Raw genomic sequence first — 113,636 nt, 5'->3', positions numbered from 1 at the left:
CGGGCAAAGGAGCCGATGGGCGCTGCGGTCTTTTCGCCTGCGGTCACACCATCAATGTTGAACATGCCCATCTTTTGCAGGTTGGGGCAGTTGAAGTTGGGGTGTTTTGCAATGGCACCCAGGGTGTTGGTGCCCTCGTCGCCAAAGGCGGCGGCATCCGGCTCTGCGCCAATGCCGAAGCTGTCGAGGACGATCAGAAAAACACGCTTTTCCATATCGTTTTTTCTCCATTTCTTCCGGGGACCTGCCCCGGATAAGTGATACTATCTTTACTTATCATTATAAGCAAATCCTGTGCCGGATGCAAGCTTTTTCGCCTTCCCGCAAATATCCGTCATTTTCACCAAAATGTTCGTCATTTTGTTCACGAATTGACCGGGCGTTTTTTCATTTTTAAACGTAAATGCGTCATTCCGTGGCAAAGATTTCTTGACCGCCTAAAAAATTCAGCCACAGCGCAAAGTTTTCCTTGCCCTATTGTATCCCAGCGGATATAATAATAGGTGGAAAAGTTTTGAACCACAGGATTTTTCCGCTTTTGTACCACAGCACGGGATTTTTCCCGTTGGCCACGTGCAGCTGTCTGTATGACAGCGGACAGCCTGCCGCAAAATAGAGAATGTGAAGTTGTAGTTGGAGGTAGTAAAAGTATATGAGAAAAACAAAGATCATCTGCACTCTGGGCCCGTCCACCGATCAGGAAGGCGTTCTGCGCGAGCTGGTCGCCAACGGCATGAATGTTGCCCGTTTTAATTTTTCCCACGGCTCTCACGAGGAGCATCTGGGCCGCTTTGAAAAGCTGAAGGCCATCCGTGAAGAGCTGGGCAAGCCGGTCGCTGCCCTGCTGGACACCAAGGGCCCCGAGATCCGCCTGAAGGACTTCAAGAACGGCACTGAAATGCTGGAAGCCGGCCAGACCTTCACCCTGACCACCCGCGAGGTGGAAGGCACCAAGGAGATCTGCTCCATCACCTATAAGGACCTGCCGCAGGATGTGCAGCCCGGCGGCACCATCATGCTGGACGACGGCCTGATCAAGCTGCAGATCGTCACCGTGAACGACACCGACATCGTGTGCAAGGTGCTGAACAACGGCAAGATCAAGAACAAGAAGGGTGTCAATGTGCCCGGCGTGCATCTGTCCATGCCGTATATGAGCCAGCGCGACCGCGACGATATCATCTTTGGCGCACAGCAGGGCTTTGACTTCATCGCTGCTTCCTTCGTGCGCACCGCACAGGATGTGTACGATATCCGCAACCTACTCAACGAGTATGATTCCGATATCCGCATCATCGCCAAGATCGAGAACCGTGAGGGCGTGAACAACATCGACAGCATTCTGGCTGCAGCCGATGCTGTCATGGTGGCCCGCGGCGATCTGGGCGTTGAGATTGACTTTACCGAGCTGCCCGGCATTCAGAAGAATATCATCGAGCGCTCCTTCTCCTTTGGCAAGCCCATCGTCACCGCTACCCAGATGCTGGACAGCATGATCGTGAACCCCCGCCCCACCCGTGCCGAGATCTCTGACGTGGCAAATGCCATCTACGACGGCACCTCTGCCATCATGCTTTCCGGCGAGACTGCTGCCGGTGCTTATCCGGTGGATGCTCTCAAGACCATGTCTGCCATTGCTGAGCGCACCGAGCAGGAGAACCACGCCCGCTTTGTTCCCCTCGCCGAGAACACTGGCAAGATCAGCGTGAGCGACGCAACTGCACACGCTGCCTGCCTGACCGCCAAGGACGTGAACGCTGCCGCCATCGTCACCGTGTCCGAGTCCGGCAACACCGCCCGTCTGCTGAGCAAGTACCGCCCGGAGCAGCCCATCATCGCCTGCGTGATGAAGGAGCAGGTGCAGCGTCAGCTGGCTCTGAGCTGGGGCATCACCCCGCTGATGATGCCTCTGGCACACAGCACCGATGAGCTGATCGAGATGTCCACCTCTCTGGCCAAGGAGAACGGCTACCTGCACAACGGTGAGCTGGCCGTTGTGACCGCAGGCGTGCCTGTGGGCGTGTCCGGCACCACCAACATGATCAAGATCCACATGGTAGGCAACTGTCTGGCTACCGGTGTGGGCGTTGGCCGCGAGAATGCCGACGTGACCAGCGCCACCGGCAAGGCCTGCGTCTGCCGCACGCTGGAAGAGGTGCGTGCAAAGTTCAAGCCCGGCATGGTTCTGGTGGTGCCCTCCACCAGCAACGAAATGCTGAGTTACGTGCGCGATGCCGCCGCTCTGGTGGTGGAAGAGCCGGGCCTGAACAGCCACGCTGCCATTGCCGGCAAGGCCCTGCTCAAGCCTACCGTTGTGGGTGCCGCCGGTGCTACCAGCCACATCCGTGACGGTCTGATGATCGCTGTGGACTGCGCTCACGGCAGCGTGCAGCGCCTGCAGGCATAAGCCAAAGGAGAAGATCATGGAACGCATTGCAAGCTTCTGTGTTGACCATACCAAACTGGACCGCGGCATGTATCTGAGCCGTCAGGACGGCGATGTTCTCACATGGGACATCCGCATGAAAAGGCCCAATCACGGCGATTACCTGTCCACCGGTGCCGCCCACACGCTGGAGCATCTGTTTGCCACCTATGCACGCAACAGCGCCTTTCAGGACAGCGTGATCTACGTTGGCCCCATGGGCTGCCGCACCGGCTTCTATCTGCTCACCCGCGGCCTGACTCCCGCCGAGGCACTGGAGCTGACGGTGGAATCCTTCCGCTTCATGGCTGGCTTTGAGGGCGCTGTGCCCGGTGCCAGCGAAGTGGAGTGCGGCAACTACCGCGATATGGATCTGCCCGCCGCCAAGGCCGAAGCCGCTGCCATGCTGCCGGTGCTGGAAGCACTGACCGGCGACGAGCTGCATTACTAAGCTATCTTCACCCTTCAAATTCATCATCATAAAAAAGCGCTCTCCCACCGGGTTTCCGTTGGGAGAGCGCTTTCGTTTTAGTTGTTCTTGATCGCATCCAGTGCCTGCCGTGCAGCACGGATGTTTTCTTCACTCGTCTGCCATACCTCAAACTCTGAAAAGCCCGGCAGCCCCATGGGCACACCCTCGCGGCGGAAGGTCATGCGGCTTTGCAGCACCTGCTTGCCGGAAAGGTGGAACGCATGTGCCCCGGTCTGTGCGGCCAGTGCCGGGATGTTTTGTGCCGTGACACCGGCACCTACCAGAATTTCCACGCTGTCCCCTGCCCGCTCCACCAGTCGGCCGAGAAGCTTCGCTCCCTCTGGGGCACTCGCCGCCTGCCCGCTGGTGAGGATGGTACAAAGGCCCATGCTCCGGACCGTTTCCAGTGCCGCAAAGGGGTCGGCGCTGACATCAAAGGCACGGTGCAGGGTACACGCCACCGGACGGCCTGCCTTTTCCGCTGCCCTGCGCGCCGCCGCATAAATAGGCCGCATGGCATCCGCATTCAGCTGCCCTTCCGGGGTCAGCACACCGGTCACGATACCATCCGCCCCGGCCTCCACCAGCTCTGCGGCCAGCTGTTCCATCTGGGCAAGCTCGTAGCTGTCGTAACAGAAGTCTCCGAACCGGGGCCGCAGCAGAGCGCGCACCGGCAGGCCGGTCTCCGCCTTGACCTGACGCACCAGCGCAAGGCTGGGCGTTGTACCGCCCACGATCAGGTCGGCACACAGTTCCAGCCTGCTGGCACCGCCGCGTTTTGCTGCCAGTGCACTGGCAGTGCTGTCCACACATACTTCCAGAACGGAACGCATTTCAATTCCTCCCTTTTTGCCGGGCCTTGAACCCGGCATTCTGGTTTATTCTACCACGTTTTTCCGTTTTATAAAACCCTGCGGCAGCAAAAAGCTGCGGCCCGGGTCTTATCCCTGCCGCAGCCTTTGTTGTTTTTTTCAGATCAGACCCAGCGCCTTGAACTCCTTTGCAATGCCGTCCTCGTATACCGAGGGAGCAATGCGGTCGCACCGCTTTTTCAGGTTTTCGGAGCCATTGGCCATGCACACACTGATGCCGACAACATCGGTCATCTGCAGGTCATTATCGCTGTCACCAAAGCCGATGGTATCTGCCAGCGTGCAGCCCAGATGGTCACAGATTGCCTTGATGCCGGTGCCCTTATTAAATTTGCGGTTGATGAGCTCACCATTCACAAAGCCATCTGTCAGGCGGTCCAGCTTGCTTTCGCAGAACACGAACTGGTCGGCATAGAGCTGCTTTGCCTCGGCAAGGTCGCTCTCGTGGTCGGCAATGAACACGATTTTATACAGCGGTTCCCCTTTGTAATCGGAAAGCGGCAGGATGGACATGCCCTCTTCCATGGCTTTGCGCCAGCGCTCCGCTTCGCTGTTCAGCGGTGCATCGTTCTTTTTGTGGATAAATTTCCACCTCTCAGCCATCTTGCTTCCGCCAAAGGTGGCATCCCGGGCTTCCAGCGTGCACTCCACGCCATTGCGCTCCAGCGCCGCGCGCACGCCTTCAGCCTGCTGCGGCTCCATGGGGATATCCACCAGAGTCTTGCCATCGCACAGCACATAGCCGCCGGCGCTGCACACTGCGCCCGCAAAGCAGTCGTGCCGCAACAGCGGTTCGGTCATGCGGTGGTTGCGGCCGGTGCACAAAAACAGCTTGTGTCCGTTTGCTCTGGCGCGATCCAGTGCAGCCAGAGTGCTTTCCGGGATGAGCATATCACCCGGCGGCAGCAGCGTGCCGTCAATATCCAGAAAAATCAGCTTACGACCCATACTTTTATCCTTTATCATCAAAGGGAGCCTCGCTCCACGATCTGATAGCCCAGCGTCACCTGACGCACAGGCCCGCTGCTCCCATTTTCTTCCAGCATCTGCAGCAGGATCCGGGCAGCCTCCTGCCCCACCTGCTTCTGGTAAAAGCGCACCGTGGCCAGCCCCGGTTCCATCATGCTGCCAGCCCAGCTGTCGCCAACGCCTGCAAGACCCACATCCTGCCCCACATGCCGTCCTGCTTCCCGCAGGGCACGCATGGCACCAAAGGCCACCGTGTCAGTCACGCAGACCACACCGTCCAGATCCGGGCAGCGCACCAGCAGTTCCTGCATACAGCGCTGGCCCTCCTCCATGGTAAAGGCGTTGCAGCAGATGCGGGGCATCTGTTCGCCGTTCAGTCCGGCAGCGTTCAGCGCATCCTGCACGCCCTCACGGCGCTGCACGCCGGTGGCATCGTCCCGCTCTGTACCGCCAATATAAACGATCCTTCTGCGGCCATGATCCAGCATCCGCTGGGCAAGTTCCCGGGCTGCAGTGCGGTCGTCGTTGTACACGCAGGCCACATCCTGAAAACGCTGGCCTGTTACCACCACCGGCACACGGCAGTTTTTCAGCGCCTGCGCCAGCTGAGGAGTATAATAGCTGCCCAGCAGGATGATGCCCGCCACGTGGTTGCGCTGCATGGCAGTCAGATAGCCCAATTCCCGCTGGGCGTCCAGCTCGGTGTTTCCCAGCAGCATCAGATAGCTCTTTGCATCCAGCTCACTGGCAATGCCTGCCGTGATCTGCCCCACCGACTGGGAACCGATGCTGGGAGCGATCACCCCCACCTGATTCACTTTTCCGGTGCGCAGAGTCTGGGCGGCGGTATCCGGGCGGTAGCCGGTCTTTTCCACTACCTCGTGGATAACAGCCCTCTTCTGTTCGCTCAGGGGGCCTCCGTTCAGGTAGCGGCTGACTGCCGCACTGGATACACCCGCCATTTTTGCAATATCACTGATGGTCATTTGCAGTACTTCTCTCTTTTGGGATGCATTGTTATGTGTAAACGTTTTCATGCTTATTATAAACCGCTTTCACCCATCCCGCAAGATGCGCTTTTCCCGGTTTATTCCGAACGCATTTTTGTTTTTCTGGCAACTGTGTACAAAAGACGGCTTTTTTCTGAGAAGCAGGGCATTACAGGCGGTCAGGCTGCGCCCATGCTCCATGCACGCACGGCAAGCCCCAACAGCAGGACCACCAGCAGAACGATGAACACGGTTTTATTGCCAGTTCTTCTCTGTTTCTTTTTGCGGCCTGCCGTGCTGCGGCTTTTGGCCGAGCTGCTGCGCGCTGTGGTGCTTCTGCTGCCGGAGGAACGGCTGCCGGCCGTTTTGCGGCTCTGGGTGCTGCGGTTCTGGCCCTGCTTTGTGCTCTGGCGGGCTGGCTCGTGCGCAGCCGTTTTTTCTTCCGGCGCACGGCTGGATACGATCGGCTCCTTTGCGCCGCAGCGCGCCAGATAATTTTCTGCATCGCGGTAATAGCGGGCAAGTTCATTCTCGCGGAAAGCCGTGCCCACATAGCCGTCTTCCAAGCTCTCCACTGCCTCGTTGAACAGGATCGCCGCCTGAGCGGCATCGGTGTGATCGGTGGCGTGGGCGGCTTCGTTGCGGGCGGTGCGCACAGCATTGCAGGCGCGGCGGGCCGCACCCGGATTGCTGGTATTGCCCAGCAGGTCCAGCGGTTTGGCGGCATCCTTTTCCGGGTCCAGCAGAACCCGCATACAAATGGTGGTATCCAGCTGCTGCCAGCTGTTTTTGCCGGAAAGATCCGGCATACGGTCGTAATAGTCCGGGCTTTCCTGCTGGCGCTGTGCAACGTGATCCAGCAATGCACCCAAGCTGTGCGCACCGGGTTTGTGCTCCCAGTGCCAGCGCAGCAGGCGGCGGCTGATCTCATCGCAGGCAGTCTTGATCTCAAAGGCAGCCTGTAAGGCTTCTTCCGGCATAATGGTTCTCCCTTCTTCTGGCATACAAAAAAGCGGAGAAGGCATACCGCCCTCTCCGCTGCTGTTTGTGTTACAGCACGAACTGGTAATACACGAAGCCGCACAGTGCCACTGCTGCACAGACAATGGCAGTGATGGGCGGCACCCAGCGGATCAGCGCTTCGGCCACGCTGTCGCGCTCGTCCTCGTATTCTTCCTCGTCGTCATAGGCAGGCTCCGGCTGCTGAGATATCGGCTGTGCACGGCGGGCTGCAGCAGGCATCACACGGGTGCCTTCGTCCGCAGCTGCATGAGATGCCCTGCCCGGGAACTGTGCCCGCATTCCGGCATCCATCACACGGGTCTGCTCTGCAGCAGGTTCTTCCGGCTGTGGTTCTGCTTCACGGCACGGTGCACCCATGATCCGGGTCGGCTCCTCCTGCACGGGCTCTGCGCCCATAATGCGGGTAGGCTCTTCAGCCTGCGGGGCAAGAGGCGTTTCCAGTTCCGGCTCGGTCTGGGCAGGCTGTTCCGGCTGCAGCAGGGTGTTCAGCGCGTTCTGCAGCAGGATGCGGTCGCAGCCGCACTCCGAGCAGTACACGGTATCCTCCTCCTTCGGGTGGAAGGCACCGCAGGCGCAGTACCAGCCATTTTCAAACACCTGCGGCTGATACTTCAGCTCCGGGCGGTTCATGCGGGTCTCCAGCGCCTTTTCCAGCTCAGCAGACAGGCGCTTGGGGGCAGGCAGGCGCACGCGCTTGATGCCGTCCAGATGCACCACCCGCTTGCCGTTGTACACGTTGCACAGCGAAACATCCACGCTGGTGATGGCCTTTGCGGTAACGAACACCGCATCGTCCATGCCAAACAGTTCGCCGGGCTTTACTTCCAAGTCACGGTACTCGAACCGGTCCTCGCACAGGATCACGCCGTCCACGCCCTTGCACTTGAAGTGGATCTCCAGCGCGGTCAGGGTCACCTTGGAAATATTCTTGAAGGTCAGGCAGACCGCGTGCTCCCCGCTGACATCACCCTTGAGCAGCTCCACGCAGACGAACTGCACCGGGCTGCCGGGGGTGTAATAGTTTGCGCGGGTCCGTGCGACCGGGTTAAAATTTTCCTCCACGACACTCGCTCCTTTCCATTTGGATCAAATCAGTTCTGCGGGTCCTGTGCATCCGGCGTTTCCGGTGCAGCGGTCTCCGGCAGCGGCTGGGCCGTTTCGGCCTGTTCGGCAGGCTCAGCGGTCTCTGCAGGTTCAGCAGTTTCGGCCTGCTGAGCAGTCTCTGCAGGGGCAGCCTGCACGGTCTGAGCAGGCTGTTCCGGCTTCGGCTCATCGCCTTCACGCGGGGGCAGTGTGCCGCCCGCCATAATGGTGTTGAACTCCTGCTCGTTGAGCTTCTCGCGTTCCATCAGGGCCTGTGCCAGCGCGTGCAGCTGATCGATGTGCCCGGTCAGGGTGCGGCGGCAGGTCTCGTAGGCTTCATCGATGATATCCCGCATCTCGCCGTCGATCTCGGCAGCGGTGGTCTCGCTGTAGCCCTTGCCCTGACCCAGATCGCGGCCCAGGAAGGTCTCCTCCTGCGAGGTACCGTACACCACAGGGCCAAGCCGCTCCGAGAAGCCGTACTTGGTAATCATCTGGCGGGCAATGTTGGTGGCCTGCTGCAGATCATTGGAAGCACCGGTGGAGATATCCTCCAGGATCAGCTGTTCGGCCACGCGGCCGCCCAGACTGGAAACGATATCCTCGAACATTTCGCCCTTTGTCACGTAGCTGCGGTCTTTCTCGGGCAGGTACATGGTGTAGCCGCCAGCCTGACCGCGGGGGATAATGGTGATCTCGTGCACACGGGGGTGATGCTTGCAGTAGAAGCCCGCCACAGCGTGGCCTGCCTCGTGGTAAGCAGTCAGCTTCTTTTCCTCCGGGGTCACAACGCGACTCTTCTTCTCCGGGCCAGCCATCACCTTCATGGAAGCTTCCTCGATATCCTCCATGGTAATGGCCTTGCGGTTGCGGCGTGCAGCCAGCAGAGCCGCTTCGTTGACAAGGTTCTCAAGGTCTGCGCCCGCAAAGCCTGCGGTGCGCTGTGCAATGACCCTGAGAGAGACATCCGGGGCCAGCGGCTTCTTTTTGGTGTGGACCTTGAGGATCTCCTCACGGCCCTTGACATCCGGCAGGCCCACATAGACCTGACGGTCAAAACGGCCCGGACGCAGCAGAGCCTTATCCAGAATGTCGGCACGGTTGGTGGCCGCCATGACGATGATGCCGTCGTTGGCCTCAAAGCCGTCCATTTCCACCAGCAGCTGGTTCAGGGTCTGCTCGCGTTCATCGTGGCCGCCGCCCAGACCGGCACCGCGCTGACGGCCCACAGCATCGATCTCATCAATGAAGATGATGCAGGGCATGGACTTCTTTGCCTTATCGAACAGGTCACGCACGCGGGATGCACCCACGCCGACGTACATTTCCACAAAGTCAGAGCCGGAAATGGAATAGAAGGGCACACCGGCCTCGCCTGCGCAGGCGCGGGCCAGCAGGGTCTTGCCGGTGCCCGGAGGGCCTACCAGCAGCACGCCGTGGGGGATGCGTGCGCCCAGAGTGTTGAACTTCTCCGGGCTTTTCAGGAACTCCACGACCTCTTTCAGCTCTTCCTTTTCCTCGTCCTCACCGGCAACATCGGCAAAGGTGGCTGTCTTTTGGTTCTCGTGCTCGTCCTTCACCTTGGCTTTGCCAACGTTCATGATCCCGCCGCCGCCAGCACCGCCGCGCATCATGGAGAACAGCAGGAAGCCGGTGCAGCCCAGCATTGCCAGATAGAACAGGATCTCCATCCATGGGATGTTTTCCTTGACAGGGGTATAATCGTACACCATGGGAGCATCCGGGTTTGCTTCGTCATAGGCGGCAATGTAGTCGCCCACATACTTGACGAACATGGATGCATAGGGCAGCTTGTAGCGCACAGTCACAGTGCCGTCGCTGTTCTTCTGCGCAGCAGTATCCTCATCCGAGGAGGACAGCATACCGCTCAGCAGTCCGCCGGTGGCCTGCGTGGTGCTCTGGGACGTGGTATCGGGCAGGGGCAGGTTGTTCTTGCCGCCTTCCTTGAGGTTCATGGTGATGACACCGGTGTTCAGGTCCAGCGAGAACTGCGTGACCTGCAGGCTTTCAAAATAATGCACCACCGTGGAATATTCCATGGAAGAGCTGCTGGCAGAGCCGGTGCCGCCCAGCACCGACCAGACCATCAGCACCGCCGCCAGCGCCAGAGCAAGGATCAGCGGATTGAAACGGGGTCTTTTGGATTGCAAAAAAATCAACTCCAGTTCTTGGATGAATTATAGTGTGAGAAATCACTTCTCGTAGACTTCAGGCTTGAGCACACCCACATAAGGCAGGTTGCGGTATTTTTCATCGTAGTCCAGACCGTAGCCCACCACGAACTCGTCCGGCACCTGGAAGCCCTCGTAGTCAGGCTGGATATCGGCCTTGCGGCGGCTGGGCTTGTCCAGAATGGTGCAGATCTTTACCGAGTTGGGGTTGCGCATCTTGAGCATGGGCACCAGATTCGAGAGGGTGACGCCGGTATCCAGAATATCCTCCACGATCAGCACATCCTTGCCGGACAGATCACCGTCCAGATCCTTGATGATCTTTACAAGGCCGCTGGTAACAGTGTTGCTGCCACCGTAGCTGGACACCACCATAAAATCGATGCTGCAGGGAATGCTCACCGCACGCATCAGGTCGGCCATAAACACCACCGAACCCTTGAGGATGGACACCAGAACAAGGTTCTTGCCCTCGTAATCCTTGCTGATCTGGGCACCCAGCTCAGCAACCTTTGCCTTTAACTCTTCTTCACTGACCAGAACAGTCTTGATATCATCATGCATACTCATGTTATTTCCTCCCTATGTTCCATTTCCATCTGCAGCACCTGCGCAGTGTCTGCATCCGGGGCAAGGCCCTCGGCAAAGCCCGCACCGCAGACCCACAGTACTTCGCTGCCCGCCGCCAGCAGCGGCAGCTGATCGCGCTGGCTGGCCGGGATGCCCGTTTCGTTCATCCACTTGCGCAGCCGGTTGTGTACACTTCGCCCCGCCGGGCGGTAGACATCTCCCGGCTGGCGGGTGCGCAGGACAAGACCAGCATACAACGTAGTTATTCTAGCATAATCCGCCTGATTTTTTAAGTCTTTTTTATGAACGACTTGTATTTTTTCTTCAAAATCAGCCGTAAAAAGCCCTGCAGTCACCTTCCAGCCGCCCGCAAGGCAGTATTCTGCCTGTTTTTCCGGCTGAAAGGGCTGGCTTTCCGGCCGTTTGTCTTCCTGCTGCCGGGGCCGTTCCGGCACAATCTCCTGCCAGAAGCATCCGTCTCCGGCACAAAAGCGCACCCGGTCAGTCAGCTGTACCGCACCGCTGCCGCGCCGCACAAGGCCGCACAGCAGCTGCACATATTTTTCCTCTGCGTCACGCACGGGAGCCGTCAGCGAGTGCATGGCTGCTTCCAAAATAAGCGCATCCGCAGCGGAAAGCGGGCCCAGCCGCCACACCGTGCAGGCTTCCGGGCTTTTGATGGCAGCCTGTGCCGCATCCAGACGTGCAGCGGAAAGCAGCTCTTCGGCCTTCCGGGCAAAATAGGCATCCGCGCGGGCTGCCTTCTCGCAGAAGCGGGCAAGGTTTTCCACCGCTGCGCCGTTGGTGCTCTGCAGTGCAGGCAGTGCCGCACGGCGCACCCGGTTGCGGGCATAGGCATCGGTCGCGTTCGTCTCATCTGTGACCCATGCCTGCCCGGCTGCACGGCAGAAGCTTTCGGTATCCTGCCGGGTAAGGGCCAGCAATGGCCGCAGGTAGCACCCGCGCTTTGGCCGGATGCCTGCCGCACCGTGCAGCCCCGTGCCCCGGGCCAGCCGCAGCAGCAGGGTCTCAGCCTGATCATTTGCAGTATGGGCCGTTGCAACGACATCTATCCCCTCCCCGCACAAACGCGCAAAGCAGGCATAGCGCAGGCGGCGCGCCCAGTCCTCCCCGGCATGTTCCGACGGCAGGCCCACTTCGTCGGCCATCTCTGCAGCATGGAACACCCGCAGCGGCATACCCAGCCGGGCGCATTCCGCCCGCACAAAGGCTTCGTCCCGGTCAGCGCTCTCACCGCGCAGGCCGTGGTTCACATGGCAGGCCGAAAGCACAAACCCGAATTCCGGCTGCAGGGCCAGCAGGATGCGCAGCAGTGCCATGCTGTCCGCCCCGCCGGACACTGCCGCGGCCAAGTGCAGCGGCTCGCCCGGGCAAAGCAGCTTTTCTCGCAGAACAAACATGCGCACATGCGCCAGAATTTTTTCATTGTTCATCAGCGTTTAAAGTCCACATCCATAAAGCGGGTGTGGGCACCATCCCAGCCCAGCGGCACCGTGCTGGTCTCGCCGTGACGGTTCTTCGCCACGATGCACTCTGCCGTATCGGCATCCACCTCAGCGCCGTCCGGGTTCTGGCTGGCATAGTAGGAATCGCGGTACAGGAACAGAACGCAGTCGGCATCCTGCTCGATAGAACCAGAATCGCGCAGGTCGGAAAGCTGGGGCCGGTGGCTGGAATTGTTGCCCTGCTTTTCCACCGCACGGGACAGCTGAGAAAGTGCGATGATGGGCACATTCATTTCCTTTGCCATGATCTTGAGGTTTCGGGTGATGGAGCTGATCTCCTGCACGCGGTTCTCGCTGCGCTGGCCGGTGGTCATCAGCTGCAGATAGTCGATGACGATGAGACCCACATTCGGGCGGGTGGGGTCCTGATTCACCCGGCGGATCTTCGCCTTCATCTCGGTGATGGTGATGCCGGAGGTATCGTCCATATAGATGGGTGCATCGTGCAGCTTTTCGGTGGCAAGGGCCAGATATTCCCAGTCCTCGGCGCGCAGGGCACCGGTGCGGAATGCCTGACTGTCGATGCCGGCCTCGGCAGAAAGGATGCGGTTCGTGAGTTGTTCCTTGGTCATTTCCAAGCTGAAAATGGCCACCGGCACCTTCTGCTGCATGGCCACGCGGGTGGCGATGTTCAGCGCAAAGCTGGTCTTGCCCATACCGGGGCGGGCCGCAAGGATGATGAGGTCGCCGCGGCCAAGGCCGGTGAGCACCGTATCCAGCAGGCGGAAGCCTGTGGGGATGCCCTTGTATTTGTCCGCATCCGGGCCGCTGATCTTCTGCAGGTTGGTCAGGGTCTCCACCATGCTGGAGGAAAGCGGTGTCAGTGCGCTGGAATCGCGGCCGGAGCGGATCTCATAAATGCGCTGCTCCGCGTTTTCCAGCAGCAGGTCGGCATCCGGCTCATCTCCGGCATCCTGCAGGATGTCCTTTGCAACGCCCATCAGCTGGCGCACCAGATACTTTTCCTGCACGATCTGGGCATAGGCCTTCACATTGGAGATGCTGGGCACCGTCTCGGCAAGGCCGGTCAGGTACACCTTTGCTTCGTCGGCACTGGGGAACACGCCGTCCGAGATAACAGCGTCCAGCAATGTCACAAAGTCGATGGTCTGGTCGGCGGTGAACAGGCGCAGCATTTCGGAGTAGATCTGCGCGTTCTGCCGGGTGTAGAACATCTCCGGCCGGATGATCTCCACCAAGTCGGTGAGCGTTTCCGGTTTGAGCAGCACCGCACCCAGCACGCTCTGCTCTGCCTGCATGTTGTAGGGCAGGTTGATGCCCACGCTTTCCAGATTCAGTTCATTGGAATAATGTCGTTCGTTCGGCATGGTAGTTTATCCTTTTGCATCATTTCGCTGAAAAGCCAAAAAGCGCCCCCTGCTGTGAGGGGGCGCAGATGGCAGAAAAATCAGGCCTGTTCCACTTCCACCATGATCTTGAAAGAAGCGACCACACCAACGTGCAGACGAACCTTGCCGTTGAACACACCGGCATCCTTGATATCCTTGGTCTCCAGCTCGATCTTCTTCTTATCGATGGGTGCGCCTGCCAGCTGAGCCAAAGCATCGGCAACTTCCTTGCCGGTGACTTTGCCGTGCAGACGGCCGGATGCACCGCCCTTGGCCTTGATGGTCACGGTCTTGCCCTCGATCTTTGCGGCCAGATCCTTGGCAGCAGCTACGGTCTCAGCCTCGTGGAAATCGGCAGCAGCTTCCTTGCTGCGGGCAACGTTCACAGCGCTGGCATCTGCCACAGCGGCCAGCTTGCGCGGGAACAGATAGTTGCGGGCGTAGCCGTCGGAGACCTCGTGGATCTCGTCCTTCTTGCCAATGCCCTTGATATCCTGCTTGAGAATCACTTTCATGATGTTATCCCTCACTTCTCACCGGAAAACCGGTGCAGTTGTTGTGTTTATAGTATAGCGCATTTGTCGCTTTTGGGCAAGAGGAAGCGCGCATTGCAGCATTATCCTCAAGTGAACTCCCCCAGTCCGCTTCGCAGACAGCCCCCTCTGAGATGGGGCCTTTGGCAAAAACGAAGGCTTGTCCTTTTCGCCAGAGGCTCCTTCTTTGAGACAGACTCCCCCGGCCGGGGGAGGTGGCACAAAGTGCCAGAAGGGGAACAGCTGGCATCACGCAAGTGATGACTGAAGGAGTTTTCTTATTTCAGTTCCTTTGCGGCCACGTCCAGAGCTACCTCAATGACCTTGTCCATGTCATAGTACTTATACTCGCCCAGACGGCCGCCAAAAATCACGTCCGGCTCCGCATCGGCCAGCTTCTTGTACTCGGCATACAGGGCACCGTTCTTCTCGTCATTGACGGGGTAGTACGGCTCGTCGCCCTTCTTCCACTCAGCGCTGTACTCGCGGCTGATGACCGTTTTGGGCTGGGTGCCGAACTCAAAGTGCTTGTGCTCGATGATGCGGGTGTAGGGAGTTTCCGCATCGGTATAGTTGACCACCGCGTTGCCCTGATAGTTGTCGGTGTCCAGCACCTCGGTCTCAAAGCGGACGCTGCGGTACTGCAGAGCACCCAGCCTGTAGCCAAAGTAGGCATCCACCGGGCCGGTGTAGACCACCTTCTCGGCCAGAGCGTTCAGATTTTCGCGGTCGGCCAGATAATCCACATTCAGCCGCACCTCGGTGCCGTCCAGCATCTTTTCCACCATGGCGGTGTAGCCGCCATTGGGAATACCCTGATACAGTGCGTTGAAATAGTTGTCGTCGTAGGTGAAGCGCACCGGCAGACGCTTGATGATGAAGGCCGGCAGTTCGGTGCAGGGGCGGCCCCACTGCTTGCCAGTGTAGCCCTTGATGAGCTTTTCGTAGATATCGGTGCCCACAAGGCTGATGGCCTGCTCTTCCAGATTCTGCGGGTCGGTGATGCCTGCTTCCTTCTTCTGCTCTTCGATCTTGGCCTTGGCTTCGGCAGGGGTAACAACGCCCCACATCTTATTAAAGGTGTTCATATTGAAGGGCAGGTTGTAAATCTCGCCGTGGTAGTTTGCCACCGGGCTGTTGGTGTAGCGGTTGAACTCTGCAAACTGGTTCACATACTGCCACACAGCCTTGTTGTTGGTGTGGAAGATATGTGCACCGTAGCGGTGGACGTTGATTCCCTCCACCGGCTCCGTGTAGATATTGCCTGCAATGTGGCTGCGCTTATCGATCACAAGGCACTTCTTGCCTGCCTTTTTTGCTTCCTGTGCAAAGACCGCGCCGTAAAGGCCGGCACCAACGATCAGGTAATCGTACTGTTTCATGGGTGTGATCCTCTCTGTTCCGTTTATTTTCCTTCTACATCGCCCTTTTTCTGCGATGCATAGTATTTGTCGATGGCACCTTCGATGCGGGCACGGGCTGCTTCCGGCGTGATATGCTTGAGCTGTGCTGCTGCCATGGTCTGGTGGCCGCCGCCGCCCAAAGATTCCATGATCACCTGCACGTTCACGGCACCCAGACTGCGGGCCGAGATGTTCACGCCTGTGCCCACCTGCACTGCCACAAAGCTGGCATCCACGCCCTGAATGGTCAGCAGATCGTTTGCCGCCTGTGCAATGGCCACGCGGGCTTCCGGTGCCACCTCGCCGCTGACGGAGATCGCGCAATTTTTGTACATGCGTGCTTTTTCCACCAGATCAGCCTTGGCATTGTACTCCACCATGGTCACATCGAACAGCTGGCGCACCCGCTCCGTCTCCGCGCCATAGCGGCGCAGCGCAGCGGCAGCTTCAAAGGTACGCACACCGGTGTGCAGGGTAAAATCGCGGGTATCCAGCATGATGCCGGACAAAAGGCCCTCGGCCTCCACACGGTTGGGCTTGTCGTCGCGCTCGCCCACGTACTGCAAAAGCTCCGTGACCAGCTCACTGGCCGAGGAAGAATACGGCTCATGGCAGACCAACGCCGGGTTCTCGATGTAGCCCACGCCCTTGCGGTGGTGGTCGATCACGGCTACCTTGCCGCATTTTTCCAGAATATCCTTGCTTTCCACAAGGCCCACCTGATATGTATCCACCACGATGCACAAGGTGCGCTTGGAGATGATGGGCAGTGCGTCCTTCGGGTCGATAAAGTCGTCCTTCTGGCCTGCACGGCACAATGCATCGATCAAGCTGCCCGCAAGGGTAGCGTCACGCCGCACCGCGATCACCGCCGGGATATCGCATATTTTGCAGATGCGCAGCACGCCCTCGGCGGAGCCGATGGCATCCAGATCGCTCATGCGGTGGCCCATGATGACCACATGATCTGCTTCCTTGATCAGTTTTACCAGCTGATCGGCCACGATGCGGCTGCGCACCTTGCTGCGCTTTTCCACGCCGTGGCTCACGCCGCCGTAGAACGTAAAGCCGTCCGGTGTCATTTCAGCGGCCTGATCGCCGCCGCGGCCCTGCGCCATATCCAGCGCCTGCACGGCCATATCCTGGGCTTCCCGCAGGGTCTTGGCCCCGCGGCCAATGCCGATGGACAGCGAAAGGTTCACGCTGGGATCCAGCGCACGGATCTTGTCCAGCACATCGTAGCCGCGGTTGGCGAACTGCTCCATCTGGCGCTCTTCCACCACAGCGATATAGCGGCCGCTGGCCACACGGCGCAAAAAGCCGCTGCCCCGGCCGATCATATCCTCCAGCGTGCGGTTGATGCCTTCCAGCAGGCGGGCACGCTCGCTGTCCAGCATGTCACCGAACACATCGTCGTAGCCGTCCACCAGAAACACCAGATAGCCCGGACGGCTGGCTTTGTATTCCGCCTCCACCTTGCGCAGGGCGGTTTCCTCGTTCAGCACCAGCAGGGTCATGCTCTCCGCATCGCCGGGCACCGTGGAGCTGTGTACGCTCCACATGCCGTCCGCGAGGGTCAGCAGCTGGCCCTCCTGCTTGCGGCACTGCTGCAGATCAAGGCCGGGCAGCACCTTCTGCACGCGGCTCACCAGCGCATCCTGCCCGTTCAACAGGCGGGTGCGGAACTGTGCATTGTACCACAGCACCGTCTCACCGGAAAGCAGCGCGGCCGGCTGAGAGAGCGGCTCCAGACTGAACTGCAGCTTGGAGCCTTCAAAGCTGCCGCCGCACATCCACCGGGCCACCCACTTGCGCAGCTGGCAGCGGAACAGCACCACCACAGCGCCCCACAGCACCACCAGTACCAGCAGCGCCGGCCATGCCGTGGGCCGCTGGATCAGCAGCACCAGCACCAGCAGGCCGCACAGCACGGCCAGACTGGCGGTGAGCATCTCCAATGTCCATCTTGGTTTTTGTTTCATCAAATCTCCTGCCTTCCGCCGCATTGTTTGCGGTAGCGTGCCCGGATCAGACCTCCATCAGGATGGGAAGGATCATCGGGCTGCGCTTGGTGCGCCGATAGATATAGCTGCTCAGTGCCTCGCGCACGCGGGTCTTGACGCTGTTCCAGTCGCGCACATGTTCATCCACGCAGCGGTCCAGCGCATTTTCCACGATGCTCTGTGCACCGTCCATCAGGCTCTCGTTCTCGCGCACATACACAAAGCCGCGGCTCACAAGGTCCGGGCCGGCCAGCACCTTGCCGGTCTTGCTGTCCACGGTGGCCACAATGATGACCAGACCGTCCTCGGACAGGTGCTTGCGGTCGCGCAGGACCACATTGCCCACGTCGCCCACGCCAAGGCCGTCCACCATCACTGCACCGGCGGTGACAGGCTCGCCCAGCTTTATCTCGTCCTGGCTGAGAATGACATTGGAGCCGTTCTCCGCGATCAGAATGTTGCTGGTAGGGATGCCAAGGCTGGCAGCGGTGAGGGCGTGCTTTTTGAGCTGCTTGTACTCGCCGTGCACCGGCAGGAAGTACTTGGGTCTGGTCAGGGTGAGCATGAGCTTCTGTTCTTCCTGACAGGCGTGGCCGGAAACATGCACATCGTACATGCTCTCGTAAATGACCTCTGCACCCAGCAGCAGCAGACCGTTGACGATCTTGGTCACGCTCTTCTCGTTGCCGGGAATGGGATTTGCCGAAATGATAATGAAGTCGCCGGGGCCCACGCGCACCTGACGGTGGCTGCAGGATGCCATACGGGAAAGGGCACTCAAGGGTTCGCCCTGGCTGCCGGTGGTAATGAGCACTACCTGCTCCGGAGGATACTGGTTCAGCTCATCCACGCTGATGAGGGTGCCCTCCGGGATGTGCATATAGCCCAGCTCCTGCGCCATAGCGGTGTTGTTCACCATACTGCGGCCGCTGAATGCCACCTTGCGGCCATCCTCCACAGCCAGATCGATGATCTGCTGCACGCGGTAGATGTTGGAAGCAAAGGTGGCAATGATGATCCGCTTGTTGCGGGCACGGGCGAACAGATTGCGCACGCCTGCAGCCACCTTCTGCTCGGTGGCGGTAAAGCCCGGACGCTCGGAGTTGGTGGAATCGCTCAGCAGGGCCAGCACGCCGCGCTGACCGTACTCGGCCAGCGTAGACAGGTCGGTGACGCCGCAGGCCAGCGGGGTATAATCGATCTTGAAGTCGCCGGTCTGGATGATGGTGCCAGCCGGGCTGTCGATGGCAAAGGCCACCGCATCCGGGATGGAGTGGTTCACATGGATGGGCTCAATGGTAAAGCAGCCCAGCTTGATCTTCTGTCTGGGGGTGATCTCCACGAACTTGGTCCTACCTGCCAGACCGAACTCCTCCAGCTTGTTGCGGATCAGGCCGCAGGTCAGGCGGGTGCCATAGATGGGCAGGTCAAGTTTCTGCAGCAGATACGGGATGCTGCCGATGTGGTCTTCGTGGCCGTGGGTGATGAGCAGGCCCTTGATCTTATCCTTGTTCTGCACCACAAAGGTGAAGTCCGGGATGACCATGTCCACGCCGTACATGTCGCTGTCCGGGAACACAAGGCCGCAGTCCACGATGATCATGTCGCCGTTGCACTCGTACACGGTCATGTTCTTGCCCACTTCGCCCAGACCGCCCAGCGGATAGATGTGGATGGGCACAGCGGCCTCTCTGGGCTGCTGCGGGCGGCGGGGCCGACGGTTATAATAAGGGCGGCGGGTGGTGCGGGGGCGCTTTTCGCCCGTCTGCGCGGCGGGTGCGCCGGTGCTCTGAGCAGCAGCTGTTGCCTTGCTGCGTGCGGAATTATTGGTATTTTCTTTCGACTGTGCCATTCTGACCTCCAAAATAATTACAGCGCAGGCCGTCCCCGCTTGTGGGAACAGCCGCGCTGTGCATGGGAAGCACCTTGAAAAATCGCATCGGCTTCCGTTGGATGCACCGTATAGAATTTATTTCTCAGCGTGTTTTTTGCAAACCGCTGCCTGTTCCGTAAGAGGTTTTGTGCCAGATAGGTCCATCTGCTCGATGCGACCGTGGCTTTTCTGTTGGAACGCCCGGGCACACGCCTGCGGTGCGCCCCTATACGCATTTTGTTAGGATAAGTATAGTATTTCCCGGCGTTTTTGTCAATTCCAAGGTTTGGCAGCTCCGGCACGGAATATACATTCGCACTTGACAGAAGCCGGAAAATAGCGCTAAATAGAAGCAACCCATTTTAGAAGGAGAACCGCATGAAGCAGGTCGAAGTGTACACCGACGGCGCATGCAGCGGCAATCCCGGCCCGGGCGGCTGGGGTGCCGTGCTGCGCTACCGTTTTAACGGCAAAGTTTACGAAAAAGAGCTGAGCGGCGGCGACGACAGCACCACCAACAACCGCATGGAGCTGACAGCCTTTATCGAAGCACTGCGCCAGCTCAAGGAGCCGTGCGAGGTACGGCTGTGCTCCGACAGCCAGTATGTCATCAACGGGCTTCAGAAGGGCTGGGCCAAAAACTGGCAGCGCCGGGGCTGGAAAAAAGCAGATGGCTCCCCCGCCCTGAACCCGGATCTCTGGGCACAGGCACTGGAGCAGGAAGCCCGGCACAAGATCACCTATGTCTGGGTCAAGGGCCACGCAGGCCACCCGGAGAACGAACGCTGCGACCAGCTGGCCGTGGCCCAAAGCAAAGCACATGGCGGGAGGCAGGGAACATGAGCGACACATTTTTGCCCGGCAGTGGGTTCGACACCTACGAGAGTCAGGATAAGGTTCTGGTGCAGATGGACGGCAGCAGAGAATGCGCCGTAGCTGTGCGCATTTTACAGCAGCAGGGCTTTGCCGTGGCGGGCGCTGCCGTGCGGCTGGCAGCAGAACAGACCGCCGATGCGGAAAGCGCTAAAAAGGCAGCAGAGGCCCTTGGCATCGAGTGCATCGTGCTGAACGCCGAAGCACTGGCCGGGCAGGACGCAGACGTTCTGGGCGAAGGCGGCACGCCGCTGTTTGCCGCCCTGCTGACGGCTGCAGACAAGCTTGGGATGCAATATGTGGCAACCGCTCACCGTGCCCGGGTGGAGACCGGTGCAGACGGCGTGCACACCGTCTGCCCGCCCGCAGGCACCGGCAGTGATGACAGCACGATTCTTGCAGCTTTGCCGCAGGAGACACTGGCACGGCTGATCTTGCCGCTTGGCGATTTTGCCCCGGAAGATGTGGCGGAGATGGCCGAGGATTTTAAAGTTTAACCGTACGTTTCAAATGGCCTCCGTTGCACTCTGGCCATATTCAGCGGAAACATTATTTTTATATTAGAATTCCGGAAATCTGCGGATTTTCCGGAATTCTTTTTTTCACAGGCAAGGCCGCTGCGGCACACGGCATCTGCTGTTTTTGCTTCCTGCGGAAACAGCCGCACGGCGGCAGAAATGCAGTCTGCGGTTCGGACCCCATTCCTATGAAAATGGAAATCGGGAACATCCGCAGATGTTCCCGATTTTCGCATTATCAATATAATTTCCGCTGAATATGGCGCAGCGCACGCGGAACCATTCCAAATCGTTTTGTCAGTTCTGGGGATGCACGATATCGCGCCAATCCAGATCGCCGCGCTCCAAGCCGTGGATCAGTACCTCGGCAGTAGCAATGTTGGTGGCCATGGGAATGTTGTGCACATCGCACAGGCGCAGCAGCGTCATTTCGTTGGGTTCGCTGGGCTTTGCGTTGATGGGATCACGGAAGAACAGCAACAGGTCGATCTCATTGCAGGCGATGCGGGATGCGATCTGCTGGTCGCCGCCCTGCACACCGGCCAGAAAGCGTTGCACCTGTAAGCCGGTAGCTTCTGCGATCAGTTTACCGGTGGTGCCGGTCGCTACCAGTTTATGCTGGCTCAGGATGCGGCAGTACGCCGTACAAAACTGAACCATCAGCTCCTTTTTGGAGTCATGCGCAATGAGTGCAATCGTCATCCGTTACCCTCTCCTCTTCCTAAACGATTGGAACGCTTTTGTAAAAAAGTCCTTCGCCTAAAATGATATCACAAAATCCAATCTTTTACAACTGTTTTTTATACAGAATATTCAATTTTGTTTTCTTTTCAGGGATGTTTCCATTCAAAACCCCGCTGCAGTGCCCTTTCCCGTGTCGGTTTTGTCTCCCGTTTTCAGTTCTCCGGCGCAATGGCATCGGGGTTCTGCTCGGTGTCTGCGGCGGGCTGCTGCTCGTCCTGCACGGCAGGCTGGGCTTCCCCTTCTGCTGCCGTTTCCGGCGCAGCGGTGTCTGCGGCGGGTGTCATCTGTGCAGGCTGGGCTGCGGCATTGCCGGTGGTCTGGCCTGCAGCGGCCTGCGCTGGGTCAGTGGTCTACGCCTGATCTTCCTGCTGGGCCTGCTCGGCTTCCTTTTCCGCTTCGGCCTGCTGGGCAAGGCTGCCATCCTTCAGGGCAAAATAGGCATTTGCAATATCCACCACCAGATCACCGGTACGGGCACCATAGCCTCCGTACTCAATGCTAATGCCAATGGCGATCTGCGGATCATCCGCCGGGAGGTAAGCCACCATCATGGCGTTCAGATAGTGCTTGCCGGGCGCATAGGTCTCGCTGCGCTGAGGTGTACCGGTCTTGCAGGCGATCGGCACCGGATAGCTGGAAATTTTGCCGCTGATGGTGCTGGGCACCTGCTTCATGCCCTGCCGCACCAGCTCAAAGGTGTTACCGGTGCCTTCGATCACATCCATGACCTCGGGCTTGGTCTCGCTGAGCACCTCGCCGGTGTTGGTGTCCAGAATGGCCTTGACGAAATGGGTGCGGTAACGGGTGCCGTTGTTGGCCAGCGTTGCCGCGTAGGTAGCCAGCTGGATGGGCGAGACCACCGTGTTGCCCTGACCGATGGCGGCCTGCACATCCAGCGATGCCGTATAGTTGGAGTCGCTCTTGGTGGTCAGACGGCCCACGGCCTCGCTCACCTCCACACCGGTGCGCTGGCCAAGACCCAGCTTGTAGGCATAGGCATCGTACACATCGCTGGTCAGACGGCGGCCAACATCATAGAAGAAGATGTTGCAGCTCCACTTGATGGCCGTTACCACATCGATGTTGCCGCTGTGGCCGTGGCGGGTACAGCGGGGGTGGTAATCCTTGAAGTAGTTGTACACGCCGTTGCAGTAAACGGTAGAATACTGGTTGATGAGGCCGCTGTCCAGTGCAGCCACCGCCACGGCGGGCTTGAAGGTAGAACCCGGCGTATACAGGCCCTGCAATGCGCGGTTGAACAGTGGCAGGCTCGGGTCGGAGCTGTACTCGCTGTAGTTAGCGGCATACAGGTTCTGGTCATAGCTGGGATAGTTGGAAGCAGCCAGCACACTGCCGTCCTTCACGTCCAGCACCACCACCGCACCGGCGGCAGCTTTCATGGTGCCGGTATTGTACACGCGGTTGATCATATCAATGTTGTCCGCCAGTGCCTTGTCCACGGCACGCTGGAAGTTGCTGTCAATGGTCAGCTGCACGGTATGGCCCGGCTCCGGCACAGTGGTGAGCTTTGTATCCACGATCACGCCGTCCGAATTGCGGGTGATGGTCTCCACGCCGTCCTTGCCGCGCAGCTCGTCCTCATAAACGGATTCCAGACCAGAAATGCCCAGAACATCGTTCATGTTATAGCCTTTTTCCCGCAGCGGATAGGTCACCTGACCGTTGGAATCGGTCACCTTCCACTTTTCCGCCGTGATCTTGCCCACACGGCCCAGCACCGCCGGGATGATATCGCTCTGGTCGTAGCTGCGGGCGCTGGTTTCCACGATTTCCACACCCGGCAGCTGCAGGCTGTGTTCCTTGATGGTGGCCACCGCGAGGGTGCTCACGTTCTCCGCCATGACAAAATTGTTCACATTGGAGAACGCCTGCCGGTCCATCTCGTAGTGGATACCGGCCAGCACACGCTGCCATTCCGGCGAAAAATCCTGCAGATCGTTCTTTTCCACCAGCATTTCCATTACATCGTTGGCGGTGGCGTACTGCTGCAGACCAAGCGTTTCCTTCATGTCTGCCAGCTGCTTCTGGTCGCTGGTGGACGTGTCATCGTCCGTAAAGGCGTAATTGCCTGCTGCGTCCGCCTGACCGATCAGCAGCGTATCATTCCAGCTCTCGCCATTCGCACGCAGCAGCTCCACGATCTGCTGCAGCATGGTATCCAGATCCCGGTCGCCCATCAGCAGTTTGTTAAGGACCACATTGTAGCTGGTGGTTGTGGTGGCAATGCGCCGCCCGGCGCTGTCCACGATATCGCCGCGGGCCGCCGTGACCGTAAAGTTATAGTCGGTGGTATTGGTGGCCTTGGCCTTGAAGTCGTCGCCGTTGACCAGCTGCAGAAAGATCAGCCGCATCACGTACAGGCCCATGATAACACATGCCACTGCAATGAGCAGGATCATCCGGCGCGCAACGGTTTTTCGTTCGTTTTGGTTCATCCGCGTTTCCTCCGGCAGTTCAGACTACGCCGTTGTCGATTTTGAATGCGCTGTAAATGTGCCGCACCAGACTGAACAGCATCAGTGACGGCACCAGCGTCATCATGGCCGAAGGCAGCACAAAGGTCAGCCAGCGGCTCAGCGCCCAGCTGTAGCCGGGCATGTAGTAGAAGAACAGCCAGTCCAGCGAGAGCACCACAAGGGCCGTGCCGGTGCTGATGAGCGCAAAGTTCCATGTGCTGCCCTGCAGATACACCTGAACCAGCACCGAAAGCGCAAAGCAGAGCAACAGCAGTTCCAGCGCCAGCATACCCACGGTGCGCCCGGCGGTGTAGTCCCACAAAAGGCCGCTCACGGCACCAAACAGCGCACCTGCAAACTCGCCTTCATACACGGCCACAGCCAGACACAGCGGCAGAATGAACAGCGGCTTTGCCTGCCCCAGCTGGAGCAGGCCGGGGGTCGTCTGCAGTGCCGCGCACACAAACAGTGCCACCGCGTAGCAGACCCATTTCAGGATCTGGCTGCGGCTGCGCATGCGGCGTGATTCCATACAAATGCGCCCCCTTAATAGTCGGTAATAACGAATACGTGCTTGACCGTGCGCGGGTCTGCACCCGGGCGCACCACTGCAATGGAAGATTTGCCGCTGACTTCCGGCTCCACCTTCTGCACAGTTCCCACCAGCAGATCCGGCGGGAACACTCCGCCAAGACCGGTGGTGATCACCTGATCTCCCATCTTCGTCTCAGTGGCGCGTTCCAGATTGGTCAGCACGCACAGGCCGTCACCGGCATAATCGGTGCTGCCATTGATAATGCCGTTTTCCCGCGTGCGGGATACCACGCCCGCAGCGCTGAAGCTGGGGTGCAGAATGGTCATCACCTTGCAGCTGGTGGTGTCGGCTTCCACCACCATGCCGATCAGATAGCCCTTATCGCTGATCACGGCATCGTTCACGGCTGCGCCGTTCACCGTGCCGCAGTCCAGCGTAAAGCCTCCGAACTCATCCAGCGGGTCGCGGCCGATCACAAAGGCAGAAATATAGCTTGCTTCGGTGTTGGAATCCTGAATGCGGGCCAGTGCCTTGTAGGCTTCGTTCTCCGCCTTGATGCGGTCATAGTCCACGATCTGCTGGCGCAGCTCAGCATTCTCCGCTTCCAGCTGTTCGTTCTGTTCCATGACCTCATCGATGCTGGTGTATTTTTCCCACACCGAGCCAATGCCGCCGCTCAGTGCCGATGTGACCTTCTGGAGCGGCATCAGCACCACGCCCAGCAGTTCCTGCGGGGCAGCAGTCAGCCGTCCGTTGGCACCGGCATAGGCCATGATTCCCACCAGAAACACCGCCACGGCTACCAGTATCTTAAATTTCCATGTGTCAAAAAAATCCTTCAAGGGAGTACCCTCCTGTTTCGGGTGGATGCCATGCCATAAGAAAAGCGCGGACAGCCCTGCCATCCGCGCAAGAGACATTGTTTGCAGCGGAAATCAGCGCAGACGCTGCGCAAAAGAGCCTTTTTCCGCAAGTGTGGGCCTTGCCCGTGTTACATGTGGCCGCCGTCGGTGTCCAGCACGTCATGCAGGACATCCACATGATCCAGCACCGCACCAGCACCCTTGGCCACGCAGTCCAGCGGGTCTTCCGCAATGTGTACGTCGATGCCGGTCTCGCTTTGGATCAGCTGATCCAGACCGCGCAGCAGTGCACCGCCGCCGGTCAGGGTGATGCCGCGGTCGATGATATCCGCACTCAGCTCCGGCGGGGTGCGCTCCAGCGTTTCCTTGATGGCGCTGGTGATCTTGACCAGGCATTCCAGCAGAGCTTCGCGCACATCCTCAGAGTGGACGACGATGTTCTTGGGCAGGCCGTCCACGAGGTTACGGCCCTTGATCTCCATGGTCATTTCGGGGTCCAGCGCATAGGCGGAGCCGATCTCGATCTTGATCTGCTCTGCAGTGCGCTCACCGATCAGCAGGTTGTACTTGCGCTTGATGAAGGCGATGATGGCCTGATCGAACATATCGCCTGCCATGCGCACGCTGCGGGAGGCCACGATGCCGCCCAGAGAGATCACAGCGATCTCAGCCGTGCCGCCGCCGATATCCACGATCATGCTGCCGGTAGGCTCGCTGATGGGCAGACCCGCACCGATGGCTGCTGCCATGGGTTCCTCAATGACGGACACCTGACGGGCACCGGCCTTCAGGGTAGCTTCGCGCACAGCGCGGCGCTCCACCTCGGTAACGCCGGACGGGATGCAGATGACCACGCGGGGGCGGGAGAACATGCTGTTGCCGCATGCCTTCTTGAGGAAATTTTCCAGCATGTTGGTGGTGATGTCAAAGTCAGCGATCACGCCATCCTTCAGCGGACGCACAGCCACGATGCTGCCGGGGGTACGGCCAATGACAGCCTTTGCCTCGGCACCCACACAGCGTACCTCGTCGGTCTTGGTATCCACAGCCACGACCGAAGGCTCCCGCATGATGATGCCCTTGCCCTTCATATATACCAGAGTATTTGCGGTACCCAGATCGATACCTACATCTTTAGAAAACAGGCCCATTGTAAAAATTCTCCTTATGCTTCCCATTTTATCTATAGCGCCAGAACATCCGGCAGCCCTTTTGTGCCGCCTTTGCGCAGAATAACACAGTTCTATTATAGCCGCAAGGCAATGATTTCTCAAGCGTTTGCGCAAGTTTTCTTCGTTTTTTCCAGTTTTATCACACAAAATGTGCCAGCAGCTGTACGGTGCGGCTCACCGGCAGACCCATGATGGTGTAGTAGTCGCCCTCAATACGGTCCAGCCAGAGGGCCGCCCGTCCCTGAATGGCATAGGCACCGGCTTTATCGTAGGGTTCGGCGGTGGAAGCGTAGAAGTCGATCTCCTCTTCACCCAGCGGGAAGAAGGTAACGCGGCAGCTGTCCACAAAGCTTTCAGTGCGCGCACCGTCCGAGATGCACACGCCGGTGTGCACCTCGTGGGTGGCACCGGAAAGGGCGCGCAGCATCCGCTTTGCATCCTCTTCGCTGTGGGGCTTGCCGAACACCTCACCGTTCACATCCACCACCGTATCACAGCCGATGACCACAGCGCCCGGGTGCTGGGCCGAAACAGCAAGGCACTTGCCTCGGGCCAGCTGTTCCACCAGATGGGCAGGCGTAGCGGCCTGCACCGCACTTTCGTCAAAGTCACTGACACAGACGGTGAAATTGGTGGTATATAAGGAGAGCAGCTCCCGCCTGCGCGGGCTGCCGGAAGCTAAGATCAGGTTCATGATTCCATCTCACTTTCCGGTAGAGCCAAAGCCGCCCTCGCCGCGCTGGGTATCGCCCAGCTCTTCGGCAGGCACAAAGGCAGCGGTGTACACCGGTGCGATGCACAGCTGGGCCACACGCTCACCGGGCTGAATGGTGTAGGCTTCCCTGCCCAGATTGACCATGGGCACCTTCAGCTCGCCGCGGTAATCGCTGTCCACCACACCCACACCGTTGGCCATGCACAGGCCGTGCTTGATGGAAAGGCCGCTGCGTGCGTACACCAGTGCCACGCTGTGGGAGCCGGGCAGCTCGATGGCAAGGCCGGTGGGCACCAGTGCCCGCTCCATGGGGGCAAGGGTGAGCGGCGCGTCCAGTACGGCGCACAGGTCGGCTGCAGCAGAGCCGGGGGTTGCGTAAGAGGGCACCTTGGCACGGGTGTCCAATACCTTATATTTTACTGTGATGGGTTCCATAGTATACCTCGTTTTGATTTTATAGCGACTCCTTCAGTCTCGCATACGCTCGACAGCTCCCTCAGGGAGGTAGCATTGCGTCAGCAATGACGGAAGGAGTTTCAGTTCGTACCTTTAAAATACAACCCACGGGTAAAATCACCTTCAAAGGGTGCATGGGTGCGGATCATCTCCAGAATTTTGGCCGCTTCCTCCCGGCTTTCCAGCGTGAAGTAAGCCACACCGTAGTCCACCGTCAAAGCGCCCGGCTTATCCCCCATATAAATAGGTACAGGGTTATAGATGGTGCGCACACCAAGGCCGCACCGCACTGGGAACTTCTTGGCCTTGCGGTCGGTCAGCACGCCGGTCTTGTCGCAGTGGGCGCAGTCGTGGATGTTCTGCAGCGGGCAGGCACGGGTGATCATCAGCGGCATATGGCCGTACACCAGCACGCCGGTGGGCACCGGCCTGCCGTTACGGGTGGGCGCAATGGTGCTGATGTCGCTGTCCTTCACCTCGGGCAGGATGAGCATGGAACTAAGGCCGTTGTCCGCGTAGAACTGCGCGGCCAGCTGGTTCGTGATGTTCAGGCCAAAGCTGCCGCTCATGGGCAGGCCCCGGCACAGGCGCAGGTGGGCGATATTGCTCACCTCATAGCCTGCAAAACCGGCGTCCTGCGTGGCCGCGATGCGGCGGGCGGTATCCTCTTCCAGCTTGCCAAACATGACCCGGGGCAGTTCCAAAAGGGTCTTTGCCCGCCATTCCCGGGGCACGTGGTCGGCCTGCGCAATGGGCAGGATGAGATACTCGATGCCGTCAAGCGCCCGCTCCGACACCTGTTCCCAGCTCTCAAACCGGGCACGCAGGGTACGGTGGGGCGGCAGAGTGCGCAGCGGCAGGGCAGGCACATGCTCCTCGGTGGTGGGCCACGGGCGCAGCACTTCCCGCTTTTTGAGCAGGGCATCCAGCGCTTCGCGGCGCAGCTCATTGACGGCACTGCCGGGCACGAACCACGGCCCGCCGTCCATTTCCACGGTAATATCCTGATCTTCCACCGCAAAAGGCGTGCCGCCGGTCTTGGCAAGGCTGCGGTGCAGGCTTGCGGTGGGATCAGTACGGGCAGGCTGCGGCTCTGCATCCCCATAGGCAAAGGCCTTGCTGCCGTCTGCATCGGTGACAGTGAGCTTTTCGCCCCCCTCTTCAATTTCCAGCTTCATCTTTACCGGCACGCGGCTGCGCTCACGGCGGTAAAGCTCCCGCAGCATGGGCAGGGTCTTTTTGGTCTGTTCTGCGTCTGCTTCGCTGCGCACGCCGAACATGGTGCCGTCGATCTTTCCATCCAGATAGCCGGAGGTGAAGCCGGAACGGCTGAAAGCATTCTTCAACAGGTCGCGGTCGTAGGCGCGGCCCTCGCGGCCTGCAAGACAGGCGCTGACTGCCGCCGCCACATACTCCGGCGTGCGCAGACGGCCCTCGATTTTTGCCGATGCCACGCCAAGCGCCTGCAGCTTGTCCAGCTTATCAATGACCGAATTATCCTTTAAGGACAGGTGGTGCAGGCGGCCCGGCTTGCCCTCCGGCAGGGCATTTGCCTCAAACGGCAGGCGGCACGGGCCGGCACAGGAACCGCGGTTGCCGCTGCGTCCGCCCAGAAAGGCCGACATGTAGCACTGGCCGCTGACGCACATGCACAGCGCGCCGTGCACGAAACACTCGGTCTCGATGCCACAGTGCTTTGTGATATGCTCCACCTCGGGCATGCTCAGCTCACGGGCCAGCACCACGCGGGTGAAGCCCAGCTCCTTGAGCTCCAGCGCACCCTGCAGGCTGTGCACGCTCATCTGGGTGGAGCCGTGGCGCGGCAGCTGCGGTGCAATTTTACCGATCAGCGTTGCCACTGCCAGATCCTGACAGATGACCGCATCGGCACCGCTGGCTGCAACGGCACGGATGGCCTGTTCCAGCGCGGGCAGCTCACCGCCATAGACGGTGGTGTTCAGCGCCACATGCACAGCCACGCCCCGCGCATGGCAGAAGGCGACCGCATCTTTCAGCGTATCCGCGTTAAAATTGTTGGCACTGGTGCGGGCATTGAAACCCGAAAAACCCAGATACACTGCGTCGGCACCGCTGAACACAGCGGCACGCAGCATTTCTTCGTTGCCCACCGGGGCAAGGATCTCGATCTTTGACATACTTCTCCTTTATCCTGTAAACGGCTTATTCCGCCTTGTTCGCTTCGCCCTCGGCAGCAGACTGCTGTGCCGCCTGCTGGGCGCGCTCCTCGCGCCGGGCTTCCTTATTGTGCATCTTTTCCAGCTGTTCGCGCAGGGCGGCAGCTTCCCGCCGCAGCACCTCATTCTCTGCTTTGACCTTATCTTCCGCCAGCTTTGCGCGGGTAGCATCCGCAATGTAATCCTGGATCTGGCTGCGCATATTCTCAGCACTGCCGGTGCTCTTGCGGTATTCGTCCAGATAATCCATGGCGCAGAACACCGCCGCCTTAGTCACCGAAAGATTCGCATTATCGTCCAAAAGCTTGGTAATGTCTTCATCCAGCTTTTTCGCCAGCGACAAAATATATTTTTCCGGGTCCGTCGTAGCAATGGCATACGGCGTACCTGCGATGTTCACCCGTACCTTGTTGACCATATCTGTTTCCCCTTTTTATCCTTTTCTGCCCGCAGCGGGCAGTGATATTCTGATTTTTGCCGGGAAACGGTACCGTTCCCGGTACCGTTTTGGTGTCTTGTCACCCGCCGGGCGAGTTACCCGGCACATTTCTCCCGGAGTTTGTCCCCGAAAATGTTTCGGAACACAGCTTTCTCTCCCTATTATAATATAAATAAGCATCAAGAAAAAGTGTATTTTTTGAAATTTTGGCATATTTATCAGAAAGTTCAATAAAAAAATGTCAGTTACGGAAAAAATCCCCTGATTCCTTGCATTTGTCATTCTGCCATATTATAATATCTTTGTTATGTTGGCGGCAGAGCAAGTGAGGGAAAGTGCCTATAGACGCCAATTATTTCAATTATTTTAGCAAAGCTGAAAACTTATGCGGATAGGAGTACCTTTATGACATCGAAAGAATTCGGTAAACTTCTTCAGGACAAGCTCACCAGCGAGTACGGCGTGGAGCTGAGTGTTGCTTCCAACCAGCAGATCTACCGCTCTCTGGCACTGATCTGCCGCCAGATGATGAGCGAAAACCACAAGAAGTTCCAGTCCAAGGCCATTGGCACCGGCACCAAGCAGGTGTATTATCTGTGCATGGAGTTCCTGATGGGCCGCAGCCTGAAGACCAGCCTGCTGAACCTGGGTCTGGACGAGGTGGCAAAAAAGGCCCTGTCCGACGCTGATATCAGCATTGACAGCATCTTTGAGGAAGAGCCGGATGCAGGTCTGGGCAACGGCGGTCTGGGCCGTCTGGCTGCCTGCTATCTGGACGGCATGGCCACCACCGGCATCTGCGGCACCGGCTACTCCATCCTGTACGAGTACGGCATCTTCAAGCAGAAGATCGTGGACGGCTGGCAGCAGGAGCGTGCCGACAACTGGCTGCCCGGCGGTCAGGTCTGGCTGAAGAGCCACCCCGATCAGGCTGTGGAAGTGCGCTTTGACGGCGAGATCCACGAGAACTGGGACAACGGCTTCCACTATATCCAGCACACCAACTACAACAGCGTCATGGCTGTTCCCTCTGATATGTATGTGCAGGGCTACGACGGCAAGGGCGTTGCAATGCTGCGCCTGTGGCAGGCAAAGGCCCCGGACTTTGATATGTCCAGCTTCTCTCTTGGCAACTACAACACTGCAATGAGCAAGAACGCCAATGCAGAGCTGATCTCCAAGGTGCTGTACCCCAACGATAACCATGTTGAGGGCAAGATCCTGCGCCTGCGCCAGCAGTACTTCCTGTCTGCCGCATCCATCGGCGATATCGTGCAGAACCACCTGTCCAGCTATGCGACCCTCGAGAATCTGCCCGACAAGGTGGCCATCCAGCTGAACGACACCCACCCCACCCTCGCCATCCCCGAGATGATGCGCATTCTGCTGGATGAGTGCGGCTTTGGCTGGGACAAGGCATTCGACATCTGCCAGAAGGTCTTCTCCTACACCAACCACACCGTCATGGCTGAGGCTCTGGAAAAGTGGAACGTGGACATCTTCAAGATGACCCTGCCCCGCATCTACCAGATCGTGGTGGAGATGGACCGCCGCGCCCGCGCAGAGCTGGAGAAGGTCTTCCCCGGCGACAAGGGCAAGATCGACTATATGGCACTGATCGGCGACAATCAGGTGCGCATGGCAAACATCTGCGCCTACACCGCCAACAGCATCAACGGCGTGTCCAAGCTGCACAGCCAGATCATCAAAGACAGCGTCTTCCACGATTACTACCTGTTCAAGCCGCAGGCCTTCAAGAACGTGACCAACGGCATCGCTTACCGCCGCTGGCTGCTGGCCTCTAACCCCGGCCTGTGCAAGCTGCTGGACGAGACCATCGGCGACGGCTACAAGCATGATGCTTCCGATCTGTCCAAGCTGAACAAGTTCGAGAACGACAAGACCGTTCTCAAGCAGCTGAACGCCATCAAGCTGGAAAACAAGAAGAACTTTGCCAACTATCTGGCAAAGAGCACCGGTCAGGTCATCGACCCGAACTCCATTTTTGACTGTCAGGTCAAGCGTATGCACGAGTATAAGCGCCAGCACCTGAACGCGCTGAACATTGCTGCCCAGTACCTGTACCTGAAGGAGAACCCCAACGCCGACTTCATCCCCAAGACCTATATCTTCGGTGCAAAGGCTGCTCCCGGTTACTACATGGCAAAGCAGATGATCCGCATGATCTGCAAGCTGGGCGACCTCATCAACAACGACCCCGCTGTGCGCGACAAGCTGCGCGTGGTCTATCTGGAAGAGTACTGCGTCTCTCTGAGCGAGCACCTGATGCCCGCCGCCGAGGTCTCTGAGCAGATCTCTCTGGCAGGCACCGAGGCTTCCGGTACCGGTAACATGAAGTTCATGCTGAACGGCGCTATCACTCTGGGCACTCTGGACGGCGCAAACGTGGAGATCGCAGACGCTGCCGGCAAGGAGAACGAGCTGATCTTCGGTATGCTGACCCCCGAGGTGAACAACCTCAAGCAGGTGGGCTACCATCCCAACGCTTTCATCATGGGCGACGATGTTGCCAACAACGCTCTGAACTTCCTGGAGCGCGGCTGGAATGGCGAGAACTTCCACGAAGTGACCGAGAACCTGCGCAGCAGCGACCCGTATATGGTCATGGCCGACTTCAAGGATTACCGCCGCGCACAGGCCGACCTGCAGAAGCTGTATGCCGACCGCGAGAAGTGGGCACACATGAGCCTGAAGAACATTGCCAACAGCGGCATCTTCAGCGCCGACCGCTCTGTGCTGGATTACGCACACGACATCTGGTACGCTTCCCCGGTGCCCATGGGCAAGTAATTTTCCCTTAAAAAATCATCTGCCCCGGCGGCGTTTGGCCCGCCGGGGCTTTTTTGAGAAAGGACGACCCTGCTTTGTCTTGTCTGTTCAATAGCTACGACCCCTATTTCAAGCAGCCCTTTGGCGCACTGCGGGCCGGTCAGACCGTACGTTTGACCCTGTGCATCCCGGAAGAGCTGGGCTATGTCGATCCTCATCTGGTGCTCCAGAAGGAGGGAAAATATGACGTGCCGGTGCACTACCGCATGAAGTTCGACGGCCAGACCCCCCAGCAGAACCACTTTTCCGTGGAGCTGCCGCTGAACGACCCGGGCCTGTACTTCTACTACTTCGACCTCTACACCGACTTCCGCCGCATCTACCGCGGGCCGGACAACTGCGGCGTTGTCAGCTGGCAGGAAGGCGAAAAGTGGCAGATCACCGTCTACGATGCCGGTTTCCAGACCCCGGAGTGCATCAAGGGCAAGGTGTTCTATCAGATCTTCCCGGACCGGTTCTGCGAGGGCATTGAGAACAAGCCCATGCCTTTCCCGGACCGGCTGTATCAGGCCGACAAACATGCCGAACCCTTCTGGCAGCCCAACGAGACCGGCGGCCACCTGAACGAGGACTATTTCGGCGGCGACTTGGAAGGCATCCGCATCAAACTGCCCTATCTGCGGGAGATGGGGGTGGACTACCTTTACCTCAACCCCATCTTTGAGGCGCATTCCAACCACCGCTACAACACCGCCGACTATCTCAACGTAGACCCACTGCTGGGCACCAACGAGGAGTTCGAGGTGCTCTGCCGCGAGGCCGCCAAGTACGGCATTGGCATCGTGCTGGACGGTGTGTTCAGCCACACCGGTTCCGACAGCCGCTATTTCAACCGCGAAGGCCGCTATGGGGATGGCGGCGCTTACCGCGACCCCAACTCCCCCTACCGCAGCTGGTACGATTTTGACCCCAAGTATAAGGGCGGCTACCGCAGCTGGTGGGGTTTCGAGACCCTGCCCGAGGTGAACGAAGAGAACCCCTCCTATGTGGAGTTCATCACCGGCGAGGGCGGTGTCATTGACACATGGCTGCGGCGCGGTGCCGCAGGCTTCCGTCTGGATGTAGCCGACGAGCTGCCGGACGACTTTATTGAAAAGATCCGCGCCGCTGTCAAGCGGGTCAGCCCGGAGAAGTTCCTGCTGGGCGAGGTGTGGGAGGATGCCACCACCAAATACGGCTTTGGCCAGCGCCGCACCTATCTGCTGGGCAAGGGGCTGGACAGCGTGATGAATTACCCCTTCAAGAACGCTGTGCTGGACTTTGTAAAGGGTAAGCCCGCCGAGCAGGCCATGGGCGAAATTCTGTCCATCTGTGAGCACTACCCCGCCCCTGCCATGGACACTGCGCTGAACTTTCTCTCCACCCACGACACCGAACGCGCCCTCACCGTGATCGCGGACGAGCCCGCCAACGGCCGTGGCCGCGAGTGGCAGAGCGGCCGCTGTGTGGCCGGCGAAGCCTACGAGGAAGGGATGCTGCGCCTGCGCATGGCCTATGCCATCATCTACACACTGCCCGGCGTGCCCTGCCTGTATTACGGCGACGAGATCGGGATGCAGGGCTACCGCGACCCCTTCAACCGTGCCTTCTTCTGCTGGGACAGCCACGAAAAGCGCCTGAAGCCGGTGCTGGCACAGCTGGCGCAGCTGCGCCACACCTGCGAGGCCTTCCGCACCGGTGAGCTGCGGGTGCTCCGGGCGCAGGACGGCATCCTGCACTACCAGCGCGTAGGCGAAGCGGAAACCGCCGAGATCATCGTGAACCGCTCGGAGCACATCATCGTGGAGCCGCTGGCTTCCGGCAAGCACACGGAGGTGAACCCCATGGGCTTTACCATCGTGGTGGAGGAGAACGGGCATAACCCGAACCACAGCTATTACGATATCAAGTAAAAACGATTTGAATGCCCGCCGCGTTCGCTCTGGGCACATTCAGAGGAAATTTTATCTTTTATTTTTGCAACAACGGGCAGCCTGCGGGCCGCCCGTTGTTGCATTTTCACACAAAGGGCCGTATCTGCAAACTACATCTTGCACTGCTTTTCATTTATTTTGTTCTTTATTTCGTTTTCTGCGCAACGTTCCAGTAAAAAACGCTTGACCTTCCACCCGGGGGATACTCTATAATAGGGGCATAAGGAGGGAGAACCATGAACCCTGTTCCATTTCTCTGGCTGGCTGCCGTGGTGGGCTTTTTGCTGTTGGAGGCTTCCACCTTCAGCATGACCTCCGTCTGGTTCGCCGTCGGCGCAGCTGCCGCCCTGCTCACCTGCCTGTTCACGGATTCGTTCCGGGCGCAGGCCCTTGTGTTCATCGTGGTAAGCATTCTGTGCCTGCTGGCGTTCCGGCCGCTGGCTGCAAAGCTGCGCCAGAAAATCACCCCCACCAATGGCGACCGAAACCTTGGCCGGGAGGCCACCGTGCTGACCACCGTCACCGCCGACCTGCCGGGCCGTGTGCGACTGGACGGCGTGGACTGGAATGCCCGCTGCGCCACTCCCGGCGACATTCTCACCCCCGGGCAGCGCTGCCGTGTGACCGAACTGCACAGCACCCTGCTCATCGTGGAGCCCGTATTGACCGAAAGCCGCAGAGCGTGATCTGCGTTCTGCGCTGAAACGTTGCACCCATCTGAAAAAGGAGAACCACTATGGTCATGTTTTTTCTGATCCTCGCGCTGGTCTTTGTCGTCCTGCTGGTGATCATCACCAATATCGTCATCGTGCCCCAGTCCAAGGTGTATGTCGTTGAGCGGCTGGGCAGCTACTCCGACACCTGGTCGGCAGGCCTGCACATTAAGATTCCCTTCATCGAGCGCATCGCCAAAAAGGTGAGCCTGAAGGAGCAGGTGGCAGACTTTCCCCCTCAGCCGGTCATCACCCGCGATAACGTTACCATGCAGATCGATACCGTGGTGTTCTTTCAGGTGATGGATGCCAAGCTCTACACCTACGGTGTCAACCAGCCCATTGCGGCAATCGAAAGCCTGTCCGCCACCACCCTGCGCAACATCATCGGCGAAATGGAGCTGGACCACACCCTGACCAGCCGCGATGTCATCAACGGCAAGATCACCGCCATCCTGGACGAAGCCACCGACAAGTGGGGCATCAAGGTGAACCGCGTGGAAGTGAAGAACATCATCCCGCCGCGTGAGATCCAGGAAGCCATGGAGAAGCAGATGAAGGCTGAGCGCGAGAAGCGCGCTGTCATCCTGAAAGCCGACGGTGAAAAGCAGGCCGCCATTACCGCCGCTGAGGGCGAAAAGGAAGCCGCCATCCTGCGCGCGGATGCTGTGAAGCAGCAGCGCATTCTGGAAGCCGAGGGCGAAGCACAGGCCATTCTGGCCGTGCAGAAGGCCAACGCCGATGCCATCCGCCTGTTGAACGAGGCCATGCCCAGCGATAAGGTTCTGGCCATCCGCAGTCTGGAAGCTCTGGCCAAGGTGGCCAACGGCAAGGCAACCAAGATCATCATTCCTTCGGAGCTTCAGAATCTGGGCGGCGTGGTGCCCAGCATCAAAGAGCTGATGACCGACCCGAAGGACGCAGAATAAAATTCCGGTTCACCGTCTGTGCTATATGCAGGCGGTGAACCTTGTTTTGCACGATAAAGGAGTTCTTCTATGATCTACGATACCCTGAACAATCTGCCCAACTATCTGGGCGTGAGCGACAACCTCGACACCGTCATTGAGTATATCATGGCGCGGGACATCACCACCCTGCCCGCCGGACGCACCCGCATCGACGGCGAAAAGGCTGTGGTCACTGTGAGCACCGTCACACCGCTGACTTCCGATAAAGCGCTGTTCCAGCGCCACGACAACCACATCACACTGGAGACCGATCTGGACGGCAGCGAGCTGTTTGAGGTAAGTCTTGCGGAACTGACCCCCACCAAGCCCACCGACGAAGCCACCGACACCACCGTGGGTACCGCAGGCACCAGCATTGCCGGAATGCTGTGCGAGGGGCGGTTTGCCCTGTATCTGGCCGGAGAGCCCTATAAATCCGGCCTGAAGGCGCAGGGCTGCGGCAAGCTGAAAAAAGCCGTGTTCAGCATCGAGCTGGACCCGGACGAGGAAGAAACGGAAGAATAACCGAAAGGAGATTTTCTGTATGGGATTTTTTGCTGTCCTTGCTGCAAGCCTGTTTGCCGTATTCCTCTTTACGGTATTCGGCGGCTATTCGCTGCTGCTCTGGTGTCAGCAGTCCCTGCTGATGGTGGTTCCGCCTGCGGTGGTGCTTGCGGTTTTGATCTGGACATTTATCAAAATGGACGACAAGATCACCGCCCTGCAAAAGCGGGTGGACGAGCTGGAAGCGGCGCAGAAAAACGCCGAAGAGTCCGAGAAATAAATACAGCGACGCCCCTGCAGAAAAAGCTTTTCCTGCAGGGGCGTCGCACTTTTTACACCTTACTTTTTATCCTGTGGGTCATCCAGCCCTTTGAACATCACCATACCCAGAATTGCAAAGCTGGCACCCAGCACAAAACCCACTGTTCCCAGTGTCACGCTGAATAAAACGCCCATGGCAACGCCGAACAGGATGCCCGCGATTTGACTTTTCTTCATTTTACTGCTCTGCCTTTCCGTACCATGCAACAGACAGCCGCCACGAGAGAGCATACAGCGTCAGAGCCGCCACCGCAATACCCAGCAGCCCCAGCGACGAGATGCTCTGCGGAAGAAGGTTTCTCACAATACCGTCCTCGTTTGCGGCCACGGAAAAGCCCATCAGGGCCGCGAGCGCACCAACTATGAAATAGAACCCAACCTTTGCCTTTTCGTAGCCGAAGCGGTAGCTCAGCGGCAGCAGGATGGTGCTGCTGAGCAGGGTGGTCATGCCCACCTGCACCAGCGTAGAGATCACGAGCGCGCTATCCACGGCTACCCAGTGTAGCTGTGCCACGCCAAGCGCCGCGGCAGCAAATACCTCTGCCAGCACCAGCCCGCACAGACCAACAATGTATTTACACCCCACCAGCTGCTCTTTTGTGGCCGGAAGCGCGGCACTGTATTCGTTGAAATTGCTGGTTTGGTCGTATGCCAGCAGTGTCATGGGCATCATACCCAGCAAAAAGCCCGCATAGACAATGAAGAAATTGGCCCCGTTCATCATCGAGATCACGCCCGCACCCATCATGACTACAGCTGCCACAACGACCATTTTTGCGTAATACCATGCCTGATATGCGTCCTTTAACAGCAAGCCTTTCATTGTACATTCTCCCCTTTCACCATCAGCACAAACAATTCCTCAATGCTTACCGGGGTAAGCTCTGCCCCGGCGGGCATTGCATCCCGGCGCACAAGCGCCTCGACTCCGTAGGGGGTGACCCGCTTGCCGTACACCCGCGTATCCAGTGCCGCCAGCTGCGCCGCCGTGCCATGCCACAGGGCGTATTCCTCCCGCAAGGCGTCCTTTTCCTCACAGAGCAGCAGTCTGCCCTTGTGCAGGAAGGCGATGGTATCGCACAGCTTTTCCAAGTCGCTGACGATGTGGGAGGAGATGAGGATGGAGTGCTCCTCGTCCCGGGCAAAATCCAGCAGCAGATCGGTCACCTCGTCCCGCACCACCGGGTCCAGCCCGTTGGTGGCTTCGTCCAGCAGCAGCAGCTTCGGGTGGTGCGCCAGCGCCACGGCGATGCACAGCTTCATCTTCATGCCGGTAGAGTAGTCGTTATACTTTTTCTTTTCCGGCAGCTCAAATTTTTGGCAAAATTCTGTGTAGGCAGCGGCATCCCAATTGTGGTAGATGCCCGCCATCACCTTGCCTGCCTGCACTGCGTTCAGGCACAGGGGGATGCCCTCGCTGCCCAGCACCACACCGATTTCTTCCTTGGTGTGTACAAGGTCGGTGCGGTTGTCCCTGCCCAAAATGGTCACGGTACCGCCGTCCCTCTGCAGCATGTCCAGAATCAATTTGATGGTGGTGCTTTTGCCTGCGCCGTTCTCACCGATCAGGCCGCAGATGGTGCCGCCGGGCAGTGTCAGATCCAGCGGTCCGAGGGTAAAATCCTTATAGTGCTTTGTAAGTCCCCGCAGTTCCAGTGCGTTCATGTTCAGCCCTCCCACAGCAGTTCCAGCATCTCCCGCAGCTCTTCCCTGCTCAGCCCGCAGGATGCGGACAGCTTCACAGCTTCGGTAAGGTGCGCTTCAATTTTTTTCAGGTTCTCTTCCCGCAGCAGCTCGGTGTTTTTAGGGGCTACAAAAAAGCCCTTTGCCGGTACTGCGTAAAGGAAGCCCTCTTTTTCCAGTTCATCGTAGGCGCGCTTGGTGGTAATGACGCTGATGCGCAGATCCCGTGCCAGCCCCCGGATGGAGGGCATGGCCTCGTCCGGCTGCAAAGCCCCGCTGATGATCTGCTGCTTGATCTGGTTGTAGATCTGGTCATAGATAGGCGCGCCGCTTTTGTTGTTGATAAACAGTTCCATCGGCTGCTCCTTTGGTTCTTGCGTTTTATCTGTATATGTACAGTATATACAGTAGATACGGATTTGTCAAGAGAATGCGCAAAAAAAAATACACCCGCCGTCCAAAACGGACAGCAGGTGCATTTTTTAGGTTTTACAGTGCCTTGATGGCGGTCTTAATGCGCTCGGCGGCCATCTTGGTCTTTTCGGCGTCACCGAAAGCGGTCAGGCGGAAGTAGCCCTCGCCGCACTCGCCGAAGCCCACGCCCGGGGTACCGACCACGCCGCAGTTTTCCAGCAGCCAGTCGAAGAACTCCCAGCTCTTCATGTTACCGGGGCAGCGCAGCCAGATGTAGGGGCTGTTCTTGCCGCCGCAGTACCACACGCCGCACTCGTCCAGAGCGTCCGCGATGACCTTGGCATTGCGGCGGTAGTAATCCAGATTGGCCTGAATCTCGGCCATGCCGCTCTCGGTGAACACCGCAGCGGCGGCGCGCTGCACCACGTAAGGCACACCGTTGAACTTGGTGGTCTGGCGGCGCAGCCACAGCTTATTGATGTTCATTCCCTCGCGCTCCAGCTCCTTGGGCACCACAGTGTAGCCGCAGCGGGTGCCGGTGAAGCCTGCGATCTTGGAGAAGGAGCAGATCTCAATGGCGCATTCGCGGGCCCCCTCGATCTCGAAGATGCTGCGGGCGAGGTTCTCGTCGGAGATGAAGCACTCGTATGCAGCATCGTACAGGATGATGGCATCGTTCTTCTTGGCGTAGTCCACCCAGACCTTCAGCTGGTCGCGGGTGTAGGCGGCACCGGTGGGGTTATTGGGGCTGCAGATATAGATGATGTCAGCCTTCACATTCTCATCCGGCATCCCCAGGAAGCCGTTCTCCTGACTGGTGCGGCTGTAGATGATCTTGCGGCCATCGGTCACGTTATCGTCCACGTAGGTGGGATAAACGGGGTCCGGCACCAGCACGGTGTTGTCCACATCGAACAGGCCCAGTACGTTGGCCAGATCGCTCTTTGCACCATCAGAGATGAAAATTTCATCCTCTGCCAGCTGGGTGCCGCGGCCTGCATAGTAGCCCTGAATGGCCTGCTTGAGGAAGGGATAGCCCTGCTCCGGGCCATAGCCGTGGAAGCCTTCCTTGGTGCCCATCTCATCGGCTGCATCGTGCATGGCCTTGACCACACACTTTGCCAGCGGCTGGGTCACATCGCCAATGCCCAGACGGATGATCTCTTTCTCCGGATGTGCCTCCTGATAAGCGGCCACCTTGTGGGCAATGTCCACAAACAGGTAGCTTGCCTTCAGCTCGTTGTAATGCTTGTTCATCTTCATGGTTACTTTCCCTCGATTCTGTTTTGGTATGACCCTCTCAGTCATCTCGCGTCCGCTCGATGCCAGCTCCCCCGAGTGGGGGAGCTTTTTTGTTGTGAAGAAAAACTTTTCCTCTTGATGTGGAAAAGCTCGCCCTTCGGGAGAGCTGTCGCCGTCAGGCGACTGAGAGGGTTCTCGTTCTCTTTACACTTCCGTCGTACCTTCGCACACGGTCTCGGCGGCGCCGGTCATCAGCAACTGTCTGCCGGGCAATACCCGGATGGTCAGCACACCGCCGCGCAGCTGCACATGGATGTCCTCGCCTGCCGGGCAGATGCCAAGCTCGGTCAGGGCCGCCACGGTGGCGCAGGTGCCGGTGCCGCAGGCCCATGTCTCGCCGCTGCCGCGCTCCCACACCCGCATCTTCAGGTGGGTGGCATCCACCACCTGCACGAACTCGGTGTTGATGCGCTCCGGGAAGTTTGCGTGGTACTCAAAGGCCGGACCGATCTCTTCCAGCTTCAGGCTGTCCACATCCTCCACCACAGTCACACAGTGGGGGTTGCCCACATTGATGCAGGTCACATGCCACGTTTTGCCGTCCACGGTCAGTTCTTTGTCCACAAGCGGTTCTTCGCCCATGTTCACAGCAGGCAGGCTGGCAGGCATGGCACTGTAAGCGCCCATCTCCACCTGCCACAGGCCAGCACCCTTGTGGGTGACGGTCTTCAGGCCGCTGAGGGTATCAATGGCAAGCGTTTCCTTTTCAATGCCGTGGGTGTACAGCCATTCAGCCACACAGCGGATGCCGTTGCCACACATCCTGCCCTCGCTGCCGTCTGCGTTGAAAATGCGCATCATGCCGTCCGCACCTGCCGTCTGCGCAGCGCAGATGCAGATGATGCCGTCCGCACCAATGGAAAAATGCCGCCGGGACAATTTTTCGGAAAGGGCTGCAATGTTCTCCGGCACACCGCTTTTGCGGCAGTCCAGATAGATATAATCGTTGGCGCAGCCCTGCATTTTGGTAAATGAAAGCTTCATGCTCAAAACTCCTTCATGGGACTTGTGGTCAGTCCCTATAAACTCGCTACTTTATAATGATAAGAAACCGGGGCGCTCCTGTCAAGCGAAAATGCACCTTTCCGGCAATTTTTCGCAAAGGAATCTGTCAGAATGGAAAACAGGGCTTGACAATACGCATGGCATGGGATATAAAAAAAGAGAGAGTTTTGTACAGTCCGGGGCCGCGCAGCATCTGCGGGTGCATCCGTCACGGCAGCCGCACGCACGGCACCGGTGTACAGGACAGGCAAAACAACTGCAAAAAGGAGACCACAGGAATGGATACTTTTGAAAAAATCCGTGCATTGCTGGCGGAGCAGCTGGATGTTGACCCGGCAAAGATCACGATGGATAGTGACATCATGAGCGATTTTGAGGCCGACAGTCTGGATATCGTGGATATGGTGATGACGCTGGAGGATGAGTTTGGCATTGAGGTGCCGGACGATGCCATCGAGTCCCTGCGCACCGTGGGCGATGTGGTAAACTTTGTGGACAGCCACGCGCAGAACTGATTCAGTCAAAAAGCCCTGCCTTCTGGTGCGGCACCCGGCCGCACTGCATGGACGGGGCTTTTAATATGGTTCGTGCGGAACGCAAGCCGTTTGGCGCACGGCCTTAGGAGGAAAAAGCAAAAATGGCAAAAGATTCAAAGAAGCTCGTACAGGCGATCACCAGCCAGGAAGAGAACTTCGCACAGTGGTACACCGATATCTGCGTGAAGGCAGAGCTGGTGGAGTACTCCAGCGTGAAGGGTTTCATCATCCTGCGCCCCTACGGTCAGGCCATCTGGGAGCTGATCCAGAAGGACATGGATGCCCGCTTCAAGGCCACCGGCCATGAGAACGTGGCAATGCCCGTGCTGATCCCGGAAAGCCTGCTGCAGAAGGAGGGCGAACTGGTCAATGGCTTCGCGCCGGAGGTGGCGTGGGTCACGATGGGCGGTTCCGACAAGCTGGAAGAGCGTCTGGCCGTGCGTCCCACCAGCGAGACCATGTTCTGCGACCACTGGTCCCGCGTGCTGCACAGCTACCGTGAGCTTCCCATGAAGTACAACCAGTGGTGCAGCGTTGTCCGCTGGGAAAAGACCACCCGCCCCTTCCTGCGCAGCCGCGAGTTCTGGTGGCAGGAAGGCCACACCATCCACGAGACTGCCGCCGAGGCTGAGGCTGAGACCCAGCAGCAGCTGAATTGCTACGCAGATGTCTGCGAGCAGGATCTGGCCATCCCCGTGGTGAAGGGTCGCAAGACCGACAAGGAAAAGTTTGCCGGTGCCGAGGCTACCTATACCATCGAGGCCATGATGAAGGACGGCAAGGCCCTGCAGAGCGGCACCAGCCACTACTTTGGCGATAAGTTCAGCAAGGCTTATGACGTGACCTTTACCGGCCGCGACAACCAGCTGCATCATCCGTTCCAGACCAGCTGGGGCGTTTCCACCCGTCTGGTGGGCGCTATCATCATGACCCACGGCGACGACGACGGCCTGATCCTGCCCCCGGCAGTGGCCCCCATTCAGGTGGTCGTAGTGCCCATCGCAGCCCACAAGCCCGGCGTTTCCGAGAAGGCTGCCGAGCTGGCCGAGAAGATCAGCAAGTATGCCCGCGTGAAGCTGGACGACAGCGACAACGCACCGGGCTGGAAGTTCTCCCAGTGGGAGATGAAGGGCGTGCCCCTGCGTCTGGAGATCGGCCCCAAGGATCTGGAAAAGAACCAGTGCGTGCTGGTGCGCCGCGATACCCGCGAAAAAGTCTTCGTCTCTCTGGACGAGCTGGAGACTGCGATCCCCGCACAGCTGGAGGCCCTGCGCAAGGACCTGTACGAGCGTGCTCTTGCCAACCGCGAGAAGCGCACCTGGGCTGCCACCACCATGGACGAGGTGAAGGAGCTGGCCAAGGCAAACACCGGCTACATCAAGACCATGTGGTGCGGCGACCTTGCCTGCGAGATGAAGATGAAGGAAGAAGTCGGCCTGTCCAGCCGCTGCATGCCGTTTGAGCAGGAACACCTGAGCGATGTATGCCCCTGCTGCGGCAAGCCCGCCAAGACCATGGTCTACTGGGGCGTGGCGTACTAAGCTTTCCTTTTACTGACAATACAAGAAAAAACGGAACACTTCGGTGCTCCGTTTTTTCTTGTATTTTGACAATTTTTGTGTTATTATGAATTTGTCGCTTTCAGGCGGCAAGGCACTGCATACAACGGCAGGCGGTTCGGCCCCACTTCCGAAAGGAGGTGAAGCTCATGCCAATTACTTTGACATTCCATATCTTCGGATTGGTATTTACTATCAAGGTAAAAAGCGAGAACCGCCACCCTGGCCGGTGACGGTTCTTAGTTTTTAAGACTGTTCATCAAAAAGGCTGACCGCTTGTCGCAGTGCCTTTTCTGTTTACAGTATACTCATTTTCAAAGGTTCTGTCAAGTGCACGCAGCTTCGTTTCTGCGTGCTTTTTTATCGTTCAAACGTGGTGCTCAGGGTGGTCTCCCAGCTTTCACCCGGGGCAAGGCAGGCGGCAGCGGCACGCTGGCTCCACTGCTGCGGGTCAGTCTCGGCGGCGGGCAGACTGTGCCACGGCTCAATGCACACAAACCGCACCGGCTTTGCAGGGGCCGACCAGATGAGCGCGTAGGGGTAGCCTTCCACATTGCAGGTGATCTTGCGGCCGGTGCCCTTCTCATAGATGCCAATGGTCTTGGTGCGCAGGCCCGCCATGCAGAAGCTGTCGTTTGCGAACAGATCATCTGTCAGCTGGATGGCCTGCTGGTTTTTCCACTGATAATAGCACTTGCCAGACAGCAGGCCGTTCGGACGGGCATCCAGAATGACCGGGCTTTCCGGCTGGTCGAACCGGAACTCGTAATCCGTGGTGGTGTGCTGTGCATCAAAGGGGATGTTGAACGCCGGGTGATAGCCGATGCCAAAGCGCAGCTCTTCGGTGCCGGGGTTGCGCACCGTCAGCGTATGGTGCACGGTCTTGCCGTCCAGACGGAAGGTGCTGGTGAGCACAAAATCAAAGGGGAAGCGTTCGGCTTTGATGGCGTCATCCGAGCGCAGCTCCAACTGGATGGTATCGCCCTCGGCCTTGAGCAGGGTGTGCTCCACATCGCGGGCAAAGCCGTGCTGACCGCCCTTGTACGTTTTGCCGTCCACCTCAAAGGTACCGCCGGGCAGCTTGCCCGTCCACGGGAACAGAATGGGGGCGTGGCGCTTCCACACAGCCGGGTCGGCCTGCCAGAGCAGCTCTTCCCCCGCCGCATTTTTCAGGCTGACTGCTTCGGCACCGTGGGTATCCACAGTCAAGGTCAGAAATTCGTTGTGAATGGTTGCCTGCATTTTCAGTATCTCCTTTGTCCTTCTTATTTTCCGGGGTCTTCTGCTTCCAGTATACTCCCCCGTGTGCCAAAAATAAAGTCCCGCCCAGTTTCAGCAGGGCTGTGCCAGCGGCAGGGTGACTGCAAAGGTAGTGCCGTTTTCGCTGCTGCGTTCCACGGTCACACTGCCGCCATGCAGCACGGCGATCTCCCGCACAAGGGCAAGGCCAAGCCCAACGCCGCCCATCTCCCGGCTGCGGGACTTATCCACCCGGAAAAAGGGCTGGAAGATGCTCTCCCGGCAGTCTGCGGGAATACCCGGGCCGGTATCTGCAACGCGCAGTACAGCGGTCTGCTTTTCCTGTTGCAGGGTGACGCGCACCGCACCGCCGGGGCGGTTATACTTGATGCCGTTTTCCACCAGATTGAACACCAGCCGGTAGATCAGCGCATCGCTGCCCACCATGCCAAGTTCCTCGCAGTCCTGCTGCAAAGAGATATTGTTTTTCTGGGCAAGGGGGGTCAGGTCGGTCAGGATCTCCTCCACCAGCGGCGCAAGGGCGATCTGGTCGGTGCGGGAGACTGATTGCAGATTGCTCATCTCTAATAAAGTGCGCACAAGAGCGGTCAGGCGGTCCAGCTGCTCCCGCAGAGAGCGGATCAGCCCGGCAGTTTCGGCGTCCATGGCCGGGTGCTCCTCTGCAAACAGTTCCAGCTTCGTCTGCAAAATAGCCAGCGGGGTGCGCAGCTCGTGGGCGGCATTGCCCGCAAACTGCCGCTGCAACTCAAAGGACTGCGCCAGACCATCCAGCATCCGGTTCACCGACCGGCTCAACTGCCCGAATTCCTGCACAGTGTTTTCGTCCAGACGGGTGGTGGCGATGCTGTCCTGATCGACCTGCTGCGCCTGCTGCGCAAGCTGCTGTAACGGTTTCAGCGCTCTGCCGCTGACAAAATAAGCAATGGCAGCGCTGACGATGGTGACCACGACGGTGATGCACCAGCCCTTGCGGCCAAAGACCACCTTTGCATCGTAGACTTCCTGCGAAAAATGCGCCAGCAGACTGGACATTTCCTCCTGCGGGATCTCGATGGTCAACGGATCCGCACTGCCGGGCTGGTACTGCATCATAAAGCCGTTGAGGGCATCCATGCCGGTAACGCCGGTGCGGTATAAAAGCAGGTTCATGCACACGCAGGCGCAGGCGATGAGCAGCGCGGTCAGCAGGGTGATGCGCCATTGCAGGGACAAATGTTTCATTGTGCCTCGCCTCCGATCTCGTAGCCTTCCCCGATGCGGTTGCGGATGGGGTCGTAGCCCAGCGCCGCCCGCAGCTTTTTGCGCAGGGCAGAGATATGCACCCGGATGGAGTTGCTGAAGCTGTCTACACTGCCATCCCAGACGTGCTCGATGAGTTCTTCCTGACTGACCGGGCGTCCCTGATGCAGCAGCAGATATTCCAGTACGCCGCTCTCCTTCCGCGTCAAAGCAAGGGTCTGACCGTCCACAGCAGCAACGCGGCTGCGGGTGTTGAAGCTCAGCCGTCCGCAGCACAGACAGACGTCTTGCTGAATAAATTTGCGCCGGGTCAGGCTGCGCACCCGGGCTTCCAGCTCTGCAAGGTGAAAGGGCTTGGAAAGGTAATCGTTCGCCCCGGCATCCAGCCCCTCCACTTTATCTGCGATTTCACTGCGTGCCGACAAGATCAGCACACAGGTCTCAAGGTCGTGCCGGCGCAGGGTGCGCAGCACCTGCATTCCGTCCACCTTGGGCAGGTTGAGGTCCAGCAGTACAAGGTCGTACCGCTCTGCTGCCAGTGCCTCCAGCGCGGCCTCGCCGTCTGCACAGGCATCCACCTCGTACCCGGACAGCCGCAGCTTTCGGGCAATATCCTCCCGCAGGGAGTGCTCGTCCTCTACCACCAAAAGGCGCATCTTTGTTTTCCACCTTTCCCATAAAAATTGCGTTTTTTCTTCATTATAACAGATTATAGCAGACGGTGTTAAGATTCGTGTTAAGATTTTCTTAGCAGAGATTTTATCACGCATGGTGTATACTGATGCCATCAAACAACAGGAGGCTATGATGTTCATGACAAAAAAACAGGCGCAGCTGCTTTTGCTTGCCGCTGGGGTTCTGATGCTGCTGTTCGGCTTATGGCGGGGCGAGGCAGACACCGTATTTTCAAAAGCCATCCGGCTGTGTATGGAGTGTGTGGGCATTGGATAAGAAAAAGAAAAAGCTTTCTCCCCTTGCCCGCTTCCGGGGCTTTATACAAGCCGGGGCTACCCTGCTGACCAATCTCCACCTACCCAATTTTGCAAAAGGAGCGCTGTATCAGGGCGGCGGAAAATACGTCTGCGTGCCGGGGCTGAACTGCTATTCCTGCCCGGGCGCGGCCGGTGCCTGTCCGGTGGGAGCATTCCAGGCGGTGGTGGGCTCTTCCAAGTTCCGCTTTTCCTACTACATTACCGGCATCCTCATCCTCTTTGGGGTGTTGCTGGGGCGGTTCATCTGCGGTTTCCTCTGCCCATTCGGGTGGTTTCAGGAGCTTTTGCACAAGATCCCATCCCCCAAGCTTTCCACCAAAAAGCTGAAGCCGCTGCGCTATTTAAAGTATGCGGTGCTGCTGGTCATGGTGGTGCTGCTGCCTTTGCTGGCGGTCAATGAGCTGGGCATGGGCGACCCCTTCTTCTGCAAGTATCTCTGCCCGCAGGGCGTGCTGGAGGGTGCCATTCCCCTCTCCCTGACCAATGCGGGCATCCGCGCTGCGCTGGGCAAGCTGTTCACATGGAAGGCCTGCATCCTGCTGGCGGTCATCGTGGGCAGCGTGGTATTCTACCGTCCCTTCTGCAAGTGGCTGTGCCCGCTGGGCGCGTTCTATGCGCTGCTGAACAAGGTCTCGCTGTTCCAGATGCGCGTAGACACCCACAAATGCGTCTCCTGCGGAGCCTGTGCAAAGGCTTGCAAGATGGACGTAGACATTACCAAGACCCCCAACCACGCCGAATGCATCCGCTGCGGGATGTGCATGAAAGCCTGCCCCACGGACGCCATTCAGTACAAGTTCGGGCTGGGGGACCAATCAAATACCGAAACAACAAAGGAGTAAAACCATGAAGATCCATCGTATCGCCGCACTTTTTCTCAGCCTTGTGCTGGCTTTCAGCCTTGCCGCCTGCGGGCAGGGCGCATCTTCTGCATCTTCTGCATCCTCTTCTGCCGCTTCCTCTGCGGCAGCAGAAAGCAAAACCGAGGAGCAGCTGCTGGCCGAGGAAAACGAGATCCTTTCTGCAAACGATGCTCTGTGGGAGAAAGTGTTCTCATCCATGGACAAAAACGTGACCGAAACCACGATCAGCGCCAACTACGGCGATTTTCTGCTCAGCGCTGTGGAAAAGGCCAAAGATCAGTTCTCGGACGAGGAGTACAAGACCCTGACCGCAGATGCCGAAAAGATTCGTGCCATCGAGGAGCAGATCGCCGCTCTTGCCCCCGCAGAGGATGCCGCTTCCAGTGCCGCCGCACAGGGCACCGCCTTCCCCAAGTTTGAGGGCAGCGATTTAGAGGGCAACCCGGTGGACAACAGCCTGTTTGCGGGCAACGCCTTTACGGTGGTGAATTTCTGGTTCAACGGCTGCAAGCCCTGCGTGGAGGAGTTGGACGACCTGAACGCCCTGAACGAGAAGGTCAAGGCACAGGGCGGTGAGGTCATCGGCATCAACACCGAGACGCTGGACGGCAACCAGCAGGGCATTGATGCCGCCAAAAAACTGCTGGAGACAACGGGCGCAAGCTACCGCAACATCTACTTTGCCTCCGGCAGTGAGGCCGGCAAGTTTGCACTGAACATCATGGCCTTCCCCACCACTTACGTTTTTGATCGGGACGGCAACGTTGTGGGGCAGCCCCTGCTTGGCGGCATCGACAAGGAAGAAAACCTTGCCGCTCTGCAAAAAAATATCGACGCCGCCCTTGCCAAGGACAGCGCCAAATAAACCTTTCTCCCCTGCCGCCTTCGGGCGGCTTTTTTATTTGCGGTGTGCATTGCCATGCACGCCCGGGTGCCGGACGGAATACGCTGTGAGAGAAGCGATACCACTTTTACAGCAAAGGAGCATCCGCCTATGAAAAACACCGGCATTCTACGCATTCAGGCTTTCGGTGCCCGTCAGTCCTCGCCCATCGAGGGTGTTCTCGTCACCGTGTCCGGCAACGGCTTTACCGCTCAGCGTATCACCGACGAGACCGGCACCGCTGCCGACCTTTCCATTGAAGCCCCCTCCTGTGCGCTGTCCCTGCAGGAGGACAACACCATCCGACCCTATGCCGTTGTGGACCTGACTGCCGCAAAGGCAGGCTTCCGCACCGTGCGCATTCAGGGTGTGCAGATCTTTGCCGGGCAGGTCACACTGGCCCAGCCGGAGATGATCCCCGAGACCGAAGGGGATCGCGACGTGGTAAACCCGCCCATAGTCATCCCGGAACATTCACTGTTCACCGGCGATGGCGGCAGCGGCCCGGACCCCATGGAGAACTGCGTGCCCCGGGTGCTGGACAGAGTCATCATTCCCAAAAACATCACGGTGCATCTGGGCAAGCCTGCGGCATCCGCCCGCAATGTGACTGTCTCCTTCCGGGATTATATCGCCAATGTTGCATCCAGCGAAGTCTACCCTACCTGGCCGGAGCAGGCCCTGCGGGCCAACATCCACTGCCAGATCTCGCTGGCACTCAACCGCATCTACACCGAGTGGTACCCCAGCAAGGGCTACACCTTCAACATCACCAACTCCACCAGCTACGACCAGTACTATGTGCATGGCCGCACCGTGTTCGATGTGATGGTGCGCATCACCGACGACATCTTCAACACCTATATCCGCAAGACCGGCACCGTAAACCCCTACTACTCTGAATACTGCGACGGTAAATCGGTCACCTGCCCGGGTCTCAAGCAGTGGGGCACCGTAACGCTGGCCAATCAGGGCCGTAACGCCTTGCAGATCCTGAAGTATTACTACGGCAACGACATCGAGATCATCCGCACCTCGAACATCCAGTCCATCCCCCAGAGCTACCCCGGTTCGCCCATCCGGCAAGGCGACAGCGGCACAGCGGTGTTCACCCTGCAACGCCAGCTGAACCGCATCACCAAGGACTATCCCTTCCTCGGCCTGCTGACTGTGGACGGCGTGTTCGGGGCCAAGATGGCCGCCACGGTCAGGGCGTTCCAGAAGCAGTTTAACCTGATCGCCGACGGCGTAGTCGGACGACAGGCATGGTACAAGATCAGCTATATCTATGTGTCGGTCAAGGATCTTGCGGAGCTGACCAGCGAGGGCGAGGTGTCCAGCGGCACTCTCTCGGACGGCACATGGGGCGGCACCGTACTGCGCACCGGCTCCACCGGCAGCGCAGTGGAACAGCTGCAGTTCTGGCTGAATACGCTGGCACAGTATGAGTCTTCCATCCCATCGTTAACAGTGGACGGCGTTTACGGCACTGGAACGGCCAACACGGTGCGGGCCTTCCAGCGCAAATACGGCCTGACCGTGGACGGCGTGGTGGGCCGTGACACATGGACCGCACTGTACGACCAGTTCCGCAGCATCCAGTCCGACAACGGCACCCCCAATGCCTACCCCGGCACCGCCCTGCGGGAGGGTGCAAGCGGACAGAATGTGCGGCTGGTGCAGTTCTGGCTCAAGATCGCGCGCACGGTGTACTCGAACCTGAACAACATCACGGTGGACGGCAAGTTCGGCAGTGCCACCACAGCGGCAGTCAAGCGGTTCCAGACCTACTTTGGCCTGACCAGCGACGGTGTGGTGGGCCGCACGACATGGAACAAGCTATACGAGGTGTACAACGACATCGCCAACAAGCTGCTGTCGTCCAGCCTGCGCCCCGGCGAGTACCCGGGCGTGCTGCGCAAAGGCTCTTCCGGCACAGCGGTGCGGGAGCTGCAGTTCTACCTCTACCTCATGAGCGCCTACGAGAGCAGCATCCCGGCCATTGGCATCGACGGACAGTTCGGTGCTTCCACCGAAGCTGCCGTGCGGGCCTACCAGCGCTTTGCGAGGCTGACTGTAGATGGCATCGTGGGACGTACCACATGGAACAGCCTGTACGACAAGGCGTCCACTCTGCGGACATCCGGGCCGGTGGTCACCCTGAAACGCCTGCCCTACCCCGGTACCCCGCTCACAGTGGGGTCTTCCGGCAGTGCAGTGCTCTACTACAGCCTGCTTTTGCAGCGCATTGCCTACTACTTTACCAGCGTGGAGGCCCCGCCCCTCTCCGACCAGTACACCGACGAGACTGCCGCCGCCACCCGCAGCGCACAGGAGCTGCTGGACCTGCCGGAGACCGGCATTGCGGATGCCGACACATGGACAGCTGCGGAAGCGCTGAGCCTGCAGCTCGCCGCCGAAATGCCCAACCCCGACCGCAGCATCGGGCATGGCCCGGTCTACCCGGGCCGGGCCATCGGCGCGGGCAGCGTGGGGCCGGACGTGGCGCAGGTGGAGACATGGCTGAACGGGCGTTCCTGCCTGTACTGCACCGAGGGCTATGTGACCGAGAACCGCCGCTTCGGACCGGAAGAGACTGCCGCCGTCCGGCTGGCACAGCAGCGGGCCGGGCTGCTGGTGACCGGCACCGTGGACCGCGGAACATGGGCCGCGCTGCAGGCCCAGAGCTGCCCACACTGCAGCAAGGAGGAATGAGCGATGGCACGACTTCTGATCTACGATGCCTACGAGAACAAGGTATACACCTATGCAAACCTGAACGAGAACGACCCCATGCCCTACAGCACCGGCACCACCCTGCGGGTGCGGGAGTTCCGGGGAAAATCTGCCAGCCCCACCCTGTGGACCACCATTGCGGCCATGGAAGCGTGGAACCTGACCCGCCGCAAGTACGGCAAGGGCATCCCGGTGGGATATGCCTTCCGCCGCATCTGGGAGGGCGGCCACGGCACCCGCAGCCAGCACTACGCGGGCGTATCCTTTGACGTGGGCCAAAGCCTGACCCAGACCGCCCGCACGGCCATCTACAACGCAGCCCGGGGCACCGGGGCATGGGGCTATGTGGAGCCGCTGAGCCAGACCCCCACATGGGTGCACATGGACCGCCGCTACGGCACGCCCGCCTGCAGCGGCACCACAGCAGGCTACCCCACCCTGAGGCGGGGAAGCCGCGGCTGCTATGTGATGATTCTGCAGGACGCGCTTTCCACGCTGGGCTACCAGACCGGGAGCCGCATCGACGGCATCTTTGGTGCCCGGACGGAGGAAGCGCTGAAAGGCTTCCAGCGGCGCACGAGCCTGCGTGTGGACGGTGTGTGCGGCTGCAACAGCTGGAAAAAGATCAGCACCGCCGTCATCGGCGTGGGACGGACAAAAACGACGATCGATTGATAAACCCTCTCAGTCTCGCTTCGCTCGCCAGCTCCCCCGAAAGGGGGAGCTCTTTTGCATCTGATGGTTTGCACTCATAAAGCTCGCCCTTCGGGAGAGCTGGCACGGCGTCAGCCGTGACTGAGAGGGTTTTCTTCCCGTGAAACATCCTTCGCTTCCCATCACCGAAAGTTGAAACTTTCTCCCGCATCTGCCCTTTTCGTTGCGCGGTTTGGAAAAACGTGCTAAAATAGCTCTATTATTAAAATGGTTCATGTTGAAAACAAGAGGATTTGAGGGGTATTGTATCATGGAATTTTCCAAACGACTGGACTTGTTCGGCGACGAGATCTTCGCCGCACTGAACGAACGCAAGGTAGCTCTGGAAGCTCAGGGCCGTACCATTTATAATCTGAGCGTCGGCACGCCGGACTTTGCGCCCGCCGAGCACATCCGCAAGGCCATGATGGATGCCGCTGCCGACCCCCAGAATTGGAAGTACAGCCTGCGCGACCTGCCTGAGCTGCTGGATGCCGTGTGCGGCTACTACAAGCGCCGCTTCGGCGTAGAGATCACGCCGGATCAGGTGGCCAGCTGTGCGGGCAGTCAGGAGGGCGTGGGCCACATTGGTATGGTGCTGTGCGACGAGGGCGACACCGTGCTGCTGCCCACTCCCTGCTACCCGGTGTTCATCGCGGGCAGTCTGCTGGGCGGCGCAAAGCCGTGGTATTACCCGCTGACCAAGGAGCACGCCTTCCTGCCTTATGTGAAGGACATCCCGGAGGATGTGGCCCGCAAGGCAAAGTATATGATCGTCTCCCTGCCCGCAAACCCGGTGGGCAGCGTCGGCTCCCCGGAGCTGTACGCCGAGCTGGTGGCCTTTGCCAAAAAGTATGACATTCTCATCATCCACGACAACGCCTACAGCGACATTATCTTTGACGGGGCCGTGGGCAACAGCTTCTTCAATACGCCGGGTGCCATGGATGTGGGCGTGGAGTTTTTCAGCCTGTCCAAAAGCTTCAACGTCACCGGTGCCCGCATCAGCTTCCTTGTGGGCCGGAGGGACGTGGTAGCCGCCTTTAAAAAGCTGCGCGGTCAGATCGATTTTGGCATGTTCCTGCCGGTGCAGAAAGCCGCCATCGCCGCCCTGACCGGCCCGCTGGACATGGTAAAAACGCAGTGCGGCCTGTACCAGCAGCGCCGCGACGCTCTGTGCGGCGGCCTGCGTTCCATTGGCTGGAATGTGCCGGACAGTCACGGCAGCATGTTCGTGTGGGCACCCATCCCGGCAAAGTACGCAAAGAGCATGGACTTCTGTCTTGACCTTGTGGAAAAGAGCGGTGTGCTGTGCACGCCGGGTTCCAGCTTTGGCCCGCTGGGCGAAGGCTACGTGCGCTTTGCCCTCACCCTGCCGCCAGAGCGCATTGCCGAGGCAGTGCAGTCCATCAAGGCAAGCGGTATCCTGAACTAAAAAAAAACGGGAACGTCCATGCGGCGTTCCCGTTTTTTTATGCGTTCACAATATTCTCTCCCGCGCCATCCAGCCATGTGCGCAGGTTGTTGGCAGTAATATCCATCAGCCGCTGCAGGGCTTCGTTGGTGGCCCACGCGATGTGCGGTGTCAGCAGGGCATTCGGCAGGCCGCGCAAAGGGCTTGCCTGCGGCAGCGGTTCAGTGCCAAAGGCATCGGCACCGTAAAAGCCAAGCTTCCCGTTTTTCAGCGCATCGGCCACGGCCTGCTCGTCCACCAGTGCACCGCGCGCAGTATTCAGCAAGATCATGCCGGGCTTTGCCTTGGCAAGGGTGGCCGCGTTGATCAGCCCCCGTGTTGCAGGTGTTGCCGGGCAGTGCAGGCTGAGCACATCGCTGCGGGCAAGCAGGGTGTCAAGATCCACGAATTCCACACCGTCGGCTTTGTACTCCGGCCGAACGGTGCGGGTGCACACCAACACCTCCATGCCAAAGGCCTTGGCAATGCGGGCGGTCTGCCGGCCAATGCTGCCGTAGCCATAGATGCCAAAGGTCTTGCCCAGCAGTTCCACCTGCGGCAGCAGACCGTAGGCCGCAGGCTCCTCGGTGCGCCATTGGCCGTCCTGCACAAGGCGATGGTAACGGTCGGCGCACTGGCAGATGGCCAGCAGCAGGCTGAAGGTCATCTGTGCCACACTGTAAGTAGAATAGCCCGGCACGTTGGCTACCGGCACGCCATGTCGGCGGCAGGCCTTCAGATCAAGGTTATCCGTGCCGGTGGCAATGATGCCCACCCACCTGAGCTTCGGACACTGGGCCAGAACGGCTTCGTCGATGCGGCACTTATTCAGGAACACGATCTCCGCATCCCCGATGCGCGGCACCACCTCTTCCTGCGCGGTGCGCCCATAGCGGGTGATGTCCGGCACAAGCGCCTTCACACCCGACCAGTCCAGATCTCCCTGCTGTATGGCATAATCTTCCAAAACAACTGCTTTCATTTCAACTTCCTCACTTTCACATCATACGGGATACAGTGCCAGCACGGTGCCCTGCGGACTTTCGCGGCTTTCCAGCGCGGCATAGCCTCGAGCCAGCAGGATGGCAATGTGCACCCGGTCAGCCAGCGGGAGCCATACCGGCGGCACATTCTGCGCAAGGCACCCGGCCTGCAGCAGGAAACACGGTGCCAGACTGTCCAGCGGACGGATAGCCCGCAAAGCAAACCCCTGACGCAGATACAGCGGGATCAGCTCTTCTGCCGCACATTCCACCACGGCCCACCGTGCCCGCTGCCGGGCAAGAAACTCCTGCCGGGCAGCAGCCGCAGCCAGCAGCGGCGCAAGGGTCTCGGCGGCATGGCCGTCCGGCCCGGCTGCCGGGGTCAAAAAATATCCGCCTGACGTGCGGTTCCAGCCCAGAAAGCGGCGCAGCGCAGCCGCCGCTGCCACATTGGCATCCATGGGCAGCAGGATGCACCCGGCTCCCGGCACACCGCGTGTACTGTACACGCCCCACACCTCGCCTACCGTCAGCATCCGCAGCACCTCGCTGCGCGGACGGTACACACTGCTCACTTCGCTCTGCGCCAGCCGGCAGAATTCCTCCGCCGAAAGCCGCCTTACCTGCCGCGTGCGCGGCGGATCACAAACCTGGATCATTTGGTTTCCCCCATTCTTTTTCAGTATGCATCCAGCATACCGGACCGGGGGCGAGAATCGGCGCGAAACAGGGCCGCTCTTTTTGTTTTACAGATCCAGCGTTACATCCTCGCTCAGCACCTGACCAATGGGCTTTGCAATGCACAGGTCGGCTTCCGCATCTGCCCCGGTGGGCTGCATATTGATAACCACCAGATGGCCGCCCCGGAAGTACCGGATCAGTCCTGCCGCCGGGTACACCACAAGGCTTGTGCCGCCGATAATCAGGGTATCCGCATGGCGGATGGCGTTCACCGCGCCGGACAGCACCTCCTCGTCCAGCCCTTCTTCATACAGCACCACATCCGGCTTGACGATGCCGCCGCACTCGGTGCAGCGGGGCACACCGGTGCTGTTGGCAATGAAATCCACATCGTAGAACTTACCGCAGCGGGTGCAGTAGTTGCGCAGGGTGCTGCCGTGCAGCTCGTACACCGTGCGGCTGCCTGCCGCCTGATGCAGGCCGTCGATGTTCTGGGTGACGACCGCTTTCAGCCTGCCCTCCCGTTCCAGCTTTGCCAGCCGCAGGTGGGCCGCGTTGGGCTTTGCCCCCTTCACGATGAGCTTATCGCGGTAAAAACGGTAAAACTCCTCCGGGTTCTCCTCCCAGAAGGTATGGCTCAGGATGGTTTCCGGCGGGTAGGCGTACTTCTGATGATAAAGTCCGTCCACGCTGCGGAAGTCCGGGATGCCGCTCTCGGTGGAAACGCCCGCCCCGCCAAAGAACACGATGCTGCTGCTTTTGGCAATGATCTCTTCCAATGCCTGTACCATAACAAAAAACGCCCCTTTCGCCGGATGTACATTTGTGTTAAGATAGCTTCAGTATAACACAAACTCACAGGAAAGGAAGCGCAACTTTTGAACGTCTGGTATGTGAACAGCATTCTGGGAACCTTCCGGCTGGAAGAGGAAAACGATGCCATCTGCGGGCTGACCCTCTGCCCGGACGGCGTACCGGAACTGGAACCGCTGCCCCGCAAGGTGTGCGAGACACCGCTTTTACAGGAAGCCGAGGAGCAGCTGAACGAATATTTTGCCGGGGCGCGCAGGGAATTCGATCTGCCGCTGGCCCCCAAGGGCACCCCCTTCCAGAAGGCCGTCTGGGCCGAGATGAACAAGATCCCCTACGGTGAGACCCGCACCTACGGCCAGCTGGCCGCCGCTGTTGGCAAACCCAAGGCCAGCCGTGCCGTGGGCGGTGCCTGCCACTGCAACCCCATCGCCATCCTTCAGCCCTGCCACCGGGTGGTAGGCAGCACCGGCAAGCTCACCGGCTACGCCTATGGCGTGGAGATGAAGCAGTATTTGCTGGAGCTGGAACAGCAGGAGTAATTTTATGATCGGAATGCCCTCCGCGTTCGCTCTGGGCATTTTCAGCGGAAAATTTATTTTTATATTTGTGTTTCAGAAAAGCCTGCGGGCTTTTCTGAAACACTTTTTCACCGTAGGGTCGCTGTGGGAAACTTCATCATACACAAAAGAGCCATTGCACATCCATTTTGTGCAACGGCTCTTTATTTTTCACTCCGTTTTACTGTGCACTGTAAATGCTGCCCATCGTCCAGGAATTATCCGCGCTGTACTTGGCGTGGTTGCGCAGGTAGGTGACCCATGCGCCGTAGCCGTTGCCTGCAGAGAGATGCACGCCATCCGGCGCTGCAAGCATCTCCTTCAGGTTGCCCTCGCCGTCGGCAAGGGTCTCCCACAGGTCAAGGTAAACGCATCCCTTGCTGGCGGCCAGCTGAGCCAGTTGTTCGTTCACACCGCGCAGCACATCCGATGCAAGGCCGGGCTTTTCAGCAGCTGCCGAGGGTCGCACCGGCGGGATAGACTGCACGTAGATCACGCAGTCCTCGCCCAAAGCCTCGCGCAGCATATCCAGCATCTGGCCATAGTAGGCAAGGAAGCGATCCGAAGCGCCCAGCGTGGTGAGGGTGTTAGTGCCCAGCAGGATATACAGCTTCTTGGGCCGGGCAGCGGCCAGCACATCCAGCGCTACCTCCTGCCCGCGGGTGGGGCTTTTGACTGCGCTGCGGTTCACAATGGCATCCGGGCCAACGCCGGTATAGCCGCAGATGAGTGCCCCGTCCAGATTGATCTGGTAATCCGAGAAGCCCACCGTCAGACTGTCGCCCAGAAAGGCTGCGTCCGCAAAGTAGCTCAGGTCCACCTGCCCGCAGCTGGGCTGGCGGATGACGCTGGCATCATAGGCTTTGACGGTGTAGGCCCCAGCGCTCTGCTTTGCAGGGCCAAAGTTCTCCAGTGTGACGGCCTGCTCACCGGTGCTGCCATCCTGTGCAGTACTGCTGCTATCCGCTTCGCCCTGCATGGGCAGCGGTGCCAGAATGTTCTCGGCAATGCCGCTGGCGTTGGTGGACGGGGTATCGTCCGCGCCCTCTGCGCCCTTTTCCAGAATGGCCGTGATGGCGTAGGATACCAGCAAAATGGCGACCACTGCGCCCAGAAAGCGCAGCTTGCCGCTGACTGTACCGCGCCGTGCCCGGCGCGGCGCAGAATGATACTCGTGTGAAATGCCCATGGTTTTTCCAGCTTTCTCCATTTTTCCCGCACAGAAGGGGGTTTTATCCGCCCGGGGCTGTGCGTTTTTTATTTTATCATAATTTTTTTGCCTGTGCAACCAATTAGGTCTTGCATACAACAGGCAAAACAGGTACAATAAGGATGTGGTAATTTTGCACATTTTACAAAAAGGGTGTGCACATGCCGCAAACTTTTTTGTATCACTTGCAGCATCCGGTTTGTTTGCCGCACGGTCTGCGGGCAGTGCAGGGCCTTTAGACCAAACCCCACTCTGGCGGCGCGGAAGCCGGAACCTGCAGCGATGTACAAATGATAAGAATGAAATTTGCAAAAGGAGGTACTCATGGCCAAGAATGTGATCATTGGTCAGAGCGGCGGCCCTACCGCCGTGATCAACTCCAGTCTGGCAGGCGTGTACAAAGCCGCCTGCAGCCTGGGTGCAGACAAGGTGTACGGTATGAAATACGGCATCGAAGGTCTGCTCAAGGAAGAAATGCTGGAGCTGAACGTCCTGCTGGACGACCGCATGAGCATTGAACTGCTCAAGCGCACGCCTTCCAGCTACCTTGGCAGCTGCCGTTACAAGCTGCCGGACCCGGATGTGGACTCCACACCCTTCATCAAACTGTTCACCCTGTTTGACAAGTACGACATCTGCGCGGTGTTCTACATTGGCGGTAACGACTCCATGGACACCATCGCAAAGCTTTCCCGCTACGGTGAGCGCGTGGGCAGCAGCGTGCGGTTCATCGGTGTGCCCAAAACCATCGACAACGACCTGTGCCTGACCGACCACACCCCCGGCTACGGCTCTGCCGCCAAGTACATTGCCACTATTTTAAAGGAAGTCATCCGGGATTCCTCCGTGTATGACATCCGCAGCGTGACCGTGGCCGAGATCATGGGCCGACATGCGGGCTGGCTTGCCGGTGCGGCCTGCCTTGCGGGCGGCGATGACTGCGAAGGCCCGGATTTGATCCTGCTGCCGGAGGTGCCCTTCGATCAGGACAAGTTCCTTGCCAAGGTGGACGAGCTGCAGCGCCGCAAGTCCAATGTGATCATTGCGGCCAGCGAGGGCGTAAAGACCGCCGACGGCACCTATCTGTGCGATCTGGTGTCCACCGCAGGCCAGCTGGATGCCTTTGGCCACAAGGCCGTGCTCAGCGGCACCAGCCGTTATCTCTCCGACCTCATCCACGACAAGCTGAACTGCAAGAGCCGTGCCATCGAGTTTTCCACCCTGCAGCGCTGCGCCAGCCATCTGGCCAGCCGCACGGATGTGAACGAAGCCTACGCTGTGGGCGGTGCCGCAGCCGCCGCAGCCTTTGCGGGCGAGACCGGCCGCATGATCGCGCTCAAGCGCATTTCCGCTTATCCCTACCAGTGCATCACCGAGTCGGTGGATGTGCAGCAGGTGGCAAACCTTGAAAAGAAGGTGCCGCTGGACTGGATCAGCCCCGATGGGATGCAGGTGACTGCTGCCTTTGAGGAGTACGCCCGCCCGCTGATCCTGGACGAGGTGACCCCCGTTTACGTCAACGGCACCCCGCGCCACATCCGTCTGTAACCCCTTTTCCCGCGTCTGTTTTCGTGCATCCTGCACGTAATATTATATTGCCGAAACAGAAAAACAAAAAAGGAGAAATCATCATGGGTAAAAATGCAATCGTTGGTCAGTCTGGCGGTCCTACTTCCGTCATCAATGCAAGCCTTGCGGGCGTCTTTGAGAGCTGCAAGAGCCGCGGCGCAGAGATCGTTTACGGTATGTGCAATGGCGTTGCCGGTCTGCTGGAGGAGCGGGTGGTGGATCTTTCCACCGTGCTGACGGACGATCTGGACATCGAGCTGCTCAAGCGCACCCCGTCCAGCTTCCTCGGCAGCTGCCGCTACAAGCTGCCGGACTGGCATGAGGACGAGACCGTCTACAAAAAGCTGTTCGCCATTCTGGAAAAGCTGAACATCGGCTACTTCTTCTACATCGGCGGCAACGACTCCATGGACACCATCGGCAAGCTGGCCGAGTACGGCGAGCGCATCCAGAGCGACATCCGCTTTATGGGCGTGCCCAAGACCATCGACAACGACCTGATGGTCACCGACCACACCCCCGGCTACGGCTCTGCTGCCAAGTACATCGGCGTGGTGATGAAGGAGATCATCCGCGATGCCACCGTGTACGGCACCAAGTACGTCACCGTGGTGGAGATCATGGGCCGCAACGCCGGCTGGCTGACCGCTGCCGCCGCTCTGGCAAAGAGTGACGACTGCGAGGGTGTGGACATGATCTGCCTGCCCGAAGTGCCCTTCAATGTGGAACACTTCATTGAAAAGGTGCGCGTGATGCAGGAGAAGAAGCCCAGCATCGTGATCGCCGTTTCCGAAGGCGTGAAGCTGGAAGATGGCCGCTACGTCTGTGAGCTGGCCGACGATGTGCACGCAGTGGACGCTTTCGGCCATAAGGCCCTGACCGGCACCGCACGGTATCTGGCAAATGTGGTGGCCCGCAATCTGGACACAAAGACCCGCTGCATCGAGCTTTCCACCCTGCAGCGCTGCGCAGGCCATCTGACCAGCCGCACCGACATCACCGAAGCCTATCAGGTGGGCGGTGCTGCCGCCAAGGCGGCCTTTGAGGGCGTTACCGGCCAGATGGTGGCCCTGAAGCGCATCTCCAACAGCCCGTACCAGTGCACCACCGAGCTGCACCCCATCAGCGAGGTGGCAAACCTCGAAAAGAAGGTGCCGCTGAGCTGGATGAACGCCAACCACACCCAGATGACCGATGAGTTCCTGGCTTATGCCCGCCCGCTGATCCAGGCCGAGCTGACCCCGCTGTACATTGCCGGTCTGCCCCACCACATCTACATGAAGAATCAGAAGTGATCTCTCCTGCATTGATTTTTCTCAAGGCATGATGAAAGCCCGTCCGAGTTTTACGCCCGGACGGGCTTTTTGCATTTCGGTATTTTCCGCTTTAGAACATCAGACCACTGCGCCGACTTTGGGCGCGCCGCCTGCAATCTCCTCTGCCGTCAGAGGCTTTGCCTCCACCGGGGCATTCAGGCGCTCCTTGGCCACTGCCAGCATCAGCTTGATGCGGTTCTCCTGATTGACCTTGGTGGCGCTGGGGTCGTAATCGATGGGGGTGATGTTGGCACTGGGGTACAGGGCGCGAATCTTGTTCACCATGCCCTTGCCCACGATGTGGTTGGGCAGGCAGCCGAAGGGCTGGGCACACACGATGTTGCCGTAGCCGCCCTGCACCAGCTCGATCATCTCGGCAGTCAGCAGCCAGCCCTCGCCCATCTTGGCACCCAGCGAAATGATGCCCTTGGGCTTTTCCACCAGCTCCTTGAAGGGGCCGGGGGCGTAGAAGCCTGCGTCGGCCTCAGCCTTGAGCATGGCGCGCTCGATGCTGTCCAGCCAGTTCAGGAACTGGTCAATGCCGATCTTCACCGCCAGCTTGCCGCCGTACAGCACATGGTCCTCGCCCATGTTGAAGGCGCAGTACTGCACAAAGCCCATCAGGCCCGGGAAGTTCACCTCGCAGTCCTGACTTTCGAGGAACTTCTGCAGGTCGTTGTTGCCCAGCGGGCTGTACTTGACGTAAATTTCGCCAACCACGCCCACCTTGACCTTGGGCACCCGGGTAACGGGGATGGCGGCAAAGTCCTTTGCGATGAGGGGGAAGGTGTGCTTCATCTCCTTGGAGGTGTAGCCCTTGCCTGCCAGCAGCACGCGGCCCAAGCGTTCCACCCACAGGTCTACCATCTTATCGGCAGCCCCCTTCTCGTTCTCGTAAGGTGCCACCTGATTGCGCAAAGCGCACAGCATATCGCCGTAGAAGATGCAGGCCAGCGCACGGCGGGCCAGCGGCAGGGTCATCTGGAAGCCGCTGTCCTTTTCCAGACCCGAGAAGTTCAGGCTGGCCACCGGAATCTGCGGATAGCCCGCCTTGACCAGTGCCTTGCGCAGCAGATGAATATAGTTGGAGGCACGGCAGCCACCGCCGGTCTGAGTGATGAGCAGCGCGGTGTGATCCAGATCGTACTTGCCGCTGTTCAGCGCGTCCAGGAACTGACCGATGACCAGCAGAGCCGGGTAGCAGGTGTCGTTGTGGACGTATTTCAGGCCCAGCTGTGCCACGGCACTGCCGCAGTTGCCCAGGATCTCGCACTTGTAGCCGTCGTAACGCAGGGCGTACTCCAGCAGGCGGAACTGGGTAATGGCCATGTTGGGGATGAGGATGGTATGGGTCTTCTTCATCTCCGGGGTAAATTTGGGATAATTGTATTCCATAGGTTCCTCCTATGTTGCTTTCTTAAAAAGCTTTTTGCTCTATCTCTATTTTATTCTGCCTTTTCTGCGGCCACCTCGTCCCGCTCGTCCAGAGCAGCAAACAGACTGCGCAGGCGGATATTCACGGCACCCAGATTGGTGATCTCGTCGATCTTGAGCTGGGTGTAGAGCTTGCCGCCCTCCTGCAGAATTTCGCGGGTCTCGTCGGTGGTGATGGCATCCACGCCGCAGCCGAAGGACACCAGCTGCACCAGATCCATATCCTTCTGGGTGGTGCAGTACTTGGCGGCGGCATACAGGCGGCTGTGGTAGGTCCACTGGTTCAGCACACTGGTAGGGAACTTCTGCACCCGGTTGGAAATGCTGTCCTCGGTAACAACGGCAGCACCGTGGCGGGTGATGAGGCGGTCGATGCCGTGGTTCACCTCGGGGTCCACATGGTAGGGGCGGCCTGCCAGCACGATGATGCGCTTGCCCTGACGGCGGGCTTCATCGATGATCTCGCTGCCCTTCACGCGGATCTTTGCCATGTGGGACTCGTATTCCGCATAGGCGGCATCCGCTGCGGCCTGCACCTCTTTTTCCGAGATGCCGCCGAAGTACTTGGGCAGGATGTTCTTTGCCATCTTGTGCACAAAGTCCTTAGGGCGGTGGATGCCCACATAGTCATAGATGAACTTGGTGCCCTCCAGCTCCGGGCAGTTGCCTGCCAGAACCTCGGGGTAGTAGGCCACCACCGGGCAGTTATAGTGGTTGTCGCCCAGGCCCTCGTCCACATTGTAGGTCAGGCAGGGGTAGAAAATAGCGTCCAGCTGCATCTGGCTCAGGGCCTTGATGTGGCCGTGGCTCAGCTTTGCCGGGAAGCAGGCGGTATCGCTGGGGATAGTAGCCTGACCGGCGAGGTACAGGCCGCGGCTGGACACCGGGCTGGTGTGCACGGCAAAGCCAAGCTTTGTCCAGAAGGCCCACCAGAAGGGCAGCAGCTCGTAGAAGCCCAGACACAGCGGGATGCCGATGGAGCCGCGCTTGCCGGCCACCGGCTTATACTCGGCCAGCAGCTGCTGCTTGTAGGCGTAGAGGTTCAGGCTGTCGTCGGCACTCTTGCCGGTCACGGGCTTGTCGCAGCGGTTGCCGGAGATGTACTTGCGGCCATCCGCAAAAGTGTTGACGGTGAGCTGGCAGTGGTTGCCGCAGCCGCCGCACTTGACGCTGACCACCTTCTGCGCAAAGGCTTCCAGCTCCTGCTCGTTCATCATGGCAGAAGCAGTCTTGTGGGCCTTCTGGCTCTGGCGCAGGCCGAACAGAGCCGCACCGTAAGCGCCCATCAAGCCGGCAATGTCCGGGCGGATGACCTCCACGCCCATCTCCTTTTCAAAGGCGCGCAGCACGGCTTCATTATAAAAGGTACCGCCCTGCACCACGATCTTGCGGCCCAGCTCTTCCGGGCTGGATGCGCGGATGACCTTGTACAGTGCGTTCTTGACCACGCTGATGGACAGGCCTGCCGAGATGTTCTCGATGCTGGCACCGTCCTTCTGGGCCTGCTTGACCGAGCTGTTCATGAACACGGTGCAGCGGCTGCCCAGATCCACCGGGCGGTCTGCAAACAGGCCAAGGCTTGCAAATTTCTTCACGTCATAGCCCAGTGCCTGTGCAAAGGTCTGCAAAAAGCTGCCACAGCCGGAGGAACATGCTTCGTTCAGGAAGATGTTGCTGATGGCACCATCTTCTATCTTGAAGCACTTCATGTCCTGACCGCCGATGTCGATGATGAAATCCACATCCGGCATAAAGTATTTTGCAGCGGTAAAGTGCGCCACCGTTTCCACCAGACCGTAATCGCAGCGGAACGCGTTCTTCACCAGCTCTTCGCCGTAGCCGGTGGTGGTCACGCTGGCCACCTGCAGGCCCGGGTGCTCCTTGTAAATTTTGAGCAGCTGCTCCCGGATGAGGGGCAGTGGGTTGCCGAGGTTCGGTTGATAGTTGGTGTAAAGGATCTGGCTCTTCTCGTCCACCACCACCAGCTTGACGGTGGTGGAGCCGGAGTCGATGCCGATATGCACCGGGCCGCACTGCGCGCTGAACGGCACACGCGGCACACTGTGGGACATGTGGCGGGCGTGGAACGCCTCGTATTCCTCCTTGCTGGCGAACAGCGGCGGCTCGCTGGCGTAGGTGGCGGTGGCGGCGTACCGATCCAGCGCATCGGCCACCTCAGACAGAACAAAAGCCTTGTCGGCATAGAGGGCAGCGCCCAGTGCCACATACAGCAGGCTGTTCTCCGGGCAGGTGCCGGTCACGTTCAGCGCTTCGTCAAAGCTCTTGCGCAGCACGCTGCTGAAGGTGAGCGGGCCGCCCAGATACAGGATATTGCCCTTGATGGGACGGCCCTGTGCAAGGCCTGCAATGGTCTGGTTGACCACAGCCTTATAAATGCTGGCAGCAATGTCCTCGGTGCGGGCACCCTGATTGATCAGGGGCTGCACGTCGCTCTTGGCAAACACGCCGCAGCGGGACGCAATGGTGTAGGTGCGCTGTGCGTTCTCTGCTGCCTTGTTCATCTCGTCGGCACCCATTTTCAGCAGGGTGGCCATCTGGTCGATGAAGGCACCGGTGCCGCCGGCACAGCTGCCGTTCATGCGCACCTCGGTACCGTTGGTCAGAAACAGGATCTTGGCATCCTCACCGCCCAGCTCGATCACGCAGTCGGTGGCAGGCACAAAGCGCTTGACCGCCACGCGGGTGGAGAACACCTCCTGCACAAAGGGCACGCCGCAGCTGTCGGCCAGACCCATGCCCGCCGAACCGGAAATGCTCAGCAGCGCCTTCTGACCGTGCAACTGCTCGGCATCGATGCGGCGCAGCAGCTCCTGCGCCTTTTCCAGAATATGGCTGTAATGCCGTTCGTATGTAGAATACAGCAGCGCATCATGTTCATCCAGCACCACACACTTGATGGTGGTACTGCCGATGTCAAGACCTACTCTCACGTTGTTTTTCCTCCTAAGGACAAATGCCGGAGGCAAAGCCCCCGGTGGACGGCAAAATCAATTTCTTTGCCAAAAATTAGTTTGGTAACGAATCATTCATTGAATCGCATACAGCTGTATTATAATCCAATTTTGCGGCACAATCAATCAGCGTCCTTTATTTTACACAGAAAAAATAGTATTTTCCGCTCAAAAAGTTAAACATTTTGTGAACTTGTCGCTTTTTATGCGGCTGCACCGGTATCTTGGCAAAGGTTCTTAACCTTTGCCAACAAAAAAGGACTGCCGCACAGGAGCATCTCCCCCGCAGCAGTCCTTATTCATTATTATAATGCAATCATGCAGCATGCATCACAGCTCGTCCGGGTCGCCGCGCTCCGGCATGGTACGCAGCTCCCGCACCAGCATATTGCGCAGCTGGTACTGATGCTGCTGTGCCTGTGCCGTATCGCCGCCCGTATGCAGCTCTACCGTCGGCTCCATTATGCGGTCGGTGCACAGCGGAATGGTCACCACTGCCTGTGTGCCCTTTTCCGGTGCGCGCTCCACCCGCAGGCCCCAGCCCATGCGGCGGCAGCACTCGCGGCAGAGCAGCAGGCCCAGCTTTGCGCCGCCCAGAAAGCAGCGCCGGTTCTCCAGCCATGTATCCTCGCCTGCTTCCGGCAGGCCGCAGCCATTATCCATCACCGTCAGCTGCCAGAAGCTTTCGCTGCGGCGCAGCATCAGCCGCACTTTGCCGCCCGCACTGCAGGCCCGCAAGGCATTCGAGAGCAGATGCAGGCACAGCAGTTCTGCATCATTGCGGTCCGCCATGACCCGGCAGGCTGTCCAGCCGCCATAGTCCAGCGTCAGTTCCACCCCAAGCTGCGCCTGCACCATATCGGCCTGTGCGGCGACCTGCTGCAGTAGCTGGCACAGGTCCAGCGGATAGAGCCGCGGGTCTTCCTCGGTGCGCAGAAAATCCAGCAGCGACATCACTTCGTTCACAGTGCGGTCCAGCCTTGCCGACGCAGCGCTGATATCGTTCACCGCCTGCCGGGTCTGCTGGTCGGCACCCACATGCGCAAGGTGCTGGTCCAGATATTCGCAATTGCGTCCGATCAGGCCCAGTGCATGGAAGCATGCCTGTTCCACATCCTTCTGCGGGATCGCCTGCGCGGTCAGTGCACCCGCCTCGTTCTGCCGCATCTGCTCCATACCCTTGCGCCTCCTGTGTTTTATGCTCAGTCGTCCTTCTGACGCTGAAGATAATTCTTGACAGTGTAGATCAGTTTACCAGTGGTAGGTTTCTCGTCCGCAAATCCGCTTTCGTCCTTGAAGCGCAGCCACTTGGCCGAGGGCTTTGCTTCCAGCTGGTCGATCATACGCCGGATGCCGCTGTCCACAGCAGAGACCGACACATCGTACTGCTCGCTCACCGCCTGCAGGATCTCCTTGCGGATGGCCAGCTTCTGGCTGGTGCCGTACACCACGCCCACCGCACAGGAAAGATAGTTGCAGTTCACGTCCGGCAGCTGGATGCCCCAGCCCTCATACAGTTCCTGACACTTGCGTTCCATGCGCTGGCTCTGCCGTCCCGGCAGGCGGTACAGCTCCCACAGCAGGTTCTTCAGTTCGGCATGGCCCACATAGCAGAATCCATCGCCCGATTCCAGACAAATGGCACTCGTATTCTGCCGCCTGCCCTCATCAAACAGAACAACATTCGGTTTGGGATCCATGCTGCGGATATTCATTAAAAACTCCAGCCCGCTCATATCTTCCAGCTGGCTGCAGAGGATCACAACATCAAACTGACGGCCCTGACGCAGCTGTTCCAGCAGACGGCCGCCGTTCTGGAAGCAGGTGCACTCCAACGCAGGGCTTTGCTCCTGCAGGTAGTTCTTTTCCACCCGCAGCTCCTTGCGGTCGTAGCTTCCAAGGGCGATCTGCAGCGTTTTTGCTGTGTGCTCACTCTCCACGCAACGCGCCGCCTTTCTGCCTGAGCTGTTCTGTATCGGTCAGTTCTTCTACCACATCCTGCCAGATCTCCGGCTGGACGCCATTCTCACACAGATAGCGCAGGATCCGGTAGCAGAACTCTGGTGCAGCTGCAATGTAGCAGCTTTGCATGTACTGCCGGTTCCCGGTACGGCAAAGCGTCAGGCAGCAACCGTTTTCGTTGCCTGTATCCATTGAGTATACCAGCGTATATGCTTTCTGCAACCCGTCGATTGCCGAAAACTGACGGATCATAGGTGAAAATGTACGTTCCATAATTTTTCCTCCCTTGCTACAAGGTCCTGCGACGTTTTCAAGGCATTCCTTGTTTTTCTTATCTTATTTTAAAGAGCAGAGAGGGCTGGTTCAATCCTGAAAAAGCGTCTAAAAATGTCAAAATCACATTCGTTGCGTTTTTTTGTCGTGTTTTTCTGTTCTGCGACGCATTTTATTTTGTGCTTACGGTTCATCGCAGATTTTTTGCGTCGTATTGGCAGTGTAATTCTGCTTTCGCGATGCTTTTCTGTTTTATCAGGATCTTCCGCTATTAAAATAGCACGACGGCGACGCAAATTCAACCTCCACGTCAATTTTTCCTTTATTTTCCTGTTTTTCTGCCTCAAAAGCCAAAAATACCGGTCCGGTCAAAATTTACGTTGAAATATACACAGTTTTTTCATATTATTTCGGTAAAATAGAAGTGTATAACGCCTTGCTGCGGGTCCTGTATCCGGGCAGTTTATTATAATGTACAGCGGCAGCGTTCCTGCGAGGATGCGCCGGAAAGGCTCACACATGCTCCAACTCAACCACATCAAGAAAGAATACAAAACCGGCGATCTGGTGCAGAAAGCACTGGATGATGTCAGCCTGAACCTGCGGGACAACGAATTCGTCGCCATTCTCGGCCCCAGCGGTTCCGGTAAGACCACCCTGCTGAACGTCATTGGCGGTCTGGACCGCTACGACAGCGGTGATTTGATCATCAACGGCATCTCCACCAAGAAATATACCGACCGCGACTGGGACTCTTACCGCAACCACACCATTGGCTTTGTGTTCCAGAGCTATAACCTCATCCCGCACCAGACAGTGCTTTCCAATGTGGAGCTGGCGCTGACCATCTCCGGCATTTCCGGTGCCGAGCGCCGCAACCGGGCCACCAAGGCGCTGGAGCAGGTAGGTCTGGGCGACCAGCTGCACAAGCACCCCAGCGAAATGTCCGGCGGCCAGATGCAGCGTGTGGCCATTGCCCGCGCACTGGTCAACAACCCCGACATCCTGCTGGCCGACGAGCCGACCGGCGCACTGGACAGCGACACCAGCATTCAGGTGATGGAGCTGCTGAAGGAGGTGGCCAAAGACCGCCTTGTGGTCATGGTCACTCATAACCCGGAGCTTGCAGAGCAGTATGCTACCCGCATCGTCCGCCTGCGGGACGGCGTGATCCAATCGGACACCGCACCGTTTGCGCCGGATGATTCCGCTCAGGTGCCGCCGGTGCACAAAAATCTGGGCCGTTCTTCCATGTCGCCGCTCACCGCTCTCGCGCTGAGCTTCAACAACCTGCTCACCAAAAAGACCCGCACCCTGCTCACCGCATTTGCGGGTTCCATCGGCATCATCGGCATTGCGCTCATCCTTTCGCTCTCGGCCGGTGTGAGCAATTATATCCAGGAGATGGAACGCTCCACCCTTTCGGAATATCCGCTGCAGATCTCGACCACCGGCGTAGACCTTGCCGCCCTGCTGGACCCGGGAAGCTACACCAGCGCCGTTGCCAACAACACCAATGTGGGCGCCACCAGCGCTTCTTCCACCCCGGAGGGCATGGTCACAGTGCGCGAACTGCTGAGCCAGCTGACCGAGGATAATTCCTCCGTCAATGACCTTGCCTCCCTGAAAAAATATCTGGACAGCGACGAGTGCACCATCTCGGAGGATGCTGCTTCCATCGAGTATTCTTACGGCATCGCACCGCTGATCTACCGCCAGAACAAGGACGGCACCGTGCGCCAGATCTTCCCGGACAGCAGCCTTTCTGCGCTGAACAACACCACCTCTGCCGCCGGCATCGTCTCTTCCATGACCAATCAGAGCGTGTTTACCGAGATGGCCGAAGAGCCTTCGCTGTACGAAGATCAGTACGATGTCAAGGCAGGCCGCTGGCCGGAAAGCTACAACGAGGCCGTTCTTGTGCTGAATTCGGATGGCAGCATCAGCGATTACGCTCTTTATATTCTGGGCATTGAGGACGACAGCGTGATGATGCGTTTTCTGCAGGAGTACGCAAAAAACAAGAACACACAGGCTCCCACCGGCTACGGCACCTACCCCTACGATACCTTTGTGGGCCTGAAATATAAGATCGTTACCAGCTCGGACTATTACGTTTATGACGAAGAACGCCAAATCTGGCGCAACCGCTCCGACGATGAAGCGTATGTGGAGCAGCTTGTGGAAAACAGTCCGGATCTGACCATCGTGGGCGTGGTGCAGCCCCGCGCAGATGCCAGCTCCACCATTCTGCCCATAGGCGTTGCCTATACCCATGCACTCACCTACTACGCCATCGACCATGCAGCCGAAAGTGAAGTGGTAAAGCAGCAGCTTGCCGACCCGGAAGTGAACGTGCTGACCGGCGAGCGCTTTGATGCCGACCAGCGCGAAACCGATCTTGACATTTCTTCCCTGTTCTCTGTGGATACCGATATGCTGAAGGATGCCTTCCAGTTCGATGCAAGCAAGCTGCAGTTCGACCTGAGCGGTGCATTTGATCTGCAGGATGGCAGCTTTGACTTTTCCTCCATCCTTGATCCGTCCGCATTCCAGCTGGATCTGAGCGATCTGGACCTGAGCGACATCGACATGAGCGATGTGGAGCTGCCGGACATGGACGCGCTGGATCTGAGCCAGCTGTTTGCCGATATGGACCTGTCCGTCTCGGAGGATGCGCTGCAGAGCCTGATGAAGAAGATCATGAATGGCTATAAGCGCTATATCATCGGCAACGGCATCTTGAATCTGGATAAGATCGGTTTCTCTTCCTATATGGAGAGCGACCAGTTCAAACAGCTTCTGTCCGAATCCATGGGCGACCTGCTGGACACCACCGGCCTGCAGGAGCAGTTCACCGCTTCGCTTCAGCAGAACCTGCAGGGCATCATGACGAGCTATCTGCAAAGCTACTCGGAACAGCTGAGCCAGAAGCTGGGCGAAGCTCTGCAGACCAAACTCACCGCTGCCATTCAGACCCAGATGAGCACCGTGATGCAGCAGCTGATGACCCATCTGACCACTCAATTCAGCCAGCAGATCCAGTCCGCCATCCAGAACAACATCGCTCAGCTCAGCAGTCAGGTGGAAGATGCCCTGAAGATCGACCCCACTGTGTTCCAGAGTGCCGTGCAGGTGAACATGAGCACCGACGACCTTGTGGATCTGGTCAAGATGAACCTGCAGTCCAGCACCACCTCCTACAGCAGTGTTCTTGGTGCACTGGGCTATTCGGATTATGCCAAGCCCGGCAGCATCTGGATCTACCCCAAGAGCTTTGAGGCCAAGAACCGTATCGTGGACAGCCTGAACGCCTACAACGCCGCCATGCGTGCGCAGGGCGAAGAGGACAAGGTGATCATATTCTCGGATACGGTCGGCACCCTGATGAGCGCCGTGACCAAGATCGTGGATATGGTCAGCAATGTGCTGGTGGCCTTTGTTGCCATCTCGCTGGCGGTTTCTTCCATCATGATCGGTGTCATCACCTATATCAGCGTGCTGGAACGCCGCAAGGAGATCGGTATTCTGCGTGCCATCGGTGCATCCAAGCACAATGTCTCCGAGGTGTTCAATGCCGAGACCTTCATTATCGGAATGTGCTCCGGCGTGATCGGCGTGGGCCTGTGCCTGCTGCTGCTGATCCCTGGCAACATGCTCATCCACTCCATTGCAGGAACCACCAGCGTCACCGCTGTGCTGCCGCCCAAGGCTGCACTGGTCCTGATCGTTCTGGCTACCCTGCTCACGATCCTTGGCGGTCTGATTCCCGCCCGCAGCGCAGCCAAGTGCAACCCCGTCACCGCCCTGCGTTCTGAGTAATTTCCTTTCTCGACAAGCAAAAGGAGTCGCTGCATCACGCAGCGGCTCCTTTTTTGATGTCCGGTGATTTATCTCAATTTCTCGTGTAATCCCTCATGCAGTTCCTCGCGCTCTTCCTTCAGTTCCTGCTTGAGAGTCCGGTCGATTTCCCGTGTCTCCTGCCGGATCTCAGCCAGATCCTTTTCGATCGCAGGGTTTTCTTCGATTTCTTCCCGAATGAACATGAGCGCAAAGCTTACCAGCAGCAGCCCGCAGGAGATCCAGATGGTCTTTCCTGCCAGCCGCGCTGCTCCCATGCTTCCAATACCGGCACCCACCGCGAACAACAGAATGATGCCAAAATAACGCATCATCCGATCCTTAACTTTCGGTTCATGGGTCTTGCTCCAGATGCAGAATGCTTCCACACCGCTGCGCAGGTCACCAATGCACATGGTGCTGGCAAATGCATAGCCGTTCACCTTGCGGAACGCCTGCACCTGCATTGCGCAGGAGAAGGAAACGATGGCGTTTGCCAGCAGATTCTGCTCCTGCGGTAAAAGACCTACAATGAACAGCAGAAGCACTTCGCCCAGCACCACCAGCTGCCGCCAGTGAAGCCGCTGCATGTCGCAGAAGCGCTCCCGCATCTTTTCTGCCACCAGTACGCCCAGCGCAAAAGCACACAGAGGAACCAGATAGTGCAGCACCCGATCCCACTGACCATCCATGATGTTGGAACTCAGCAGCACGATGTTGCCGGTCTGTGCATTTGCAAACACCTTACCGCGGAACAGATACGTATAGGCATCCTGCAGCCCGCCCGAAAGCGAAAGGAACACCGCCGTCAGGAAGGACTCTGACATCTGCCCATGATGTTTTGTTTTCATATTACCTTTTCCCCTCTTTTCGTACCCTATTATTATAATATATTTTTACAGCTTGGTCCATATCAGTTTTACATATCCGGCATGTGTATCCCGGCGCTCTGCCAGCGCCGAAAATACGGCCCGTGCCCGGCCCGCACTTTGCATTCCCTCACAGGTTGTGTTAGAATAAGAAAAAAGCTTTTCCAAAGGAGAACTTCCTTATGCCGAATATTGTCGAGATCACAGACCTTTCCGCACCGGAGCTGGATGTCTATGCCCGCCTGACGCAGGCGCAGCTGCGCAATCGTCTGGAACCGGAAAAAGGCATCTTTATTGCCGAAAGCCCCAAGGTGATCGCCCGCGCGCTGGATGCCGGATACACACCGCTCTCCCTGCTCATGGAGCGTAAACAGATCACCGGCCCGGCTGCCGATATCCTGACCCGTTGCGGGGATGCCCCGGTGTACACAGCCGACCGCGAGACCCTTGCCAGCCTGACCGGCTTCGAGCTGACCCGCGGCGTGCTGTGCGCCTTCCGCCGCCCGCTGCCGCGCAGCGTGGAAGAGGTCTGCCGCAATGCCCGCCGGGTGGCCGTTCTGGAGGGCATTGTGGACTCCACCAATGTGGGAGCGATCTTCCGCAGCGCCGCTGCACTGAACATGGATGCCGTGCTCGTTACTCCTTCCTGCTGCGACCCGCTGTGCCGCCGTGCCGTGCGTGTGAGCATGGGCACCGTGTTTCAGGTGCCCTGGGCGCAGATCGGCACCTGCCCTGCCGACTGGCCGGAAAACGGCATTGCTCAGCTGCACAGTCTTGGCTTCAAGACTGCTGCCATGGCTCTGAGCGACCGCTCCGTAAGCATTGACGACAGCGCTCTTTCCGCCGAGCCGAAGCTCGCCATCGTGCTGGGCACAGAGGGTGACGGCCTTGCCCACAGCACCATTGCCGCCTGTGACTACACCGTAAAAATCCCTATGTCCCACGGCGTGGATTCCCTGAACGTTGCCGCTGCCAGCGCTGTTGCTTTCTGGCAGCTAGGCAACCGCTGAGCGATGCTTTTTGGCCCTGCCCAAAATACTTGACAAATTTCCCGAACAGAGTTACACTTACAGGGTCATCACATGGGCCTATAGCTCAGTTGGGAGTGCAAGCGTATCGCTTTTGTGCCCCACGGAGTTGTGGGCATTCAAATGGGGAGTATGTCGGTTGGTCGCCCAACCGAGTCACGCCCCTAAATATGGGCCTATAGCTCAGCTGGGAGAGCGTTCGGTTCGCATCCGAGAGGTCAAGGGTTCGAATCCCTCTAGGTCCACCAATTTGCCGCATCGTTTTGTACGATGCGGCGTTTTTTATGCCTAAAAAACTTTGGCAGACCGTGCCGGGCTCCGAACCCTGAAGTCGGATGCGAACCGGGTGGGGTCATCCATGTACTTTTTGAAAATCCATCGGTTTCACGCTTCTTTCTTTGCATTTTGCAGAGTTCTGCGGGCAAGTGCATCGCTTTTATGCTCCCTTCTCGGAAATTCCTTCAAAAATTTCCGCACCATCGTAGGTTGACACAGCCTTGAGCTGTTCCACTTGGTTGAAGCTGGCGTTCAGGGTGATCGAGATTTCGTAGTCTTTTCGGACACGAATCTCCGCAATGAACTGCTGCAAGATAGCGCGGCGTTCATCGTGGTTGGCGGTGTCGTACACATCCGCCCATGTAAACAGCTCGTTGCAGATGTAGTTGCTGCGCTTTGCCGTTTTGGTGGCTTCTTCGTATTCTTCCTGCGCCTGAACAAGCTGCTTTTCCAGAGTTTCCAAAGCCTCTCTTGCCTCGGCTGCCAGTGTACCCAGCAGTTCTTTGTCCAAGGCACTTACGCCCCGGATGACCAGAATGGTTTCGGCTTTCAGGTCGTCCAGTTCTTTCTGCTTGCTTTCCAAGTCTTTCTGGATTTTCTTGACCTTCTTCTGGATGCGGGCGGCATCGTTGGTCTTGACCGATTCCAGCAGCTTCTTCCGGGAAACTTCCCGGAACTGTGCGAAGATCTGCCGGACAACTTCTTCTACAATGGAATCCAGCTTGGAAACACCGTAGCCAGACTGCCCATCGCAGTCACCCGGATGCCGGATCTTATAAAAGCAGCTATACCGGGGCCGGACTTCTTTCACCGTATACTCTTTTGCCCAGTTATCCTTATCCGGGGCAAAGGCATCTGCCAGACCGCCCCAGCCCACATACTGGGAAAGCACCTGCTGTTCCTCGGCAGTAGCACCACGGTGTTCATCTTCCAGCTTGAACAGGGTGCGGATGGCTTCGATGTTCCGGGCATATGTCATTGCTATTGTTGTCCCAATAGGAATCCACCAGCTTGCCCGTCAAATCGGAAATCTGCTGGCTGAGCCTTTCATGGTAAACGCCGTACTCTCTGGCAAGCATTTCCGACACAGGCTGCACCAAATCGGGGCCGAGCTGCCATACCTCCGGGTCGCGAGAATTGCGGCGCACCCCGGTGTCGCTCACATCGAAAACATAGTGCAGGCACGGTACGCTGCTGGACTGGTCTAACAGGGCGATTCCTTTAGAACCTCTGCGCACATAGCGGTTCATGCGGTTATTCCAAATGTCGAAGCTGGCGCAGGCGGTGGCATCAGGCCGCTGGGCGTAGATCATCAACTGGTCTGCAAAACTGTACTTGTACAGCCGGGATGCAGTGGTCAGGTAGTCCGTCCAGTTTTCCCAATATCGGGTCAGTTCCTTTGCCGTTTGCTGGGCGAGGTTAAGGTATTCTTGCGTTTTGTTTGGCATTTTGGCCTCCTTTCAGCTCTGTGGTAAACAAAAAAGCGAGCGGCCTTTTCAGGTCACTCGCTTATGGAATCTATGGTAGTTTATGGCGCACTTCGGCCTTCCGGTCTTGCTGCCTGCGGGCTGATACGCCGTCTGCATAAGAGCGACACCTTTGTGCTGGCTGTAGACCTGCCCAGCGGCATCAACACGGATACCGGGGAGGTTGCCGAGGGTGTTGCCCATGCAGATTTGACCGTAACCTTCGACAGTTATAAGCCTTTGCATATGGCAGAAGCTTCTGCGCCGCTGTGCGGAAAAATCATCTGTGCTGACATTGGCATCCGGGATGAATGGCACCCGGAGTTTTGACGAAGGCTTGCCGCTGCGGAAAAATACCGGGAAACAAAAAATGCCCCCGGAGGGCTTGTTGCGGCTCTCCGGGGGCATCTTATGTGCGTTGTGCCTTGGCGCACACGACCGGCGTTTTACTCGATTGCAATCAGATTCGGGTTCTCAGGCAAAGCCTTCGTCTGCTGAGGAGCAGGCAACTCGACGTGCAGGACGCCATCCTCGAACTTTGCGTGGATGTCTTCCTTCTTCACATCGCCCACGTAGAAACTGCGTGCGCAGGTGCCGGAGAAGGATTCGTGCCGCAGATAGCGGCCCTTCTTATCCTTTTCGTCATTACTGTGGCTGCGCACTGCCTGAATGGTCAGGTAGCCGTCGTTCAGATCCATCTGAACGTCTTCCTTCTTGCAGCCCGGCAGGTCAACAGCTACTTCATAACCGTTGTCCGTCTGTTTGACATCGGTCTTCATCATGTTTGCACCACGCTTACCAAAGGTATCACGAGCCTCACGGTTCATCATACGTTCCAGTGCAGCGTCATTCCAGAACGGATCGAAGAAATCATCGAACAGGTTTTCATGGAAAACAGTCGGCATAAGCATAAATCATTCCTCCAATCCCGGCGTTCGGGTCGGGGCAAAAAATCTGAAGCGTCCACTCGGAAGAGCTTTCCGGGGAGTCTTGCGGCTCTCCTTTTTCCCTTCCTCCTGAGCACGCCACTGTTATAGCACTGCATTTTAGCACTGTCAATAGTAGAGTGCTAATATTCACAAAAAAATAATACTTTTGCAACAATATCTTGTATCTGTCTTTCCCCATTACCACAATGAGACAAAAATCAACACCGGGAGATGGAATCGCACACCGTTTTCTTTCCGGCTTATCCCATTTTGGCGCAAAAAAGCTAGGATTCAGTTGTTTTCCTGCTGCTTTGTATGATTTTTGCCATCGTTTTGCAGCCGCTTTTCCAGTGCGGACTGCTTGGCAAGAATGGCGTTTACTTTATCGTACAGGTCCTCGATCATGATCTCGGTCTTCAGGTTGACTTTATAGTCATTTTCCGCTCTGCGGCGGTCTTTTTCCTCCTGACGGTTCTGGCTCATCATGATCAACGGTGCCTGAATTGCCGCCACACAGGACAGTACCAGATTCAGCAGAATAAACGGATACGGGTCAAACGCTTTGGCAGCCAGCACCGTGTTGACCACCATCCAAAGAATCAGAACACCGGTAAAGGAAAAGATAAACGCCCAGCTTCCGGCAAATTTTGCAATGGAATCTGCTGCACGCTGCCCCAGCGTATACTTTTCTTTTTCGCTTTCAGGACTGACGGAGATCTTACTGTCTGCCAGCAGATTCAGCACTTCCTCATCGGTCATGTCGTGCCGGATGTCCTTGAGCACTTCTTTTAATAGTTTTCTGTTTTCCTTCATAACGGTCACTCCTCTCTCATGGATGTTCTTGGGTGGTAAACGGGAATTTATCAGTATCTCTTTTTGCATGTTTTGGGTATCGTTGCTTCATAACTCATATCAAGCAACATTTTGATTTTGTCATCTGATACGCTGCACATCCAGTGCAACAGTAATCCAGCTATCCTTGCTCATATGATACGCCGGGAAGAAGCCGGGTTCCTCTCGTAGTGTGCCAATCAGAATTGGGTCACATTTGAAATCGACCACTTCCAGCATTTCTTCGCCCTACAGCCCCAGCTTGTTCTTTGGTACATCCATAATCAGAGCAAACCACTTCCGATTATTACAATGCCGGAACACCTCATAATTCGGATATTTGAGCCACGGATAATCTGTCTCGGCGTTATATGTCTGATTCTAATTCTGCGCGTTTCATAACCTCACCTCTACAACTTCTAGCTTTCTGCATGTTACTATATAGTTTTGATTACCTGTTCTTCTGCATTTTGGCCGAGGGATAATCTCTTCGTTGAAAAAATAATTGACCACGATAGGCGGATCGTTGAACGGGCGTTTGATGGAATCATCATCCCGGACATACAGTAGCCCTTCCTCTTGGCAAAACTGCCGCATCTGCGCATCCAGCATTGACCAGTAGCTGCGTTCTTTTTTATTGTAAATGGTATCGTACAGCGGCAGCAGGTCTGGATGTTTTTCCGTTATATAGTCAAAAATCGTTTTCTTATAACCGCCCCGCAAGTTTAGGTTTTCCAGCCAGACCAAATTACATTGATTCTTCGCCCGGTGGATGATGGAGGGCAGGTCGGTGAGGCCGGGGAAAATCGGCGAGATAAAGCAGGTGGTGCGCACACCAGCATCATGGAATGCTTTCATAGCGGCCAGCCGCCGCTCAATGCTCACTGCATTGTCCATATCAGCGCGAAAATCTTCGTCCAGTGTGTTTGATTGACCAGGATACCCGCGCATTGGGGAATGTTTTAATGAGGTCAAGGTCACGCAGCACCAGGTCAGACTTGGTAGCAATACTGAGGCTACACTCGCTGCCCTGCATCTGCTCCAAAATGGCGCGGGTGCGGCAGGCGGTTTCCTCCAGCGGCTGATATGGGTCGGTCACGTAACAGAGAAACAGTTCTTTCCCTGCATACCGCTCCGGGTGTTTGATTTCCGGCCAAAATTTAACGTCTATGAACTCTCTCCAGGGCTCCGGGTGATTGGTAAAACGCTTCATAAAAGATGCGTAGCAATATTTGCAGCCGTGGCCACAGCCCACATAAGGATTGACCGAATAATCACTCACAGGCAAATTGGATTTTGTGAGGACTCTTTTTACTTCAACGTTTCAGATGATTGGCTCCATTGTATGTATGCTCCTTTGATTTTGCTTATTTTTCACGGGACAGTTTCATCATATCCTTCATATCGGCAAAACCGATTGTTTGATACAGCGGCCTGCCTTTGTTTGAGGTTTCAAGATAAATTTTTGAAATATGCCGCTGACGAGCCTGCTCTACAAGCCACCTGACGATTCTGTTCCCTATGCCGTGTCCGCGAAACTGCGGCCGGGTATAAATGTTCATCAGGTAGGCACATTTCCCGTTTAGATTGTCCGGTGAGGGCATCTCATGATAGAGGCATATCCCGCCGCAGCCGACGATTTCCTCCCCTACGTAGGCAAAGCAGGCAATATGTCCGCCCTGCGGCAGTTCTGTTTGATAGTAGCGGCGATTTTCCGATTCCAGCTCTGTTACAGACCGCTCCGAGGGGATGGAGAATACCTCATGCAAGACTTCCATTCGCCATTGCATCAATACATTCAGGTCCTGGATCGTGGCCTGCCGGATCTGAATCTCCATTATAATGCCCCCGCTTTCATTACCACCGGCAGTTTCGACACATCCGGCTTACCGTTGACATTCAAAGGAATCTGCTTCATCTTCACAAAGAACTCTGGGATCATAAAGGAAGTCAAATTTTCAGACAGTTCTTTTTTTACTTCCGAGACTTTCAGCTTATTGTCGGAAGGCACCACATAGGCGGTCATATAGGACAGTCCATCCTCGTCTGTAAAAGCCCGGACAATAGCCTGCTGCACATCCTTGCACCGATAGAGCCGGGACTCCACCTCGGCAAGTTCCACCCGCTTGCCGTAAATCATGATCTGGTCGTCCTTGCGGTGCAGGAATGCAATGTTGCCATCCGGCAGGATATAGCCCAAATCGCCGCTGCGGTACATGGTGCTGCCGTCCGGCTGCCGCTCAAAAGCTCTGTTTTCCTCGGCATGGTCGCCAATGTAGCCCAGAGATACACCGCCGCCATAAATGCAAATCTCACCCGTCTGCCCTTTGGCAACCGCGTTGCCAGACTGATCCAGAATCCTGATCTGCGCACCCAGTACAGGATGACCGATGGGATAGGTACCGTCCTCCAACACAGTTCCACTATTGCAACGGTAATAGGAGGCGCAGACCGTTGTCTCGGAGGGGCCGTAGGTGTTGTAAACCTCTGCTTTGTCCAGCAGGTGATCCACATAAACGCCCCGCAACACATCGCCGCCGCTGATAAGCAGCCGCAGAGAGGACGGAATGACAGACAGGTGGTTCATTTCTGCCAGCAGATACGGAAAGCCGCTGATCATAGTCACATGGTGGCGTTCCACAAAAGCCATCAACGCATGGATGTCGGCCTTGTCCTCGTCAGAGGGGATGGCCAGAGCGGCGCCATTCAGCAGGCTGGTGAACACTTCCTCCACAAAGATGTCAAAGGAACAGACGGAATATTGCAGCATGACATCGCCGGGGCCGGGGTGGAACTCATTCGCAAAGGCGCGCACATAGTGGCAGACATTGCGGTTGGTAACACAGACGCCTTTGGGCCGCCCGGTCGTGCCGGAGGTATACAGCACATAGGCGGGGCGTTCCGGGTCCTCCACGGCGTTGCGCTTCCAGGAGGGCGTCTCCACGCCGCAGATCTCACAATCTGTATAGCGGATGGGGAAACTGTTCAGTTTGGGCGCAAAGGCGTGTTCCGTCAGCACAAAATCCACCTGTGCCTCGGTCATCATGTCATGGATGCGCCCGGTGGGAAAATCCGGCTCGGCTGGGACGTATCGGCCGCCGCATTTGAGTACCGCCAGAATCGAGGCAATCATCTCGGTTCGGTGACGCATGACGATGCCGATGCTGTGTACTTCCTGCGGAAAGCTGCACGTGATCATATCCACCATGTTGGACAGCTCTCCAAAAGTCATGGTGCGGTCGTTTTCAATGATAGCCGGGGCATTTTCATGTTCTTTAACTACCTTCTGAAAAAGCGAATAGATCGTATCCATCGTTTTATCTCCTTGTCGGTTTATCTATTTAATATCCAGTGAATGCCAGCCGCTGTGCGCTTGTTGCACGCCTGATAGTGGCTGCCACTGTTCAGTACGAAGGTGGTTTCGATGCCTTTCCCGTGGCACAGTGTTTCTATCTTCTGCGTATTCTGCTGCACAACGTTCAAAATCGGATTATCGGTGGAGCTCTCCTTGTCTCCGAGAGAAAAATACAGACAGTCAGGTTTGCGCTTCATCTCATGGGAGCACACATATTCCATGATGCCCTCAAACCAGAAGGAACCTGACATACTCGCTGCGCGGGCAAACACATCCGTTTGGTAGAGAGCGTAGAGGGCGAACAGCCCGGCCAGCGAGTAACCGGCGAGGCCCCGCCAGGCGGGCGCACCGGGAAGGAGCGCTTCCGCTTCCGGCATAATTTCATCCAGAAGCAGTTTCAGGTAATCATCCGCACCCCCGGTGCAGGGCGTATCGTGTTTAGAGATCGGCCCCATATACCACGGTGTCATGTCATGATCCCATTTCAGCTTACTGACCGCCACCAGACTGAAATCTGGGCAGCCGAGCGCCATCAGGTTTTTATACACACTGTTAACGGCATTGGAAAAGGTGTTGAGATAGATAACTGGGCTGCCCGGCTTTGCGCTTGGGTATATGTCCACTCTTTTTTGTTCTATGGTTAAAGAAGTCACCTTGTTGCCTCCTCTCTTGACGATTCATTGTATAAATATTGTACGGTATCCGAAAACGAAAGCAAGTACGCAGAAAGTTCGTACATAGTATCAAACTACTGACCAAGGCTATAAACAGGAGGAAGTAGCCGTTGGCGATGTTGTCTGTCTATATGTTACGGCCCCGGTTTCCGCTGTTCTATATCGGTGCGAAGCTACAGAAGTCAATATTCCTTACCATTATGATGATGGCAACGTACATATGAACCATGTGATGAGATTGAAAAAGCTGGATCAGTACAACCCGTCTTTTCTCCCGTTTGAGAAGCTGAAAGCCTATGGGATTGGTGCGGTACGTGGGCCACGAAGAATGCCTCACAGTCTGATTTGCGAACTGGAAAGGAATCGGTATGAGCAGTGATATTTGGAATCCCTGGCATGGCTGCCGCAAATACAGTGAGGACTGTGACCACTGCTATATGTACTATCTGGACAATGAACGGGGCAAATCAGGCGGGGAAATTTATAAAGTCAAGACAAATTCCGATTTGTCGAGTTCAGTATATCACACCAAATGCAAAAAGAGAATATGTACGCCGCCCGCAGGCGGCAAAGATCAGTCCAGTGGAAATTCCAGTTCGGCAAACTCCGCATCGGTCAGCAGTTTCAGCTTTTCGATAACGCCCTCCGACAGTTCCCGCAGGGCAGTTTCATCGGGCATCAGGTAGCACTGCATGAGCCGCAACTCGTGGATAAGCCCCAGCCGGGTGCCGGTGTTGTAGAGCATCATCAGGGTCAATTCCTCGTGGTCAAAGTTCATGTTCATCCCTCGCTTTCCGGCAGACGGTAGGATTGCACTCCGGGGCATCGCACTTTTCCTTGAGATTCATCAGTACCGAATGGCGTTCCGGCTGCTTGTCCAGAAACCCCGGCAGTTCCTTGAAGCCGATGCTGTCCACATAATGCACAGATATCTCGCCATTGCGTTTGAGTGCAATCACATCGCTGACCGACAGGCTGTGCCCCTCAAAATCCTGCGGACGGGAGAGGTTGAACATCTGAAACAGTTCTTCCAGAACCTCGTTGTCCGGCACATCCTGCCACATGGCGGGCAGATCAGCATAGTAGGTGACCTCGTAATGCTCCGGGTCGGGCGTTTTGCCTCGACGATTCAACTCCCGCATGGAAGCAAATCTTTCATCGAAGATTTTTTCGTCATGCCTCAGCTGCATCACCATATAAACATCGCACCCTGCGTTCAGAAACTTCTGCGGGATGTCCGTCATGGGTTCACCGTCAAAATTCTGGTTCCATTTTTGCTGCATCGTCCACCTCACAGTTCAGGCGCAGAACGTGCAGACGATTTTGGCGCAGACGTATCACTTGCCAGTTCTGCCAGCTTTTCCAGTGTGGAAGGGCGATGGTCTGCACTCAGTTCCTCGGCTTCCGCAACTTTGTCCATGACGGCATCGTAGTCCTGCAACAGCCGCCGCCCCTTTTCCATGTGGTGCGCTTCCAGAATCTGCTCACGGGCTTCCTGAATGGTCAGTTCCGGGGCATCCAACTGCCCGCCGTCCATCACGGAATAATCGCTGTGGTAGAGGGTGTAGTCCCATCCATCCTCACAGGACTGGATGGCAAGGTAGCCTTTTCCGCCCAGTTCCCACGCCGCCTGCTCGTCCTGTGTCTGAATCTCCGGGTAGAAGTCTGCATGGTTTCGTTCCATGACTTCGGCAAACTGGCAGATGTGGAACACATTGCCCAAACCGCCCATGTCAAAGTGGTAATCATCCAGATGTTCCACCCGTGCCGTAAAACTGCGCCCATCCGGGTAATCCACCTGAATCACGCCGCCATCTGGAATGCGATAGAGGTCATCATAGTGGCTGTTGATGAGACGAATATCCCTCGGCAGCGTTTCCGGCTCCCAGATGCGCCGTCTGCCGATGCCCGCCTGCGGGATGTTTTCGAGGATCTTTACGCTTTCCTGTTGGATGGCCTTGCGGTCATCGTCCGAAAGTTCAAACAGATACCAGTTCCGGGCGGCAGAAATGGCGTTCCTGCCATCGGGCGGCAGGTTCTTTTCCGAGATCTGCCCGCTTTCCAGCGGCTCACCAGTTACCTTGTTGTAGGTGGCAAAGCCGACTCCTGCGCCATTTTCCCGGAGGTGGAGATAGCGTTCATCGTTGATAAGGTAAACCGCTTCTTTTTTCTGCTCCATCAGCAACCACCTTCAAATTCAAGAGAAAACTTGCTGCGGCCATCAGCTTCACAGGACAGCAGCACGGTGGCATTGTAGGTCTTGCCCTTGGCACTCTTGCAGTCCTTCAGGCGGACCCGACCATCCCGCAGCAGCTTGTCCGCCACATGAGCGTCCAGACGCTTGCCCAGACGCTTGAAGAACGCATTGTCCTTCCACAGCACGAAACGGCACTCCCGGTTCTCGCAGAACCAGCCCTTTTCACGCTCCACAACATTTGCACCACAGTTCGGGCAGACACCAATAATCTTGCTTTTCATAAGTGCATTCGCTCCTTTTTTCATTTCCGTGTTCTTTACCAGTTCGGTAATCACCATATTGATCTCAGTCATAAATTCACTCGGCTCCATTTCGCCACGTTCGATTTGCAGCAGTTTTGTTTCCCAATCGGCGGTCATTTCCGGGGACTGGATCTCTTCGGGCATTACGGTAATAAGGGCTTTGCCCTTGTCGGTAGGCAGCAGCACCTTGGTTTTCTTGGTGCCCTTGCGCTCCAGAAAGCCCTTCTGCACCAGCTTTTCAATAGTTGCGGCGCGGGTGGCCGGGGTACCGATGCCCTGACGTTCTACGCCCTCCGGCATACTGTCTGCACTGGCGGTTTCCATCGCATGAAGTAGAAGGTCCTCGGTGAAATGCTTCGGCGGGGACGTTTGCCCCTCTTTCAGTTCAGCACTGGCAACGCTGCACTGGCTTTGCTCCTGCACATCGGGCAGAACAGCCTGTTCTTTCTGCTTGCCCAACAGTTCGCCCAGCATTTTCCGCTCCATGGCTCTCCATCCATCGGACAGCACCAACTTGCCTTTTGCGGAGAATTCCTCTCCGGCGCAGATGGTGGTGAGCGTAGTTTCTGCATAGCAGTGCGGTTCGCCCACAGCGCAGAGCAGCCGTGCGGCAATCAACCGCAGGACATTCCGCTCCCCGGCAGGGAGGGCGGCAAGGTCTGCTTTTGCCATGCTTTTCGTAGGCAGCAGCGCATGGTGGTCGGTGACTTTGCTGCCGTTGATGACCTGCTGCACATGGATGGGAAACGGCTCTTCCACAGCAAACGCCTTGCCCGTGTTCGTCACCAGCCCCGGCAGGGATGCCGCCATATCCTCCGTCAAAAATCGGCTGTCCGTGCGGGGGTAGGTGATGAGCCGCTTTTCGTAAAGACTTTGGGCATAATCCAAGGTCTGCTGTGCCGTAAACCCCAGCAGACGGTTTGCATCCCGCTGCAATGCGGTAAGGTCGTAGAGCTGCGGCGGACTTTCGGACTTTTCCTTGCGTTCCATCTTCTGCACTGTGACACGTCCCTCCTTTCGGCATTTGGAAAGCAGTAGTTCAGCATCCGCTTTCTGTGCAAATCGTTTGCTGGATGCAGTGCCGCCGTCTGCAAGGGTCAGGGCAACCGTGTAGAATTTCTCTTGCGTGAAGGCGGCAATGGAAGCTTCCCGAACCACCGTCATGGCAAGCACCGGGGTCATAACACGCCCTACCGCCAAGGGCTGGTTGTACAGGCACGAAAAAAGCCGGGACGCATTGATGCCGACCATCCAGTCGGCACGTTCCCGGCAGAGTGCTGCGTTGTACAGCGCATCGTATTCAGTTGACGGTTTGAGATGGGCGAAACCTTCCCGGATGGCGGTTTCCTCCATGCTGGACAGCCACAGGCGAGAAACAGGCTTTTTGCAGCCGGCCTGCTGGTAGACAAGTCGGAAGATCAATTCTCCCTCCCGTCCGGAATCTGTAGGATAGTTCTCGGAGGTGACTTTTCTGACTTTGTTACTCGATGGCATCCAATGGGCCGATAAAGCGGTAGAAAATCTGGATTTTCTGGACGTATTCGCCATCGACCTTTTCCGCTTTGGATACCAGAATCTTGTCAATCAGCTGATGCAGAATCTTATAGTTCAGTTCGGTGATGCCAGCGTACTTGCTGACTTCATCAATAAAATCCTGAATCTTGTCCAGCTGATCGTGTTCAGCACGGCCTTCCCGCTCGTACTGCTCAATCTTTTCGGTCAGTTCAGCCTGTTCTTTGTCGTAGCGATCTGCAAGCATTTGAAAACGTTTCTCCGGGAGAAGTCCCTTTGATACGTCCTCATAAAGTTTTGCATACAGGTCTTCGATTTCTGCGATTCGTGCTTTACACTGCTTCAAATCCCGTTTGTGCTGCGCCCGGTCAGAGGACACCCGGAGGTGCATCTGATTTGCAATCTTCTTCACAAGGGCTTCCCGATTGCTCACAGCGGCCTTTGCGTGTGCCTGAATGTCCGCAAAGACAGCTTCATGCAGAACACGGGCTTCCAAATTATGAGAGTCACAGGCTTTCGCACCATATTTCCGATAAGTGCTGCAACAATAAAATGTCTGATCCAGAACACTGTTACGTTTGCGCCTGTGCTCGACCTTGACTAACATCGTTCTGCCGCAGTCTGCACAGCGGACGATGCCCTTGAAGATATTGTCGTAGTCGGTCTTATCGCACATAAAGCAGCCGGAACGGCTGTAAAGGATTCGCTGCACGTTCTCCCAACGGTCTTGTGGGATGATTGCTTCATGTGTATTCGGAACGATAGCGCGTTCTTCAAACGGAATATAACGCCGCTTTTTGGATTTCATGGACACGGTGGGCTTGGCTTCGTAGATGATGTGTCCGGCGTAGACTGGGCTGTGCAGAACCTGACTGATATAGGCACTGTCCCAATCATACATCTTTTCATCATCAATAAAGCGGCCAAACATCTCTTTCTTGTAGTAACACGGCTTCAAGACTTTTTCATCGTGGAGCCGCTTGGCGATGCGGTGAAGCCCCAGCCCTTCCTCTGCCATTGAATAGATATACTCAACAACGGGGGCGGTGTTCGGGTCGATCACAAGGTGATTGTGGTCGGCAGGGTCTTTCTGGTAGCCAAACGGTGCGCCGCTGGAGATATACTTTCCGCTTTTCTTGCGTGTCCGAAGGGCACTCTTGATTTTTCGGGAAGTGTCTTTGGCGTACATTTCATTGATGATGTTTCGGAACGGGGCAATATCCATCTGAGATTGCTCGTTGGAATCATAACCATCGTTGATTGCAATATAGCGGACACCGTGTTCAGGAAAGAAGATTTCCATATACGTTCCGGTTTCGATGTGGTTGCGTCCAAGTCGGGACTGGTCTTTGGTAATGACTGTTGCCACCTTTCCTTCCCGGATATCATCCAGAAGTTCCTGAAAGGCAGGGCGGTCAGAGTTCGTACCGCTGTAACCATCATCAACATAGTACTGGCAATTCCCGAAACCGTTGCGTGTGGCATACTCCATAAGCATCGCCTTTTGAGTGCGGATGCTCAGGCTTTCGCTGTTTGAACCGTCATCTTTTGACAGCCGGCAGTATAAAGCAGTTACTTTTTTGTCCTTTTCCATGTGTACCTCCATAATGGAAAAGAGACCTCATCAATCACATTGTAGCGGATGCTGCGTGATGATGCAAGCCCTTTTCCGCAGTAAAACGTCCAATTAGCCAGCGGCAAGATACGATTCGGCAGTTTTACGAATTTCTTCTTCCGCAAGCCGCTGAAAAAGCGTATTCATCGGCACATTGCCGATATAATGGCGTTCCACGATCAGGCGCACGGACTTCGGACTTCTCGGCGCACGTTTGCGTGTGGTAGGCTTCTTCTCAGATTTTTCTTTGTTCAAGGGCAGACCTCCTCATTCATGTGGCGCAAATACGGAAAGGAATGGATGGATTCTATTCGTTTTTCTCTTTTTGTTTTATTACGTTGGTTAGGTGAAAGTTTTCTTTGATACAGTCTTAAAGGCTGCTATACTGCATAGGAAAAATCTCTTTTGCAGATGCCATTAAGAATCTGCATCACAGAATCGTGATTTTGGCGGTTCTTGAATCGTGAAAAACGCAGAACTATTCAACATTTGGAATTTTTACAAAGATGTGATTGGGCGAAGAAAACCGCGTTCGTCTGCGCTCAATCAATCCCGCAGCGTCCAATTCCTTAAGCGCACTGGAAACACTGACCGTGCTGCGCCCTAGCTGCTCAGCCAAAGAGCAAATCGTAAAAATGACAAACACGAAACCTCGTTCATCTGTCCAGAGATTTTTCTGCGAGAGCGTGGCACGGTCGAGCAGCAGCGCATAAGTCATTTTTGCAGTCTGGCTCAGGTCAAGTTCCAAAAGGAAGCGTGGGTATGGGAGAAACGGCGGCAGCAGAGTTTGCGTGGTAAGATATTCTGAAATGTTGATCACCTCCAGCTGAAGCAGAAATCAGGAACAAAGAGTATGTAACGAGAATTGGTGGGTTCCAATTCTCCAGTCGCAGAAAAGCACGAAACAAGTGCTCAACTGCGTTAATAAGTTAAGGTCTCCCATATTGGTCCTCGACTTCCCTAGGAGTGGGGAATCGTCCGGCGGCGGGCTTGCACCGCACCATTGGCATTTCAGCCACCCCGTCTTCGTTATGACCGGGCTGCGAGTTACAGAAGTACCTTTTGTGAAGTACCGGACGATTGAACTATTCACTTGTCAAGGAACATATGGAAGATTTCTGGACTTTGACGGACGAAAAACATCCTTCTACTTGGTAGCCGATGAAAAAGGCCATTTCGTAGCATTGCAAGCAATTTTGTAAACAAAACGTCATAATAGTCCGAGAATGGTCTTGAAAAAGATGCCCTACACTTGGTAGGCATCGAGAACGTCTGTTTCGTAGCATTGGTGAGAAACTTGTAATTGAATTGTAATTCTTGAGACCAAATCTCCGCTTTTGAAAAAATCCTCTCAATAGGTAGGCAACGAAAACAGCCCAAAGACAACCATCTTTTTGAGAATTAACAAAAAGGTCACAAATGACCGGCTTTCAAAGAGGCGCTTCTACTATTAACAGAAAAAGTGGCCTAAAATGGGGGGTGTTGGAGAAAATTTCTGCCTTAAAAGTACGCCTCTACTCACTAGCCAGCGAGAATAGCCAAAAGCCAGCAAAAAACAAATGAATTATGTACTTCTGCCACTGATTGCAACGGCATATCGGTGACAGAAAGATCGTTTAGAGCGATTCTTCGCGGTTTGGGGTGGTAGAAATCGTTTTGTAGTTGGACTTTTTCTGCTGAAGCTGCTCCAGCTGTTTCAGCACCGATTCCTTCTCCGGCATCTTACCGCCCGGTGCGGAAAGCTGCTGCTTATTCAGCACCATGTCGATATATTTGCGGATGTTTTTCAGGGCGGAGATGTCCGGCTGCAAGGTTTCCAGTTTGGTACGCAGTTCTGCGCTGCCGGATTGCAGCGCAGAAAATTCGGCATCCAATGCCGAAAAATCTACCGCTGTGCTGCCGTTCAGTTTCATCAGAGTGCGGACAGCTTTATTAAAGGTGTCCAGCTCCTCTTTGTGCTGGGCGGCATAAGCGTCCTTGGTCAACTTGAAGTTCTTCTTGATAAAGGTGTCGTGGATGGGCTTCAGCTTGGCATGGGCGGCGGCAGCATCCTTGATCTGGGCGATTGCCCGCATACGGTTTTCGTTCTGCTTCAACTGCTTGCGGAGAGGGGCGGCGGTCTGGTTCAGGTTAGAAATTGCAGTGTCCAAATCCTCGATGGTGTTCAGGGAATGGGCTTTCAGATAGTCCACCGCCTGTTTGACTTCCTCAAAGTCCCGAATAGTGCATTTCAGTTTTGCCTTGCCAGACCAATCGCTGCGCTGCTCGTTGCGGAGGTTGAAGTAATCCACCAGCAGGTCGGACAGCATTGGCTCCTTGGCTTGTTCCAGTGCATCCAAAAGAATCTGCTTCTTTTCATTCAGGTCTGCGATCCAGCGTTGCAGCCCACGAATCGCACTGCGGATGGACTGCATCAGGCTATTGGCGGCGCGAATATCCCGGTTCAGGTTGCCGAGAAAAGTTTCCACTCCACGCTTTTCCATCTGGTGTGCGGCGGGACCGAGATGCACGGTCGGTATCTGCTGGATGCCCTGTCGCTCAAAGGAGCGCAGGTCAACACGTTCCGGGCGGCCAGCCGCTTCCAGATAGCGGTTGGTGACGGTCTCCCAACCATGCCGCCAGACCTCGGCATACTTCTGGTCGTTCCAGTCCACCGTGTTTTCCTTGTGGCACTTCCAGTTGCCGGAAGCGAGCCGGATGCGCTCACCGTTCTCGTCAAGGTCGTACACCTTTCTGGCTTTCGGGAGCCACTTGCCGTGTTCATCTATTGCCCGGAGCGTCAGCAGAATGTGAGCGTGTGGGTTTCCATCTCCCTTGTCGTGAATGGCAAAGTCGGCAATCATGCCTTTGGAAACAAACTGCTCCTGACAGAATTCCCGAATCATTTTCAGGTACTGCTCTTTCGGAACTTCCACCGGGAACGCCAGCACGATGCGCCGTGCAAGCTGGGAGTTCCACTGGTTCTCCACGGCTTCCACGGCGTTCCAGAGCGTTGCCCGGTCTGCATATCCGGGCAGCGCATGGGACGGCAGCATGATCTCGGCATGGACAAGTTCTTTTTTCTTGTTGTAGAATTTTGTTTTCTGGTCGTACTCGCTGAACAGCCGTTCGCCGCTCTGATAAGCAGCCCCAGCAACAGCGGACTGCCCTTGGCTGCGCTTGACGATGGTGATTTTGAAATGCGGACACGGAATAGGCATCACCTCCAAACAAAAAGACCGCCCAGCAAGATTGCTCTTGATGAACGGTCTGGAATCGTATTCGGTTGTACTCGCCGCCTTGGAGCGGAGTGCTGTGCGCTTCGGTCTCAGGCGGGAGCCGCAAAAGGATAGCTGCAAAGCAGCGCAAGGAAAATGCAGTTTTCCTTGGGATGGAATCGGGCTGGCGCACAAACGCCAGCTTCGATTTCATCGAGCCGTCTGCAAGACCGCAATTTCACCGGAACGGTGTATAATTGCGCCCTATTTCATAGGGGGTTTGGAACGTTCTGCTTTTCGTGAACGTCATGCACCATCTTTGCAAGCGCCAGAACGACTTCAGGTTGACGGAATGAAATTTTCAGCAGCTCCATCACCTGATCGTCGGTCAATTCTCCCGGACAGACAAGAAAGCTTTCCAGCATTCCAGCACGAGTGCAAAGGCGATGCACACGCTCTCTCCGGTTCAGCTCTGACATCTGGCGTTCAAGGATCCTCTCCCGGTGCTGGCAAGAGCGCAGCTTCTGTTCGGCTTTGGCTTTTTCATTGCGGAGGTAGGATAGGTCGGTTTTGGGTTGGGTCAATGGCATCACGCTCCTTTACAAAATAAAGAGCCAAACAATCAGTATAGATGTGTGCTGATTATTTGGCTGTGGAACGCATTTAATTCTCACAGTTTAAACGAATTTGTACAATAAAGTGTCCGTTACTTTTCTCTACCTGAAAATTACCGTTGTTTTGATTCACAGCACGTTCTACATTTTTCAGCCCGTAACCATGGTGTTTTCCTACACGCAGTTGGGTGACAGCATCTATATATGGATTTTCGATACTGTAAAACAGGATTCGGTTCTGTTTTCGCAGTTGCAAGTGAATCACCCTTTTCTCTGGAGCGATAAGTCGACAAGCTTCAATTGCATTATCGAATGTGTTGCCAATAACAACGCTTAATAACAATGTTGAGATAGCGAGAACTTCTGGAATCGTTATATCTAAGAGAACTTCAATCTGATTTTCTTTTGCAGAACGGAGATATTGATTCAGTAAAGCATCAACCACAGGATTTCCAACAGCAGAGATGTCTTTCACACGTTCATAAGCATCCGCAGCTGCTTGAGCAATCTGACGGAGTTGTTCAGAGTCATTTTGTGCTGCAACCGCTTGCATTGCGGCGGTATATTTTTTAATGTCGTGCCAAAGAGCCTTTGTTTCTTGTTGCTTTTCCAGAAGTTGCTGATAGTACTCTATCTGTAAATGATAGTGCTGTTCTGTTAGTTCTGCCAGATACTTTTCTTTTTCATTTTTCCGCAGAGCTTCCACATAGAAAACAATCATAATATTCACAAAAAGCAGGACAGCCATGAAAAAGACCATATAGTCCGGAAAATCTTTGTCTGCTGCATGGCACTGTACAACATAGCACACGGAGATACTTGCAAGTTGAATACTGATTAGAGGAAGAAGCCATACAATCCGTAAATCACTTTCTTCCCGGTTAAAAAAATGTGACACTAAAATAAGGAGCGGTATTTGAATCAGATTAGAGAACACAACGTAAATCAATCGCGCTGCTCCAACCTGCATTAAAAGTTCCGTATCTGGAAGATGAACGCCAATCAATAACATCGCAAGAATCTCTACCACGGAACCTAAGACAAAAAATGAACCACTTGCGAAAGCCGCTGGCCAAGTCTGAACTTCATAGAACAATCTTGCTAGTAAAAAACCTCCAAGCAGTAAGTAGAGCGTCCTAGGTATCACCCAATTCGGAAAAAGACTTAGAGCGCACTGCCCTGTGCATAGCAAAGCCAAAAAGGCGTAGTGCCATTTGCTTTGAATCCTGTTTCGCACAAATAATCGACTCATAAACAGACTGAGCAGTGCAATGTTTGTAATACTTCCGGCCAATTCTATAAAATAATACATTTTACCGTCCTAAATATGTGTTGAACGCTTGATTGAATTCCTGACGTTTTCTTCGGCTAATAGGCAGCTTTGCTCCGTTGGAAAGCATGATTTCGTCCGATGAAGTATAAAGGATGTGTTCCATATTAACAAGATAGCACCTATGGGGTGCTGTAAAGCAGCGTTTGGGAAGTTGCTTGGCTGCATCTTGAATATTCATCCGAAGTTGAAAGTCTTTACCTTTGCTGTGAACTAAAATTGTATGACCATAACTTTCAATATAGTAAATATTTGCAGTTTCCAGCGATAATGTTCCGCCATCACATTCAACAAGGAATCGGCGTGATGCAAGTTCTTGAGTTGCCGCATCCATTGCGGATTTAAACAATAGGTCATTTAATGGTTTTGTCAAATAGCGAAAAGCTATTCCATAACCTTGAACGGCATATTCATGTTGTCTAGTTACAAAAATCACCATTGGATGCTTTGGCAAAGCTTGTAGAGTTCGTGCAAGTTGAAATCCATTGGATGGCATCTCTATGTCCAAAAGCAAGAGGTCAATGGATGTTTTTTGTGATTTTAATTCGTCAAAAAGTAGTTCTCCATCTGTATAAGTTTTGATCTCAAAGAGCTGGTGAGTGTCGTATTCTGTGATTTTTCTTACGATGAAACTTAAATCTTCTTTTTCATCATCGCAGACCGCGACCGTATATTTTGCCATTTGAAGATCCTCCAATTAGATTTGATGTTTACAACCATTATAAATGGTAGGATAGGAATCAGCAAGTCTCCAAATTGACCGTTCGTGCCAGAAAGCTAACCATTCACGACAAATAGATTGCTTTCGTTTGAAATTATGGTATCATCAACTAAAAATCATGATGTATAGCGTTAGCTATATGTCTATGATTTGTAAATTTCATTTTAGGAGGTCAATCACCATGAAAAAAGCTTTCTCGGCGTAGCTTCCTTGCACTATCCGGTAGTGCCGCCCTTTTGATTGCGGTAAATCCTTTAATGGCAAATGCCGCAATCACCGAGCCCGAACTAAAGTCCTATTATGTTGCACCCATCGGTGAATCTGGTACGATTCAGTTGGACAACAGCGAACATGGAACCATTACGATTCGTCCAGACACTCCGATTCAGGGACGAGCAAATGGCGATCCCGTTATCCATGGTACTTATACGGTTGAATACAACTCCATCGGTTCGCATTTTGAGTACAAGGTTGACACTAACAGTAGCTATAAAATCACAGCCGCATATGACTTGGACTATACGACTGTTCATGAGATTCTCTCTCATAGTCTTACACACACATCGACTATGGCGAGCCTGAAAATCGAATTCAAATATTTCAGCGTTGCAGGAACTGCTAATGCATACCTTAATTTTGTAATCCGAAATGGAAAAATCTATGTTGAAACAAACATGTGATTTCAACATACGCTACCGGGAGATATAATAATGGAAAAATTAACTGGAATTCTGTTACTAATAGCCGTAGCGTTTCGATTGTTGGTTCTTTTTTTCTTTTCGCAAAGCATCTTTTTAACCCAGCTTTCCATTTCTACTTTTATCGTGGTAATGATCATTGCCATTATACTGTTGATAAGGAAATGGCTTCATTGGCGAAACTCGAAATAAAATCAATTACTGCTATCTACTCGCTTAGTTAAAAAGTTTGATTCTTGTTAACTTCTTGTGAACAGACGGGCATCCGACAATACAAGAAGGACGCCCGTCTGTTTCTTTATAAATGAAAATTTTATGTTAGAGCGTACGATCTCTCGAAAAGTTGTCGAATGGCTATATGGTCATGGAATTATTGAACGCAGTGAATCAAATATTTATGTATATGCCTATGAATTGTTGATTTCATCAACAATAAGTATTTTCCTCATTCTTATCGCATCATGTGTTTGCGGTAATATATGGTACTCATTGGCTTTTCTCCTCGGCTTTATCCCACTTCGAATATACCTAGGAGGATATCATGCATCCTCACATTTTAACTGCTACTTGGCTTTCTTATCTGTCTTTCTTGCAAGTGTCGTTTTAAGTTATCAAATTGTGGCGACATATGGATTTCGGTTGATAACGACTTGTTTACTATTCATAATTGCATTTTTGTATGCCCCTGTTGAAGCCAAAAACAAGAGACTCCCCACAGAAAAGAAGCGAAAGTATAGGCATATTAGCATCTGTTTGACTGGTTTTGATGTCATTCTTGCGGCAATTGATATTCTACCACTCTCAAGATTTATAACAATTTACTATTTTTCGAAATGGGCATTGATTATATTTGCAGTCATTCCTTGCCTGACACGAAAATTTCAAAGATGAATTCGGTTTTCCTTTTGGGCGACCGTTTTCAAAAATCAAAAGAAGGAGAAAAAATGAAAAAGATAATGTATTGGCTGAGTAAGCTCACTTGCGCTGTTGCAATGGGTATGGCAGTAGCAAGTGTAAATAGCACCTGCTTCTTCACTGCATATCAGCCGGATGTTCCCGAATCGCTTGATCATGACTGAAACCGCGTAAGATATGTTATGTGAAAATAATGTGGAGGGTGATGCTAGTAAGGTTGAATATACTGTGAGAAAAGGTTTCATATAAATAAAAACAACATATATTTCATTTTGGAGGAATACTATGAAATCGGTAAAACACCTTTGGGCATCGTTACTAATTGTTATGGCGTTTGTAATTATCTGTCCGTCAGCACTAGCGGCGACCGGAAACTCTTCCCAGGTACATTCAGAAAATCCTGTGGATGCTTATCCTAATTCGACAATTGGTGTCATTCATTTTTATATTGATGATGGAAAGTTGATAGTTTATAATCCTGACGAACGTACTAGCGTACGGGGCGATGCAGGAACCGCAACAATTTACTGGACCATTCCGGGACAAGTTTTTTGGTCAATATCTTCTAATATTTCTGGGCCGATGGTGTTCTCTGGAAGTGTGAGTACAACAGCTGGTGATTATTGTCCGCTTAATGGCATTAGTTTTGATGGCTATGTTAGCGGTCTTGTAGATGTTCAAATGATGCCTGGCAGCAATTATGCAACATTGGAAGGGTCAATGTTAGACATTCAAGGTGTTTCCTATGTATTGCCGGGAGTCGAAGCGTATATGTACCATTGATCATCGGATAGAACAGATGGAAAATCATATGGAAGATAATGACATTCCAAAATTTTGTACTTATCGTGGAGAAATCGAATTTGAAGGGACGTTAATACAGGCTGATATTTTTATTGACAGTAAAATGCTTGAAGACAAAAACAGCTTTTTAATAAGTTTTTTGTGCAAATCTAATACGATATATAAAATGGTTTGCAGAAGTGTTTTAAAAAAGGAAGGATATTACATAAATCTAAAATTCAATGGTGTAAAATTGAAAACCCGTGTCCTTTCAGTGTCACAAAGCTTTATTGATAGTAACTCGGAAACATATAGAATCGGCCTTATGTGTTCTAATGATTTGCGCATCTAAATCAAAAGACAGTCGATGGTACGGTTCGGAGCGAAGCATCAACAAATCAACAGCCCTCTATGCGTCAAAGGTGAATTCGCCCGGTTCGGCGCACACCTCCACCACGCGGCCCTGCTCCACGATGAGCATGCACTGTCCGTCTGCCACAGCAATGCCGCTGCCGTTGGTGATGATATTGTCCTCGCCGTTGTTGGAGCTGCGGCGGGAGGTGCGCTTCTGGCCCTTGACCATCAGCACATCCTTGTCCAGAGAATCGCAGTAGAAAAATTCTTTCCACTGGTCTGCAAGGGTTCCGCCCAGTGCGCCCATACCTGCTTTGATAAGACCCATAGTAATTTCCTCCTGTATGTTTTATTTGTGTAAGCGACAACGCTTTGTCATCGCATTGCGTTCGGTTTCGGTCACGGTACAAGGGTTAGATCCGGGGAGTCGTTTTTCCAGTAAACGGGACGCGTGTCCCGGTCAAACAGCACTTCTCCGGCGCGGTATTTCAGGCTGCAGCCGCTGGGGCTGCCGTCATCGTTCAGCAAAATGGCCCAGAACTCGCACGGTCTGCCGTCCGTATCGGTCAGCGTGAAGTGCAGCTCGGTGCCGTCCTCGGTGCGGCCCTGTGTTCCCTCGGCGGTGCCGGTCAGGGTGCCGTTCCACCCGTCCCATTCCACGCTCATGCAGCAGCTGCCGTCCGGCAGGAAGGTCATCCAGCGGATGCCCTTTGCGGCCTCGTCTCCGGCGCGGTAAGTGCCCCACAGCCTGCGGGGGATGGCGGTGAAACCGATGTCGTCCCACGCCTCGGTGCGCTGAAAAACGTACCAGACCTCACTGCCCTTTTTGGGGCCGGTGGACTGCATCCGCAGCGAGCCGTCCTCCATCATGGAGATGGTCCAGCGGCTTCTGCCGTCCTCGCTGAGACATTTCAGGTTCCAGCCCTGACTTTTTCCCCGTCCCAGCCGGTCACAGCGCCGGCATTCAGCTCTCCGGTGCGGGTCTCGGCAGCGGACTGGATCTGCGGGCTGACGTATGTTTCCCGGATGAAGGAGACGGTCACCGTGCCGGTGATCTCGGCCTTTTCCAGCCGCAGGGTAAAGCTTTCGTTGCGGTCGGCGGGGGCATAGCTTTCACCCTGCGTCACCGCCGTGACTGCCATCCACTCGGCCAGCACCTGCCACTCCCAGTCCTGCGGCAGCGGCTGCGCGTCCAGCGGGATGGTCACTTTGTCGTCTGTATACTGCTCCTGCGCTGCGCTGGACCGCCTGACCACGAAGGAAACGTTCCCCGCTTCGTCAAACGAAAGCGGCAGTTCATCCAGCGTGGCCCACCATGCAGTGTTGCCCTCTTTCAGGCTGTCGGGAGGCAGCAGCCCCCGCTCACAGGCGGTCTGCCGGTCCAGCTCATCCCGGCGCTTCACGTCGCGGTACAGCGCTTCTTCCAGCGCGGCGGGGTCTGCCCCCATGCGCTGCAGCAGCTGGGTGGCGGTGAGCTGGTTTCCGCTTTCAAAGTCGAAGCACCAGCCATTGTGGAAGGGTGCATCCGTACTGCCGTAGCAGCTGCTGACCACAAGGCTGACGCAGTCGCTGTACCAGCTGGCATTCCAGTTCATCTCAATGCAGATGTCCCACGATTCCGGGTCGGCTGCCTCCGGGCAGCCTGCGTACTCCTGCACATCGTATTCGTAGTAGCGGGCGATCTCGGCGTTGATGCGGGCGGCGTCGGCGCTGTCGCTTTCCAGCCGGGGCAGATGGATGTTCAGCCGGACGGTGCTGCCGTTCTCTGTCTGCACCACCTTTTCAAGGGTGTACTGCTCGGTGATCGCCGCGGTGGCGTGCATGGAATCCGGCGGGGTCGATTTCAGTTCCCGGCTGCTGGCCGGGCGGGCAAAGGCTGCGGTCTTTGCCCCGCAGCCCGCCAGCAGCGCCGCCAGCAAAACTGCCGGTATCCAGCGGAACGCTTTGTGTTTCATGGTGGTTCTCCTGTGTTCTCAATGGTCGTGCCGGAATCAGTAATCCGGGCAGCGGATCAGCTGCAGCTGGGTCTTTCCCTCGGCAAAGGGGTTCTGCCCATCGAGCATGGTCAAGGTCAGGGTCTCGTTGTACAGGTCGTACTTCATCGCCGCCACAAAGGTGATGCCCGGCATCCCGTCTGCCGTCTCGTTGGTAGAGACGCCCAGCACCATGCCCTCCGGCACCACGCCCAGATAGTCGGCATAGCCCTGATAGAAAACGCTGTTGTCCTGCACGCCCATCTGGACGGAACCGCTGCTTTCCACGTCCATCCAGTCAAACTGGTCGTCAGACATATCGTTGAAGGCACCGACAGCCTCCGAGGGGATCTCCTGCGCGTTCCACTCTGCCGTCAGGGGAGCAAGCTCCAGCACAGAGCCATCCTCCCGGCGCAGGTTCACCTCTCTGCCGCTGCGCTCCAGCGCCACGCCCTGATTTGCAATATAGATGGGGTCCTGACAGACCAGAGCGCTGCCGAACATGAGGCAGTGCAGCACATCTACGTACTCCACCACGCCGTCCTTGGTCAGCAGATAGACCACCGGGTGGAAGGATGCGCCCAGTTCTCCGATGCACAGGTCGATATACTCATTATAGATACCAAGGATGGGGTAGGTGCGGTCCTGTTCCAGCCGGATGCCGTAATCCGCGGCCCATGCGGCGGTCTCCGGCGTGCGGCGCAGGGTGATGGTGCCCTGTGTTCCTTCCAGCTGCACCGAAGCGCTGCTGTAGGTATCGGTCAGCACCGTCTGCGGCTGCGGGTCAGCAGCCTGCAGCGGGATTTCCACATCCAGCTGCCGCCAGCCCCACCCGGCGGTGGAGCTGCACCCGCCCCGGAGCACCAGCCGGTTTTGTTCCGGCAGCAGCAGGCACAGGTCATCCAGCTGGTTGTTTTCCAGCGTGTTCATCCGCATGCTTGCCAGATTGCCGCCGCTGCGCAGGCCCTCGTAGTAGCCGCCCTGCGCCATGTCCCGGTCAAAGGTCTGCATGGCCTCGCGCAGCATCTGCTGCTGCACAGCGTCCGGGTCCAGACCCATACGCTGCAGCATTTCGGCCATGGAGACCTGCTGGCCGGTGGCAAAATCGAAGCACCACCCGCGGGAATACCCCGGGTCGGAGCCGCCGTCGTAGCGGAACATCACAAGGCTCACGCAGTCGCCGTACCAGTAGGCATCCCAGTTGATGTAGGTTTCCGGGCACCACTCGTCCTGCTGGGGCTCGATTTCCGGGCTGTCCTCGTACTGTCGGAAGTCTGCCGCATACATGGCGGCAAGCTCATCGTTGAGATAAGCAGCGTCCGGGCCGTCGCACACCAGCTGCGGCACATGGATGGTCAGCTTCTGGGTGATGTTGTAATCGTCCCGGATGGTCTTTTCCAGCGTGAACTGCTCGGTGATGCGGTCATTTTGTGCCGTCTGCACCGCCGTGTCTGCGGCGCTTTGGGCAGCTGCACCGGAGCCTGCGGGTGCGGCACCGTCCGATGCGCTTCCGCACCCAGCCAGCACCACCGCCACCGCCAGCACCGCGGCGGCAAGGCGTTTGTGTTTCATGGTCGTTCTCCTGTGTTCTCAGCCGTAGCTGCGAGTCATCTGCAGCTGGGTCTCCCCCTCGGCAAAGGGGTTTTGCCCGGCGATCATGGTCAGGGTCAGGTTCTCGTTGTACAGGTCGTTCTTGAACGCCGCCACAAATTCGAGCTCCTCGTCGGCAGAGATGCCCAGCACCACGCCCTCCGGCACCACGCCCAGATACGCGGCGTCGCCCTGATAGATACGGCTGTTGTCCTGCACGCCCAGCTGAACGCTGCCATCGCTGCCCAGATCCAGCCAGTTCCAGCCGGTTTCAGAGGTGTAGTTGTAGGAGCCGGTGACGGAATAGGGGATCTCCTGCGCGCTCCACTCTGCCGACAGGGGAGCCAGCTCCAGCACAGAGCCGTCCTTCCGGCGCAGGTTCACCTCGCTGCCGCAGAGTTCCAGCGCCACACCGTTGTTGGCAAAGTAGATGGGGTCCTGACAGATCATGGCATCCCCGAACATGAGGCAGCGCAGCACGTCCACGTACTCCACCACGCCGTCTTTGGTCAGCAGATAGACCACCGGGCGGAAGAAGCCGTCCTCCTGCTCCCCGATGCACACATCCACATATTCATTGTAAGCGCCAAGGATGGGGTAGGTGCGCGTCTGTTCCACCCGGATGCCAATGTCGCCCCACTGATTGGTCTTTGGTGCAGGGCTCAGGGTGATGGTGCTCTGCGTTCCCTTCAGCTGCACCTGCACACCGTCGTAGGTATCGGTCAGCACCGGGGTATCGGCGGGGGCGGCGGAGGTCAGCGGGATCTCCACATCCAGCTGCTGCCAGCCCCAGTCGGTCTCGGAGCAGTACTTGCCCCGGAGCACCAGCCGGTCCTGCTCCGGCAAAAGCAGACACAGGTTTTCCAGTTCATTGTATTCCAGCGTGCCCATCCGCATTTCCGACAGGTTCCCGCCGCTGCGCAGGCCCTCGTAATACGCGCCCTGCGCCATCTCCCGGTCAAAGGTCTGCATGGCCTGCCGCTGCACCTGCGCCTGTACTTCGTCCGGGTCCAGACCCATGTGCTGCAGCATCTCGGCTGTGGTGATCTGCCTGCCGGTGGCAAAATCGAAGCACCACCCGCTGTAATACCACGGGGCGTCGTCGTAATCGTGGCTGCGCATCACCAGACTGACGCAGTCGCCGTACCAGTAGGCGTCCCAGTTGATCTCGGTCTGTGAGCACTCTTCGCCCTGCGGCACCTCAGCGTCCGGATCGCTTTCATAATCCATGTATTCTGCCGCATACATGGCAGCAAGTTCCTCGTTGAGAGCAGCGGCGTCCGGGCTGTCGCACACAAGCTGCGGCACATGGATGCTCAGCTTCATCACGCCGATCATCTCGCCCCGCACCGTCTTTTCAAGGCTCCACTGGTCGGTGATGCGCTCCTTTTGCGCTGTCTGCACTGCCGTGCCTGCGGCGCTTTGGGAAGCTGCGCCGGAGCCTGCGGGGGCAGCGGGAGCAGCTGCGCCGCCGCAGCCGGTCAGCAGCAGCGCCGCAGCCAGAACCACAGCAGCAAAACATTTGTGTTTCATGGCTGTCTCCTTTCACTTACAAAGCCCCGGGCACACAGGAGGATGGGCAGTGCCCGGGGCCGGGAAATTTCCAAAGATCAATGGGGGAACTTTTCGCCCACCACCAGTGCGATGTAGTAATCCTCACCGCCGATGCTGCGCACCGACATGGCAAAGCAGCGTAGGTTTTTTACCGCCATGTTGATGCCTCCCGACATATAAGTCAGCCAGTTCTGTTTCTGCACCTCGTCGGTGGGGTATTTCAAGGTCTTCAATTTGTCCGTTCCTTCCGGTCCAAGGCCCGCAGTAAAATAGGTCTCATAGATGGGATACCCCTTGTTAGACAGCGCCTGTTTGATTTCATCTTTCTTTACATCTACATAGGAGCTGAACTTTGTTCTGTCAACGACCGGCGTCCCCTCCTTTACAAAGGGGCTGATGAGAAGGTCGGTAAGTTCTTCCAGCTCCTTCTCATAGACCAGCTCCGTCAGACCATTGTCCCTGCGGAACTTATTGAGGGCGTCCAGTGCCTGCTGGACTCTGATGTCATCGGGGAGCGTCGGTGCGCTGGGGGCACCGACGCAGCCTGCCAGCGAGAGCGCTACAACGGCTGCGCCGGTAAGGGTGAGGAATTCGCGTCGGTTCATCTCTTTCATGGGGGTGCTCCTTTCTATAAAGCCCCGGACACAGGGGGAGTGTGCCCGGGGCAAACAGGGGGATGTCTTGATGTCTTGTTATCTTATGCCGTTTTGTTCCAGAACACGGTAGCGATCATGTAGGTCCTGCTCTGAACCACCGGGCAGTAGATGCTGATGAACTCTGCCTTCCGGCTGAGACTATACAGCTTTCTTGCAGGGGTCATGACATTCCCACCTTTGCAATGATTTTTAACACAGTATAGCACAAAGTCTTTTTCTTTGCGACCAACTTTCCTTGGCAAAACGATACGGTTCTTGTTAAGAATCGTTGCGATTCATCTGAATCTGCAAACAAAACGAAAGACCGCGCCGTAAACGGAACACAGCTTACGCAATGCCGTCGCATATACAACGGCGACTTTTGCGTTGCAAAAAGCTTGTTGGGGGGGATTGCCCCAAACCCCTTTGTTCTGCATTTTCCAATGCAGGCCGCACCTCCCTGCAGGATGCTTTTGAGGGTGTCAATCAGTACATCCTAAAACAAAAGCCGCCCGAAGGCGGCAGGATGCATCACGGAAGCAAATATGAACGCGGCTCAGGGCCATCAGAACAGATCCAGCATGTTGTCCAGATAAATTTCTTCCCGGACGCGCAGCTGATACTCAGGCTTTGTCATGTAGTAAAGCAGAAATTCCAGTATCAACGCGCTGCCCAGTCCCCGCCCCTCGATCTTGAAGTTGGAAAAGCCGCCGGGCAGATAAACTTTGCGGATATCCCCGGCCCCGATGAAGCCGGGGTTTTCCATTGCCTTTGAAAAACGATAGCCCTGCTGTGCGCCCGGCGCTGTGCAGCGGTGGTCCGGGCAGTCCTCGCCCAGATTTTTGCGGCTGACATTCTCGTAGCAGCGCTTTCTGTCCCGGCAGCCGTACCAGCAGCATTCGTTGCACAGAAATTCCACCTTGTCCTTCTGATCCTGCGGCAGGGTATCCAGCTCTGCAAACGACTTGTTCAGGCGGAAATCCGGCACAACATAGCGGAACTCTTCCCGTTCCGTCTCTCTGCGGAGCTGCTGAAAATCTGTAAGGACTTTTGTTGTGGAGGACACGAAATAAAGGCCCGGATACTGCCTTTTCAGGTAGTCCAGCAGCAGGTCCGAATGGACGATGACACCATTCTGCACACGGTTTTCTTTTTCAAACAGCGCACAGAGGGCATTGCATTTCCGGTCTGCAAGGTGCTCTTCCCGGAGCAGCGAATTGCTGAAGGTGAGCCGGGCCGATATGCCATATTCCTGCATCAGTGCAAGCACCCGGTGCGGCTGTGCATCGCCAAAGCCAGTGCGGCCCCCGCCCCAGATGCAGTCGGCCGGTGCACCGTAGACCGAACCGATCTCGCACCAGTCGTAAAAATATTCCCTGTGTTCACGGAACAGCGGCAGAAACACACGGTACAGTTCATAAAATTCAAACAGTCCCGGAAGATGATAATATGCCGTGCTGCGTTCGTGCTGTGCCATTGCCGTGTGTGTTCCTCATTTCTGTAAGTTTCAGCTTCCCTGCAGCAGCTTTTGCGCTGCACCCGGAGATCTTTTTGTCAGTATAGCACAGTCCTGCCGGGAAAGAAATCATCTTCCTCTTGACCTTGAGCGCACTCCAAGTTTTATCATGTGCATGCTGGTGATCTTATCTTTCTCATTATATTCCTTTCTCTGCGAAAGAACAAGAAGTATCTTCATGTCTGACATGAAAAAACAGATTTTTGATCTTCCTTACCATTCCTGAAAGAACGAGACGAGCTTTGCCCGGCTTTCGCGCCTTGCTTTACAGCACAGCGCCTGTTCTGTCAAGAGATGAAACGTTTTTCGTGCATTGCGAAAAATGTTTCGGTTCACATGCTCTGCGGCTCGATCTTCACCGTTCTGCCGCCCAGGTTTTCGTAAATGCGGTGGGAGACTGAGAGCACCGTGCGGCCTGCAGAGGCGCGGCGCAGTGCTTCCAGCACACGGGCTTCCGTTTCAGCGTCCAGATTTGCCGTGACCTCGTCCAGCAAAAGCACAGCCGGGTCCGCCGCAGCAGCGCGGGCAATGGACAGAAGCTGCCACTCGCCCTGCGAAAACATGCCATCGCTGCAAACGGTGTCGCAGCCTTCCGGCAGGGCCTGAATGGCTTCGTCAATGCCCGCAAGCTTTGCCGCATTCCGTGCCATCTCTGCAGTGATCTGCGGATCGCCCAGCGTGATCTGCTCCAGCACGGTGCCCGGCACACGGGAGAAATGCTGCTCCACGCAGCCGATGCAGGTGCGGCGCTCGCGGTCGGTGATGCGTGCCACATCCACACCGCCAATGGTAACAGAGCCCGCCTGCGGCTGGTACAGGCCCAGCAGAAGCTTGAACACCGTGCTCTTGCCCGCACCGGTGCGGCCCACCAGCGTGACCTGCCCGCCCTGCTTTACCGTCATGGAGAAGTCACTCAGGACGGGCTTTTCGCCATAGCCGAAGGTCACATGCGCAAGCTCCACATCCCCGCGCGCAGCGGTCCGGCGCTCGGCAGGGATCGTGCGCTCCGGCTGAGCGAGAAAGGCATCGATGCGCTTGACGCCCGCCATGGCCGACTGGATGGTCTGGATCTCCATGCCAAGGCTTTCAATGGGAGCAAAAATGCGGGAAATGTAGTTGATGATCGCCACCGAGGTACCCACCGACATCCCAAAGAATGTAAGCACCATGGCATTGCCGGAAGCGGAAAGCAGCATCACGATGCCTGCCACCACCGCGTTCAGCGCCAGCACCACCGGCGAATAGATGGCATCGTAAAAATTGGTGCGCTCCATAGCGGCGTAGCTCTCGCCGATGCAGCGGTCATAGCGGCGTTCCCTATAGCTTTCCAGCCCCAGTGCCCGGATGGTGCGGATGTTGTGCAGCGTCTCCGGCACCTGACCGGAGACAGCCGCAACGGCACGGCGGTTATCCAGTTGTGCGGCCAGCATCCGCTTTTGCACATGGTGGGTGAACACCGCAAACAGCGGCAGCACCAGCAGCAGCACCAGCGCAATGCCGGTGTTTTTTACCGCGATGACCGCCATGATGGAAATGATGCGGCAGGCATCTGCCGCCATGCTGATGATGCCGGAGGTGAACAGCGCTTCCACCGTGTCCACATCGCCGGAAAAGCGTGCCGCCACCTCGCCGGGGTTCTGGCCTGCCAGCGTGCTTGCGGGCAGCCGGGTAAGCTTCCGGGACATTTCCGACCGCAGCGCGTGGGTCATTTTCTGGCCAAAGAGCACCAGCAGGCTTTCCTGCGCGGAGGAAAGCCCCCCTTCCAGCGCCAGACTGCCAAAGTAAAGCAGCACTGCTGCAATGGTGAGCGGGATGCCTGCGGTGAGCCGGTCAATGATACCGGCCAGCAGCAGCGGCGGCAGCAGTGATGCCACCACCGATGCCGCCACGCACAGGATGGTGCCCGCCGTGAGCAGATGATGCGACATAGCGGCCATGCGGATGGCTTCAAATACGCCGTTATCCTTTTTACTCTTCATCCAGATCGCCTTCTTTCTGCACCGTCTGGCTCTCGTACAGCTGGCGGTACAGCGGAACCGTTTCCATCAGCTGGGCATGGGTACCAACGGTGGTTTTACCGCCGTCCATAAAGATCACTTTCTGCATCTGCGGGAAGTGGTACAGCCGGTGCGAGATGAGGAAGACCACCTTATCCTTTGCATCGCTCTGCAAATCGGCAAACACGGTATCCTCGGTATGGCGGTCCAGCGCAGAGAACGGGTCGTCCAGGATCAGCACCGGGCGCGGGTGGGCCAGCGTTCTTGCCAGTGCCAAGCGCTGGGCCTGACCGCCGGAAAGGCGGGTGCCGCTGGGGCCGATGACGGTATCCACACCGTTTTCCATGGCCAGCACTTCGTCGTCCAACGCGGCGGCAGCAAGCCACGGCATGGCATCCTGTTCACTGCCGCAGAGAACATTGTTCTGCACCGTATCGGCGCTCAGCTCCGGATCATGGCCCAAGTAACCAACGGTGGCAGAGATCTGCCGCGGGGTCAGGGCAGCAAATTCCGTTTTGCCAAATTTTGCCGAGCCGCCGTAGGGTGCTTCGCACAGGAACACCCTGCCGAAGGTGGATTTGCCGCAGGCCACCGGGCCGGTGATGCCAATGATATCACCGGGGTGCGCCGTCAGGCTCAGGCCGGAAAAGATGGGTCCTTCGCCATAGGAAAAGGAGAGGTTTTCCAGCGTCACGTCCTGCGCCGCCGGAATATTCAATGCTTCCAGCTGTTCCGGCTGCTTCATCAGCGGCTTGATGCGCTTCCACGAGACCTCGGCTTTCTGCACCGAGTTGAACAGCTTTGCCACCTTGGAGGATTTGACCACCAGTTTCGTGAAGCAGGAAAGGAAGGTGGTGAACGCCGCAATATCCCATGTGCTCCAGCCGGAGCCGAGCACATTTTTAGCGCCGAACCACAAAATGAACAGCACGCCTGCCTCAGACGCTGCCAGATACAGCGGCGGCAGAGCGGACTGCCACACATTGTTGCGCACGGCTGTTTTTTCGTAGGTGTTCAGGGCTTCCTCGTACTTTTCTACGCGGGCATCCTCACAGCCGTAAATGCGGTAGGTCACAGCATTCCGGGCGCGGTCGAGGGTGGCAGCGCTCAGCGCACTTGCCGCCTTTTTGTACGCCGCGCCGGCGCGCTGCACCGGCTTTTTCATCCATGCCGCGCACATGTAGGAAAACGGCGTGAACAGCAGGCTGAGCAGCGCCAGCCGCCAGTCGTACACCAGCAGCATCACAGCATAGCCCACCAGCGCCACGCCGGTATCAAAGATCTCGGTGGTGAACTTGCGCATCCCCTCTACGCAGTCGTCCACATCCGAGATGGCCTTGGTCATCAGTTCACCGGCGCCTTCTTTTTCCAGCGCCGCCCGGCTCTGCCGCACCAGATTGGCATACAGGATGCCCTTCATCCGGCGGTTGATGTTGTTGGCAAAGCGGCGGACATAAAAGCGCTTGATAAAGCGCGCCGCCTGCACCGCCAGCGTGACCACGATATAGGCCAGCACCAGCATGGCCATTTTTGCCGCCGTCTCGCTGCCGCCCAGAATGTCGGCAAGGCACTGGGCCAGCCGGCCCTCGAACCAAGGCGTTGCCAGCAGGCCGATGTTATACACAAGGCCCGCCAGCGTGACAAAGGCCAGCGGGAGCCACTCTGCTTTGAAATAGGAGAGCACCCTGTCCGGGCGGAACGTTTTATCCTTTTTCATGAGCAGCCTCACCTCCTGCAGCTTTCCGGAAATGCGGGAAGCCCGCGCGGCTCTCGGTCTTGGATGCTGTGTACAGCTTGTTCAGCGCAGCGGCAAAGGCAGCGGCTTCCTCGGCGGTGAGCACATTGGTCAGGTATTCGTAAAAGGCCGCTTCGATCTCTGCCTTGGAGGATCTCAGGCTTTCCGCCTTTTTGGTGGGGTACAGCAGCTGGCTGCGCCGGTCGCTGGGGGCATCTCTGCGGATCAAAAGACCCTTTGCTTCCAGATTTTTTGTCCGCCGCGCAATGGCAGCCTTATCTGCGTGCAGCAGTTCCGCCAGCTGCGCCTGCGTGCAGCCGGGGTGATGCCGCACTGCATGGATCAGGTCGATCTCTGCTGTGCCGACCCCTTCCTCCCGCATCGTGAGCAGGACCAGTTTTTCCGCTTCGCGCGCGATCTTTGTGATTTTTCGTTCCGTAATATCCATAGGCTCCTCCGGGCTTCATTGCAGGAAGTTGTATCTACATCGTTGTATGTACAATCAATAGTATAGCATCTCGTTTCCAAAATGCAAACAGTTCTTTTTGTGCCCGTATTTTTGCAATGCTGGCAGGCTCCACACCCAGTGCATGGGCCGCGCCTGTACAGACCAGCCATGTGCTGCGGCATTGCCCGCTTTTGGCGTTTGCCGCAGTCCTTTCCCACGTCGGGGCCATCACAAGCCCATTTCCATATCATGTCAACAGGTTTATAGCATCAAAACAGCCCTGACCGTGTCCGCTGTAAAAGCAGGCAGACGATCAGGACTGTTTTTCCGTATTTCTTTATTTCAGCCGGTCAGCAGGCATCCACATTCTTGGTGACCATCACGTCACTGTCCAGCCCGCAGACGTTGTGTAGCACGATGGTGCCTGCCTTGACGGGGGCGGTCAGCACCACCTTGCGGATCTCGTCCATCACCGGGAAGATCATATCCTTGGGGACAGCCTTGGTCAGGCGCACGCTGGTAACAGGCAGCTCGCCGCCCTTGACCAGCACTGAGCTGGCGATGGTGCGGCGGGGCGCAGTCAGCTCCTGACGGACATACTGTTCGCCGCGAGGGCAGGTGTGACCGGTGACCGAGATCACCTGACCATTTTCAACTTCGGCTTCGATCTCGCAGCCGTTGGGGCAGACGATACAGGTAAATTGCTTTTTCATTCCACCGACACCTCCAGTGCGCCCGTTTCCTGCAGCTTGGCAGCAGAGACCTTGAACTGGATCATCTCCGCAGGAATGGCTTTCTTCATCTTCTTGGCAGCAACTTCCACACCGTTCTGGCGCACCACGATGCGGCAGTCACGGTAGTGGTTCCGCACGCGCAGCGACAGGCTAAAGTCGTTCTTGCCGCTGACCTTCTGCGGAATGGTGTGGCCCACGCCCTCGCCGCACTTCACGTCCAGCGTGCAGGGGTCGATGCCCTTGCCCTCAACGTAGGCGGCAGCGTGGCGTGCCAGTGCCTCGGACTCCATGGAAACAAAGTCCACCAGATCATGCACATGCAGCACATTGCCGGCAGAGAACACGCCGGGCACGTTGGTCTGCAGGTTCTCGTCCACCACAGCGCCGTTGGTGTGGGGGTCAATGGCGATGCCGGCATCCTCCAGCAGCTTGTTCTCCGGGATCAGGCCCACGGAGAGGATCAGCGTATCACACTTGTACTCCTTCTCGGTGCCGGGGATGGGCCGACGGTTCGCGTCCACCTCGGAGATGGTCACGCCGGTCAGACGGTCACGGCCATGGATCCCGGTGACAGTGTGGCTGAGATAGAGCGGGATATTGTAGTCATCCAGACACTGCACGATGTTGCGCGGCAGGCCGGAGGGGTAAGGCATCAGCTCGAACACTGCCTGCACATGAGCGCCTTCCAGCGTCATGCGGCGTGCCATGATCATGCCGATATCGCCGGAGCCGAGGATGACGACCTCCTTGCCGGGCATCCGGTTGTAGAGGTTCATGTAAGCCTGCGCGGTGCCTGCAGTGAACACGCCCGCCGGACGCTCGCCGGGAATGCCCAGTGCGCCGCGGCTGCGCTCCTTGCAGCCCATGGCGAGCACCACAGCCTTTGCCTGATACTGGCGCAGGCCGCTGCGGGTGGAGGCGGTGACGACACGATCCTCCGTCAGGCTCAGCACCGTGGCGCTGGTCTCGTAAGGGATCTCACGCTTGTTCACTTCATCAATGAACGCCTGTGCATATTCCGGGCCGGACAGGCTCTCGCCGAAGCGGCCCAGACCGAAACCGTCATGGATGCACTGGCGCAGGATGCCGCCCAGCATCGCCTCGCGCTCCAGAATGATCATGTTGCGAATGCCCTGCTTGTGCAGCTCCACCGCTGCGGCAAGACCTGCAGGGCCGCCGCCGATAATCACAACGTCTTTCTGTTCCATCGCTCAGTTCTCCTCCTTTCGCATATTGCCGGTGAGTACCCATGACCCCTGACGGCTGTAACGCACATTCTCCGGCTCGGTGCCCAGCTCCTGCTCAATGAAGTGTTCGATCTTCATCTGGCAGAAGCCGCCCTGACAGCCGCCCATCATGGCGCGGGTGCGGTACTTGATGCCGGTCATGGTGGAAACGCCCAGCGGGTTGTGGATGGCCTGCAGGATCTCGGCCTTGGTCACTTCCTCACAGCTGCAGATCATCTCGCCGTAATCGGGGTCCTGCGCGATGAGCTCTGCCTGCTGTTCCGGCGTGCACTCGGCAAACTTGACGATGCCCTTGTGGTGCGGGTCAAAGTCTGGGTTTTCCTCAAACTTTTCGCGCTCCTGCATCAGGCCGATGACGTAGCGGGCCAGCGGCACGCTGCCGGTCAGGCCCGGGGATTCAATGCCCACGAGGTTGACGGCATTGGGTGCCACGTCGTCCCGGATCTCCACCTTCCAGTCCTGAATGGCACCGTTTTCATCCACCCACTTGGGCTGGATGCCGGCGAAGGTGCGGATCTGATCCTTTTTAAAGATGTGGGGCCACAGCTTTGCGCCCTCCACGGCCAGACTGTCCATGTTGGCCTGCGGCACGCTGTAGTCGTCCAGCACATCGGTGTTCTCCGCGTCCGGGCCAACAGTCACGTTGCCGTCCACGGTGGGGGTGATGTGGATGCCCATATAGGTGTTGCTGGGCACCGGGTACACCGGCATGGGCAGCAGCTTGCCCATGCGCTTGTGCAGGATGATGTAGTTGCTGCGGGAGCCGATGACACGGTAGCCGGTCAGGCCCAGCAGGTCGGAGATCCGCTTTGCGCCCAGACCAGCGGCGTTGACCACCCAGCGGGTGCAGAAATCGCCATGGGCAGTATGCAGGTAGTACAGCTCATTTTCCCGGGTGATAGCCTCTACCTTGTGGTCAAAGAAGAAGTCCACGCCGTTGGCGTGTGCGTTCTCGGCCAGCGCCACCGTGTACAGGAACGGGTCCATGATGCCGCTGTTTTTGGACCACATGGCAAACTTGCCCACCACGGCGGGCACCAGCTCGTGCAGCTTTGCTTCATCGATCATCTCCAGGCCGGTGCAGCCGTTGACAGCGCCCTGCTTCATGGTGCGCTCCAGCTGCTCCATGTCCTCGGGGGTGTTGCCCACCAGCACCTTGCCGCAACGCTTGAACGGGAAGTTCAGCTCTTCGGCCAGCTGGCCCATGATGCGGTTGCCTTCCACGCAGCATTTTGCTTTCAGGCTGCCAATGGGGTTGGCAAAGCCGCCGTGCACCACCGCAGAGTTGCGGCCGCTGGTCTCGTTGCAGACATCCAGATTTTTTTCCAGCACTGCAATGCTCAATTTGTAGCGCGAAAGTTCGCGTGCAATGGCGCTGCCCACGACACCCGCACCGATGATGACCACATCGTATTGTTTTTTCATGGTATCCACCTTTCTTCCTGATTTAGAGATCCGGCTTTTATGTTATATATTTCATTGACTAAAATATATAACATTTCATAATTTCTGTCAAGCCGTTTCCGGCAAAAAACTGCACAAAAAAATGCCGCATCTTTTGGCATAGATACGGCATTTCTGAACGTGATACAGTTGTTTCAGGCTTTGAAATAGTGTGGGAATGCTTCCCGGATCGCAGAAAGGTTCTCCGTGTAGCGCTGCATATGCTGCCCGGCAATGCGGTGTGCTGCCGCCGCATCCTTCTGTTCAATGGCTTTCAGCAGGCTGACGTGATCTTCGTAGATCGTTTTTGCGGGCCTGCAGCGGAAGCTGAGGATGGTGGTGCGGTCAAAATGCGGAGCCAGATTTTCCACCAGATCGTACCAGTACGGGCAGCCGCACTGCACATAAAGCAGCCGGTGGAACCCCTTGTCCAGCTCAAAGATCTTTTCTTCCTGTGCACGCTCAATGTACATGCGCCAGAGCGCCACGTTCTCCCACAGCTGGTCGATATCCGCCGGGGTCAGCTTTTCGCACGCCATGCGGGCGATCTCTGCTTCCAGCACAGCGCGCAGATGGCGCACTTCTTCCACCAGCTCTGCATCGATGAGAGAAACATAGGTGCCGATCTTGGGCCGGATCTCAATGAGCCGCCGCTGCGCCAGCTCCAGCTCTGCTTCCCGGAAGGGGGTGCGGCTCACCCCCAGCTGTTCGCACAATTCCGGCTCGTTCAGTTTTTCACCCGGCTCCAGACGGGTATTGATAATATTATCGATCAATACCCGCAGAACAAAACTTTTTGCAGATTCATGCTCTCTGCGCTCTGAAATCGTAATCATCGGAAGGCTCCTTTCCCTCACAGGGAAACACTGTTCTCAGACTGCTGGGTCAAGTATACCACACTGCACACCGGCGTAAAAGAGGACAATATATAAAAGGAAGAAAACTGTGTCAGAATTGTAAAAGATAAAATATTTTAACTATTATTCTTGACTTATCCAACGATTCGGCTATAATGGTCGTGTTCGCAAGAAACTTCAAAAAATTTAGATATTCAAAACAAATCAAAGGAGACTACTACCATGACGTTTGAAGAAATGAAGAAGATCGTTGTTGATACCCTGAACTGCGACGAGGACAAGGTGACCATGGAGGCCAGCCTGACCGAGGATCTGGAGGCCGACAGTCTGGATGCCGTGGAGCTGAACATGGCTCTGGAAGATGCCTGCGGCGTGTCCATCCCGGACGAAGAGCTGGCAAAGCTCAAGACCGTGGGCGATATCTACAACTACATCACCGCACATATCTGAGGCAAAAAGCAATGAACGATATCCGAGATCTTTTCCCCGGCCGAATGCGGGAGCGCACCTTCCAGCTGAAGGCCAAGCGGGATGCCGGTGCCGTCTGGCACGAGCAGCAGTTTGTGGAGTGCAAGCAGTGCGGCCGCCGCGCCGCACGCACCCTGTGGGCAAGAAGCCTTTACGTCTGCCCCAACTGCGGCTACCACATGCCCATTGGCGGGTACTACCGGCTCAGTCTGGTGCTGGACCACGGCAGCTTCCGGGAACTGGATGCCGACCTTGCTCCGCAGGATGTGCTGCATTTTCCGGGCTACCGTGAAAAGCTTGCCGCCGCCCAGAACAAGACCGGCCTGCGCGAAGCCGCTGTAACGGCCACCGGCCGCATCGGCGGGGTGGCCTGCGTGGCTGCCGTGCTGGACAGCCGCTTTTTCATGGGCAGCATGAGCACTGCCGTGGGCGACAAGATCACCCGCGCCATCGAGTACGCCGCCGCAAAGCACCTGCCGCTGGTTATTTTTTCGGCCAGCGGCGGCGCGCGGATGCAGGAGGGCATTTTCAGCCTGATGCAGATGGCAAAGACCAGTGCCGCCATCCAGCGCTTTTCGGCAAAGGGCGGGTTGTACATCAGTGTGCTCACCCACCCCACCACCGGCGGTGTGACGGCCAGCTTTGCAAGCCTTGGCGACATCATGCTGGCAGAGCCTGGCGCGCTGATCGGCTTTGCAGGTCCGCGGGTCATTGAGCAGACCATTGGCGAAAAGCTGCCTGCCGGATTCCAGCGCAGCGAGTTCCAGATGGAGCACGGCTTTGTGGATCAGGTGGTGCCCCGCAGCCAGCTGCGGGATACCCTGATCCAGGTCTTGCAGCTCCATGCAGGAGGAAAACACGAATGATCAAGGAAATTTTAGAGCAGCTGGCTCCGCTGGATGCCCAGATCGCCGCGCTGAAAGGCAGCGGCAACGAGATGGATGCCATCACGGCCCATGCCTCCGAGCTGGCAGAGCTGGCTGTGGAAGAGGACGAGATCCTGCGCACCTGCGGCCCGCTGACCGCCGAGGATCGGGTGTTTCTGGCCCGGCACCCGGAGCGCCCCCACATTGATGAGACTGTTTCTGCCCTGTTCACCGACTTCTTTGAGCAGCGCGGCGACCGTCAGTGCAAGGAAGACCCTGCCATTCTGGGCGGCATCGCCCGTTTTCACGGATTGCCGGTGACGGTCATCGGCCACCGCAAGGGCAGCACACTGGAAGAAAATCTGGCCTGTAACTTTGGTATGCCGGGGCCGGAGGGCTACCGCAAGGCCCTGCGCCTGATGAAGCAGGCCGAAAAGTTTGGCCGGCCCATCATCACCTTCATTGACACGCCGGGCGCTTACCCCGGCAAGGATGCCGAGGAACGCGGTCAGGGCGAAGCCATTGCACGCAACCTGATGGAAATGAGTGGCCTGACCGTGCCGGTCATTGCCGTTGTCACCGGCGAAGGCTCTTCCGGCGGTGCGCTGGCACTGGGTGTGGCAAACCACATCCTCATGCTGGAAAATGCCGTTTACTCGGTGCTCAGCCCCGAGGGCTTTGCCAGCATTCTGTGGAAGGATGCTTCCCGCAGCGGCGAAGCCTGCGAGATGATGAAGCTGACCGCGCAGGATCTGTACAGCGATGGCATCGTGGAGCAGGTGATCCCGGAACCGTTGGGCGGCGCACAGCGCAGCCACGCAGCCTTGTTTGAACAGTTGGATGTTGCTTTGCGGGTGCACCTGAAAGAGCTGTGCCGCATGAGCGGCCGCCAGCTGGCCGACCAGCGCTATAAAAAATACCGCCAGATCGGAGAAACGAGGAACGCATGAGTGGTTTACAGCTGATCGCCACCGGCGGGGCCATCCCCGGCCGAACGGTCACCAACGAAGATCTGAGCCGCATGGTGGATACCAGCGACGAGTGGATCACCAGCCGCACCGGCATCCGCACCCGGCACTGGTGCACGGAGGATGAATCTGCCGCCACGCTGGCCATTTCCGCCGCAAAGCAGGCTTTGGCCCGCAGCGGCCTTGCCCCT

Annotated in this window: 110 protein-coding genes, 1 tRNA gene and 3 pseudogenes (2 of these 114 running past the window's edge); 35 read left to right on the top strand and 79 right to left on the bottom strand. The window is 56.9% G+C overall.

The features are described 5' to 3' along the window. Window positions 1-215, bottom strand: the 5' end (the start) of a protein-coding gene (locus tag ACGHUK_RS05080; RefSeq protein ID WP_097774800.1) for a phosphopentomutase. 964 nt of this gene lie to the left of the window's left edge; 215 of the gene's 1,179 nt are visible here — the first part of the coding sequence; its start codon is at window positions 213-215; its stop codon lies off the left edge, out of view. Between the two features lie 437 nt (window positions 216-652). Between ACGHUK_RS05080 and pyk the strand changes: the two genes are divergently transcribed. Together pyk and ACGHUK_RS05070 are read left to right on the top strand one after the other, a co-directional pair. Further along, window positions 653-2,407 carry a pyruvate kinase gene (pyk, locus tag ACGHUK_RS05075; protein ID WP_097774799.1) on the top strand — a complete coding sequence of 585 codons (1,755 nt, stop codon included), beginning with the start codon at window positions 653-655 and terminating at the stop codon, window positions 2,405-2,407. 16 nt (window positions 2,408-2,423) lie between these two features. Next, complete coding sequence (locus tag ACGHUK_RS05070; protein WP_005940027.1) at window positions 2,424-2,876, top strand: S-ribosylhomocysteine lyase; 453 nt, start codon at window positions 2,424-2,426, stop codon at window positions 2,874-2,876. A gap of 77 nt (window positions 2,877-2,953) precedes the next feature. Here ACGHUK_RS05070 and ACGHUK_RS05065 read toward each other — a convergent pair whose 3' ends face one another. From ACGHUK_RS05065 to ACGHUK_RS05005, 13 genes are all read right to left on the bottom strand, one after another. Further along, window positions 2,954-3,730, bottom strand: a complete 777-nt coding sequence (locus tag ACGHUK_RS05065; RefSeq protein WP_390575338.1) for a copper homeostasis protein CutC — start codon at window positions 3,728-3,730, stop codon at window positions 2,954-2,956. 138 nt (window positions 3,731-3,868) lie between these two features. Then, on the bottom strand, window positions 3,869-4,717 hold the full coding sequence (locus ACGHUK_RS05060; protein WP_390575335.1) for an HAD family hydrolase: 849 nt from the start codon (window positions 4,715-4,717) through the stop codon (window positions 3,869-3,871). A 17-nt stretch (window positions 4,718-4,734) separates the two neighbouring features. Next, on the bottom strand, window positions 4,735-5,724 hold the full coding sequence (locus tag ACGHUK_RS05055) for a LacI family DNA-binding transcriptional regulator (protein ID WP_154258667.1): 990 nt from the start codon (window positions 5,722-5,724) through the stop codon (window positions 4,735-4,737). A 182-nt stretch (window positions 5,725-5,906) separates the two neighbouring features. Continuing rightward, window positions 5,907-6,707: a hypothetical protein gene (locus ACGHUK_RS05050; protein ID WP_165852869.1), complete on the bottom strand. Its 801-nt coding sequence runs from the start codon at window positions 6,705-6,707 to the stop codon at window positions 5,907-5,909. A gap of 70 nt (window positions 6,708-6,777) precedes the next feature. Further along, window positions 6,778-7,812 (bottom strand): hypothetical protein, encoded by a 1,035-nt coding sequence (locus tag ACGHUK_RS05045; RefSeq protein WP_390575331.1) that lies wholly within the window; start codon window positions 7,810-7,812, stop codon window positions 6,778-6,780. 29 nt (window positions 7,813-7,841) lie between these two features. After that, on the bottom strand, window positions 7,842-10,013 hold the full coding sequence (ftsH, locus tag ACGHUK_RS05040) for an ATP-dependent zinc metalloprotease FtsH (protein ID WP_390575329.1): 2,172 nt from the start codon (window positions 10,011-10,013) through the stop codon (window positions 7,842-7,844). A gap of 33 nt (window positions 10,014-10,046) precedes the next feature. Continuing rightward, window positions 10,047-10,595 carry a hypoxanthine phosphoribosyltransferase gene (gene hpt, locus ACGHUK_RS05035; RefSeq protein WP_005940003.1) on the bottom strand — a complete coding sequence of 183 codons (549 nt, stop codon included), beginning with the start codon at window positions 10,593-10,595 and terminating at the stop codon, window positions 10,047-10,049. After that, window positions 10,592-12,049, bottom strand: a complete 1,458-nt coding sequence (gene tilS / locus ACGHUK_RS05030) for a tRNA lysidine(34) synthetase TilS (protein ID WP_390575326.1) — start codon at window positions 12,047-12,049, stop codon at window positions 10,592-10,594. Before tilS ends, hpt begins: the two co-directional genes overlap by 4 nt. Continuing rightward, window positions 12,049-13,449, bottom strand: a complete 1,401-nt coding sequence (gene dnaB, locus ACGHUK_RS05025) for a replicative DNA helicase (RefSeq protein ID WP_005939997.1) — start codon at window positions 13,447-13,449, stop codon at window positions 12,049-12,051. Before dnaB ends, tilS begins: the two co-directional genes overlap by 1 nt. A gap of 80 nt (window positions 13,450-13,529) precedes the next feature. Then, complete coding sequence (gene rplI, locus ACGHUK_RS05020) at window positions 13,530-13,985, bottom strand: 50S ribosomal protein L9 (RefSeq protein ID WP_005939994.1); 456 nt, start codon at window positions 13,983-13,985, stop codon at window positions 13,530-13,532. 296 nt (window positions 13,986-14,281) lie between these two features. Then, entirely contained in the window at window positions 14,282-15,385 is a 1,104-nt protein-coding gene (gene glf / locus ACGHUK_RS05015; protein ID WP_249235767.1) for a UDP-galactopyranose mutase, read from the bottom strand. 23 nt (window positions 15,386-15,408) lie between these two features. After that, window positions 15,409-17,388 (bottom strand): DHH family phosphoesterase, encoded by a 1,980-nt coding sequence (locus tag ACGHUK_RS05010; RefSeq protein WP_390575323.1) that lies wholly within the window; start codon window positions 17,386-17,388, stop codon window positions 15,409-15,411. A gap of 46 nt (window positions 17,389-17,434) precedes the next feature. Further along, a complete protein-coding gene (locus tag ACGHUK_RS05005; RefSeq protein ID WP_390575321.1) occupies window positions 17,435-19,261 on the bottom strand; it encodes a ribonuclease J in 1,827 nt (608 codons plus the stop codon). A gap of 399 nt (window positions 19,262-19,660) precedes the next feature. Between ACGHUK_RS05005 and rnhA the strand changes: the two genes are divergently transcribed. Together rnhA and ACGHUK_RS04995 are read left to right on the top strand one after the other, a co-directional pair. After that, the gene (gene rnhA / locus ACGHUK_RS05000) at window positions 19,661-20,125 is read left to right on the top strand and encodes a ribonuclease HI (protein ID WP_005939979.1); all 465 of its coding nucleotides are present in this window, start codon (window positions 19,661-19,663) and stop codon (window positions 20,123-20,125) included. Beyond that, the gene (locus ACGHUK_RS04995) at window positions 20,122-20,652 is read left to right on the top strand and encodes a hypothetical protein (RefSeq protein WP_097781947.1); all 531 of its coding nucleotides are present in this window, start codon (window positions 20,122-20,124) and stop codon (window positions 20,650-20,652) included. Before rnhA ends, ACGHUK_RS04995 begins: the two co-directional genes overlap by 4 nt. Window positions 20,653-20,970: 318 nt before the next feature. Here the strand turns inward: ACGHUK_RS04995 and mgsA are convergent, their stop codons facing one another. The 10 genes from mgsA to ACGHUK_RS04945 form a co-directional block, all read right to left on the bottom strand. Then, window positions 20,971-21,375: a methylglyoxal synthase gene (gene mgsA / locus ACGHUK_RS04990; protein WP_005939970.1), complete on the bottom strand. Its 405-nt coding sequence runs from the start codon at window positions 21,373-21,375 to the stop codon at window positions 20,971-20,973. A gap of 194 nt (window positions 21,376-21,569) precedes the next feature. Then, window positions 21,570-21,701: a hypothetical protein gene (locus ACGHUK_RS04985; RefSeq protein ID WP_390575318.1), complete on the bottom strand. Its 132-nt coding sequence runs from the start codon at window positions 21,699-21,701 to the stop codon at window positions 21,570-21,572. 66 nt (window positions 21,702-21,767) lie between these two features. After that, entirely contained in the window at window positions 21,768-23,873 is a 2,106-nt protein-coding gene (locus ACGHUK_RS04980; RefSeq protein WP_390575316.1) for a peptidoglycan D,D-transpeptidase FtsI family protein, read from the bottom strand. Between the two features lie 19 nt (window positions 23,874-23,892). After that, window positions 23,893-24,426: a rod shape-determining protein MreD gene (mreD, locus tag ACGHUK_RS04975; RefSeq protein ID WP_044953428.1), complete on the bottom strand. Its 534-nt coding sequence runs from the start codon at window positions 24,424-24,426 to the stop codon at window positions 23,893-23,895. A 14-nt stretch (window positions 24,427-24,440) separates the two neighbouring features. Then, entirely contained in the window at window positions 24,441-25,271 is an 831-nt protein-coding gene (mreC, locus tag ACGHUK_RS04970; RefSeq protein WP_101956484.1) for a rod shape-determining protein MreC, read from the bottom strand. A 149-nt stretch (window positions 25,272-25,420) separates the two neighbouring features. Beyond that, window positions 25,421-26,443, bottom strand: coding sequence for a rod shape-determining protein (locus tag ACGHUK_RS04965; protein ID WP_005939954.1), 1,023 nt, complete (start codon window positions 26,441-26,443; stop codon window positions 25,421-25,423). A 160-nt stretch (window positions 26,444-26,603) separates the two neighbouring features. Further along, entirely contained in the window at window positions 26,604-27,158 is a 555-nt protein-coding gene (locus ACGHUK_RS04960) for a nucleoside triphosphate pyrophosphatase (protein ID WP_005939951.1), read from the bottom strand. Window positions 27,159-27,167: 9 nt separating this feature from the next. Next, on the bottom strand, window positions 27,168-27,614 hold the full coding sequence (dut, locus tag ACGHUK_RS04955) for a dUTP diphosphatase (protein ID WP_223387867.1): 447 nt from the start codon (window positions 27,612-27,614) through the stop codon (window positions 27,168-27,170). 101 nt (window positions 27,615-27,715) lie between these two features. Then, complete coding sequence (locus ACGHUK_RS04950; protein ID WP_390575313.1) at window positions 27,716-29,791, bottom strand: DUF3656 domain-containing protein; 2,076 nt, start codon at window positions 29,789-29,791, stop codon at window positions 27,716-27,718. A gap of 25 nt (window positions 29,792-29,816) precedes the next feature. Continuing rightward, complete coding sequence (locus ACGHUK_RS04945; protein ID WP_390575310.1) at window positions 29,817-30,248, bottom strand: cell division protein ZapA; 432 nt, start codon at window positions 30,246-30,248, stop codon at window positions 29,817-29,819. A gap of 426 nt (window positions 30,249-30,674) precedes the next feature. Here ACGHUK_RS04945 and ACGHUK_RS04940 point away from each other — a divergent pair, with 426 nt between their 5' ends. The 6 genes from ACGHUK_RS04940 (at window position 30,675) to ACGHUK_RS04915 (ending at window position 37,479) form a co-directional block, all read left to right on the top strand. Next, a complete protein-coding gene (locus ACGHUK_RS04940) occupies window positions 30,675-33,080 on the top strand; it encodes a glycogen/starch/alpha-glucan phosphorylase (RefSeq protein ID WP_390575308.1) in 2,406 nt (801 codons plus the stop codon). Window positions 33,081-33,154: 74 nt separating this feature from the next. Continuing rightward, window positions 33,155-35,011, top strand: coding sequence for a glycoside hydrolase family 13 protein (locus tag ACGHUK_RS04935; RefSeq protein ID WP_049935203.1), 1,857 nt, complete (start codon window positions 33,155-33,157; stop codon window positions 35,009-35,011). A 257-nt stretch (window positions 35,012-35,268) separates the two neighbouring features. Next, entirely contained in the window at window positions 35,269-35,718 is a 450-nt protein-coding gene (locus ACGHUK_RS04930; RefSeq protein ID WP_120079455.1) for an NfeD family protein, read from the top strand. A gap of 50 nt (window positions 35,719-35,768) precedes the next feature. Beyond that, window positions 35,769-36,674 (top strand): SPFH domain-containing protein, encoded by a 906-nt coding sequence (locus ACGHUK_RS04925; RefSeq protein WP_005939926.1) that lies wholly within the window; start codon window positions 35,769-35,771, stop codon window positions 36,672-36,674. Between the two features lie 69 nt (window positions 36,675-36,743). Then, entirely contained in the window at window positions 36,744-37,220 is a 477-nt protein-coding gene (locus ACGHUK_RS04920) for a YhcH/YjgK/YiaL family protein (RefSeq protein ID WP_349137237.1), read from the top strand. Between the two features lie 19 nt (window positions 37,221-37,239). Beyond that, the gene (locus ACGHUK_RS04915) at window positions 37,240-37,479 is read left to right on the top strand and encodes a hypothetical protein (protein ID WP_390575304.1); all 240 of its coding nucleotides are present in this window, start codon (window positions 37,240-37,242) and stop codon (window positions 37,477-37,479) included. A 59-nt stretch (window positions 37,480-37,538) separates the two neighbouring features. Here the strand turns inward: ACGHUK_RS04915 and ACGHUK_RS04910 are convergent, their stop codons facing one another. The 6 genes from ACGHUK_RS04910 to dapF form a co-directional block, all read right to left on the bottom strand. Continuing rightward, a complete protein-coding gene (locus ACGHUK_RS04910) occupies window positions 37,539-37,697 on the bottom strand; it encodes a hypothetical protein (protein ID WP_005939916.1) in 159 nt (52 codons plus the stop codon). Window position 37,698: 1 nt separating this feature from the next. Beyond that, a complete protein-coding gene (locus tag ACGHUK_RS04905) occupies window positions 37,699-38,343 on the bottom strand; it encodes an ABC-2 transporter permease (RefSeq protein WP_390575302.1) in 645 nt (214 codons plus the stop codon). Beyond that, window positions 38,340-39,185, bottom strand: coding sequence for an ABC transporter ATP-binding protein (locus tag ACGHUK_RS04900; RefSeq protein WP_390575299.1), 846 nt, complete (start codon window positions 39,183-39,185; stop codon window positions 38,340-38,342). The genes ACGHUK_RS04905 and ACGHUK_RS04900 overlap by 4 nt, the downstream gene beginning before the upstream one ends. Before the next feature lie 2 nt (window positions 39,186-39,187). Further along, entirely contained in the window at window positions 39,188-39,607 is a 420-nt protein-coding gene (locus ACGHUK_RS04895; protein WP_332376680.1) for a GntR family transcriptional regulator, read from the bottom strand. Window positions 39,608-39,692: 85 nt separating this feature from the next. Continuing rightward, window positions 39,693-40,880, bottom strand: coding sequence for an LL-diaminopimelate aminotransferase (locus ACGHUK_RS04890; protein ID WP_390575296.1), 1,188 nt, complete (start codon window positions 40,878-40,880; stop codon window positions 39,693-39,695). A gap of 183 nt (window positions 40,881-41,063) precedes the next feature. Next, window positions 41,064-41,903 carry a diaminopimelate epimerase gene (gene dapF, locus ACGHUK_RS04885; protein ID WP_390575293.1) on the bottom strand — a complete coding sequence of 280 codons (840 nt, stop codon included), beginning with the start codon at window positions 41,901-41,903 and terminating at the stop codon, window positions 41,064-41,066. Window positions 41,904-42,202: 299 nt separating this feature from the next. Between dapF and acpP (ACGHUK_RS04880) the strand changes: the two genes are divergently transcribed. Together acpP (ACGHUK_RS04880) and proS are read left to right on the top strand one after the other, a co-directional pair. Beyond that, complete coding sequence (acpP, locus tag ACGHUK_RS04880; protein WP_044953468.1) at window positions 42,203-42,439, top strand: acyl carrier protein; 237 nt, start codon at window positions 42,203-42,205, stop codon at window positions 42,437-42,439. Between the two features lie 122 nt (window positions 42,440-42,561). Further along, entirely contained in the window at window positions 42,562-44,001 is a 1,440-nt protein-coding gene (proS, locus tag ACGHUK_RS04875; RefSeq protein WP_005939895.1) for a proline--tRNA ligase, read from the top strand. 378 nt (window positions 44,002-44,379) lie between these two features. On the opposite strand, the gene ACGHUK_RS04870 is transcribed toward proS, so the two are convergent. The 3 genes from ACGHUK_RS04870 to ACGHUK_RS04860 form a co-directional block, all read right to left on the bottom strand. Next, a complete protein-coding gene (locus ACGHUK_RS04870; RefSeq protein ID WP_223387882.1) occupies window positions 44,380-45,261 on the bottom strand; it encodes an aldose 1-epimerase family protein in 882 nt (293 codons plus the stop codon). Between the two features lie 90 nt (window positions 45,262-45,351). Continuing rightward, window positions 45,352-46,500 (bottom strand): cell wall metabolism sensor histidine kinase WalK, encoded by a 1,149-nt coding sequence (locus tag ACGHUK_RS04865; RefSeq protein WP_097781961.1) that lies wholly within the window; start codon window positions 46,498-46,500, stop codon window positions 45,352-45,354. Beyond that, complete coding sequence (locus ACGHUK_RS04860; RefSeq protein ID WP_223387884.1) at window positions 46,497-47,174, bottom strand: response regulator transcription factor; 678 nt, start codon at window positions 47,172-47,174, stop codon at window positions 46,497-46,499. Before ACGHUK_RS04860 ends, ACGHUK_RS04865 begins: the two co-directional genes overlap by 4 nt. Before the next feature lie 151 nt (window positions 47,175-47,325). Here ACGHUK_RS04860 and ACGHUK_RS04855 point away from each other — a divergent pair, with 151 nt between their 5' ends. The 6 genes from ACGHUK_RS04855 to ACGHUK_RS04830 all read left to right on the top strand — a co-directional run bounded on the left by ACGHUK_RS04855 (window position 47,326) and on the right by ACGHUK_RS04830 (window position 54,120). Continuing rightward, window positions 47,326-47,469, top strand: a complete 144-nt coding sequence (locus tag ACGHUK_RS04855) for a CD1871A family CXXC motif-containing protein (protein ID WP_337678835.1) — start codon at window positions 47,326-47,328, stop codon at window positions 47,467-47,469. Then, window positions 47,462-48,352 (top strand): 4Fe-4S binding protein, encoded by an 891-nt coding sequence (locus ACGHUK_RS04850; RefSeq protein ID WP_005939881.1) that lies wholly within the window; start codon window positions 47,462-47,464, stop codon window positions 48,350-48,352. The genes ACGHUK_RS04855 and ACGHUK_RS04850 overlap by 8 nt, the downstream gene beginning before the upstream one ends. Before the next feature lie 4 nt (window positions 48,353-48,356). After that, the gene (locus ACGHUK_RS04845; RefSeq protein WP_005939879.1) at window positions 48,357-49,238 is read left to right on the top strand and encodes a TlpA disulfide reductase family protein; all 882 of its coding nucleotides are present in this window, start codon (window positions 48,357-48,359) and stop codon (window positions 49,236-49,238) included. Between the two features lie 129 nt (window positions 49,239-49,367). Beyond that, entirely contained in the window at window positions 49,368-51,971 is a 2,604-nt protein-coding gene (locus ACGHUK_RS04840; RefSeq protein WP_223387888.1) for a peptidoglycan-binding protein, read from the top strand. Between the two features lie 3 nt (window positions 51,972-51,974). Then, entirely contained in the window at window positions 51,975-52,667 is a 693-nt protein-coding gene (locus ACGHUK_RS04835; RefSeq protein ID WP_118528088.1) for a peptidoglycan-binding protein, read from the top strand. 289 nt (window positions 52,668-52,956) lie between these two features. Beyond that, the gene (locus ACGHUK_RS04830; protein WP_390575287.1) at window positions 52,957-54,120 is read left to right on the top strand and encodes an aminotransferase class I/II-fold pyridoxal phosphate-dependent enzyme; all 1,164 of its coding nucleotides are present in this window, start codon (window positions 52,957-52,959) and stop codon (window positions 54,118-54,120) included. A 37-nt stretch (window positions 54,121-54,157) separates the two neighbouring features. On the opposite strand, the gene ACGHUK_RS04825 is transcribed toward ACGHUK_RS04830, so the two are convergent. The 3 genes from ACGHUK_RS04825 to ACGHUK_RS04815 all read right to left on the bottom strand — a co-directional run bounded on the left by ACGHUK_RS04825 (window position 54,158) and on the right by ACGHUK_RS04815 (window position 56,593). Continuing rightward, window positions 54,158-55,120, bottom strand: coding sequence for a D-2-hydroxyacid dehydrogenase (locus tag ACGHUK_RS04825; protein ID WP_005939866.1), 963 nt, complete (start codon window positions 55,118-55,120; stop codon window positions 54,158-54,160). Between the two features lie 21 nt (window positions 55,121-55,141). Beyond that, a complete protein-coding gene (locus ACGHUK_RS04820; RefSeq protein ID WP_390575285.1) occupies window positions 55,142-55,780 on the bottom strand; it encodes a hypothetical protein in 639 nt (212 codons plus the stop codon). A gap of 87 nt (window positions 55,781-55,867) precedes the next feature. Continuing rightward, window positions 55,868-56,593, bottom strand: coding sequence for an NAD-dependent protein deacylase (locus ACGHUK_RS04815; protein ID WP_371293023.1), 726 nt, complete (start codon window positions 56,591-56,593; stop codon window positions 55,868-55,870). Window positions 56,594-56,680: 87 nt separating this feature from the next. On the opposite strand from ACGHUK_RS04815, the gene ACGHUK_RS04810 reads away from it, so the two are divergent. After that, window positions 56,681-57,154, top strand: a complete 474-nt coding sequence (locus ACGHUK_RS04810) for a methylated-DNA--[protein]-cysteine S-methyltransferase (RefSeq protein ID WP_097781971.1) — start codon at window positions 56,681-56,683, stop codon at window positions 57,152-57,154. A gap of 199 nt (window positions 57,155-57,353) precedes the next feature. Here the strand turns inward: ACGHUK_RS04810 and ACGHUK_RS04805 are convergent, their stop codons facing one another. Further along, window positions 57,354-58,361 (bottom strand): GDSL-type esterase/lipase family protein, encoded by a 1,008-nt coding sequence (locus ACGHUK_RS04805; protein ID WP_207698280.1) that lies wholly within the window; start codon window positions 58,359-58,361, stop codon window positions 57,354-57,356. 345 nt (window positions 58,362-58,706) lie between these two features. Here ACGHUK_RS04805 and ACGHUK_RS04800 point away from each other — a divergent pair, with 345 nt between their 5' ends. Continuing rightward, on the top strand, window positions 58,707-59,930 hold the full coding sequence (locus ACGHUK_RS04800; RefSeq protein ID WP_005939849.1) for a 6-phosphofructokinase: 1,224 nt from the start codon (window positions 58,707-58,709) through the stop codon (window positions 59,928-59,930). Window positions 59,931-60,013: 83 nt separating this feature from the next. Further along, the gene (locus ACGHUK_RS04795; RefSeq protein WP_044953421.1) at window positions 60,014-61,246 is read left to right on the top strand and encodes a 6-phosphofructokinase; all 1,233 of its coding nucleotides are present in this window, start codon (window positions 60,014-60,016) and stop codon (window positions 61,244-61,246) included. A 99-nt stretch (window positions 61,247-61,345) separates the two neighbouring features. On the opposite strand, the gene ACGHUK_RS04790 is transcribed toward ACGHUK_RS04795, so the two are convergent. The 6 genes from ACGHUK_RS04790 to ACGHUK_RS04765 all read right to left on the bottom strand — a co-directional run bounded on the left by ACGHUK_RS04790 (window position 61,346) and on the right by ACGHUK_RS04765 (window position 68,204). Continuing rightward, window positions 61,346-62,662, bottom strand: a complete 1,317-nt coding sequence (locus ACGHUK_RS04790) for a 2-hydroxyacyl-CoA dehydratase (RefSeq protein WP_097778213.1) — start codon at window positions 62,660-62,662, stop codon at window positions 61,346-61,348. Window positions 62,663-62,712: 50 nt separating this feature from the next. After that, the gene (locus ACGHUK_RS04785) at window positions 62,713-65,652 is read right to left on the bottom strand and encodes an acyl-CoA dehydratase activase (protein WP_349936022.1); all 2,940 of its coding nucleotides are present in this window, start codon (window positions 65,650-65,652) and stop codon (window positions 62,713-62,715) included. 351 nt (window positions 65,653-66,003) lie between these two features. Continuing rightward, window positions 66,004-66,849 carry a HAMP domain-containing sensor histidine kinase gene (locus tag ACGHUK_RS04780; protein ID WP_294647774.1) on the bottom strand — a complete coding sequence of 282 codons (846 nt, stop codon included), beginning with the start codon at window positions 66,847-66,849 and terminating at the stop codon, window positions 66,004-66,006. Window positions 66,850-66,875: 26 nt separating this feature from the next. Continuing rightward, the gene (locus tag ACGHUK_RS04775; RefSeq protein WP_005939839.1) at window positions 66,876-67,613 is read right to left on the bottom strand and encodes a response regulator; all 738 of its coding nucleotides are present in this window, start codon (window positions 67,611-67,613) and stop codon (window positions 66,876-66,878) included. Next, window positions 67,603-67,908, bottom strand: coding sequence for a hypothetical protein (locus ACGHUK_RS04770; protein WP_101956483.1), 306 nt, complete (start codon window positions 67,906-67,908; stop codon window positions 67,603-67,605). Before ACGHUK_RS04770 ends, ACGHUK_RS04775 begins: the two co-directional genes overlap by 11 nt. 68 nt (window positions 67,909-67,976) lie before the next feature. Next, the gene (locus tag ACGHUK_RS04765; protein ID WP_154255340.1) at window positions 67,977-68,204 is read right to left on the bottom strand and encodes a hypothetical protein; all 228 of its coding nucleotides are present in this window, start codon (window positions 68,202-68,204) and stop codon (window positions 67,977-67,979) included. 223 nt (window positions 68,205-68,427) lie between these two features. Here ACGHUK_RS04765 and ACGHUK_RS04760 point away from each other — a divergent pair, with 223 nt between their 5' ends. After that, on the top strand, window positions 68,428-71,730 hold the full coding sequence (locus ACGHUK_RS04760; RefSeq protein WP_390575279.1) for an ATP-binding cassette domain-containing protein: 3,303 nt from the start codon (window positions 68,428-68,430) through the stop codon (window positions 71,728-71,730). A gap of 68 nt (window positions 71,731-71,798) precedes the next feature. Here ACGHUK_RS04760 and ACGHUK_RS04755 read toward each other — a convergent pair whose 3' ends face one another. Beyond that, window positions 71,799-72,599, bottom strand: coding sequence for a YoaK family protein (locus ACGHUK_RS04755; protein WP_390575276.1), 801 nt, complete (start codon window positions 72,597-72,599; stop codon window positions 71,799-71,801). Between the two features lie 200 nt (window positions 72,600-72,799). Between ACGHUK_RS04755 and ACGHUK_RS04750 the strand changes: the two genes are divergently transcribed. Together ACGHUK_RS04750 and ACGHUK_RS04745 are read left to right on the top strand one after the other, a co-directional pair. Further along, complete coding sequence (locus tag ACGHUK_RS04750; protein ID WP_005939817.1) at window positions 72,800-73,627, top strand: RNA methyltransferase; 828 nt, start codon at window positions 72,800-72,802, stop codon at window positions 73,625-73,627. A gap of 190 nt (window positions 73,628-73,817) precedes the next feature. Further along, window positions 73,818-73,893: transfer RNA gene (locus tag ACGHUK_RS04745), tRNA-Ala, on the top strand. 188 nt (window positions 73,894-74,081) lie between these two features. Here the strand turns inward: ACGHUK_RS04745 and ACGHUK_RS04740 are convergent. After that, window positions 74,082-74,900, bottom strand: coding sequence for a hypothetical protein (locus ACGHUK_RS04740; protein ID WP_390575274.1), 819 nt, complete (start codon window positions 74,898-74,900; stop codon window positions 74,082-74,084). Beyond that, entirely contained in the window at window positions 74,845-75,369 is a 525-nt protein-coding gene (locus tag ACGHUK_RS04735) for a hypothetical protein (protein WP_390575272.1), read from the bottom strand. The genes ACGHUK_RS04740 and ACGHUK_RS04735 overlap by 56 nt, the downstream gene beginning before the upstream one ends. 63 nt (window positions 75,370-75,432) lie before the next feature. Between ACGHUK_RS04735 and ACGHUK_RS04730 the strand changes: the two genes are divergently transcribed. Then, the gene (locus tag ACGHUK_RS04730; RefSeq protein ID WP_371293029.1) at window positions 75,433-75,717 is read left to right on the top strand and encodes an NAD(P)H-hydrate epimerase; all 285 of its coding nucleotides are present in this window, start codon (window positions 75,433-75,435) and stop codon (window positions 75,715-75,717) included. A gap of 116 nt (window positions 75,718-75,833) precedes the next feature. Here ACGHUK_RS04730 and ACGHUK_RS04725 read toward each other — a convergent pair whose 3' ends face one another. From ACGHUK_RS04725 to ACGHUK_RS04695, 7 genes and pseudogenes are all read right to left on the bottom strand, one after another. Then, window positions 75,834-76,298, bottom strand: coding sequence for an Hsp20/alpha crystallin family protein (locus ACGHUK_RS04725; RefSeq protein WP_005924644.1), 465 nt, complete (start codon window positions 76,296-76,298; stop codon window positions 75,834-75,836). 309 nt (window positions 76,299-76,607) lie between these two features. Next, the gene (locus tag ACGHUK_RS04720) at window positions 76,608-77,198 is read right to left on the bottom strand and encodes a DUF1003 domain-containing protein (protein WP_005924646.1); all 591 of its coding nucleotides are present in this window, start codon (window positions 77,196-77,198) and stop codon (window positions 76,608-76,610) included. 51 nt (window positions 77,199-77,249) lie between these two features. Further along, window positions 77,250-77,387: an MmcQ/YjbR family DNA-binding protein gene (locus ACGHUK_RS04715; protein ID WP_390575268.1), complete on the bottom strand. Its 138-nt coding sequence runs from the start codon at window positions 77,385-77,387 to the stop codon at window positions 77,250-77,252. 156 nt (window positions 77,388-77,543) lie between these two features. Further along, a pseudogene (locus ACGHUK_RS04710) lies at window positions 77,544-78,435 on the bottom strand (radical SAM protein). A 79-nt stretch (window positions 78,436-78,514) separates the two neighbouring features. Next, window positions 78,515-78,985: a GNAT family N-acetyltransferase gene (locus tag ACGHUK_RS04705; protein WP_005924656.1), complete on the bottom strand. Its 471-nt coding sequence runs from the start codon at window positions 78,983-78,985 to the stop codon at window positions 78,515-78,517. Further along, a complete protein-coding gene (locus tag ACGHUK_RS04700) occupies window positions 78,985-80,460 on the bottom strand; it encodes an amino acid adenylation domain-containing protein (RefSeq protein ID WP_390575267.1) in 1,476 nt (491 codons plus the stop codon). Before ACGHUK_RS04700 ends, ACGHUK_RS04705 begins: the two co-directional genes overlap by 1 nt. Before the next feature lie 20 nt (window positions 80,461-80,480). Further along, window positions 80,481-81,155, bottom strand: coding sequence for an alpha/beta hydrolase (locus ACGHUK_RS04695; RefSeq protein ID WP_044954294.1), 675 nt, complete (start codon window positions 81,153-81,155; stop codon window positions 80,481-80,483). Between the two features lie 389 nt (window positions 81,156-81,544). On the opposite strand from ACGHUK_RS04695, the pseudogene ACGHUK_RS04690 reads away from it, so the two are divergent. Further along, window positions 81,545-81,616: pseudogene (locus ACGHUK_RS04690) on the top strand (DUF5131 family protein); the annotation flags it as partial. A 134-nt stretch (window positions 81,617-81,750) separates the two neighbouring features. Here ACGHUK_RS04690 and ACGHUK_RS04685 read toward each other — a convergent pair. The 11 genes from ACGHUK_RS04685 to ACGHUK_RS04635 form a co-directional block, all read right to left on the bottom strand. Continuing rightward, window positions 81,751-81,954: a transposon-transfer assisting family protein gene (locus ACGHUK_RS04685; protein WP_154244646.1), complete on the bottom strand. Its 204-nt coding sequence runs from the start codon at window positions 81,952-81,954 to the stop codon at window positions 81,751-81,753. Next, a complete protein-coding gene (locus tag ACGHUK_RS04680) occupies window positions 81,944-82,459 on the bottom strand; it encodes a YodL domain-containing protein (protein WP_371293031.1) in 516 nt (171 codons plus the stop codon). The genes ACGHUK_RS04685 and ACGHUK_RS04680 overlap by 11 nt, the downstream gene beginning before the upstream one ends. A gap of 8 nt (window positions 82,460-82,467) precedes the next feature. After that, window positions 82,468-83,355, bottom strand: coding sequence for an LPD16 domain-containing protein (locus ACGHUK_RS04675; RefSeq protein WP_390575265.1), 888 nt, complete (start codon window positions 83,353-83,355; stop codon window positions 82,468-82,470). Continuing rightward, a complete protein-coding gene (locus tag ACGHUK_RS04670) occupies window positions 83,355-85,169 on the bottom strand; it encodes a DNA topoisomerase (RefSeq protein WP_390574948.1) in 1,815 nt (604 codons plus the stop codon). The genes ACGHUK_RS04675 and ACGHUK_RS04670 overlap by 1 nt, the downstream gene beginning before the upstream one ends. Beyond that, the gene (locus ACGHUK_RS04665; protein WP_243136148.1) at window positions 85,156-86,781 is read right to left on the bottom strand and encodes a recombinase family protein; all 1,626 of its coding nucleotides are present in this window, start codon (window positions 86,779-86,781) and stop codon (window positions 85,156-85,158) included. Before ACGHUK_RS04665 ends, ACGHUK_RS04670 begins: the two co-directional genes overlap by 14 nt. A gap of 93 nt (window positions 86,782-86,874) precedes the next feature. Continuing rightward, a complete protein-coding gene (locus tag ACGHUK_RS04660) occupies window positions 86,875-87,057 on the bottom strand; it encodes a hypothetical protein (RefSeq protein WP_005924684.1) in 183 nt (60 codons plus the stop codon). Between the two features lie 223 nt (window positions 87,058-87,280). Then, window positions 87,281-87,622, bottom strand: coding sequence for a replication initiator protein A (locus ACGHUK_RS04655; protein ID WP_390575262.1), 342 nt, complete (start codon window positions 87,620-87,622; stop codon window positions 87,281-87,283). 796 nt (window positions 87,623-88,418) lie between these two features. Next, the gene (gene mobQ / locus ACGHUK_RS04650; RefSeq protein ID WP_390575775.1) at window positions 88,419-89,996 is read right to left on the bottom strand and encodes a MobQ family relaxase; all 1,578 of its coding nucleotides are present in this window, start codon (window positions 89,994-89,996) and stop codon (window positions 88,419-88,421) included. Between the two features lie 272 nt (window positions 89,997-90,268). Continuing rightward, entirely contained in the window at window positions 90,269-90,589 is a 321-nt protein-coding gene (locus ACGHUK_RS04645) for a DUF3847 domain-containing protein (RefSeq protein ID WP_371293172.1), read from the bottom strand. Between the two features lie 73 nt (window positions 90,590-90,662). Further along, a complete protein-coding gene (locus ACGHUK_RS04640; protein WP_390575260.1) occupies window positions 90,663-91,925 on the bottom strand; it encodes an ATP-binding protein in 1,263 nt (420 codons plus the stop codon). Window position 91,926: 1 nt separating this feature from the next. Further along, complete coding sequence (locus tag ACGHUK_RS04635) at window positions 91,927-92,625, bottom strand: LytR/AlgR family response regulator transcription factor (RefSeq protein WP_371293035.1); 699 nt, start codon at window positions 92,623-92,625, stop codon at window positions 91,927-91,929. A gap of 296 nt (window positions 92,626-92,921) precedes the next feature. Between ACGHUK_RS04635 and ACGHUK_RS04630 the strand changes: the two genes are divergently transcribed. The 5 genes from ACGHUK_RS04630 (at window position 92,922) to ACGHUK_RS04610 (ending at window position 95,412) form a co-directional block, all read left to right on the top strand. Beyond that, window positions 92,922-93,344 (top strand): DUF5626 family protein, encoded by a 423-nt coding sequence (locus ACGHUK_RS04630; protein WP_371293036.1) that lies wholly within the window; start codon window positions 92,922-92,924, stop codon window positions 93,342-93,344. Between the two features lie 333 nt (window positions 93,345-93,677). Continuing rightward, window positions 93,678-94,253 (top strand): accessory gene regulator B family protein, encoded by a 576-nt coding sequence (locus ACGHUK_RS04625; protein WP_371293037.1) that lies wholly within the window; start codon window positions 93,678-93,680, stop codon window positions 94,251-94,253. Then, window positions 94,196-94,441, top strand: coding sequence for a cyclic lactone autoinducer peptide (locus ACGHUK_RS04620; protein ID WP_390575256.1), 246 nt, complete (start codon window positions 94,196-94,198; stop codon window positions 94,439-94,441). The genes ACGHUK_RS04625 and ACGHUK_RS04620 overlap by 58 nt, the downstream gene beginning before the upstream one ends. Window positions 94,442-94,562: 121 nt before the next feature. Beyond that, the gene (locus ACGHUK_RS04615; protein ID WP_371293039.1) at window positions 94,563-95,060 is read left to right on the top strand and encodes a hypothetical protein; all 498 of its coding nucleotides are present in this window, start codon (window positions 94,563-94,565) and stop codon (window positions 95,058-95,060) included. A 28-nt stretch (window positions 95,061-95,088) separates the two neighbouring features. After that, window positions 95,089-95,412: a hypothetical protein gene (locus tag ACGHUK_RS04610; protein ID WP_390575254.1), complete on the top strand. Its 324-nt coding sequence runs from the start codon at window positions 95,089-95,091 to the stop codon at window positions 95,410-95,412. Between the two features lie 60 nt (window positions 95,413-95,472). Here the strand turns inward: ACGHUK_RS04610 and ACGHUK_RS04605 are convergent. The 15 genes and pseudogenes from ACGHUK_RS04605 to ACGHUK_RS04535 form a co-directional block, all read right to left on the bottom strand. Then, window positions 95,473-95,742: pseudogene (locus tag ACGHUK_RS04605) on the bottom strand (SPFH domain-containing protein); the annotation flags it as partial. Between the two features lie 71 nt (window positions 95,743-95,813). Then, the gene (locus tag ACGHUK_RS04600) at window positions 95,814-96,284 is read right to left on the bottom strand and encodes a hypothetical protein (RefSeq protein WP_390575251.1); all 471 of its coding nucleotides are present in this window, start codon (window positions 96,282-96,284) and stop codon (window positions 95,814-95,816) included. A gap of 41 nt (window positions 96,285-96,325) precedes the next feature. After that, window positions 96,326-97,369, bottom strand: coding sequence for a hypothetical protein (locus ACGHUK_RS04595; RefSeq protein WP_390575248.1), 1,044 nt, complete (start codon window positions 97,367-97,369; stop codon window positions 96,326-96,328). 36 nt (window positions 97,370-97,405) lie between these two features. Further along, a complete protein-coding gene (locus tag ACGHUK_RS04590; protein ID WP_390575247.1) occupies window positions 97,406-98,959 on the bottom strand; it encodes an acid-shock protein in 1,554 nt (517 codons plus the stop codon). A gap of 18 nt (window positions 98,960-98,977) precedes the next feature. Continuing rightward, window positions 98,978-100,510: an acid-shock protein gene (locus tag ACGHUK_RS04585; RefSeq protein WP_390575244.1), complete on the bottom strand. Its 1,533-nt coding sequence runs from the start codon at window positions 100,508-100,510 to the stop codon at window positions 98,978-98,980. Between the two features lie 77 nt (window positions 100,511-100,587). Then, complete coding sequence (locus ACGHUK_RS04580) at window positions 100,588-101,145, bottom strand: twin-arginine translocation signal domain-containing protein (protein ID WP_390575242.1); 558 nt, start codon at window positions 101,143-101,145, stop codon at window positions 100,588-100,590. Window positions 101,146-101,228: 83 nt separating this feature from the next. After that, a complete protein-coding gene (locus ACGHUK_RS04575; protein WP_371293045.1) occupies window positions 101,229-101,351 on the bottom strand; it encodes a hypothetical protein in 123 nt (40 codons plus the stop codon). A gap of 380 nt (window positions 101,352-101,731) precedes the next feature. Further along, the gene (locus ACGHUK_RS04570) at window positions 101,732-102,643 is read right to left on the bottom strand and encodes a hypothetical protein (RefSeq protein ID WP_390575239.1); all 912 of its coding nucleotides are present in this window, start codon (window positions 102,641-102,643) and stop codon (window positions 101,732-101,734) included. A gap of 371 nt (window positions 102,644-103,014) precedes the next feature. Next, window positions 103,015-104,661, bottom strand: a complete 1,647-nt coding sequence (locus tag ACGHUK_RS04565) for an ABC transporter ATP-binding protein (RefSeq protein ID WP_390575237.1) — start codon at window positions 104,659-104,661, stop codon at window positions 103,015-103,017. After that, the gene (locus tag ACGHUK_RS04560) at window positions 104,651-106,396 is read right to left on the bottom strand and encodes an ABC transporter ATP-binding protein (protein ID WP_390575235.1); all 1,746 of its coding nucleotides are present in this window, start codon (window positions 106,394-106,396) and stop codon (window positions 104,651-104,653) included. The genes ACGHUK_RS04565 and ACGHUK_RS04560 overlap by 11 nt, the downstream gene beginning before the upstream one ends. Next, the gene (locus tag ACGHUK_RS04555) at window positions 106,383-106,862 is read right to left on the bottom strand and encodes a MarR family winged helix-turn-helix transcriptional regulator (RefSeq protein ID WP_097774755.1); all 480 of its coding nucleotides are present in this window, start codon (window positions 106,860-106,862) and stop codon (window positions 106,383-106,385) included. Before ACGHUK_RS04555 ends, ACGHUK_RS04560 begins: the two co-directional genes overlap by 14 nt. A gap of 350 nt (window positions 106,863-107,212) precedes the next feature. Continuing rightward, window positions 107,213-107,575 (bottom strand): DUF1667 domain-containing protein, encoded by a 363-nt coding sequence (locus tag ACGHUK_RS04550; protein WP_097774754.1) that lies wholly within the window; start codon window positions 107,573-107,575, stop codon window positions 107,213-107,215. Then, the gene (locus ACGHUK_RS04545; RefSeq protein WP_390575232.1) at window positions 107,572-108,804 is read right to left on the bottom strand and encodes an NAD(P)/FAD-dependent oxidoreductase; all 1,233 of its coding nucleotides are present in this window, start codon (window positions 108,802-108,804) and stop codon (window positions 107,572-107,574) included. Before ACGHUK_RS04545 ends, ACGHUK_RS04550 begins: the two co-directional genes overlap by 4 nt. A gap of 3 nt (window positions 108,805-108,807) precedes the next feature. Next, a complete protein-coding gene (locus tag ACGHUK_RS04540; RefSeq protein ID WP_390575230.1) occupies window positions 108,808-110,268 on the bottom strand; it encodes an NAD(P)/FAD-dependent oxidoreductase in 1,461 nt (486 codons plus the stop codon). Window positions 110,269-110,441: 173 nt separating this feature from the next. Further along, entirely contained in the window at window positions 110,442-111,122 is a 681-nt protein-coding gene (locus ACGHUK_RS04535; RefSeq protein ID WP_097778254.1) for a GntR family transcriptional regulator, read from the bottom strand. 243 nt (window positions 111,123-111,365) lie between these two features. On the opposite strand from ACGHUK_RS04535, the gene acpP (ACGHUK_RS04530) reads away from it, so the two are divergent. The 4 genes in view from acpP (ACGHUK_RS04530) to ACGHUK_RS04515 are tightly spaced (at most 11 nt apart) and all read left to right on the top strand, a layout consistent with a single transcriptional unit that may run on beyond the window. Beyond that, the gene (gene acpP / locus ACGHUK_RS04530; RefSeq protein WP_005939770.1) at window positions 111,366-111,593 is read left to right on the top strand and encodes an acyl carrier protein; all 228 of its coding nucleotides are present in this window, start codon (window positions 111,366-111,368) and stop codon (window positions 111,591-111,593) included. Between the two features lie 11 nt (window positions 111,594-111,604). After that, complete coding sequence (gene accD, locus ACGHUK_RS04525; protein WP_097774750.1) at window positions 111,605-112,477, top strand: acetyl-CoA carboxylase, carboxyltransferase subunit beta; 873 nt, start codon at window positions 111,605-111,607, stop codon at window positions 112,475-112,477. Then, complete coding sequence (locus tag ACGHUK_RS04520) at window positions 112,474-113,427, top strand: acetyl-CoA carboxylase carboxyltransferase subunit alpha (RefSeq protein ID WP_005939761.1); 954 nt, start codon at window positions 112,474-112,476, stop codon at window positions 113,425-113,427. Before accD ends, ACGHUK_RS04520 begins: the two co-directional genes overlap by 4 nt. Beyond that, window positions 113,424-113,636: the start of a beta-ketoacyl-ACP synthase III gene (locus ACGHUK_RS04515; protein WP_249235711.1), read on the top strand. The gene runs 741 nt beyond the window's last position; 213 of the gene's 954 nt are visible here — the first part of the coding sequence; it begins with the start codon at window positions 113,424-113,426; its stop codon lies off the right edge, out of view. The genes ACGHUK_RS04520 and ACGHUK_RS04515 overlap by 4 nt, the downstream gene beginning before the upstream one ends.

It is taken from the genome of Faecalibacterium sp. i25-0019-C1 (assembly GCF_042854225.1).
GTDB lineage: Bacteria > Bacillota > Clostridia > Oscillospirales > Ruminococcaceae > Faecalibacterium > Faecalibacterium taiwanense.
The sequence above is the reverse complement of the archived record's forward strand: the minus strand, read 5'-3'. Positions and strand labels throughout refer to the sequence as shown.

Coding starts and splice junctions, on each gene's coding strand:
- ACGHUK_RS05055 (WP_154258667.1), bottom strand. CDS start 5,724: ATGACCATCAGTGATATTGCAAAAATGGCGGGTGTATCCAGTGCGGCA.
- rplI (WP_005939994.1), bottom strand. CDS start 13,985: ATGAAAGTGATTCTCAAGCAGGATATCAAGGGCATTGGCAAGAAGGAC.
- ACGHUK_RS04870 (WP_223387882.1), bottom strand. CDS start 45,261: ATGCAGGCAACCATTCACAACGAATTTCTGACCTTGACTGTGGATACC.
- proS (WP_005939895.1), top strand. CDS start 42,562: ATGGCAAAAGATTCAAAGAAGCTCGTACAGGCGATCACCAGCCAGGAA.
- ACGHUK_RS04560 (WP_390575235.1), bottom strand. CDS start 106,396: ATGAAAAAGGATAAAACGTTCCGCCCGGACAGGGTGCTCTCCTATTTC.
- ACGHUK_RS04805 (WP_207698280.1), bottom strand. CDS start 58,361: ATGGGCATTTCACACGAGTATCATTCTGCGCCGCGCCGGGCACGGCGC.
- ACGHUK_RS04540 (WP_390575230.1), bottom strand. CDS start 110,268: ATGAAAAAACAATACGATGTGGTCATCATCGGTGCGGGTGTCGTGGGC.
- rnhA (WP_005939979.1), top strand. CDS start 19,661: ATGAAGCAGGTCGAAGTGTACACCGACGGCGCATGCAGCGGCAATCCC.
- ACGHUK_RS04645 (WP_371293172.1), bottom strand. CDS start 90,589: ATGCCATTGACCCAACCCAAAACCGACCTATCCTACCTCCGCAATGAA.
- ACGHUK_RS05050 (WP_165852869.1), bottom strand. CDS start 6,707: ATGCCGGAAGAAGCCTTACAGGCTGCCTTTGAGATCAAGACTGCCTGC.
- ACGHUK_RS04755 (WP_390575276.1), bottom strand. CDS start 72,599: ATGAAAACAAAACATCATGGGCAGATGTCAGAGTCCTTCCTGACGGCG.
- ACGHUK_RS04760 (WP_390575279.1), top strand. CDS start 68,428: ATGCTCCAACTCAACCACATCAAGAAAGAATACAAAACCGGCGATCTG.
- ACGHUK_RS04730 (WP_371293029.1), top strand. CDS start 75,433: ATGGAATCTATGGTAGTTTATGGCGCACTTCGGCCTTCCGGTCTTGCT.
- ACGHUK_RS04715 (WP_390575268.1), bottom strand. CDS start 77,387: ATGCTGGAAGTGGTCGATTTCAAATGTGACCCAATTCTGATTGGCACA.
- ACGHUK_RS04865 (WP_097781961.1), bottom strand. CDS start 46,500: ATGAAACATTTGTCCCTGCAATGGCGCATCACCCTGCTGACCGCGCTG.
- ACGHUK_RS05010 (WP_390575323.1), bottom strand. CDS start 17,388: ATGAAACAAAAACCAAGATGGACATTGGAGATGCTCACCGCCAGTCTG.
- ACGHUK_RS04890 (WP_390575296.1), bottom strand. CDS start 40,880: ATGAAGATGAACAAGCATTACAACGAGCTGAAGGCAAGCTACCTGTTT.
- ACGHUK_RS04640 (WP_390575260.1), bottom strand. CDS start 91,925: ATGTATTATTTTATAGAATTGGCCGGAAGTATTACAAACATTGCACTG.
- ACGHUK_RS04665 (WP_243136148.1), bottom strand. CDS start 86,781: ATGGAAAAGGACAAAAAAGTAACTGCTTTATACTGCCGGCTGTCAAAA.
- ACGHUK_RS04680 (WP_371293031.1), bottom strand. CDS start 82,459: ATGCAGCAAAAATGGAACCAGAATTTTGACGGTGAACCCATGACGGAC.
- ACGHUK_RS04575 (WP_371293045.1), bottom strand. CDS start 101,351: ATGACCCCTGCAAGAAAGCTGTATAGTCTCAGCCGGAAGGCAGAGTTC.
- ACGHUK_RS04830 (WP_390575287.1), top strand. CDS start 52,957: ATGGAATTTTCCAAACGACTGGACTTGTTCGGCGACGAGATCTTCGCC.
- ACGHUK_RS04965 (WP_005939954.1), bottom strand. CDS start 26,443: ATGGGCCTGTTTTCTAAAGATGTAGGTATCGATCTGGGTACCGCAAAT.
- ACGHUK_RS04815 (WP_371293023.1), bottom strand. CDS start 56,593: ATGGTACAGGCATTGGAAGAGATCATTGCCAAAAGCAGCAGCATCGTG.
- ACGHUK_RS04675 (WP_390575265.1), bottom strand. CDS start 83,355: ATGGAGCAGAAAAAAGAAGCGGTTTACCTTATCAACGATGAACGCTAT.
- ACGHUK_RS04700 (WP_390575267.1), bottom strand. CDS start 80,460: ATGGATACGATCTATTCGCTTTTTCAGAAGGTAGTTAAAGAACATGAA.
- accD (WP_097774750.1), top strand. CDS start 111,605: ATGAACGATATCCGAGATCTTTTCCCCGGCCGAATGCGGGAGCGCACC.
- ACGHUK_RS05065 (WP_390575338.1), bottom strand. CDS start 3,730: ATGCGTTCCGTTCTGGAAGTATGTGTGGACAGCACTGCCAGTGCACTG.
- ACGHUK_RS04685 (WP_154244646.1), bottom strand. CDS start 81,954: ATGAACTTTGACCACGAGGAATTGACCCTGATGATGCTCTACAACACC.
- ACGHUK_RS04545 (WP_390575232.1), bottom strand. CDS start 108,804: ATGGAACAGAAAGACGTTGTGATTATCGGCGGCGGCCCTGCAGGTCTT.
- ACGHUK_RS04705 (WP_005924656.1), bottom strand. CDS start 78,985: ATGGAGATTCAGATCCGGCAGGCCACGATCCAGGACCTGAATGTATTG.
- ACGHUK_RS04585 (WP_390575244.1), bottom strand. CDS start 100,510: ATGAAACACAAATGTTTTGCTGCTGTGGTTCTGGCTGCGGCGCTGCTG.
- ACGHUK_RS04725 (WP_005924644.1), bottom strand. CDS start 76,298: ATGCTTATGCCGACTGTTTTCCATGAAAACCTGTTCGATGATTTCTTC.
- ACGHUK_RS04770 (WP_101956483.1), bottom strand. CDS start 67,908: ATGGAACGTACATTTTCACCTATGATCCGTCAGTTTTCGGCAATCGAC.
- mreD (WP_044953428.1), bottom strand. CDS start 24,426: ATGGAATCACGCCGCATGCGCAGCCGCAGCCAGATCCTGAAATGGGTC.
- pyk (WP_097774799.1), top strand. CDS start 653: ATGAGAAAAACAAAGATCATCTGCACTCTGGGCCCGTCCACCGATCAG.
- dut (WP_223387867.1), bottom strand. CDS start 27,614: ATGGAACCCATCACAGTAAAATATAAGGTATTGGACACCCGTGCCAAG.
- glf (WP_249235767.1), bottom strand. CDS start 15,385: ATGAAACAGTACGATTACCTGATCGTTGGTGCCGGCCTTTACGGCGCG.
- ACGHUK_RS04635 (WP_371293035.1), bottom strand. CDS start 92,625: ATGGCAAAATATACGGTCGCGGTCTGCGATGATGAAAAAGAAGATTTA.
- ACGHUK_RS04620 (WP_390575256.1), top strand. CDS start 94,196: ATGGGCATTGATTATATTTGCAGTCATTCCTTGCCTGACACGAAAATT.
- ACGHUK_RS04920 (WP_349137237.1), top strand. CDS start 36,744: ATGATCTACGATACCCTGAACAATCTGCCCAACTATCTGGGCGTGAGC.
- ACGHUK_RS04565 (WP_390575237.1), bottom strand. CDS start 104,661: ATGAAGAGTAAAAAGGATAACGGCGTATTTGAAGCCATCCGCATGGCC.
- ACGHUK_RS04835 (WP_118528088.1), top strand. CDS start 51,975: ATGGCACGACTTCTGATCTACGATGCCTACGAGAACAAGGTATACACC.
- mgsA (WP_005939970.1), bottom strand. CDS start 21,375: ATGACGATTGCACTCATTGCGCATGACTCCAAAAAGGAGCTGATGGTT.
- ACGHUK_RS05005 (WP_390575321.1), bottom strand. CDS start 19,261: ATGGCACAGTCGAAAGAAAATACCAATAATTCCGCACGCAGCAAGGCA.
- ACGHUK_RS04860 (WP_223387884.1), bottom strand. CDS start 47,174: ATGCGCCTTTTGGTGGTAGAGGACGAGCACTCCCTGCGGGAGGATATT.
- ACGHUK_RS04945 (WP_390575310.1), bottom strand. CDS start 30,248: ATGGTCAACAAGGTACGGGTGAACATCGCAGGTACGCCGTATGCCATT.
- ACGHUK_RS04555 (WP_097774755.1), bottom strand. CDS start 106,862: ATGGATATTACGGAACGAAAAATCACAAAGATCGCGCGCGAAGCGGAA.
- ACGHUK_RS04910 (WP_005939916.1), bottom strand. CDS start 37,697: ATGAAGAAAAGTCAAATCGCGGGCATCCTGTTCGGCGTTGCCATGGGC.
- ACGHUK_RS04625 (WP_371293037.1), top strand. CDS start 93,678: ATGTTAGAGCGTACGATCTCTCGAAAAGTTGTCGAATGGCTATATGGT.
- ACGHUK_RS05070 (WP_005940027.1), top strand. CDS start 2,424: ATGGAACGCATTGCAAGCTTCTGTGTTGACCATACCAAACTGGACCGC.
- ACGHUK_RS04535 (WP_097778254.1), bottom strand. CDS start 111,122: ATGATTACGATTTCAGAGCGCAGAGAGCATGAATCTGCAAAAAGTTTT.
- ACGHUK_RS04995 (WP_097781947.1), top strand. CDS start 20,122: ATGAGCGACACATTTTTGCCCGGCAGTGGGTTCGACACCTACGAGAGT.
- ACGHUK_RS04845 (WP_005939879.1), top strand. CDS start 48,357: ATGAAGATCCATCGTATCGCCGCACTTTTTCTCAGCCTTGTGCTGGCT.
- ACGHUK_RS04630 (WP_371293036.1), top strand. CDS start 92,922: ATGGCAAATGCCGCAATCACCGAGCCCGAACTAAAGTCCTATTATGTT.
- ACGHUK_RS04900 (WP_390575299.1), bottom strand. CDS start 39,185: ATGAACGCACTGGAACTGCGGGGACTTACAAAGCACTATAAGGATTTT.
- ACGHUK_RS04720 (WP_005924646.1), bottom strand. CDS start 77,198: ATGCAAAAAGAGATACTGATAAATTCCCGTTTACCACCCAAGAACATC.
- ACGHUK_RS04940 (WP_390575308.1), top strand. CDS start 30,675: ATGACATCGAAAGAATTCGGTAAACTTCTTCAGGACAAGCTCACCAGC.
- ACGHUK_RS04980 (WP_390575316.1), bottom strand. CDS start 23,873: ATGAACCAAAACGAACGAAAAACCGTTGCGCGCCGGATGATCCTGCTC.
- ACGHUK_RS04570 (WP_390575239.1), bottom strand. CDS start 102,643: ATGGCACAGCACGAACGCAGCACGGCATATTATCATCTTCCGGGACTG.
- ACGHUK_RS04855 (WP_337678835.1), top strand. CDS start 47,326: ATGTTCATGACAAAAAAACAGGCGCAGCTGCTTTTGCTTGCCGCTGGG.
- ACGHUK_RS04590 (WP_390575247.1), bottom strand. CDS start 98,959: ATGAAACACAAACGCCTTGCCGCCGCGGTGCTGGCGGTGGCGGTGGTG.
- ACGHUK_RS04595 (WP_390575248.1), bottom strand. CDS start 97,369: ATGAAACACAAAGCGTTCCGCTGGATACCGGCAGTTTTGCTGGCGGCG.
- ACGHUK_RS04800 (WP_005939849.1), top strand. CDS start 58,707: ATGGCCAAGAATGTGATCATTGGTCAGAGCGGCGGCCCTACCGCCGTG.
- ACGHUK_RS04790 (WP_097778213.1), bottom strand. CDS start 62,662: ATGGAATACAATTATCCCAAATTTACCCCGGAGATGAAGAAGACCCAT.
- ACGHUK_RS04825 (WP_005939866.1), bottom strand. CDS start 55,120: ATGAAAGCAGTTGTTTTGGAAGATTATGCCATACAGCAGGGAGATCTG.
- ACGHUK_RS04840 (WP_223387888.1), top strand. CDS start 49,368: ATGAAAAACACCGGCATTCTACGCATTCAGGCTTTCGGTGCCCGTCAG.
- ACGHUK_RS05060 (WP_390575335.1), bottom strand. CDS start 4,717: ATGGGTCGTAAGCTGATTTTTCTGGATATTGACGGCACGCTGCTGCCG.
- ACGHUK_RS04670 (WP_390574948.1), bottom strand. CDS start 85,169: ATGCCATCGAGTAACAAAGTCAGAAAAGTCACCTCCGAGAACTATCCT.
- ACGHUK_RS04740 (WP_390575274.1), bottom strand. CDS start 74,900: ATGACATATGCCCGGAACATCGAAGCCATCCGCACCCTGTTCAAGCTG.
- acpP (WP_044953468.1), top strand. CDS start 42,203: ATGGATACTTTTGAAAAAATCCGTGCATTGCTGGCGGAGCAGCTGGAT.
- dapF (WP_390575293.1), bottom strand. CDS start 41,903: ATGAAGCTTTCATTTACCAAAATGCAGGGCTGCGCCAACGATTATATC.
- ACGHUK_RS04985 (WP_390575318.1), bottom strand. CDS start 21,701: ATGACACCCGCCGCAGACACCGCTGCGCCGGAAACGGCAGCAGAAGGG.
- ACGHUK_RS04580 (WP_390575242.1), bottom strand. CDS start 101,145: ATGAAAGAGATGAACCGACGCGAATTCCTCACCCTTACCGGCGCAGCC.
- ACGHUK_RS04820 (WP_390575285.1), bottom strand. CDS start 55,780: ATGATCCAGGTTTGTGATCCGCCGCGCACGCGGCAGGTAAGGCGGCTT.
- ACGHUK_RS04960 (WP_005939951.1), bottom strand. CDS start 27,158: ATGAACCTGATCTTAGCTTCCGGCAGCCCGCGCAGGCGGGAGCTGCTC.
- ACGHUK_RS04930 (WP_120079455.1), top strand. CDS start 35,269: ATGAACCCTGTTCCATTTCTCTGGCTGGCTGCCGTGGTGGGCTTTTTG.
- ACGHUK_RS04780 (WP_294647774.1), bottom strand. CDS start 66,849: ATGGAGCAGATGCGGCAGAACGAGGCGGGTGCACTGACCGCGCAGGCG.
- hpt (WP_005940003.1), bottom strand. CDS start 10,595: ATGAGTATGCATGATGATATCAAGACTGTTCTGGTCAGTGAAGAAGAG.
- ACGHUK_RS04550 (WP_097774754.1), bottom strand. CDS start 107,575: ATGAAAAAGCAATTTACCTGTATCGTCTGCCCCAACGGCTGCGAGATC.
- ACGHUK_RS04520 (WP_005939761.1), top strand. CDS start 112,474: ATGATCAAGGAAATTTTAGAGCAGCTGGCTCCGCTGGATGCCCAGATC.
- ACGHUK_RS04610 (WP_390575254.1), top strand. CDS start 95,089: ATGGAAGATAATGACATTCCAAAATTTTGTACTTATCGTGGAGAAATC.
- tilS (WP_390575326.1), bottom strand. CDS start 12,049: ATGAACAATGAAAAAATTCTGGCGCATGTGCGCATGTTTGTTCTGCGA.
- ACGHUK_RS04915 (WP_390575304.1), top strand. CDS start 37,240: ATGGGATTTTTTGCTGTCCTTGCTGCAAGCCTGTTTGCCGTATTCCTC.
- ACGHUK_RS04950 (WP_390575313.1), bottom strand. CDS start 29,791: ATGTCAAAGATCGAGATCCTTGCCCCGGTGGGCAACGAAGAAATGCTG.
- ACGHUK_RS04905 (WP_390575302.1), bottom strand. CDS start 38,343: ATGAAAGGCTTGCTGTTAAAGGACGCATATCAGGCATGGTATTACGCA.
- dnaB (WP_005939997.1), bottom strand. CDS start 13,449: ATGCCGAACGAACGACATTATTCCAATGAACTGAATCTGGAAAGCGTG.
- ACGHUK_RS04735 (WP_390575272.1), bottom strand. CDS start 75,369: ATGCCAAACAAAACGCAAGAATACCTTAACCTCGCCCAGCAAACGGCA.
- ACGHUK_RS04795 (WP_044953421.1), top strand. CDS start 60,014: ATGGGTAAAAATGCAATCGTTGGTCAGTCTGGCGGTCCTACTTCCGTC.
- ACGHUK_RS04925 (WP_005939926.1), top strand. CDS start 35,769: ATGGTCATGTTTTTTCTGATCCTCGCGCTGGTCTTTGTCGTCCTGCTG.
- ACGHUK_RS04615 (WP_371293039.1), top strand. CDS start 94,563: ATGAAATCGGTAAAACACCTTTGGGCATCGTTACTAATTGTTATGGCG.
- ACGHUK_RS04750 (WP_005939817.1), top strand. CDS start 72,800: ATGCCGAATATTGTCGAGATCACAGACCTTTCCGCACCGGAGCTGGAT.
- ACGHUK_RS04600 (WP_390575251.1), bottom strand. CDS start 96,284: ATGATGGAGGACGGCTCGCTGCGGATGCAGTCCACCGGCCCCAAAAAG.
- acpP (WP_005939770.1), top strand. CDS start 111,366: ATGACGTTTGAAGAAATGAAGAAGATCGTTGTTGATACCCTGAACTGC.